Origin of the sequence: Chelatococcus sp. HY11 (assembly GCF_018398335.1) — a bacterium.
Classification (GTDB): Bacteria; Pseudomonadota; Alphaproteobacteria; order Rhizobiales; family Beijerinckiaceae; genus Chelatococcus.
Map to the genome: position 1 here is coordinate 4,133,694 of NZ_JAHBRX010000001.1, position 113,651 is coordinate 4,247,344.

Here is a 113,651-nt window from a genome sequence, read left to right on the forward strand (position 1 = left end):
ATGGCCGGCGCCTTCGCCTATGATCTCTACAAAAACTACAAGCTGCTCGATGCCCATGACATCGGGCTCGTCGCAATCGGCTTCGTCATGGCCTTCATCTCGGGCCTGTTCGTGGTCAGGACCTTGCTCGACTATGTCAGCCGTCACGGCTTTGCGCTGTTTGCATGGTGGCGTATCGTAGTCGGCGCGGCCGGGCTTGCCGGACTTATCGTCTTCGGCTGAAAACATAGGCTCAAGCCGAGGATTGCGCCTGGGCGCGATCCGCCCCAAAGTTGGCGCAGGACGACCGCCGTCAATCGCGTTGTCGCCATATTGAGCGTGCATCACACCATCCGCCTCGTGTGAAGACGAGGGCGGGGAAGGACGAAGAAGGGGGTACCCTGAATGATGCGACAATCGGTTGTCACCGTGCTTCTTGCCTTTGTCCTTGCGGCCTTCGCGTCGACCGTGCGCGCGGCGGATCCCGTCTTCCCAACAGGACTGAATATCGGCCTTGTTCCGCCCGGCGAAATGCGGGAGGCGAAGAATTTCCTCGGATTCGAGGATGAGGCATCAGGGTCGGCCATCCTGATGACAGAGCTTCCGACGGATGCGTATTCCCGTGTCGTCGAAGGACTGAAGGTCGGCGAAATGGAGAAGCAGGGCCTCTCCGGGATCAAGCGTGAGGATTGGACGCTCGGAGGCGCCAAGGCTGTCTTCGTCAGCGCGCGGCAGCAGGCCGGGGCCCATGTCATCAACAAATGGGTCGTGGTGGCATCGTCGCCGCTCGGCACGGCGGTGGTCACGGTTCAGGTGCCTGAGTCGACTTCCAGCACCTACAATGATGAGATCGTCCGCGCAGCGCTGAAGAGCCTCGTTTTCCGCAAGCCGCCGCCGATGGAAGAGCAAATTGCCGCGCTTCCCTTCTCGCTTGGAAAACAGGCGGGCTTCAGGGTGTCCCGCGTCCTGGCCGGTACAGGTTTGCTTATGACCGAGGGTCCCAAGGACAGCATCAAGGGCGCAGAGCAGCCTATTGTCATTGTTGCATCAGGGGATGGCGCGATTCCCGGCACGCTCGATCAGGACCGTTTCGCGCGTCAGGCCTTCGGGGGCTTGGCGAGCATTGTCGCTCCCGAGATCAAGACCGCGCGCAATCTGACGCTGCAGAATGTGCCATGGCACGAGATTACCGCGGTCGCCCAGGATTCGGAGACCAAGGACAAGGTCTTCGTCATGCAGGCGATCCGCTTCGACACGACGCGTTATATCCGGCTGATCGCCATGTCGCGCGAGCGTGACCAGAAGAAGATGCTCGCGCGCTTCGAAACGATCCGCGACAGCATCGCGCCGAAGCCCGAGAACTCCAAGGATTGATCCTCGACCGGGTTTCTGTGAACGCGGATAGCCCCATGAGAAAGGCCGTCGCGGCTTAGCCGGACGGCCCTTTTTTCTATACGACCGGTAAAGCCATCAAGGCCGTTGGTGCGATATGCGCGCCGGCCTCAGTGACTGGTCGCGGGGCCGGCATCGGTCGAATTGCCGGCTGCAAGCTTGGGGCCGCCTTTCGATACGCCGACCATGGCAGGTCGCAGCACGCGTTCACCGATCACGAAGCCCGACTGGATCACCTGCACCACCGTGCCGTGAGGCTTGCTGGCATCCTCGACCTCGAACATTGCCTGATGCATATTCGGATCGAACTTCTGGTCGACGGGATCGATCTTGCGCACGCCGTGGCGCTCAAGGGTCTTGATCAGGTCACGCTCGGTCAATTCGATGCCTTCAAGGAACGGCTTGACCGGGTTGTCCGCCTGCTCCCGAATTTCCGCGGGGATCGTCTCGATAGCGCGGCGGATGTTGTCGACTGGCGTCAGCATGTCCCGCGCGAAGCTGGTGACACCATAGGCCCTGGCATCAGCGATTTCACGTTCGGTGCGCCGCCGGAGATTTTCCATCTCGGCGAGCGTCCGCAGGAGCTTGTCCTTCAGGTCGCGCTTCTCCGCCTCGAGTTCAGCGATCGCTGCCGCTTCGGCGGTGATCTCGTCTTGGACATTGCCCGCGAGCGTCTCATCTGTCTCGATGGCGTTGTTCTCGGCGTCAGCCTGCTCGGGGCGGGGCGGCGTCTGGGTCATGGCTCTCGTAACTGTTGATTGTTTGTCATCCGTGATATCAGGTCAGACAGTCCAAAAATCAAGCATTTGTCTGGCTCGCATCGCCTTTCTGTCGGTTGTGGACCGAACGGCCGTGTCCACTAGCCGGTTTTGCTATCAGCCACATCCGCTTGCTCTTCCAGGAAGATGCGCTCGATGGCGCGCCGGATGGTTGTCTGTCGATTGGAGTTGTCGATCTTCGCGCCAGTGAGGTCGGTGACATAGAAGACGTCCACCACCTTTTCACCGTAGGTGGCGATATGGGCGGATGCGATGTTCAGATTGAGCTGGCTGAGCACCGTCGTGAGGTCATAGAGCAGCCCCGGCCGGTCCAACCCTGAGATTTCGAGCACGGTGTGCCGGTCCGACAGGCTGTTGTCGACGATGACCTCGGTCGGAACGTGGAACGTGCGGCTGCGATCCTTCTTCGGGCGGCGCGACGCGACAAGATCGGCGATGCGCACTTCGCCGGTCAGGGCTCGCTTGATGGCCTGTGCGATCCGCTCGCCACGCCGCAGTTCGTCATCGTCGCGATCGAAGGCCCGCGAGATGACCAGGGTGTCGAGGGCAAGGCCGTCCGTCGTCGTGAAGATCTGCGCATCGACGATATTGCCGCCGGCGGCGGCGCAGGCCCCGGTGAGGATGGCGAGGAGCCGGGGATGGTCGGGCGCCGCGGCGACAAGCTCGGTGACGCCACGGAACCCGTCGGTTTCCACCGCCGTCACTGTGGTCTCGCCGGTTTCCTCCGCGCGCCGGATCAGTTTGGCGTGCTGGATCTTGCGGGCAAGATCCACCTTGAGCCAATAGGGCGCATAATGTCGCGCGGCATAGGCGGCGAAGTCCGCGCCGGACCAGTCCGGCAGTGCCTCCCGCAGTTCGGCCTGCGCGGCGCTGACACGCTCGTTGCGGCTCGCCGAGACGTGACCGCCGGTCAGCGCGATCTGCGTCTCGTAGTAGAGACTTCGCAGCAGTTCGCCCTTCCATCCGTTCCAGACGCCCGGGCCAACGGCCTTGATGTCGCAGACCGTAAGGATGAGGAGCAGCTTGAGCCGCTCCATCGTCTGGACGGTGCCGGCGAAACTGCGGATCGTCGATGGATCGTTGATGTCGCGGCTCTGGGCGACCATCGACATCAGCAGATGATTGTCGACGAGCCAGGCTGCCGTCTCCGTCTCGGCCGGGGTCAAGCCGAAGCGTGGTCCAAGCTTGCGGGCGACGCGCGCGCCGCCGGCGGAGTGATCGCTCTGGCGGCCCTTGGCGACGTCGTGGAGAAAAACCGCGACGTAAAGCGCCTGCCTGTTCTGGATGGTGCCGATGACTTCACCCGACAGCGGATGCTCCGCGTCAGCGCGCCCGGCATCGATATCGGCGAGCACGCCGACGGCTCGCAGGAGATGCTCGTCCACCGTATAGTGGTGGTACATGTTGAACTGCATCAGAGCGACGATGCGTCCGAATTCCGGGATAAAGCGCCCGAGTACACCGGATTCGTTCATGCGCCGCAGGACGATTTCCGGTGTGTTGTGGGAGGTCAGGACATCCAGGAACAGCCGATTGGCTTCCGGGTCGTTGCGCACCGAACGGTCGATCAACGTCAGCGAGCGTGTCGCCAGGCGGCTTGCGTCGGGGTGAATGGCATAGCTATGGCGGTCTGCGAGCCAATAGAGCCGGATGAGGTTGATCGGATCACGTTTGAAAACCTCGTTGTCTGCAATCGTGATTCGGTTGTTGTCGAGGATGAAGTCCCGCGATTCGAGCGCGCGGTAGTTGCGGCGGCTGCGCAACCGGCTGACGAAGCGGTCGAGTACCGGGCGGGGCTTGGCGTGGCGGGCCTCGAGCGCCGCGCAGACAATCGCCGTGAGGTCGCCGACGTCCTTGGCCGTGAGGAAATAGCGCTTCATGAAGCGCTCGACGGCCGAGAGGCCGCCATGGGCGATATAACCGTTGCGGAGCGCAATAGGCGGTTGCAGGTCGAACGAAAGGCGCTCCTCGGCACGCCCCGTCACGAAATGCATGTGGCAGCGTACCCGCCAGAGAAACGACTCGCAGCGCTGGAAGAGCGCGAACTCATCCTGGGTGAACAGTCCGGCGGCGACGAGTTCCTTCGCGTCGCGCACGCGATAGGCATATTTGGCGATCCAGAACAGGGTGTTGAGATCGCGAAGGCCACCCTTGCCATCCTTGACGTTCGGCTCGACCACGTAGCGCGAGGTGCCGGCGCGGCGCAGCCGGGCGTCGCGCTCGGCGAGCTTGGCCTCGACGAAGGCGGGCGCCGTGCTGCTGACGATTTCTTTATCGAAACGGGTGACCAGCTCGTCGAACAGCGCCCTGTCTCCGACGAGATAGCGCGCTTCCAGGATCGCCGTCCGGATAGTCAGGTCGTTGGTCGCCTCCTGAATGGATTCGTCAACGGTGCGCGTGGCGTGTCCGACCTTCAGCTTGAGGTCCCACAGTACATAGAGCACGGCCTCGACGACCCGCTCGCCCCAGCCCGCCTGTGCCGCGGGGGGCGTCTGACTGGGGCGGGATCGCAGCGCGCCCTTGGGCTTGGCCGGAGCGCTCATCATGAAGAGGACGTCGACATCGGAGCCGGGGGCGAGCGTCCCGCGGCCATATCCCCCCACGGCAACAATCGCGAGGGTCGAGGCGCCAGCTCCTTCCGGCTGCGGATGCAGGAGTTGCGTCACCACCCCGAAGGCGATGGCGATGATCCTGTCCATTGTCGCTGACAGGCGGTGGGCACAAGCCAAGCCATCCCGCTCGGCGAGCAGGCGCTCTTCCGCATGGATGAGGCCGCGTTCGTGAATGTCCTTGAGATAGGTGACGAGGCCATTGCGCAGGGCGACGGCATCATTGCCGAAGCTCGATTGCAGGACAGCGATCGCGGCCTGGACGGGATCAGCCGGGGCGCGCGCCATGGCTAATTCTCCGTCGTCGCGCGGGTAACGCGACGCAGGGTGAGGTTGATCCGGCCGCCGGCCAGAGGCGGTTCATGGAGCAGTGTGGAAGACCCGGCCAGCACCCGATCGATACCGTGGAAGGCGAGCCTCGCCGGGCCGCCGAAGACCAGCGCGTCGCCTGATGCCAGCTTCAACGAGGTGGTGGGATCGCGCCGGCTGGTGCCGCCGATGCGAAAGACGGCGGTGTCCCCAAGGGACAGGGATACCACTGGCGTCACAAGATCGTCCTCATCCCGATCCTGATGCAGCCCCATGCGCGCACTCGTGTCATAGAAATTGATCAGGCAGGCTTCGGGCATCGGTGAGGCCGGGGCAAGTTCCTGCCAAGCCTGCAGGAGGCGTTTCGGCATGGCTGGCCAGGGCTGGCCGGTCTCGGGATGGGCGGGCTGATAGCGATAGCCACGTTCATCCGAGACCCAGCCAAGCTCTCCGCAGTTGCTCATACGAACGGAAAATGGCTTGCCGGTGCGCGGCATGCGCGGGGTGAAGAAAGGCGCTTCCCGCAGGACCGCGCGCAAGGCGATGACAAGATCACCCTGTTCCGGCGCGCTGAGATAGCCGGGGTGGTAGGTCACCCCGTCGCGGATGGCAAGCGCCCCTGTCATCCCCAAACCGGTCCCCACCAAGCCTGTCACCCCTCCAGTACCCTTTTGCTTTCGACCGTCGAGTCGGCCTTGAGGCGATAGACGAGGGGCACGCCCGTCGCGAGTTCCATGCTCGGGATGGTTTCGGGGGTCAGGCGATCGAGCACCATGACGAGCGCCCGCAGGCTGTTGCCGTGGGCCGCCACAAGCACACGCTCGCCGCGCAGCACACGCGGCAGGATTTCCGTGATGTAGTAGGGCAGCACGCGGGCGGCCGTGTCCTTCAGGCTCTCGCCGCCGGGCGGCGCGATATCGTAGGACCGGCGCCAGATATGGACCTGCTCCTCGCCCCAGCGGGCGCGGGCGTCATCCTTGTTGAGGCCGGAGAGGTCACCATAGTCGCGTTCATTGAGCGCCTGGTCGCGGATCGTCGGCAGATCGGGCTGGCCGATTTCCTTCAGGATCAGGCTGTTGGTGTGCTGCGCGCGTGTCAGCACGGAGGTGTAGGCGACATCAAACTTGAGGCCTAGGGCTTTCAGGCGCTGGCCGGCGCTCGTCGCCTCGTGCACCCCCTGCTCGGTGAGATCGGGGTCTTTCCAGCCGGTGAACAGGTTCTTGAGATTCCAGTCGCTCTGGCCGTGCCGAACGAGGACGAGCAGTCGCTCCATGCAATGTCTCCTTCAACTGATACGCTAAAGCAATTCCAGCGGACCTGTGCAGCGGTTCTGCGTCCGGAATTGCGTGAAAACAAGGCGCAGAGCACGTCGGGCGCGGCTGATCGCGCCGGACAAGCCCTAGATTGCGGCGATGGCGAGAACGTCTGCCATGGAATAAAGGCCTGGCTTCTTGCCATGGCCCCAGAGCGCTGCGCGAACCGCGCCATGCGCGAAGAGGCTGCGATCCTCAGCCTTGTGCGACAGCTCGATGCGTTCGCCGGCACCCGCGAAAATCACGCTGTGCTCGCCGATCACCGAACCGCCACGCAAGGAAGCGAAGCCAATGTCGCCCTCGCGCCTGGCGCCGGTGATGCCGTCGCGGCCACGGTCGGCGTGATCCTTCAGCGTGATACCGCGCCCCTTGGCGGCCGCCTCGCCCAGCATCAGCGCGGTGCCCGATGGCGCGTCGACTTTCATCCGATGGTGCATTTCCACCACCTCGACGTCGAACTCGGCGCCGAGCGTCCGGGCGACGCGCTCGACCAGGGCCGCCAGAAGGTTGACGCCGAGGCTCATATTGCCGGACCGGATGATGACCGCATGGCGGGCCGCGGCCTCGAGCTTGGCGATATCAGCCTCCTCGAGCCCCGTGGTTCCCACCACATGGACGATCCGAGCCTGTGCCGCGAGCCCGGCGAAGGCGACGGTTGCCGCCGGCGTCGTGAAATCCAGCACGCCGTCCGCCCCGGCAAAGGCCGCGAGCGCGTCATCGGTGACCGGCACGCCGAGCGTGCCGACACCGGCGAGAAGGCCGGCATCCTGCCCAAGCGCCTCGCTGCCGCTGCGCTCGATAGCTCCGGAAAGGCGCATGCCGGCGGTCTCGCTGACGGTCTTGATCAGCATCCGTCCCATACGGCCGGCTGCCCCCACGACGACGAGGCGCATTTCGCTCATCCCCGGTTCTCCTTGTGCTGATAACCTGAGCCGGCCCGCTGAAAAGATCCCGTGGGGGGTTACACGCCCTCGACAGCGATCATGTCGGCGACACCGGCGTTCTCACGGGCCGCCTTGGCCTTCGCATATTCGGGCGATTTGTAGTAGGCGACGGCCTGATCATAGGACTCGAACTCGATCACCACGTTGCGCGGCCGGCCCTCGCCCTCCAGCACCTCCGTGCGGCCGCCGCGCATCAACGGCTTGCCGCCATAGAGCTTGATGGCTTCCGACGCGAGCGCCACGTAGTTGGCGTAGGCCTCCGGATTGGTGACGGTGACGCGTGCAATCACATAACCCTTGGGCATTGTCCTGTCCTCAACTGGCAGATTGAATTTCGGCGACGATGGCGCGGGCGGCGGCGGCCGGGTCGGCTGCTGCCGTCACAGGGCGTCCGACGACGAGATAGTCGGCACCGGCGCGGATCGCATCCCCCGGCGTCATGACGCGCTTCTGGTCCTGGGAAGCTGTTCCCGCCGGGCGAATGCCGGGCGTCACAAGTTGCAGGCGCGGGCCGACAAGCCCCCGTATGCGGGCTGCCTCCTCCGCGGAAATGATCAGGCCATCGGCGCCGGCCGCTTCGGCTTGGCGTGCCCGTCGCTCCACTGTCGCCGCCACGCCGTCCGCGTAGCCGGCTTCCAGGAGGTCGGCGTCACCGTAGGAGGTCATCACCGTCACACCGAGGATCTTGAGCCCGCTGGTGCCTGCGTGTCCAGCGCGGCCGCGCACGGCCGCGGCCAGGGTCTGCGGGTAGGCGTGGACAGTCAGGAAGGTGGCGCCGAGATCGGCGACCTGGCGTGTGGCGCGTTCGACCGTGGTCGGGATGTCGTGGAGCTTGAGATCGAGGAACAGCTGCCGGCCGGAGCGGGCGAGGGCTGTCGCAAATTGAAGGCCGCCGGCAAAGGCCAGCTCGAGCCCGACCTTGTAGAAGGTAACGGCGTCACCGAGTTGATCGACCATACGCTCGGCTTCCGCGACGCTCGGCAGATCAAGGGCGACGATGAGACGATCCCTCGGAGAGGGCGATGATTGAGGCGCGATGGTCAAGGCTGGCGCTTCCCTGTTCGCGTGGATGCGCCAGCTGTTTACACGCCGGTCGTTCGTCTGTCGAAGTAAAATAAATTGACCTTGAGGTGTGTTTGGCCAGCCTCGTCAGTCAATGCTCATGCGAGGAGAGAGCCCGCACGGCGAGATCCGTCGGATCTCCGGAGGCTACCAAGGTGCTTCCCGGCGAGAGCCGTTTGTAACGCGAATCATAAGCACCGGACCATTGGAGGGGAGGGGCGATGGAATCGGGCGAGGCAGTCGGAGGCATTCTGGACAAACACCGGTCGCTTCGCCGCGCTGACGCTATTTGAACAGGCCGGCGTTCTTCCATTCCTTGTCCACGCTTGCCACCCAGGACTTGAGATCGGCGAGGCCGGCTGTTGCGCTCCAGATGTCCGTGCTGAACGTTTCCGAGATCTCGCGGTCGGACATTTCCAGCACGCGATCAATGGGCGTGTTCGTCTGTTCCAGTTGCGCCCAGAGCTCGGAGGTGCAGCGCGGCAGGGAGACGAAGCGAACAGAGGCATCCGGCGCGGCCTCCTTGATGACATTCTTGACATCGATTCGCCCGAAGGACCCGCCCACTTCGTTCAGCACGACAGTGACATGCTCGTAGGGGATGAATTTGTTATCGGCTATCGTGCCCACCAGCTCCGCCACGTCTTCGATGGCGTGTTTTTCGGCCTTGCAGACAAGAAGAATTTCGCTGGGAGGGGCGTTCGACATCTGCAGCACGCGGAACGCGCTGCGGTGATGGGCCCACTGCTTCAGAAGCGATACAACATTGGCGCCAACGTCGATAACAGCACTTCCGCGCATGAGAATGGTGCCGAACTTGTCCCAATAGCGCAACGCGGCGTTGGGATCGTTCTCCAGCTTCGCGGCTATCAGGCGCGCGCCCGTTCCCAGCTCATCGACCTGGTCGGGGTAGAACTTCCCGATTTTCGACCGCCCGGTGTCATCGACGAAATCAGCCGAGACCAGATTATACTTCGAGTTCTTACGCAGAATGTTTCGGAAGAGGAGTTGGGCAACAGTCGTCTTCCCCTGCCCACCCGCATGAGCTACACAAATATAAGTTTTCATATTTTCGCTCGGCAATAAATTGGATGAAGCAATTATTAGTTGTATGTTAACCTCTCCGTGCAGCCTGTCTAGCCTAAAATGATTCAGCAGTCGTAAAAGGTGAGGTCTTTCACAATTAACAACGGTGAAGTTTGTGTATTCTGTTCTGGAGCTGTATATTTTACAATGAAACTTATGATCCTTGAATAAGTCATTTTTTGTCGAGACTAATTTCTGAAAAGTTTTTATTATCTCTGAGCGCGCCACGGGTGCGTGACGGTCCCGGCCTCTCTCCGATGGAAGGCCCATCGACCCTCAGCAATCGGGCATGTGCCATGGGGACGACGGGGCTGGCCTCGAGCACGTGCTCTGCCGCGCTCCTGCTCACTTTAAAGCAGAGGAGCTCATTCGCCTGTGGCGGAATCACCGGATTCCATCCAGGTCGGATGGCCTCCGAGCGCGCGGGGAGGGATATTTACGGCGCGCTGGGAAGCGCGACGGCGTCGCGCGCCTTAGGGCTTTGCTTCGATGTCCCGGCGGTAGACCCATACGCGCGCTGGCGGCAGGTTCCACCAGATGCGCGCCGAGCCGCGCGCGGAGTAACCAGCACCGCGCCGGGGGATCGGAGGCACGGTCGCGTAGGTGAACTGGATGAAGGGGGCGCCGCGGTGCATCAGCGCGAAGGTCTGGTCGAGAAGAGCGCGCCGCATCGATAGCGGCTTGGTAAAGAGCGGCAAGCCGGACACGACGGCGGCCGCGGGCTCGCTCGCTACGGATTGCAGGGTCTGGCCCAGGTTGTAGGCATCGCCCTGCACAACGGTCGCCTTGGGAAAGCGCAGGCGCAGAAGTTTGCAGAAATCGGGGTTGAACTCGACCAGGACAAGGCGTTCCTCGGGAAGGCCGTGCTTCAGGATCGCCTCGGTGACCGGACCGGTCCCGGGTCCAAGCTCGATCACCGGGCCTGGCACATCGCAGTCGACATAGGAGGCCATGGTCCGCGCCAGATGGCGCCCCGAAGGGCTGACCGCGCCGGTGCGCAGAGGGTTTTCGACCCAGGATTTCAGGAAGCGTGCTTCATCTTCGATGCGGACCGGGCGACTGCCGTTGCGGAGACTGTGCTGAAACACGTGGTTACCATCCTCGCTGGCTGCGCCAATACCGTTGGAGCACTTGAACATTCTAAGAGAACCTCGTGGCGACGGTCTAGAGAATGCCTCTTCCGATCCTCACGTGGATCCGCCCAATCCCTCGAAGAAATCCTTCACGCGAGAGAAGAACCCCGCGCTTTCAGGATGGGTATCCCGTGAAGACTCCTGGTCGAACTCCGCCAGGAGCTCCCGTTGACGTTTAGTGAGCTTCTGTGGCGTTTCGACGACCACCTGAATGTAGAGATCGCCGGCGTCCCGTGAGCGCAGGATGGGCATGCCCTTGCCGCGCAGCCGGAACTGCTTGCCCGTCTGTGTGCCCTCCGGCACCTCGACCTTGTGCTGCTTGCCGTCGACGGTCGGCACCTCGAACGCGCCGCCGAGAGCGGCCGTTACCATCGAGATCGGTACCCGGCAAAAAAGGTCCGCGCCGTCGCGCTGGAACAGCGGATGCGGCTTGACGGACAGGAAGATGTAAAGATCGCCGGCGGGTCCACCCCTCAGGCCGGCCTCGCCCTCGCCGGTGAGGCGAATACGCGTGCCGTCTTCGACCCCGGCCGGAATATTGACCGACAGGCTGCGCTCCCGGGTGATACGGCCGGCGCCACTGCAATCCGGGCAGGGATCGTCGATCACCTCGCCGCGGCCCTGGCAGGCCGGGCAGGTGCGCTCGATGGAGAAGAACCCCTGAGCAGCGCGGACACGGCCGGCGCCCCCGCAGGTGGAGCACTGTCGCGGCTTGGAGCCGGGCTTGGCGCCGCTACCGCTGCAGGTGGTGCACGCGGCCGCAGTCGGTATCCGGAGTGTCTCGGTCTTGCCGGCGAAGGCATCTTCGAGCGTGATCTCGAGGTTGTAGCGCAGGTCCGCGCCGCGTTCGCGGCCACTGGCCGAGCGCGCGCCACGCGCGCCACCGCGCGCATCTCCGAAAAACGTGTCGAAGATGTCGGTCATGAAATCGGAAAAGTCGTTGCCGAAGCCCGGTCCCCCGGCACCCGCCTGCTCGAAGGCCGCATGGCCGAAGCGGTCGTAGGCGGCGCGCTTCTGCGGGTCCTTCAGGACATCGTAGGCTTCGTTGATTTCCTTGAATTTGGCCTCGGCCGTATGGTCGCCCGGGTTACGGTCCGGATGGAATTGCATGGCGAGCTTGCGAAAAGCCGCCTTGATCTGCCCATCGGAAGAGCTGCGCTCGACAGCCAGCACCTCGTAGTAGTCGAGCTTAGCCACGCCAGGCTCTCCCACTTACAGCCAACCCATTCTCACGGCCTGCCCGATACGGCTCACCCACATCAGCAGGCGTCATGGGCACGGTTGTCGTCATGTTCATATCCATCGGGGCAATTGCGCGCCCCTTATGTCCAACTCTGGAAGGGGGACATCACCACTCCAGTGCTTCTGGCCGTATTTGCGCGTTCCGGCAAGAGCTTTTCCAAGAGGTGCCGGCTGTTGCAAACTCTTGCCGAACACATGCGGGCGGATGGGTCGGAACCCACCCGCCGAATGCTCAAGCCAAAGGCCTATACGGAACAGTTGGAGCTTGCATGCTCGCCAAGCCCCGTGACTTAGGCGCGCTTCTTCTTATCGTCGTCGACTTCCTGGAAGTCGGCATCGATGACATCGTCCTTCGCCTCGGCGCCGGCGGGAGTTTCCCCGCCTTCCGCATCGCCACCCTGGGATGCCTTGTAGACGGCTTCGCCGAGCTTCATGGAAGCCTGGATCAGCTCAGCTGTCTTGGCCTTGATGGCTTCAAGGTCCTCACCGGCGATAGCCGTCTTCACCGCCTCGATGGAATCGGTGATTGCCGTCTTTTCGCCTTCGCTGACCTTGTCGCCATGCTCGGCGAGAGACTTCTCGGTGGAGTGGACAAGGGCTTCGCCCTGGTTCCTGGCTTCCACCAGCTCGCGACGCACCTTGTCCTCGGCGGCATGCGCCTCGGCGTCCTTGACCATCTTATCGATATCGGCGTCGGAGAGACCACCGGAGGCCTGGATGCGGATCTGCTGCTCCTTGCCGGTCGCCTTGTCCTTCGCGGAGACGTTGACGATGCCGTTGGCGTCGATGTCGAAGGTGACCTCGATCTGCGGCACGCCGCGCGGCGCCGGCGGCAGGCCGACGAGATCGAACTGGCCGAGGATCTTGTTGTCCGCCGCCATTTCGCGCTCACCCTGGAAGACCCGGATGGTCACAGCCGTCTGGTTGTCGTCGGCGGTGGAGAACACCTGGCTCTTCTTGGTCGGAATCGTCGTGTTGCGGTCGATCAGCCGGGTGAAGACGCCACCCAGGGTCTCGATGCCGAGCGACAACGGGGTCACGTCGAGCAGCAGAACGTCCTTCACGTCGCCCTGGAGCACACCGGCCTGGATGGCGGCGCCGATGGCGACGACCTCATCCGGATTGACGCCCTTGTGGGGCTCCTTGCCGAAGAACTGCTTGACGATTTCCTGCACCTTAGGCATGCGCGTCATGCCGCCGACGAGAACGACCTCGTCGATCTGGCCGGCCGACAGCCCGGCATCCTTCAGCGCCTTCTTGCACGGCTCGACGGTGCGCTGGATGAGATCATCCACCAGCGCCTCGAACTTGGCGCGCGTCAGCTTCAGGGCCAGATGCTTCGGGCCTGTCGCGTCGGCGGTGATGTAGGGCAGGTTGATCTCGGTCTGGCTCGCCGAAGACAGCTCGATCTTGGCCTTCTCGGCCGCCTCCTTGAGGCGCTGCAGGGCCAGCTTGTCCTTCTTCAGGTCAATGCCGTTCTCGCGCTTGAACTCGTCCGCGAGATACTCGACGAGACGCATGTCGAAGTCTTCACCGCCGAGGAACGTGTCGCCGTTGGTGGACTTCACCTCGAACACGCCATCACCGATCTCGAGGATCGACACGTCGAATGTGCCGCCGCCGAGGTCGTAGACCGCGATGGTGCCGTTGCCCTTCTTCTCAAGGCCGTAGGCAAGCGCGGCGGCGGTCGGCTCGTTGATGATACGCAGCACCTCGAGACCGGCGATCTTGCCGGCGTCTTTCGTGGCCTGACGCTGGGCATCGTTGAAATAGGCCGGGACGGTGATGACAGCCTGCTCGACCTTTTGCCCGAGATAAGCCTCAGCCGTCTCCTTCATCTTCTGAAGGGTGAAGGCGGAGATCTGCGAGGGCGAATAGGTCTTGCCGTCAGCCTCGACCCAGGCATCGCCATTCGAGCCCTTGACGATCTTGTAGGGAACGAGCCCGATGTCCTTCTTGGTCATCGGATCGTCAAAGGTGCGCCCGATCAGGCGCTTGATGGCAAAAAACGTACGTTCCGGATTGGTCACCGCCTGGCGCTTGGCCGGCTGGCCCACAAGCCGCTCGCCTTCATCGGTAAAGGCGACGATCGAAGGCGTGGTGCGCGCGCCCTCGGCATTCTCGATGACTTTTGGCGTCGAGCCTTCCATGACCGCGACGCAGGAATTGGTCGTACCAAGGTCGATACCAATGACTTTACCCATGGAGTGATCCCTCACTTTCAAGCAGACCGGCGCCAGATCCCGAAGCGACCTGGCCCATGGCTCAACACAGCTCACATTCGGCTGACAACACTCATGCGCCCTCAGCCTGGTTTTAGCTAATCGCACATCGGCCGCGTATATAAGGACACGCTCCACAGCTCGCAAGCGGGCTGGAGAGGTGGCAGGCGCCCGATATTTGAATTGATTGGAAAGTGGGCTCTCGTTGTCGTGTTCGCAAGGGCTGATTCGCGTGGTAGCTTAACAATCAGCTTGGGTTTGGGTGGTGGCCTTGTGTAGCAAGTTGGCTGATGGACAGCTTTGGCATCTGCCAGGAGTCGCGAGGCTGGCGGCATGCTCGGTGCTATGGCCGGGTATGTCTTTTTGCTTTCTGGGCGTCGCATCCACAGTTTTTCTGATCGGGATGCCCGGACTGACGACTCACGAGGCCCATGGACAGGCGCTTGTGTTGCCCGGTGCCCAGCCGCCGACACCGGCCGGCGTCAAGCAGCAGCCCCTGCGTGAGGGCCGGCCGGCCGCCACGGCGCGGCCACCGGGCACGCGGGCGGCGTCCCCATCGAGCACGCGTTCAGCGGTGGCCCGCACCGTCATCGGCGCCCCTCTCTTCCACAGCGGCCATAGCGGGCGGTTCGTGATCGAACGGGTCGATGAAACCAGCTTCGGTGGCCGCCTGCGTGTGGAGGGAACGCAGATCTCCGATCCGGGAAGCGCCTGCGCCGTGGAACTCGGGATGAGCGAGCCTGTCGCGCTCACATATCTCGGGGCGCCGCAGGGCATGCCGCGTTATCAGCTGGCCGCACCGATCTGCCCGATGGTGTTCGACGTGCTCGAGGGGGCGGTGCTGGTGGCGAACCACGAGGAGACCTGCACGTTCTCGGCGGCGGACTGCCAGGGGCGCATCGGCGGATTGTGGGGGCCGCAGGCGCAGGGGCTCATCGCGCAGGCCAAGGATATCGAGCGCCGCCGCAGCCGGGAGGAGCGCAACCTGCGCGACAAGTTCCGCAGCCTGCTCAAACGGCTTTCGGGCAACGAGCAGCGCGAGGCGGCGGCCGAGCAGGCCGGGTTTTCCTCGGAACGCGAGATGCTGTGCCGGGATTACGCGGACGAGGTGAGCCATGGCTTTTGCGCCGAGCGTGTGACGTCGGCGCGCGTCACGGCGGTGGAGGCACGGCTGGCCGTGACGCCGGAGAAGAAGACGGCGCGTCCCTGAAAAAAGTGATCAGCCGCGTTTGACCTCGGCCAGGGCCTGGCCGAGCGCGTCGCCGAATTTGGCCTTTTCCGCGGGGCCCAGTTCGTGCGCGAGGGTTATTCTTTGGCCCCGTGACACGAGGGCAAGCTGCTGTACCCCGAATTCCGCATGGATGTCGCGTTCGAGGCGGGTCCAGAGTGGATTGAAGCGCCATTCCTTGCGGTGGCCGCGGTGCGATACCTTGCGCAGCAACAGTTCGATGGGGCTGAGGATGACCTCCTCGAAGGCGGAGGCTCGGGCAAAGCTGACACGAAAGGCGATGTAAAGGGCAAGCAGGTCGAGGCCAAAGAAGCCCGCCACCGGCCATGCGCCCATGATGACGAAGGGCAGGCTGGAGACAATGCTTGCGATGCAGAGGAGGGTGATGAGCAGCCTGAAGCCGCGGCGACCCAGCGAGCGATGGGGCTTGATGACAGCCGCGAAGACCGGCCTTTCGCGGTCGATGCCTGTGTCGCCATCAAGCCCGGCGGCCGGGATGGCGGGAACGGAGGTCTGAATGGCTCCCGCGGATGCGGGTTCAACGTCATCGCTGGTCATCGAGGGATACGGGCTCCCGGTAAGTCTCGGCCCTGGGGCCCCAAGGCTGGATCCCAGGCCTGGCCATTTGCTCTGGCCATGTCCTTGCACTGGTCATGTCCGTTGTTGGGGCCTTGTCCGTTTTCACTGTGCGACAGTATAAGCGTCGGATGGCTGTGGGCGATAAACAAAAAAAGGGGATGGCGCCTTCCGGGGACGCTGGATCCGCTGTTTCAAGAGGTCGCGCGACGGCCTCGGCGTGTGATGTCACATCGCAGGGCAAGGCCCCGGCGAAGCGTCAGGCGCAGGCGAAGGCGAAAGTCGGCGCGAGATCCGCGGCGGGCACCCCACCGGTCCGCAAGGTCGTGTCCAAGGCTCCGGTTGTCGATCCGGCCATCGTCGAGGAGATTTTCAGCCGTTTTCATCGGGTTGATCCCGAGCCCAAGGGCGAGCTCGACTATGTCAACGCCTATACGCTTCTCGTCGCGGTGGTGCTGTCTGCGCAGGCGACCGACGTCGGCGTGAACAAGGCGACGCGCGCTCTGTTCGCCATCGCCGACACGCCGCAGAAGATGCTCGATCTCGGCGAGGACAAGGTGCGGGATCACATCAAGACCATCGGCCTATTTCGCGCCAAGGCGAAGAATGTGATCGGCCTGTCGCGTGATCTCATCGACACGTTTGGCGGGGAGGTGCCGATGTCGCGGGCGGCGTTGGAGACGCTGCCGGGTGTGGGGCGTAAGACCGCCAATGTGGTGATGAACATCGCTTTCGGCGAGCCCACGATCGCTGTCGACACCCATCTTTTTCGCGTCGCCAACCGCATTCCCCTGGCGCCGGGCAAGAACCCGCTGGAGGTGGAGCTTGGGCTGGAAGCGATCATCCCCGAGCGCTTCCGGCGCCATGCCCATCACTGGCTGATCCTGCACGGCCGCTATGTCTGCAAGGCGCGCAAGCCGGAGTGCTGGCGATGCCTGATCCGCGATCTCTGCCGCTTCGAGCCGAAAACGCCTGCCGTCGCCTGATCGTGGTGGCGTTTGTCGTCATACCCCCTGTCGTCATACCCCTTGCCGACCGAGCCCGCGCATATCGTCGAGCCACTTGCGCCGCGTCGCGTCGTTGACACTGCCGACCATTCCAAACAGGCTTTCGCGAACGGGGCTGATCCCGACGAACCGCAGGATGTTGTGCTGGAGGGCCTTCAACCCATGGCCGAAATACCACCAGCGATAGGCCATTACCGGCATCGACATCGTGACGACGAGGCGCGCGGAGCGGCCTGTGAGATGTGTTCGCGGAACGCCCTTGTCATAGCCGAAGGCAAAGCCCGGCCGCATTACTTGCTCCAGGAACGCCTTGACGAGGGCTGGCATGGTGCCGAGCCAGAGCGGAAAGACGATCACGATATGTTCGGCGGCCAGAATGGCCTCCTGCGCCGGTTTCAGACTAGGCGGCACGGGATCGTTCTCAAAGGACGACTGGCTGCGCAGAAAAGGGATATCGACGCTGGCGAGATCAATGGAACTGATCTCGTGGCCGGCTTCCCGCGCGCCCTCGATATAGGCGTCCGCCAGGGCACGGCACAGCCGCTGCTCGTCAGGATCGGGATGGCCCTGGATGATGACAATGCGCCGCGTCATTACGCTTCCCTTCCTTGCCGCCACTCCATTTGCGATGGAGCGGCCACAAGGCAAAGTTTGGGCTTGCCGCCGTTACAGCGCATTGATCGAGATCAGATCTCTCCTCAGCCGAGGCGCGTGGTGACGGCATCCCATACGGACACCGCGAGATCAGGTCCTCCGAGCCGTTTGATCGCGCGGATGCCGGTGGGCGAGGTCACGTTGATTTCCGTGAGATAGCCGTCGATGACATCGATGCCGACGAGGACGAGGCCACGGGCCTTGAGTGACGGTCCGATCGTCGTGCAGATCTCGCGCTCGCGCTCGGTGAGATCGGTCGCCGCCGCCGCGCCGCCGCGCACCATGTTGGAGCGAATGTCGTTGTCCGCGGGCACGCGGTTCACCGCCCCGAGGGCCTCGCCGTCGACCAGGATGATGCGCTTGTCGCCGCGCGAGACCGCCGGCAGGAATTTCTGCACGACCCATTGCTCGCGGAAGGTGGTCGAGAAGAGGTCGAACAGGGAGCCGAAATTGGCGTCCGGCTGGGCGATGCGGAAGACGGCAGCGCCACCATGGCCATGCAACGGCTTCATGACCACCTCGCCGTGCTCGGCGCGGAAAGCTTCTATCTCCGCCTTGTCCCGGGTGATCAGGGTCGGCGGCATCAGTTGCGGGAATTCGGTGACGAACAGCTTCTCCGGCGCGTTGCGCACGGAGGTGGGGTCGTTCACCACGAGCGTCTTCGGATGCACGCGCTCGAGGAGATGGGTGGAGGTTATATAGGCCATGTCGAAGGGCGGGTCCTGCCGCAGCAGCACCACGTCGACATCGGCGAGCGCCCGCCGTTCGCTGTCGCCGAGGGTGAAATGATCCCCGGCGATATCCCGCACATCGAGACTTTGCATGGCGGCTGTCACCGTGCCGCCTGTCATCGAAAGCCGCTCAGGGGTGTAGTAGAAAAGCTGGTGGCCACGTGCCTTGGCTTCGAGGAGCAGCGCGAAGGTGGTGTCACCCGCGATGTTGATGCGCTCGATGGGGTCCATCTGCACCGCGACCTTCAGTTGCGATGTCCGGCTCATGGCGAAGTTCTCATGGCGAAGTCCTCATCGTGAAGCCCTCATGGCGTTGTCCTTCACTGCAAGATCGATGCTGCCTTGATCCATGCGCGCCCTGAGCGGGCAAGGCAAGTGTGGAGAAGCACGCGCTTTTCAGCCGCTAATCCATCGCCAGGGAGGCGACGGCGACGAGATGGCGCGGCAGGCGTCGCGGCGCGACGAAAACCGCATCGAAGCGCAGCGTCATCCCGGCGGCCCAGGGATTATGCGACAACCAGTGGCGCGCCGCCCGCGCGAGCCGACGCCGCTTGTCGGGCGTGATCGCGACGCGAGCGTCGTCCAGCTCGCGACGGGCCTTCACCTCGACGAAGGCGATGGTGCTGCCGCGCTTGGCGACAAGGTCGATCTCGCCGCCGAGTGCCGCGTAACGGCGGGCGAGGATCCGGTAGCCCTTGACCATCAACAGCAGCGCCGCCAGCCGCTCGCCGCCGAGCCCGCGCCGGTGGGAGACGAGGCGCTGCCGGGGCGGTGCCGCTGTCATGCGTCGCCTGTTTCCACTTCTGTTCCGGCATTACTCTCGGGGGCGTTTTTGGCGCTCGCCGCCAGCGTGAGCGCACGGGCATAGACCTCACGCTTGGGCAGGCCCGTGTCGGCCGCGACGACGGCGGCCGCGTCTTTCAGGGAATGGATCTTGAGCGCTGCCTCGATCCGGGCGTCGAGGTCGCCGGCTGCGCCCTTTTCGCCGTCGGCATCGGGCGGGCCGATGATGACGACGATCTCGCCTTTCGGTGGGCCCTCGGCCTCGTATTCCCGAGCGAGGCTTGTCAGCGTGCCACGCCGCACCGTTTCGAACAGCTTGGTCAACTCGCGCGCGACGGCCGCTGGTCGGTCGCCCAGCACATGGGCGGCATCGGTGAGCATGGCCGCCAGGCGACGGGGTGATTCGAAAAAGACGAGGCTTCCGGGCACGGCGGCGAGGGCCGCGAAGCGGCTACGGCGCCCCGCGCTTTTCTGCGGCAGGAACCCCTCGAAAAAGAAGCGGTCGCTCGGCAGGCCGGAGACGACGAGCGCTGTCAGGACAGCCGAGGCGCCGGGCACGCTCGTCACGGCGATGCCCTCCTCGAGGACCGAGGCGACCAGCTTGAAGCCAGGGTCCGAGACGAGCGGGGTGCCCGCGTCTGAGACAAGTGCCAGCGCCTCGCCGGCTTTCAGGCGGGCGAGAATCTGGGGGCGCATCTGCGCCGCATTGTGCTCGTGGTAGGGCACAAGCGGTGTCGAAATGCCGTAGTGGGCTAGCAGCGTCTTGGTGACGCGGGTATCCTCGGCCAGGATGGCATTGGCTGCGGCAAGCGTCGCGAGGGCACGGAAGGAGATGTCCTTCAGGTTGCCGATCGGCGTCGCGACGAGATGCAGGCCCGGATTGAGCTTTTCCGCTTCGGCGGCAAGGCCGAAGGCGGTGAAGCTGGGGGCACGTTGGCGAGGGCCTTGTTGCTGCGGCACGGGTCGCTCGCCGTTCATCGTCATGTCTCCAGGTCCGATTATTCTCCGCATAGGCTTGCAAGAGGAAAGCCACGTGGGGAAAGCCACGATAGTCGATATGCGGGGTATGGGAAGAAGCTGTTTACTATCACTCTCAAAGCTTGAGTGATTCGCTCGCGGTTGCTTTTATGATTTATAGGCCCTGCAGGGTAGCTGACCATGCCCTCAACGGGCCAATGAAAGGGATGTTCAAGGATTTGCCGGTGTTGCGCAGCCTGAAAGACACTTTCGCGCCGCTTCTTATGCGGACACCATCCGTGACCCGCAGATGGGTGCCACGCCTCGGCGTGGTTGCCGTTTCCGCGATGCTCAGCGCCTGTTCGGGCGGCTTGGGCGGTCTTGTCGGCGGTGGCGAGGGCGGTCCCGCCCTTGGTTCCAGCACGGTGCCGGGCTCGGTCATCGGCCAGGGATCCGTCAAGGTGGCGCTGCTCCTGCCGCTGTCCGCATCCGGACAGGGTGGCCAGGCGGCCCAATCCCTGCGGAACGCGGCCGAGCTCGCCTATTCCGAGTTCAACAACCCCGACATGCAGATTCTGGTCAAGGACACGCGCGGCACGGCCGAGGGCGCCCGGGCGGCCGCCCAGTCCGTCATCAGCGAAGGCGCGGAGCTCATCATCGGGCCGCTTTTCGCCGCGGAAGTCCAGGCCGTCGCCCAGGTGGCGAAGCCCGCAGGCAAGCCGGTCATCGCTTTCTCCACGGATGCCAATGTCGCCTCGCGCGGCGTCTATCTCCTGTCCTTCATGCCGCAGACCGAGATCAACCGCATCGTCGCCTTCGCGGCGCAGCAGCGGCGCCGGTCCTTCGCCGCTTTCGTGCCCGACACCGCCTATGGCACTGTCGCGGAAGCCGCCTTCCGGACGGCGGCGGCTTCGGCGCGCGTCCAGGTTGGTCTCGTCGAGCGTTTCCCGACCGACAACGCGCGCATGCGCGAGGCCGCCCAGCGCGTCGCGGCCGTGGCCTCGGGCGCCAATCCCCAGGTTGACACCATTTTCCTCCCCGACGGCGGGTCAAGCTTGGCATCGGCGGCGCAGGCCCTGCAGACGGCGGGCGTGAACGGCGCGCGCGTCAAGCTCGTCGGCACGGGTATATGGAATGACCCGCAGGTGCTCGCCTTGCCCACGATGCAGGGGGGCTGGTTCGCCGCCCCGGATTCCGCGGGCTTTGCCGCTTTTGCCCGGCGCTATTCCGCGCGCTTTAGTGCCGAACCCGTCCGGATCGCGAGCCTCAGCTACGATGCGGTGTCGCTGGCGGCCGCGCTCGTGCGCACGCAAGGTTCGCAGCGCTTCAGCGAGCAGGTCCTGACCAATCCGTCGGGCTTCGCCGGCGCGGACGGCGTGTTCCGTTTCCTGCCGGATGGCACCAACCAGCGCGCGCTGGCCGTGCTTGAAATCCGCAACGGCGCGGCGGTGACGGTGAGCCCGGCGCCACGCGAGTTGAAGCCGGATAGCTGATCAGGCCGCGATATCGGCGATGACCGCGTTGAGCACGGGAAAACCGGCAGAGCTGACCGAAATGCGGCCATCCGGGTGGCGGACGATGAGCCCGTGTTCAAGGAGGCCGGCGACGCGTTCCGGATCGAGCACGCGGCCCGACAACGCGGTGTAGCGGCGGGGATCGATCCCCTCTGTCAGCCGCAAGCCCATCAGCAGATACTCATCGCCCTGCGCCTCCGGCGTGAGAATTTCGACGTCGGCAAGGCCATGGCCCTGCTTCTCGACCTTTTCCAGCCAGGTTTCGGGGGTTAGTTCCGTTTCCATGGCGAGACGGCCCTGGCCGGTGACGAGGCGTCCGTGGGCGCCAGGGCCAACCCCCGCATATTCACCATAACGCCAGTAAACCAGATTGTGCCTGCATTGGGCGCCAACGGCGGCATGATTGGAGATCTCGTAAGCCGGTAGGCCATGCGCGGCGCAGACCTCCTGGGTCACGTCATAGAGCGCGCGGCCGACCTCATCGTCCGGCACGACAAGCTTGCCGGCCTGATGCAGCTTGTGGAACCAGGTGCCGGGCTCGATGGTGAGCTGGTAGAGCGAGAGATGCTCGGCGGCACGCGCGATGGCTTCCTTTAGCTCGGCAGCCCACGCCGCGGGCGTGTGATTGGGCCGCGCATAGATCAGATCGAATGAAAAGCGGTCGAAGATCGAGGCGGCGATGCCGACCGCGCCCATGGCCTCCTCCGCCGTATGCCGGCGGCCAAGCGCCTTGAGATCCGTGTCGTTCATGGCCTGGACGCCGAGCGAGACCCGGTTGACGCCGGCCGCCCGATAACCGCGAAAGCGCTCGGCCTCAACACTCGTCGGGTTGGCTTCGAGCGAGATCTCGACTTGTGGATCCACCGGCCAGTGCTGGCCGATCGCGTCCAGGATGGCGCCGACCGTGGCGGGCTTCATCAGCGACGGCGTGCCCCCGCCGAAGAAGATGGAGGTTACGGCGCGCTTCGGCGCGAGCTCGGCGCGATGGGCAATTTCCCGTGCGAAGGCCGCGACGAAGCGCGCTTCATCCACCGGTGCATGGCGGACGTGGCTGTTGAAGTCGCAATAGGGGCATTTCGAGGCGCAGAACGGCCAGTGCACATAGACACCAAAGCCCGCGTCCGCTGTTGGATGCATCATGGCCCCTGCTTTGCCGCGAACGCCGCCGCCGCGCAAGGGCCAACCATGCCGCGATCGAACCTGTGATCACCGGCAGCGCTAGGCATTGCACGACGCTGCTGCATGCCTCGAACGCGAGCGCCACCGCTGATCCCTCCCTGAAGGGGAGGGTGGCCTCGCGTTAGCGAGGTCGGGTGGGGTTCCCGCGCCCGCGCATCCGAAAAGGTTTCAGTCCCGAGAGATCGCGGCAAAAGCCGTATTGCCTTTCGGGAGCGCCAAGGAGGCCCCCACCCGGGGCCTGCCGCCACTCTCCCCGGGACGGGGAGGGATCAAGGCCGCGTCGTCAGCCGCGCGCCGTGGTCAGTCGATCGACGGCAGGCAGGCCTCGGCCAGCTTCACGAAAGCCCGCGCGCGGTGGGACAGCGCGCCTGTCTTGCTCCAGCCGTGCTTGTCCGCGCTCGCCATTTCCCCGAAGGTCCGATCATGGCCGTCTGGCAGGAAGATCGGATCATAGCCGAAACCGAGCGTGCCGCGTGGTGGCACGATCGTGCCGAACACACGCCCCTCGAACAGGTCCTCGTGGCCGTCCGGCCAGGCGACCACCAAAGCTGACACGAAATGGGCACGCCGGTCGGCGGGCGCCACGTCACGGATATCCAGCTCGTAGGCGATACGCGCCATCGCGGCGGCGAAATCCTTGTCCGGGCCTGCCCAGCGGGCGGAGAAGATGCCCGGGGCGCCGTCGAGCGCCGCGACGCATAGGCCCGAATCGTCGGCGAAGGATGGCAAGCCGGTTGCCTTCGCGGCCGCCCGGGCCTTCAACGCGGCGTTTTCGGCAAAGGTCGTGCCGGTCTCGTCTGGCTCCGGCAGGTTGAGCTCCCCCGCCGAGCGCGCCTCGATGCCGAAGGGCGCCAGAAGCTCACGCATTTCCCGGAGCTTGCCGGCGTTATGCGTGGCGATGACGAGCGGCGAGGTGATGGGGCGGGCGGGGGAAAGGCGCATGACTTACATCACCGCGATTTTCTGCAGATCGACGAGCTTGGTGGTGCCGAGCTTGGCGAGCTTGAGGAGTTCGAGCAGCTCTTCCTCCGAGAAAGGCGTGCCTTCCGCCGTGCCCTGGATCTCGACGATGCCGCCTGCGCCGGTGATGACGAAATTGGCGTCTGTCTCGGCGGCGGAATCCTCAGGATAATCAAGGTCGAGGACGGGCGTGCCCTTGTAGATGCCGCAGGAAACGGCCGCGACATGATCCTTCAGGGGATTGGTCGCGATGATGGAGCGTGCCCGCATCCATGCGAGGCAGTCGTGCAATGCGACCCATGCCCCGGTGATCGACGCGGTGCGCGTACCGCCATCCGCCTGCAGGACGTCGCAATCAATGGTGATCTGGCGCTCACCCAAGGCCGCGAGATCGACGACCGCCCGCAGGGAGCGACCGATCAGGCGCTGGATCTCCTGGGTGCGGCCGGACGGCTTGCCGGCCGTGACCTCCCGGCGGGTGCGCTCCAGTGTCGCGCGCGGCAGCATGGAATATTCCGCCGTGACCCAGCCCTTGCCCGAGCCGCGGACCCACATCGGGGGACGTTCCTCGAGCGAGGCCGTGCACAGCACGTGGGTATCGCCGAACTTCACCAGGCATGAGCCTTCGGCGTAGCGCGCGACCGCCCGCTCCAGGGTGACCTTGCGCAATTCATCCGGAGCGCGTTTGGAGGGCCGCATCTACAATCTCCCACTATGCAGCCTGAATGCTGCCGAAAGCAGCTTCTAGAAGCAGCGCCCGTGACACGCAAGCGTATGCCTCACGCGCGCTTATCGCAGGCGCCCGTTCTGGTGGATGACTGGGGTGCCTGGCGGGGTGCTGCTTGTGTTTGCCCCCCCACCATCCCCATAATTGGATAAAGGCGCACGGCGTGACGGTGCTCCGGATCGCCCGGTGGAATGGAAGGTTGAGATAATACATGAGTGCACCAATGAGCCCCCCTCTCTCCGAGGCTGAAGGCAAGGGCGTGCTCGTCGATATCAACGAACGCTCCCGCGAGATCTTCAAGCAGATCGTGGAGAGCTATCTCGCGACCGGTGAGCCGGTCGGTTCGCGCAACCTGTCGCGCATCATTCCCATGGCCTTGTCGCCAGCCTCCGTGCGCAACGTGATGGCCGATCTGGAGCATGCGGGTTTGCTCTACTCCCCGCATACCAGCGCGGGCCGGTTGCCAACCGAGCGCGGGCTTCGTTTCTTCGTGGACGCGCTCCTGGAGATCGGCGATCTCGGCAAGGAGGATCGGGCGCGCATCGAGGCCGAGGTGAAGGCCCATGGTGCTGAATCGTCCTTGGATGCGGCGCTGAGCCAGACCATGTCGGCGCTGTCCGGGTTGTCGCGTGGGGCGGGTGTCGTCGTCACCACCAAGCAGGATGCGCCGCTGAAGCATATCGAGTTCGTCCGCCTCGACCCCAGCAAGGCCCTGGTCGTGATGGTAGCGGAAGACGGGAAGGTGGAAAACCGCGTGCTCGACCTGCCGCCGGGACTACCCACGGCCGCGTTGATCGAGGCTGGCAATTTCCTCAATGCTCATATCCGCGGCCGGACGTTGGCCGACGCCAAGCGAGAGATCCAGCGCGCCCGAGAGGCTATGGAGCGGGAGCTCGACGCCATCACCGCGCGCCTTGTGGAGGCTGGGCTCGCGACCTCCGTCGGCCCGGCCGACAGCCGCCAGCTCATCGTGCGCGGACAGGCGAACCTGCTCGACGACCTGCGCGCCGCCGAGGACTTGGAGCGTATCCGCCTGCTGTTCGATGACCTGGAGACGCAGAAGGAGGTCATCGACCTTCTGGCGCGCGCCGAACAGGGCGAGGGCGTGCGCATCTATATCGGTTCGGAGAACAAGCTGTTCTCCATGTCTGGCTCCTCGATGATCGCCGCGCCCTTCCGCGACGGTTCGCAGCGCATCGTCGGCGTCGTCGGCGTCATCGGGCCGACGCGGCTCAACTATGCGCGGATCGTGCCGATGGTCGACTACACGGCGAAGATCGTTTCAAGCCTGCTCGACGCCCGCCGGACCTGAGGAGCTTGGCGACACAAGGCGCTTGAAGAAGAAGGTCGTCGGTGCCAGCGCGCCGGCCGGCGTATGGGAATGGTCGGGCACCACGCCATATTCCGTCCAGCCGCAGCGGCGGTAGAGCCGCTCTCCGGCGCTGCCGCTCGCGGTGTCGAGCATCAGGAGCGTGCGGCCGTTGGCGAGTGCCGCCTGTTCCGCGGCTGTGAGAAGGCGAGCGCCGAGGCCTTGGCGCCGCGCGTCCGAGTGGACGAGCATCTTGCCGATTTCGGCGCGATGTGGCGCGTTGGGCTGTGGCGCAAAGGTCAACACCACGGTGCCGAGAAGGCGCCGGCCATCGTCCGCCACGAAGAGAAGCCGCGAGCCCTCGCCGAGACCGGGAAGCTGCCCGCGCCAGAACGCGCGGGCGTCAGCATGGGCGAAGTCCGCCATGAAATTGACGGACGCGCCGCTGGCCACCGCATCGACAAGGAGGTCGGCGAGTTCACCTTCGCGTGTCTCGGCTTCACGCTGGTCGATGGTTCGTATGGCTATGTCGAATGGCTTGTGTGTCATCGCTGCCCCCGCCGCGTCCGGCCGCTGTCCGTCATAGCATGCAGGCTGGGAGGCGTCGCCGGTCGGGTGGGCCGGGAGGCCTGCGGCACAGCCGCCCAACCGCGTTCCAACCGCGTGCCTGCCGCGCTGAATCGGGTTCTCTCTTCGGGTTCCCTCTTGGCGCGGCCTGAGCGCACTGCTATGTGCCGGGCATGAGCGAGCAACCCATCGACACCATCCGCAACTTTTCCATCGTCGCGCATATCGACCATGGCAAATCGACGCTGGCCGACCGTCTGATCCAGATGACGGGCGCCCTGTCCGATCGCGAGATGTCCGAACAGGTGCTCGACTCCATGGATATCGAGCGCGAGCGCGGCATCACCATTAAGGCGCAGACCGTGCGGCTGGAATACCCGGCCAAGGATGGCAAGACCTATATCCTGAACCTGATGGATACGCCCGGCCACGTCGATTTCGCCTATGAGGTGTCGCGGTCGCTCGCCGCCTGCGAGGGCTCGCTCCTCGTGGTGGACGCCTCCCAAGGCGTCGAGGCGCAGACGCTCGCCAATGTCTACCAGGCCATCGAGGCGGGCCACGAGATCGTGCCGGTGCTCAACAAGGTTGACCTGCCTGCCGCCGAGCCGGACCGCGTCAAGGAGCAGATCGAGGAAGTGATCGGGCTCGATGCCTCCAATGCGATCCCGATCTCGGCCAAGACCGGCGTCGGCATTCCCGACGTGCTGGAAGCCATCGTCACTCGCCTGCCGCCGCCCAAGGGCGACCGCGCGGCCCCGCTCAAGGCGCTGCTCGTCGACAGCTGGTACGACGCCTATCTCGGCGTCGTCGTGCTCGTGCGCATTGTCGATGGCGTGCTCAAGAAGGGCATGAACATCAAGCTGATGGGCACCGGGGCCATTCATGGCGTCGACAAGATCGGCGTGTTCCGGCCCAAGATGGTCGATGTCGCCGAACTTGGGCCGGGCGAGGTGGGCTTCCTCACAGGCTCCATCAAGGAAGTGGCGGACACCGCCGTCGGCGACACCATCACCGATGCCAAGCGTCCCAGCTTGGAGCCGCTGCCGGGCTTCAAGCCGGTGCAGCCGGTGGTGTTCTGCGGGCTCTTCCCCGTCGATGCAGCGGACTTCGAGAACCTGCGTGCCGCCATGGGGAAGCTGCGCCTCAACGACGCGAGCTTCAGCTACGAGATGGAGACCTCGGCGGCCCTCGGTTTCGGCTTCCGTTGCGGCTTCCTCGGGCTGCTGCATCTCGAGATCATCCAGGAGCGCCTGGAGCGAGAGTTCAACCTCGACCTCATCTCCACCGCCCCGTCGGTCATCTACAAGCTCAAGATGCGGGATGGCTCCGAGATCGAGCTGCACAACCCGGCCGATATGCCGGATGTGATGAAGATCGAGGAGATCGAGGAGCCGTGGATCCGCGCCACCATCCTCACGCCGGACGACTATCTCGGCTCGGTCCTCAAGCTCTGCCAGGACCGCCGTGGCGAGCAGGTGGATCTCAACTATGTCGGCAAGCGCGCCATGGTCACCTACGACCTGCCGCTGAACGAGGTGGTGTTCGATTTCTACGATCGCCTCAAGTCGATCTCCAAGGGCTACGCCTCCTTCGACTACCAGATCACCGAATATCGCCCCGGCGACCTCGTGAAGATGTCGATCCTCGTCAATGCCGAGCCGGTCGATGCGCTCTCCATGCTCGTGCACCGCGCCCGCGCCGAGTCGCGCGGCCGCGCCATGTGCGAGAAGCTGAAGGAGCTTATCCCGCCGCATCTCTTCGTCATCCCGATTCAGGCGGCTATCGGCGGCAAGATCATCGCCCGCGAGACCGTGCGGGCGCTGCGCAAGGACGTGACGGCCAAGTGCTACGGTGGCGATGCCACCCGCAAGCGTAAGCTCCTCGACAAGCAGAAGGAGGGCAAGAAGCGCATGCGCCAGTTCGGCAAGGTCGAAATCCCGCAGGAAGCCTTCATCGCCGCGCTGAAGATGGACAGCTGAGGGAACGGAGCCTCGCCGGTCATTTCCGGGGTGGCCAGAGGTCGGGCTTGCGGATGACACCTCCGCGTCATGGCCGGGCTCGTCCCGGCCATCCCGATTGATGACGCGCTACCCTAGGTCATCGTAGAGGTCTCGCCAATCCGGGTTCATGGAAGCGATTAGCCGCGTCTTCCAAGCCCGTGACCAGTGTTTCATGTTACTTTCACGCTGGATGGCGTCGATCATCTGATCGTAGACTCGTAGTAGACGAGCCGGGTGATGCCGTAACGCTTGGTGTGGCTGTCTGCCAGCCCCTGTCTATGTTCCCAAATTCGGCGAGCAAGATGGCTTGTGACGCCGACATAGATCGCTCCCCCTGGACGACTTGCGAGAATGTAGACGCAAGGTTGTTTCATTTGGCTCCCCCAAGGCACGCCGGGTAGCCTCACCGATCGGGATGGCCGGGACAAGCCCGGCCATGACGGCGATTGTGTTGCAAAAGCCAATGGTCCACTCAGACGGGTCGCGCGGCGTTTGCAATCGCACCGCTATCGGCCGCGCTTGATCTCTGATCAAATCGGACGAGCGTCCATGCCTCCTCGCTTTGAGCGTCATGGCCGGGCTTGTCCCGGCCATCCCGATTAAGGTGCATGTATTTGCTGCTCCGGCTGCGCTGCGGGTGACAGCTGCGGGTGCAAGACGCTAGGGATAGCCGCATGGCGGCAGATCCTCTCTTCACCCCCCTCCCCATCGACGACGCGCTCCCGGCGCTGACGGGCCATCTCCGCGCTACGTCGCATGCTGTGCTCGTCGCCCCTCCCGGCGCGGGCAAGACGACGCGGGTGCCGCTTGTTCTCATCGATGAGCCGTGGGTTGCGGGCGGGCGCATCATCCTGCTTGAGCCGCGGCGGCTTGCCGCGCGGGGGGCGGCTGAGAGGATGGCGGCGACGCTCGGCGAGGCGGTGGGGGAGACGGTCGGCCTGCGCGTGCGTCTCGGCTCGAAGATCGGCCCAAAAACGCGCATCGAGGTGGTCACCGAGGGCGTCTTCACCCGGATGATCCTCGACGATCCCGAACTGACGGGCATTGCCGCCGTTCTCTTCGACGAGTTCCACGAGCGCTCGCTCGACGCCGATTTCGGCCTGGCGCTGGCTCTCGACGCGCAAGCGGGTCTGCGGCCGGATCTCCGGATTCTCGTGATGTCCGCGACGCTGGATGGTGTCCGCGTCGCGCGCCTCCTGGGCGACGCCCCGGTCGTCGAGAGCGAGGGACGGGCCTATCCCGTCGAGACGCGCTATCTCGGACGGGATCCCCATCGCCGCATCGAGGATGAGGTCACGGATGCCGTGATGCGCGCGCTCCGCGCCGAGCCGGGCTCGCTGCTCGTCTTCCTGCCGGGGCAGGGCGAGATCCGCCGGGTCGAGGAGCGGCTTGCCCAACGCATCACCGATCCCGCCGTCGATCTCGCGCCGCTCTATGGCGCCATGGACCGCGCGGCGCAGGACAAGGCGGTCGAGCCGGCCGCCGCGGGCCGCCGCAAGATCGTCCTGGCCACCTCCATCGCCGAGACGTCGTTGACCATCAACGGCGTGCGCGTGGTGATCGATTCCGGCTTTGCGCGGGTGCCGCGCTACGAGCCGGATATAGGGCTGACGCGGCTCGAGACCGTGCGCGTATCTCGCGCGGCGGCGGACCAGCGGCGGGGCCGCGCGGGCCGCACCGAGCCCGGCGTCTGCTACCGGCTGTGGGAAGAGGCCGCCACCGGCGCGCTGGAGCCCTTCGCCAAGCCGGAAATCCTGGCGGCGGATCTCGCCCCCGTCCTGATCGCCTCGGCCGCCTGGGGGATCGCTGATCCCGCAACGCTCGCCTTTCTCGACCCGCCGCCGAAGCCAGCGCTCAGCGAGGCCCGGCGCCTGCTGGTTGACCTCGATGCGCTCGATGCCGACGGGCGTCTCACCGACACGGGCAGGCGGCTGCAGGCCCTACCGCTGCCGCCCCGGCTCGCCCGCATGGTTATCGCCGCCGCGGCCGAGGGGCAGGCGGGCATGGCCGCTGACATCGCGGCTGTTCTGGTGGAGCGCGGGCTCGGTGGCACGGGGACTGATCTCATTGAGCGTCTCGGCCGCTTTCGCAGCGAGCGCGTGCCGCAAGCGCGCGACATGCGCCGTATGGCTGAAGGCTGGGCGAGGTCGGTTTCAGCTGGGCGGCCGCAGGGTGAGCTCGGCGACGCCGGCGCCCTGCTGGCGCTCGCCTTTCCCGATCGCATCGCGAAGGCGCGGGGCAAGCCGGGTGAGTTCCTGATGGCGAACGGCCGCGCGGCGGCGCTCGATGCGGCGGATGCCCTGGCGCGGTCCTCCTATCTCGCCATCGCCGAGATTGCCGGCGGCGGTGCGACCGCGCGCATCCTCCTCGCCGCGCCGCTGACAGCGGAGGCTGTCGAGCATCTGGCGGGAGACCGCATCGTCACCGCGACGGAGGTCACCTTCGACAGGCAGGCGCGGGCGCTCAGGGCGCGGGAAACGCGGCGGCTCGACGCGCTCGTGCTTAGCGAGCGGCCCTTGCCGGTGCGGGCCGGCGAGGCGACAGCCGCCATTCTCGCAAAGGGCATCGCCGGCCTTGGGCTCGACGCGCTGCCATGGACCAAGGCGATCAGCCAGTGGCGCGAGCGGGTGATGTTCCTGGCGCGCGCTGAGGGCGCGGAATGGCCCGACTTGTCCGATGCCACGCTCGCGGCCGGCATCACGGACTGGCTCGGGCCCCATCTCCTCGGCAAGACCGGCCTATCGGCGATCCAGGCGTCGGACCTGGACGGCGCGCTGAAGGCGCTCCTGCCCTGGGACCTGCAACGGCGGCTGGAGGCCGAGGCGCCGACCCATGTCACCATGCCGACCGGCTCGAACATTCCTGTCGATTACGGCGGGGAGGAGGGGCCGGGCATCGCCGTGCGCGTGCAGGAGCTGTTCGGGCTCACCCGGCATCCGGCGCTAGCCGGCGGACGGGTGCCGCTGGTGCTCAATCTCCTGTCGCCAGCCCATCGGCCGATCCAGATTACCCGTGATCTGCCGGCCTTCTGGCGCGGCTCTTGGGCGGACGTGCGCAGCGAGATGCGCGGCCGCTACCCCAAACACCCCTGGCCGGAGGATCCGGCCAACGCCGCGCCGACCACGCGTGCCAAGCCACGTGGAACTTAAGACCCCTGGAACATAGGCGCTGTGGAACATGGGAAGATCCGTGGCAAGGTTCTGGGATGAGACGGAGACGGGTGCGATGTGCGGCGTTCGCCACCCGTTACCTCTCCCCGACGGGGAGAGGTCGCGCCGCAGGCGCGGGTGAGGGGGGCGCCCGCTTGAGATGCCCCCTCACCCCAGCCCTCTCCCCGCTGGGGAGAGGGAGAAGCGCGGACAGGGCGGGCCTGCGCTAAGAGAGACGATTGGGCTTGGTCGCCGCGAGCACCATCTCGGCGGTGACGGGATTGAGCGCCATCGCGATGTCATAGACGAGGCCGAGCCGCGTCAGGGCCTTGACATCGACATCATGCGGAAGCGGCGAGAGGGGATCGACGAAGAAGATCAGCACATCGACGCGGCCTTCCGCGATGAGCGCGCCGATCTGCTGATCGCCACCGAGCGGCCCGCTCTTCAGCCGCTGTACCTTAAGCTCCGGACAGCGCTCCATGATGCGCCCGCCCGTGGTGCCCGTCGCGAAGAGGTCACAGGCGGAGAGTTTGAGCCGGTGGGCGGCCGCAAAATCCGCCATCGCGTCCTTTTTGGCATCATGGGCGACGAGGGCGATGGAGGTGCGACGCATGGGCTGTCCATTTCGGTGTGGGCGGGAATCGCGAAAAAAGATAGCCCCGCAGGTTGGCGAGGGAAACAACGATGCGCTGATACCCTTCTTCCATCGCAGCCGGGTATTGCAAAGTGACCGGAACCGGCTTCACAGGTTCGGGCTCCATGCTCTAAAAGGCCGTACAACTTTAGTTGGGTAAAAATTGAGGGAGGCGAGGGATGAGCGCGGCCAGCCGTGATCGTCGTATATCGACGAAGGACATCAGCGCGCGCAGCGCGGCCAATCCGATCGTCGCTCTGACGGCCTATACGATGCCGATGGCGAAGCTCCTCGATCCCCATTGCGACCTCATTCTGGTCGGCGATTCGCTCGGGATGGTGGTCTATGGCATGGACTCCACGCTCGGCGTCACCCTCGACATGATGATCGCCCACGGCAAGGCGGTGATGCGTGGCGCCACGCGCGCTTGCGTGGTCGTCGACATGCCCTTCGGCAGCTACCAGGAATCGCGCGAGGTCGCCTTCCGCAACGCCGCCCGCGTCATGGCCGAGACCGGCTGTTCCGCCGTCAAGCTGGAGGGCGGGATCGAGATGGCGGAGACGACCGCCTTTCTCGTCGCGCGCGGCATTCCCGTGCTCGGCCATGTCGGCCTCAAGCCGCAGTCGGTGCACAGCCATGGCGGTTTCCGGGTGCAGGGCCGCGACGAGGCGATGGCCGAGGCTATCCGCCGGGACGCCGAGGCGATCGCGGCGGCGGGGGCCTTCGCGGTGGTTCTGGAAGGCACTGTCGAGCCGCTGGCGCGCGCCATTGCCACCGATCTCGGCACGCCGGTGATCGGCATCGGCGCCTCGCCGGCTTGCCAGGGGCAGATCCTGGTGAGCGAGGATATTCTTGGCCTCTATGGCGAGTTCACGCCGAAATTCGTGAAGCGCTACGCCGAGCTGGGAACAGCCGCGGCCGAGGCCGTCGCCGCCTATGCGCGGGAGGTCCGGAGCGGCCAGTTCCCCGCGCCGGAGCATTGCTTCGGCATGGGGCCCGCGAAGTCACCCGCGTCCTCTGCCAAGTCAGCCGTCAAGTCAGCCGCCGACTCCGCGCCAAAGTCACGTGCGAAGTCCGGAGCAAAGTCTCCCGCCAAATCCAGATAATCGGATGGTCCCATCATGAGTGCTGCCCTGTCATCACAGCCCGCGATTGCCGAAACCGTCGACGCGCTGCGCGCCATCGTGCGGGGGTATCGCGCCGCGGGAGAGACGGTCGCCCTTGTCCCGACCATGGGGGCGCTGCATGAGGGCCATCTGCAACTGGTCCGCGAAGGTCGCAAATCGGCTGACCGGGTCATCGCCACGATTTTCGTCAATCCGACCCAATTCGGGCCGAATGAGGATTTCGCACGCTACCCGCGCGATCAGGAGGGCGATCTCGCAAAGCTGGCGAGCGCCGGCGCCAACGCCGTCTTCCTGCCGACCGTCGCGGTGATGTATCCGCCGGGCTTTGCCACCACGGTCACCGTCAGCGGCGTCAGCGAGGGCCTGTGCGGGGCTTTCCGCCCCGGGCATTTCGCCGGTGTCGCCACGGTGGTGACCAAGCTTCTCCTGCAGGCGCTGCCGGATGCCGCGCTGTTCGGCGAGAAGGACTACCAGCAGCTCCAGGTCATCAAGCGGTTCGCGCGGGATCTCGACATTCCGGTCTCCATTCGCGGCGTGCCCACCATCCGCGAGGCGGACGGTCTCGCCCTGTCCTCGCGCAACGCCTATCTCACCTCCGCCGAGCGCGCTGTGGCGCCGCGTCTCCATGGGCTGCTCGTCGAGATCGCGGAGAAGCTCCGGGCGGGGGAGGATGCCGCGCCCTTGCTGGCGGCCGGGATGGACCGTCTGCGTGAGGCCGGCTTCGGGCCAGTGCAGTATCTGGCCTTCGTGGATGCGGAAACGCTCGCGCCACTCGACCGGGCGGAACGTCCCGGCCGGTTGCTGGTCGCCGCCTATCTCGGCAAGACACGGCTGATCGACAACATCCCCGTGGCGCCGCAGGGCGCTTGCAGCTTTCCCGAGGCCTAATTCCAGGTCATCAAGTCAGGCGCGGCGCGCCTTGCTACGTTTTCCTCATCCGCCGCGCTGATCCCTCTCTTTCAGGGGAGGGCGGCGCCGCAGCCGCCGTGTGGGGAGACGGGGCGCTCGGTACTGGCCCGGCGGCGGACACAGTGCCTGTGTGGCCAGCGGAGCATCGTTCCCGGCCTCGCAAACCCCACCCGACCTCGCTGGTGCGAGGCCGCCCTCCCCTGGAAGGGGAGGGATCGGCGACGGTTGCCGGGCGTCCTGGAGGCTACGAAGCTGCATGTTCCGGGCTCATCGCTGCGCGATGCCTCGGTCGAGCGGGCTTCAGTTACCCATGCGCTGGTTCCACATGCGCTCGCCGACCAGGCACCCCGTGCGCCCTTGGCCGTTGGCCGGCGCGCGTTCGACGCGCGGCTGAGCCTGGGCGAACCGCGGCGTCGGCGCGACGATGCCGGCCTGCTGGATCAGCGGCGCTATCCGGCCGAATTCATTTTTCGGCGTTTCGTCGCTGTCGGCGATCTCGGTCACAAGCTTGGTGCGGATCACGTTGGCGAACTGCTGCAACTCCCGCAGCTGCACCATGAAGGCGCCCACACCGCCGATGACGCAATCGCGATAATAGCCATCCAGATCGGAGATGTCGGTATATCCGGGCCGTTTGAGCAGGATCGGCAGACCGTTGATGGTGATGCCCTGGGCGACGGCCTCGTCGCGTGCGTCGGTGACCGCGCGCCCCTCGTTGTTGGGTCCATCGCCCGACACGTCGATCACGCGCCGTATCGCCTTGATCCCGCCCGTGTTGAACAGGGCCGCCGAGAAATCGATGCCGCCCGATATTGACGTGCGGAAAGCGCGCCTTATCGGTGCGCTCGACAGGACCTCGACGAAGGAATCCGCGCTCTCCGGTCCCTCGATGATGCGCCAAGGCACTATAACATCCTGACTGCGCTGTCCGGCCCATTCCACATAGGTGACGGCGATGCGGCCCACGGCGCCCTTGCCGATGGCCTCAAGCACCTCTCGCGAGCGCAGGGCATCCATATAGCCCTGGCGCTGCAGTTTCTGCTCGTCTTCGTCCATGGAGTAGGATATGTCGACGGCCAGAACGAGCGCGAGATCGACCTCCTGCTCGGCCGCTTGTACTGGCTCGGCCCTCAGGCCGATCATCCCACAGGCAATTAGGCCACCCGTGAGGAACAAGCTGCCAAGCCGCAGCTTTTCGCATACACGTGTCAACATCGTGCCCGCCCTCAAGTCTTTGTTGAGGCGAAAGACCACAGTGTGACACCAACGGCAGACGACGCCAAGTTGCTTGATGCAGCTTGGCCTTATCGATCACGGCCTTGTGTGTGTGCAATCCTGAATTGCTATTGCGATGAGCGCCAATGCTTTGGCGAAAACTTCATCAACTGTCAGGTCCGAGGTATCCAGCACCTGCGCATCCGGTGCCGCGCGCAAGGGGGCGTCCGTGCGGCTGGCGTCGCGTGCATCGCGAATGCGAATATCCGCAAGGATTTCAGCCTCATCGGACGGCTCGCCGCGATTGCTCAGCTCAAGCGCCCGACGTCTCGCCCTGACCTCGGGCGCGGCGGTCACGAACAGTTTCACGTCGGCAGCCGGACAGATCACCGTGCCGATGTCGCGACCGTCCAAAACGGCGCCCTCGGGGGCTGCGGCAAAGGCGCGCTGGAAGGCAACCAGCGCGGCGCGCACGCGCGGCTGCGCGGCCACGACAGAGGCAGCCTCGCCCATAGCCCGATCACGCAGGCGCGAATCAGTGAGCAGCGCGGGTGACAGGGATTGCGCCGCGCGCTCGGCGGCGTCCTCGTCCGTGAGCGCTTCGCCGCGATCGAGCAGCACCATGGCCACCCCCCGGTAGAGAAGCCCGGTGTCGAGGTGCGGCAGGTTGAAATGGGCAGCAAGCCGCTTCGCGAGGGTGCCTTTGCCTGAGGCGGCCGGTCCGTCTATCGCCAGGATCATCACGGTGCGCCGAGATCGGCGCCGAGACGGCGCATCAGCGGCACGAAGCTCGGGAAGCTGGTGGCGATCATGCCCGCGTCATCGATGGCCATGCCCTCCCTGGCGCCTAGACCCAGCACAAGGAACGACATCGCGATGCGATGGTCCAGATGGGTGGCCACCATGCCGCCACCACGGACGCCGCTGGCGGTGCCGCCGGCGCCTTCGACGATCAGGTCGTCGCCCTCGATGCGAGCTGTGATGCCGGCGGCGGCGAGGCCATCGGCGACAGCCGCCAGCCGGTCTGATTCCTTCACGCGCAATTCGGACAGGCCCCGCATGCGCGTCTCGCCGCTGGCAAACGCCGCCGCGACCGCGAGGATCGGATATTCGTCGATCATCGACGGGGCGCGCGCGGCCGGAACGTCCACACCCTTGAGCGGACCGAACCGCACCAGGAGGTCCGCCACGTCCTCGCCGCCGTCCGTGCGGCCCTCGAGAAAGGTGATATCGGCGCCCATCTCGATGAGCGTGGTCACAAGGCCGGTCCGCAGGGGATTGGTCATCACGCCTTCGAGGATGACCTCGGATCCCTGCACAACGAGGGCCGCGACGAGCGGGAAAGCGGCGGAGGACGGATCTGCCGGCACGGAGACCGGGGCCGCGCGCAGCTCGGGTTGTCCCTTCAGGGTGATCCGCCGCCCGTGGGGGCCCTCGGGCTCGACATCCACCTCCGCGCCAAAATGGCGCAGCATGCGCTCGGTATGATCGCGCGAGGCCTCCTGCTCGATCACGGTCGTCGTGCCGGGGGCGTTCAGGCCCGCGAGCAGCACCGCCGACTTGATCTGCGCCGAGGGCACCGGGGTCCGGTAGGTGATCGGGATCATTTCCGCCGCGCCGCGCAGCGTGATGGGGCAGCGGCCGCCCTCATCCTCGGACACGACGGTGACGCCCATCGCCTCCAGCGGATCGAGGATGCGGCGCATCGGGCGTTTGCGTAGCGAGGCATCGCCGTCGATGGTCGTGGTGATGGGGTGAGATCCCGCGACGCCCATCATCAGGCGCGAGCCGGTGCCGGCGTTGCCGAAATCAAGGACGTTGGCCGGCTCGACAAGCCCACCGATGCCGACACCGCTCACGGTCCAGGCGCCTTCGCCGGTGTGCTCCACAGTGGCGCCCAGGGCCTTCACGGCAGCCGCAGTGCACAGTACGTCATCCCCCTCGAGCAGACGCGTGATATGCGTCTCCCCCACGCTCAGGAGCGCGAAAATCAGCGCGCGATGCGAGATGGACTTGTCGCCCGGGATGGCAACGCGACCGCGCAGGGGCGGAGAGGCGCGCGATGACAAGGGCGAGGGGCTCGAATGGGACGACACGACGACAGAGATCTCGATGAGGTGGAATCTGAGGGCGAGCCTGCGCCCGACACATCGGGCATTGCCTATCACGGGTCTGTGCAACCGTCACCCCGAAGGGGCCTCCCGAGGCTTGTTTCGCACTCTTCTGCGCTAAAATATGCGTCCGAACGCGTTTTCGATTTGACAGGGCGCGGAGCCCCGACTAACGGGATCGCTTCCTTTCCATCGGCGAGAGTGCGATACCGTGGCGAAACCGGAACTCGGCACCAAGCGCGTCTGCCCGACCACAGGCCGCAAATTCTACGATCTGAACAAGGACCCGATTGTGTCCCCCTTCACGGGCGAATCGTTTCCGCGTTCAATTTTTGAACCTCAGCCCAAGGCCCCGAGCAGGGCCGCGAGCGAGGAAGAGGACGACACGCCCGCGACCGGCGAGGCGGTCGAGCTCGTGTCTCTCGACGAGGCCGATGAGGCTGAAACCGGCAAGAATCTGCCGGCTGATGACGATATCGAAATCGATGATGACATCGAGGAAGACGAGACGTTCCTCGCTGAGGACGAAGAATCCGACGATGACGTCAGCGATCTGATCGACGGCGATATCGCCGATGATGAAGAGACTTGAGAAACGTCTCAGGACGTGATTATAGACACGGGCCGCCGATCTGGCGGCCTGAAGCAGGCGTCCCCAAACGCGCTGCTTGAGACGAGTGGGGCCATAGCTCAGTTGGGAGAGCGCTTGAATGGCATTCAAGAGGTCGGCGGTTCGATTCCGCCTGGCTCCACCATCGCCTCGTATTAGTTTTTGTTGCCCAGGGGGCAGCGCAGTTTAAGGCTCTGTGCCTTTTTTGGTTCGCCTGAGACGGGCCGACCATCGCGCGCTTCTTGAGACAGTGGGGTCATAGCTCAGTTGGGAGAGCGCTTGAATGGCATTCAAGAGGTCGGCGGTTCGATTCCGCCTGGCTCCACCACTCCTCCCACCCTTCCTCTCCATAACGCATCCCAAACTGCCGACGCCTTCACGGGAGGCGGGTCATTCGCTGCTGTCTTCGCAGGCGCGTTCTGATCTGATGGCAGCGCTCAGCCGGCCATGGGCCGGGCTATCCCCATCAGTTTAGTTCGTGCCCGGTGGGGGACGCTTGTGGGCCTTTTGAAGGCCCCTTGCAGAGCTCTGCCCGACGGCAGGTGGCAAAAAGGCATGACAGGGATAGGACAGGACGATCCCGACGCCACCGATTCTGTGGATAACTTGTTTCCAGCAGGCAGCGCCCCCCCGGATAGCGGGATGTCATTCGTCGCCGGGTGCTCGTTCGTCTCGCGGACACGGCCAGCAAAGGGGCAGCGCCGCGACGACTGACGCGCGCTGAGCCAAAGGACACCAGGCCAAAAGCTGTCCGGTAGCCTCTCGCATGACCGGGACGCCGTTGATCCGATTCGTCCAACCGCTCCATTTTGCCGTTCCCCGTATCTCTCGAAGCCTTGCTGGAGGCCAAACGCCGTGGCCTTCGGTTGAGGCGGGGGGTTATCCACAGTCGCAACGCATGTATGCGCTACAGGCATGACCCTTGACCCCCGGCGGGGGAGCCGCCATATCGCTGGGGTGACCGGGAGAGCTTTCCGGTCATGGGAGTGCCATCAGGGCTCCACCACGAAGTGCCTCGCAACAAAGGGCTTCGCTCATGTCTAGGGTACCGTCGCTGTCGTCCCCGTTTCTGCTTGGCTTTGACGAGATCGAGCGCGCATTGGACCGTGTCGCCAAAGCGGCGACGGATGGCTATCCGCCTTACAACATCGAGCGCATCCCCCGTTCCGGCAACGAGCCGGAGAAGCTCCGCATCACCTTGGCGGTGGCCGGATTCACTCAAGACCAGCTCGAGATAACGCTCGAGGAAAACCAGCTTTGTATCCGTGGCCGGCAGGTGGATGACCGCACTAGGCATTTTCTGCATCGCGGCATCGCGGCCCGGCAGTTCCAGCGCACGTTCTTTCTGGCCGACGGCATGGAGGTGATGGGCGCGGATCTGTCGAACGGTTTGTTATCGGTCGATCTCGTGCGTCCGGAAGCCGAGCGCGTGGTACGGCGCATCGACATCATCTCCCGTGATGGGGGATGAAGCCGTGAAGAAAGGTTTTGGGAAGGATTTGGGCGCAGCCTGTGAGGATGTTGGCTCGAATTATGCAAGTTTACGACCGCTTCTCTAGGGCGCTTTCCGCTCGGGCAGGTGGCACGAGCGACAAGAAGCCGCCCCGGATCAATAGCTTAGGGTATGTCCTGGCTACGACAGGAACCTGTCTCAGGATGGCCCCAGGAGGGCGCGATGACCAATAGTGATGCGTTTGAGTTTATCGGCGACGTTCTGGATAGCGATGCGCTGGCGGCGGCTGGCGAGGGCAAGGTCGCCTATGTGCGCGCCATGCGCTCCGAGGAATTCAACCGCCTGTTTCCGCAGGCACCCGAGATTCAGCCGGGCCTCGAGCTTTTCGCCCTGTTGGGGGCGGATGGCACGCCCATCCTCCTGACCGATTCCCGGGATGCGGCCATCGCCAATGCCTGGGAGCATAATCTGGAGCCCATCAGCGTCCACTGAGGGGCTTTGAAAAGCCCGCTCGCGGCGTGTTGCGTGCTAATAACGGGATTGCAAAAAAAGGCGGGCTCTCGGCCCGCCTTTCCATTTTGGGAATGTCCTTCCCGGCTTGGCTGGTTTGATCAGCCGCGCAGCGTCGCGCCCGTCTTCTTGGCAACCGCCGCGACGACCTTGGCCGAAACCGCTTCGATGTCCTGATCGGTCAGGGTTTTCTCAGTCGGCTGGAGCACGATGGCGACGGCCACCGATTTCTTGCCCTCGCCAACGCCAGCGCCCTCATAGATGTCGAAGACCGAGGTGTCGGTAATCAGGTTGCGCTCGGCACCCTGCGCCGCCCGCAGGATATCAGCCGCGGCCACGCCGGCATCCACGACGAAGGCGAAGTCGCGCGTCACCGGCTGGAAGTCTGGCAAGGCGAGCTTCGGCTTGACCTTGGTCGGCTTCGCCTTGGGAGCGGGCAGCAGATCGAGCGTGATCTCGCAGGCGACGATCGGGCCCTTCGCGTCGAGAGCGGCGAGGATGCGGGGGTGAAGCTCGCCGAAGGCGCCGATCATGGCTTTCGGGCCGAACTGGAGCGTCGCCGAGCGGCCGGGATGGTACCAGGCAGGCCCGCCGGGGACGATCTGCACGCCTGCCGTCGCGATGCCGAGCGCCGTCAGCAGGCCGAAGGCATCGCCCTTCGCGTCGAACACGTCGACAGGCTTTGCCTCGGTGTCCCAGCGGCGGCCGACACCGGCCGCATGGGCGGTGCCACGGCGCACGGCAACGGCGGTGATGGTCTGCCCCTCAGGCTCGTCGGAAGCGAACACCTGGCCGACCTCGAACAGCGCCACGTCGGCGAAGCTGCGATCGGCGTTGCGTTGCAGCGCCTTCACGAGGCCAGGAATGAGATTGGGGCGCATGTCGGAGAGGTCGGCCGCGATCGGGTTCGCGAGCGCCAGCCGCGCGTCGCCGCCACCGAAGAGTGTCGCTTCGTCATGGCTGATGAAGGACCACGTGACCGCTTCCACGAGCCCGCGCGCGGCCAACGCGCGCTTGGCGAGGCGCGTGCGCTTCTGCAGCAGGGTCAGCACCGGCTCGGCGACGGCCGCGTGGAGGCGTGGGAAGGGTGTCGAGGCGACTCGGTCGAGCCCGGCGATGCGGATGATCTCCTCGGCGAGATCGGCCTTCCCCTCGATGTCCGGCCGCCAGGAGGGCGCATCCACCTGGGCCGTGTCGCCCTGGTTGTCGACGCTGAAGCCCAGCGCGACGAGATGCCTCTCCATCTCGCCCTGTGGAAGATCGAGCCCGCTGAGACGCTTCACCTCGCTCCAGGGGAAAGTGATGGGGGCGTGGGTGTCACGTATGGCGCCCGCCAGCGTCACCTCGGTCGGGACGCCGCCGCACAGGTCCAGCACGAGCCGCGTCGCAAGCTCTATGCCCGGCAGGGTGAAGGCGGGATCAACCCCGCGCTCGAAGCGATAGCGCGCATCGGTGATGATGCCGAGCCTGCGGCCGGTCTGCGCGATGTTCAGCGCGTCCCAGAGGGCCGATTCGATCAGCACGTCGGTTGTGCCCTCATCGCAGCCGGATGCCTCGCCGCCCATGATGCCGGCGAGCGACTCGATGCCGTTGTCGTCGGCGATGACGACCATGCCGGTGTCGAGCTTGTAGGTCTTGCCGTCGAGCGCGAGGATCTCCTCGCCCTCCTGGGCACGCCGCACGACGAGGTCGCCCTTGACCTTGGCGGCGTCGAAGACGTGCAGCGGCCGGCCACGGTCGAAGGTGACGTAGTTGGTGATATCGACGAGCGCGTTGATGGGGCGCAGGCCGATGGCCTTCAGCCGCTTCTGCAGCCAGTCCGGCGATGGGCCGTTCTTGACGCCGCGCACGAGCCGCAGGGCGAAGGCCGGGGCGAGGTGGGCATCATCCTCGGAGAACGCGAGCGACACCTCCACCGGGCAGAAGCCCTCACCGGGAATGGTGGCGACCGGCGGCGTGTTGAGACGCCCGAGCCCCGCCGCCGCGAGATCGCGCGCGATGCCGGCGATGCCGAGCGCGTCGGGACGGTTCGGCGTCACCGCGATCTCGATCACGGCGTCATCGAGCTTCGCCCAGGTGGCGTAAGCGGTGCCCACCGGTGCATCGGCGGGCAGATCGATGATGCCGTCATGATCCTCCGAGAGCTCCAGTTCGGCTTCGGAGCAGAGCATGCCGTTCGATTCGACGCCGCGGATCACGCCCTTGCCGAGCGTGATGTTCTTGCCGGGGATATAGGTGCCCGGTGGCGCGAAGACCGAGATCATGCCGCCACGGGCATTGGGGGCGCCGCAGACCACCTGGATCGGGTTGCCGTCGCCCGTGTCCACCATGCAGACCCTGAGGCGATCGGCATTGGGATGCTGGACCGCCGACAGGACCCGCGCGATCACATAGGGGGCAAGCGCCTTGGCCTTGTCGTCGATGCCTTCGACCTCGAGCCCGATGCGGTTGAGGACGGCGGCAACCGCGTCGGCATCAGCCTCGGTATCGAGATGGTCCTTCAGCCAGGAGAGCGTGAATTTCATGATCTTTCATCCTCTCACCTGTCATCCCGGCCTTGAGCCGGGGATCCCGATCGATAGGGCAGTCGCCTCGAATTCGGGTTGGCCGGGTCAAGTCCGGCCATGACGGGCTTATTTCGTTCAGCGACGGCTTAGGTCGACAGTCCGCCTGCCAATGTCGGCAGGTCGAGCGGGCGGAAGCCGTAGTGGCTCAGCCAACGCACGTCGGCCTCGAAGAAGGGGCGCAGGTCCGGCATGCCGTATTTCAGCATGGCGATGCGGTCGATGCCCATGCCCCAGGCGAAGCCCTGGTACTCGTCAGGATCGAGCCCGCAGCTGCGGATGACATTGGGGTGCACCATGCCGCAACCGAGGATCTCCAGCCAATCCTCGCCCTCGCCGAAGCGGATGTCGCCACCCTTGCGCGAGCACTGGATATCCACCTCCGCCGACGGCTCGGTGAAGGGGAAGAACGACGGGCGGAAGCGCATCTTGACGCTGTCGACCTCGAAGAAGGTCTTGCAGAACTCCTCCAGGATCCACTTGAGGTGGCCGAGATGGGAGGACTTGTCGATGACGAGCCCCTCGACCTGATGGAACATCGGCGTGTGGGTCTGGTCGCTGTCGCAGCGATAGGTGCGACCGGGGCAGATCACGCGGATCGGCGGCTTCTTCGACAGCATCGTGCGGATCTGCACAGGGCTGGTATGCGTCCGCAGGAGCTTGCGCGTGCCGGTCTCGTCAGGCGCGAAGAAGAAGGTGTCATGCATCTCCCGCGCCGGATGGCCGACGGGGAAGTTGAGCGCGGTGAAATTGTAGAAGTCGGTTTCGACGTCAGGGCCTTCGGCGATGGAGAAGCCCATGTCGGCGAAGATCGCCGTGAGTTCGTCCATGACCTGGCTGATGGGGTGGATGCGGCCACGGGTCTCCGGGCCTTCCTGCACGGGCAGCGTGACGTCGACGCGCTCGGAGGCGAGCCGCGCCTCCAGGGCCTTCTCGGCCAGCGCTGTCTTGCGCTCGGCCAGCGCGGACGACACCCGGTCGCGCAGCCCGTTGATGAGGGGGCCCTTCTCGCGCCGCTCATCCGGCGTCATGGCGCCGAGCGTCTTCAGGAGCTCGGAAACCGAGCCCTTCTTGCCAAGCGCGGCGATGCGCACGGCTTCCAGCGCAGCCTCGTCTGCTGCGGCCGCAATGGCTGATGCAATGGTGGTTTCCAGCCCGGACAGGTCGCTCATCATTTCCCTCGGCGGCGTGACGCGGTCGGCCTCACGGATACGGAAACCCGCATCGGAAGCAACTGCCGGGGGCAATTGCCGGTGGCACGATGGCACGTCGATGACAGTCAACACGGCCCGGGAACGAAAAAAGCCCGAGACGCAACAAAACGCCCGGCGGCAATGCTGCCGCCGAACGTGATAGCCTCGGTATGGCGAGAGAGGGCGGTGAGCGCCCCTCGCGATCAGGCCGCGGGAAGCGCGGCCTTCGCCTTCTCGACGATCGCCCTGAAGGCGTCCGGCTCGCGAATGGCGATATCCGACAGCACCTTGCGATCCATCTCGACCCCCGCCTTGCCGAGGCCATCGATAAATCGGCTGTAGGTCAGCCCGTGCTCGCGAACGGCCGCGTTGATGCGCTGAATCCAGAGCGCGCGGATCGTGCGCTTCTTGTTCTTGCGATCGCGGTAGGAATACTGCATCGCACGATCGACAGCCGCCTTGGCGGTGCGGATCGTATTCTTGCGGCGGCCGTAGAAACCCTTGGCTGCCTTGAAAACCTTCTTATGCTTGGCGTGGGATGTCACGCCGCGTTTGACGCGGGCCATGATCGATCTCCTGGGAAATGTTCAACGTTGCGGGAAGGCACTCAGCGGCTGTTGGGGAGGAAGAACTGCTTCACGTTCCTCGCATCACCCTCGAACAGCGTGGTTGTGCCGCGCTGATTACGGATGAACTTCTTGGTGCGCTTGATCATGCCGTGGCGCTTTCCCGCCTGCGCGGCAACGACCTTGCCCGTCCCAGTGATCTTGAAGCGCTTTTTGGCGCCCGATTTCGTCTTCAACTTGGGCATTTGGCTCTCCCGTCAGCCTTTTCGGGGCGGTTGCCCACCCGTCCGGCCGTCACATTGCATGTGAGCAAAAAGAACCGCCACGGCAGCCCTGGTGGCCGGGCGGTTCCAACGAAGGCGGGCTTATCGCAGAAACGAGCCCGCTTGGCAACTGACCCGTCAGCGCTTTCGACAAGCCTGTGACGGGCCGTTCAGCCTATGTGGCGGATATGCCGACTTTTCAAGGCCTTGTCAGCCTCGCGGAGCGAGCACCATCACCATCTGGCGGCCTTCGAGCAGCGGTTCGCTCTCGACCTTGGCGACTTCGGACATCTCGTCCTTCACCTTGACGAGCAGCTTGTAGCCGAGATCCTGGTGAGCCATCTCGCGGCCGCGGAACCTGAGCGTGATCTTGACCTTGTCGCCTTCCTCGAAGAAGCGCTTCACCGCCTTCATCTTGACCTCGTAGTCGTGGTCATCGATGCCGGGACGGAGCTTGATCTCCTTCACCTCGACGGTTTTCTGCTTCTTGCGGGCCTCGGCGGCTTTCTTCTGCTCGAGGAACTTGAAGCGGCCGTGGTCGAGGATCTTGCAGACTGGCGGAACGGAGTTCGGCGCGATCTCGACGAGATCAAGCCCCGCTTCCTCGGCGGCGCGCAGCGCGTCGAAGAGCGGCATAACTCCGCGGTTCTGACCCGTTTCGTCGATCAGCTGGACTTCGCGGACACCTCTAATGTCTCGATTGGCGCGGGGACCCTCCTTCTGTGGAGCCGCGATGGATCTCATAGGCCTACGAATGGGAGTGCTCTCCTGTTGCCCGTCTGGTTGAGCCCTTGTTTCCCGCGTGGGCGAGGCCGCCTCAAAGCGCCTGCGTCACGTGGAGTTACCAGGACGGGTGGTATGTGGTTAACAAAATACGCTGAGCTAATAACATTCACGGCAAGAGCCCTGAAAGTCAACAGATTCCGGGCCAACTCCCGCGTCTATGGGTGCTGCGGTGCAAAAGTGTCGGCCGTTTCGAGCGGTTTGCGCTCGATCAGAGCTGAATAGATGTCCAAAGTCTCGTTGACCATGCTTTCAAGCGAGAAGTTCCGCTCCACATGACGCCTGGCGCGCACGGCCATGCCTTGCAGGGCCGTCGCGCCGAGATCGAGCGCGTCCCCGATCGCTTCGGCGAGTGCATCGGCGTTGCCCGGGGGCACATGCCAGCCGGTGCGTTCCGAGCCCGGCACCTGGGGCGGGCTGAGCACGGTTTCGGGCACCGCGCCGAGATCGGAAACGACAACGCATGTGCCCATGGCTTGCGCTTCCACCGCGACCCGCCCGAATGCTTCCGGCTCCGTCGAGGGGACGGTGACCACGGAGGCAGCGAGAAAGGCCGCGGGCATGTCCACGCAATGGCCCACGCGGCGGACGACGCCCTTCAGGCCGAGCTTCTCGATCTGCTGGTCGAGCTCGCGCACGTAGCCGTCGCGGCCTTGATGGTCGCCGGCGAGCACGAAGGCGACGTCGCGCAGGCCATGGTCGAGGAGCTTGCGGGCCGCATCGATTAGGACAGTCTGCCCCTTCCACCCGGTCAGACGGCCCGCCAGCAGCACGATGCGTTCATGCGGCGGCACGCCCCAGGACTTGCGCAAGGCTTCGACCCTGTCCGGCGGCACGGCGCTGGCTGAATACTGGGCGAGATCTGTCCCGCGATAGACGACACGGATGCGGGCATTGGCGACGGGGTGGGCTGCCCGGATGAGATCGGCCGTGTAGATCGAGTTGGCGATCACCACGTCGCCACGCGCCATCACGGAATTATACATGACCTTGACCGCGGAGCGACCGGCATAGCTGCCGTGATAGGTGGTGACGAGCGGGATCTTGAGCGCGCGGGCGGCGGCGAGCGCCACCCAGGCGGGCGCGCGGGACCGGGCATGGAGGATCTCGACGCCGTCGTTGAGGCAGATGCGGATGAGCCGGCGGACATTCAGCGCCATGGCCAGCGGGTTCTTGGTGCGCGCCGGGAATGGGATCCAGACACCGCCCTTGGCCTGCAATTCACCGACCAGGCGTCCCCCCTCGGTCGCGACGAGCGCGCGAGCCCCTACGGCGGCAAGGCCGGCCGCGATATCAACGGTCGTTCGTTCCGCGCCGCCTGCCTCCAGCTCTGGCACGATCTGCAGGATTGCGCGGCCGGTGAGCGGATGATTGGTCACTGTCGGCAGGATGAGCGGCGCTCCCGCTCGTGTCGATTGGGTCACCGGTGTATGACGCCTCCTGATCGATTCGTGCATGATACTGCAGGAGAAAGTCTTATGGGCAACACGCCGGATCTGCAATTCCTTGGCGTCGGCGCGGATGATGCGCGACGCGACATCGCTGTGCTGTCCCGCTCCGGCGCAGGCCCAGCCGTCGTCTGGCTCGGCGGTTTCCGTTCCGATATGCGCGCCACCAAGGCGACGGCCCTCGATGACTGGGCAGCCGATGCCGGCAGGGCCTTCCTGCGCTTCGACTATTCAGGCCATGGCGAATCCTCTGGCCGCTTCGAGGACGGCACCATCTCGCGCTGGCTGGAGGAGAGCGTCGCCGTCATATCAGCCCAGACGACGGCGGCGCCTATTCTCGTCGGCTCGTCGATGGGGGGCTGGCTTGCGCTGCTCGCCACACTGCGTCTGCGCGCGGAAGGCTCGCCGCGTGCGCCCGCGGGCCTCGTCCTGATCGCGCCGGCCGTGGATTTTACCGAGCGGCTGATGTGGGAGGCCTTTCCCGAGGAGGCCCGGCAGGCCATTGAACGGGAGGGCGTGTTCATGCGGCCGTCGCAGTATGGCGAGCCCTATGCCATCACGCGCCGGCTGATCGAGGATGGACGTCGCCACCTCCTGCTCGATGGGGCCATCGAGCCAGGATGTCCCGTTCACATCCTTCAGGGCATGGAAGATCCCGACGTCCCGTGGCGGCATGTCCTTCGCTTCGTGGAGCATCTACCTGGCGAAGCGGTGACGCTGACGCTGATCAAGGACGGCGATCACCGCCTGTCACGCCCGGAGGATATAGAGCGTCTCGTGGCGGCGGTCGCGGCTATGGCGTAAGCGACTTCTCGCGATTGCCCGCGCCGCTCAGGACGTTGTCCGGATCCCAGCCGTAGCTCAGGGTCTCGAAGCGCATGGTCAGCGCGTCGATCAGCAGCAGGCGGCCGACGAGGCCCTCGCCGAAGCCTACGATGGCGCGGATCACCTCAAGCGCCATCAGCGATCCGACGATCCCGGGCAAAGCGCCGATGATGCCGGCTTCCTCGCATGTCGGCACCGTCCCGGGCGCGGGCGGTTCGGGAAACAGGCAACGGTAGGTCGGGTTGGGCGTTCCGTCCGGCCCGGGTTCATGGGCGCGGAGCGTGGTGAGTGACGCGTCGAATGTGCCAAGCGCGCCCAATACCAGCGGTCGTCCTACACGGAATGCCGCGTCCGAGACCCGATAGCGTGTCGCGAAATTGTCCGAGCCGTCGGCGATGACGTCGTAGTCGGCGAGGAGGGCATCGACGTTGTCGTCATCGACGCGCAGGCGATGCGGCACCACCACCACATGCGGGTTGAGGCGCGCGATCGCGTCGATCGCGCTGTCGACCTTTGACCGGTCGATGTCCGGCGTGCCATGGATGATCTGGCGCTGCAGGTTTGACAGAGAGACAACGTCATCGTCGGCGATGCCGATGGTGCCGATGCCGGCGGCCGCCAGATATTGGAGGAGGGGCGCCCCGAGCCCACCGGCGCCGATCACCAGGACACGCGCCGCCTTCAGCCTGGCCTGCCCGGGCCCACCGACATCACGCAGGATGATATGGCGCGCGTAGCGCTCAATCTCTTCGCTCGACAGACTCACAATCCACCTCGTCCCGGGCTCGGCGGCTCCTGCCCATGCCCTTTTTTATGATGCTCGCAGACCAAGCGCGGCGTTGCTGATCAGAACCGCCACTTTCGCCTATCCCTTTGTCATATAAATATATTTTTTTGAAAATCGATTGCTAGGCTTCGACCTCATGCTCTAGGATCAATAGACTTTCAGGGATGGTCAGGGCAAGCGCGGTCGTCAGGTTGCAGATGGCGGGTGTCGGCGGCAGATGCAATATGCGTCGTGGTGCATGTGACACGATGGAGTGACTGCAAGGAGGCGTCCATGGGCCGAACCGCCGGGAGTGATATGGAGGCGTTGTTCGCCACCGCGAGTGCTGCGCGCGCCCATGCCTACGCGCCTTATTCGGGGTTCCGGGTCGGCGCGGCGGTGATGTCGGCGAGCGGTCGCCTGTTTGCCGGCGCGAATGTCGAGAATGCGTCCTATCCGGCCGGGCTGTGCGCCGAGGCTGTGGCAATCGGTGCCATGGTGGCCGCTGGTGACACCCGGATTACCGCCGTTGCGGTGGTGGGCGAGGGCGAGGCGCTGACGATGCCTTGCGGCGTGTGTCGGCAGAGGCTCAGCGAATTCGCGGGGCCGGATACATCAGTCCATGTGGGTGACAGGGGTGGCGTCAGGCAGAGCTTTCGTTTCGGCGATCTTCTGCCGTTTGCGTTCGGACCTTCCAATCTCGCCCGCTAGGGGCAATCGACATTCAAGTATTGCCGAGAGATACCAACGTCATCACCGGGCTTGTCCCGATAGGAAGGGCGCCTCCATAATTCGGGCTGGCCGGGACGAGCCCGGCCATGACGGCTGAGAAAGCTGAATGTCGATTGAACCTTGAGCGCGTTGCGATCCGGTTGCGTCAGATCGGCGCTCTAACCTCTTTTATTTCAAGCGAGATCTTATCGGCCCACTCCGGTCGGATCATGCTTCAGGGGATGACATCCGTGACCGACACGTCAACGCCACTGCTGTATCAGGCCCGTGCCGCGCTTGAGGAATGGGGCGTCATGGGCCCTTTCGACCATGCGCTGGTGCTTGGCACGGGTCTTGGCAACATCATCGAGGATGTCGAGGGCGCCGTGCAGGTGCCTTATTCCGCCATTCCCGGCTTCCCCGACAATGGGCCGGCCGGGCAGCCCGGTCAGCTCGTGTCGGGCTATATGGAAGGCAAGCGCGTGCTGATCTACGCCGGCCGCGCCCACTATTATGAAACGGGCCACGCCAGGACGATGGCGCTGCCCATCGCGCTGCTCGGCATTCTTGGAAAGCCACCTGTGCTGCTGACCAACGCGGCCGGCTCGGTCAAATCGACCATTCGCGTCGGCAGTCTTTGTGTCATCACCGACCACATCAATTTCTCCGGCCTCAATCCGCTGATCGGCGACCGGGATGATGGTCGGTTCGTCGATATGGCGGATGCCTATGACAATCGTTTGCGCCGCCGGCTGAAGCTCGCGGCCATCGCGGCCGGCATCGCCCTGAACGAGGGCGTCTACATGTGGTTCTCGGGGCCGAGTTTCGAGACGCCGGCAGAGATCCGCATGGCTCGGACATTAGGGGCGGAGCTCGTCGGGATGTCGACGGTGCCGGAGGTCATCCTGGCGCGCCGCCACGGATTGCGCGTGTCGGCGATTTCCGTGGTGACGAGCTATGCCTCCGGCTTCGAGGACGCCCCCCAGCAGCATGGCCCCACGAAGGACATCACCGTCTCGGCCGCCGCCGGGATCAGGCGGATCATCCGCGGTTTCGTCTCGCGGCCCGACGAGATCTGAGCAGGAGGCAGCGCCCCTTGCTTCACGGCGAGACCTCGGGAAAGGCGAGGCGCTTGACGCTGGTGATCGGTCCGCCGCCCCTGCTCACGCTGCGCTCCACCACCTCGCTCAGGGGCTCGACGACGACCATCATGTGATGCGCGTTGGCGTGAAGAAGGCGCACGGTGTCGACCATGATGCCGACATGACCTTTCCAGTAGACGAGATCACCGCGCTCGAGACCACGTCCCTGCTCGCCGTCCTTGACCCGGCTTGCGGCTGATGACTGCTCCTGCCGGTAGGTATCGCGTGGCCAGTTGACGCCGGCGGCCCGCAGGCTGACCTGCACAAGGCCCGAACAATCGATGCCGAGCACCGTCTTGCCGCCCCACAGATAAGGCACGTCGATGAAACGTTCGGCGGTTGCCACGAAGTCGCCGTCACGCCAGGCCCGCAACTGCGCGATATGCCGCGCGATGACGAACCCGCCGTCCGCCAGACGTGCGAAGGGGGGCGGGCCTATCTCCGCCACGGCGATTTCCGCCGCATAGGGCAGCGCGTTGATTGGCGGCAGCTTGATGCTTGGGCCTGGGAAAACGAAGGTGCGGGGGACCGTGACGGCGTGGCTCGGGGGGAGGGAAGGGTACCCAAGCGCTTCCGCCGGCAGATAGCCGACATAGCCATCCCGCAGCAATTGGCCCCAGATCCAGCCCTCGCGCTCCTCGAACACGGCAACGGGTTCGCCCGCAAGGGCTTCGGTATCGAGGGGCGCATCCGGCACGGGTTCCCGCCGCAAAGGCGCCGTCGGGGCCGTGACGCGCAGGAGACGTGGCGCGACAAAGGCGTCGGCGTCGACCGTGCCGCGGAGATGGAGGGCCGCGAGATCCGGGCGGGCAGCTGTCAGACGGGGATCGAAGGCATTCATCGGCGTGTCCTGTGCGTCAGGAATCTCTGCGGCCCCATCGCGGCAATCTCATGACTTCCCATCGCATGCCTTCCCGACTCAGCCTTGCCGACTTAGCCTTGCCGCCTCATGGCCTCAACGTCCCGGCCTTGGCAATCACGATATCACCAAGCCGCTCGACGGCGAGCGCTCCCTTGACGGTGCGCTGCACGATGACGTTGCGGCGATCGTTCTCGTCGCGGCGGCGGGATACCAGGTCGAGCTTGCCCATGCTGTCGAGCGCCCGCGTCACGACGGGCTTGGTGACGCCGAGCTTGCGTGCGAGACCGCGCACCGTATGGGGCGGGGTGTCGAGATAAATCGTCAGGAGAATGGCCATCTGCCTGAGCGACAGGTCGATGTCCTCGTCACGGACGAGTTCCAGCGTGACGTCGTGCCACAATGTAAGTGCCTGCAAGGCACGGATTTCAACGGACATCGGCCGGGTCCGGCAGTCGTTACGGACCCGTATTCATATCGACTGGAATAGCCCAATCACAATCGCTTCTTCGCGGAGAGGTTAAGAGAACGTCGCCTTATGGCGCGCCGCGGCTTGTTCCGGCGCGCCAGTGGCGCTTCGAACCGTCCGGGCTTCACGCGCCGAAGCGTTCCTTGAGATAGGCATAGACGAGCCGCGCCGCCTGCACTTCGCCGCCCTCGGGCCGGCCCGGCTTGGCGGAAGGCGTCCAGCCGAAGATGTCGAAATGCACGTAAGACCCGGCCTTCTCCACGAATCGCCGCAGGAAAAGCGCTGCCGTCATCGAGCCCGCGAAGGCGCCACCAGAGATATGGTTCACGTCGGCGATCTTCGAGGACAGCATGGCGTCATAGGGCGACCAGAACGGCATGCGCCAGACCGGATCGTTGACGGTGCGGGAAAGACTGGCGAGGCGCCCGGCCAGCGCATCGTCATCGGTGTAGAAGGGCGGCAGATCCGGGCCCAGGGCGACGCGCGCGGCGCCTGTGAGGGTCGCGTAGTCCACGATGAGGTCCGGCGCTTCCTCATCGGCCAGCGCCAGCGCGTCACCGAGAATGAGCCGCCCTTCCGCGTCCGTATTGCCGATCTCCACCGTGAGGCCTTTGCGGCTCGGCAGGATGTCGCCAGGGCGGAACGCGGAGCCGGAGATGGCGTTCTCCACGGCGGGGATCAGCACACGCAGGCGCACGGGGAGCCTGGCGCCGATGACGAGTTCGGCAAGCGCCAAGACCGCCGCGGCGCCGCCCATGTCCTTCTTCATCAGGGCCATGCCGGCCGGGGGCTTGATGTCGAGACCGCCTGTATCGAAGGCGACCCCCTTGCCGACAAGCGTGACCTTCGGATGAGAGGCGTCACCCCACGTCAGATCGATGAGGCGCGGGGGGATGGCCGAGGCGCGTCCGACCGCGTGGATCATCGGGAAATTGCCTGAGAGGAGATCGTCACCGACCGTGACCGCGATGGCCGCGCCGTGGCGCTCCGCCACCCCGCGGGCCGCCGCCTCGATGCCGTCCGGTCCCAGATCGTTCGCGGGGGTATTGATGAGATCGCGCCCGAGCGCGACGGCTTCGGCAAGGCGAGTGAGCTCCGCCCCGTCGACGCCCGCCGGCAGGACGAGACGCGCCTTTGGCGGCGCCTTCTTGGCGCGATAGCGATCAAAACGGTAAGTGCCGAGCAGAAAGCCAAGCACCGCGTTGGTCTCGGCCTCGTGCGGCAGCCGTTCAAAGCGGTAGGTGCCCTGGGGCAGGAGCGGCGGCAGCTTGCCGGGAAGAAACGGGTCGGTATCCACCTTCAGCGGCGACCAGCCAAACAGCACGGTGGCTATGCCGCCATCCACATTGGGCAGAATGAGGTGGCTGCCAACGTCGGCGGCGAAGCCTTGCGCCGTCGCGAAGGCCCGCGCCGGCGCGGGCAGAGCGGCCAGCACCTCGGCAAGCGAGTCACTGGAGACGACGATCAGCGGAATCGAATCGGCGACAGAAGAAGTAACGATGGCAGGATGCACTGACGATCCTCAAATCTGATTGACGCACACACAGCAGCGGTCACGCGTGATTTTCTGCGTAGCACGAATGTAACAGGTCATCGAACATTGGTCTCCAGCCATACGCGGATGCCGCGATTGCATCGCCTTTGGCTTTTGCCTTGTGGATGTGGCTGGTAACCTGCCGTTAGGGTTAATCGAGTTTGAATGGAGTCCAAGCCGGGATAGGCCAATTCCAGGTCGACGAGAGCGCATGAAACCTTCACCATCAGCCGCGGCGCTTTTGCGATCGCCGTTGCGTCGGCGGGCCAAGGGCCGGCCGATAGCGGGCCTGGCACTCGCCTGCATGATGTCGCCGCTTCTCGGCGGGTGTATTCCGGATCTGCAAAAAGCGGATATCACCGGCTCGATCTTTCCGGTGAAACGCGCGACCAAGACCGCCGAGCCGACGGAAGCCGATTGGCGCGAGCTCGCGGAGAAGTCAGGAAAACGCTACGAAGCCAATCCCGACGACAAGGTCGCGGCACTGGCCTACGGACGTTCGCTTCGCGAAATCGGCCAGCATCAGCAGGCGGTGGCCGTGCTGCGGCAGGCCGTGCTGCGCGCGCCGCAGGACCAGGCGCTTCTGTCCGCCTATGGCCGGGCGCTGATCGACGTGGGCAATCTACGCGAGGCGGCGGATGTGCTCGCGCGGGCGCATACGCAGGACAAGCCGGACTGGCGTGTGCTCTCGGCGCAGGGGACCGTGGCGGACCAGCTCGGTGACCACCCCGGTGCCCGTCGCTATTACGAAGCCGCGTTGCGCATTGCACCGGACGAGCCTTCCGTTCTCTCCAATCTCGGCTTGTCCTATGCCTTGTCGCGCAACCTGCCCGAGGCGGAGAGGGCGCTGCGCCAAGCGGCCGCCAGTCCGAAGGCAGATAGGCGCGTGCGTCAGAATCTCGCGCTGGTGCTTGGGTTGTCGGGCCAGACGGCGGAGGCGGAAAGCCTCCTGAAGGAGGACATGACGCCTCAGTCGGCCGCGCGCGGTGCCGCCTATTTCAAGCAGTTCGCCGGCAAACCGCGATTGATCGCGCGTGCGGCGAGAGGGGCGGACACGTCTCCGCCTGCGATGGAGGCAAAGCCATCGGGCCGTGCCGCCGCAAACCAGCCGCCCGCTCGCCATGAGCGGGCGCCGGCCATCGACACCAGCAAACCGATCCGTCAAGCCGGGCCGGCTACGGCGAAGGCGAACAGGGCCGCGGGACAAGCTGCCGGGGAGACGCCTCCCGGTCTCCCGTTGCGGCCATCGGTGGAATGATGCTGTAGGTCTGATAGGGCCGTTGCCGCTTCAACGCGCTGTGAATATTGATCTCAACAGCTTTTTGGCGGGTTATATCGCGGTGATGCCGGCTATTTCCATTTGAAGACCTGGATAAGTGCTGGCGTGATGATCACCATGAACAAGACCGGCAGGAAGAAAAGAATCATCGGCACGGTGAGTTTGGGAGGAAGCGCGGCCGCTTTCTTCTCCGCTTCGTTCATGCGCGCATCGCGGCTTTCCTGCGCCAGAACGCGCAGCGCCTGGCCCACCGGCGTTCCGTAGCGCTCTGCTTGAATGAGCGCGGTCGTCACGTTCTTCACCGATTCGACGCCGGTGCGAATGCCGAGGTTTTCATAGGCCTGGCGGCGTTCGGCCAAATAGGAAAGTTCGGCCGTCGTCAACATCAGTTCCTCGGCCAGCGCTATGGACTGCGCGCCGATCTCCTGGCTGACCTTCCGGAAAGCCTGCTCGACGGACATGCTGGATTCCACGCAGATCAGCAGGAGATCAAGGGCGTCCGGCCAGGCGCGCTTGATGGATTGCTGTCGTTTCTGTGTCCGGTTGGCGAGGAAGAGTTCGGGTAGCTTGATGCCGGCGTAGGTTGCCGCGATGACGATGCCAAAGCGAACCATCCCGGGGAATTGGCCGACCTTGAGCACGAACATATAGGTAATCGCGACAATACAGAACCCGATGGGTGATATAAGCCGAAAGAAAAGGAAGTTTATTTCCGCGGAATTGCCGCGATATCCGGCCATGCTCAACTTCATTTTCGCTGTCTCGGTGCCGAGCCATTGCGAGAGATTGAGCCGGTCGACGACTTGCTTCATATAAGCCTTTGGCGCCGGACGCAGGCTCGCGCGCTGGGCTTGTGCAGCGCCAAGGCGTTCGCGCTCGCGTTGGCGAATACGCTCCCGCTCCGATGCGACCGATTTCATGCGCTTGCCCAAGGTGTCCGCGGCCATCAGGGGCATGGCAAGCGTCAGAACCGTCGCACCCACGCAAAGCGCTATCAGGATGCTGAACATGAATTGTCGGTCCGCGATCATGCTGAGGAAAGCTGACATGGCTCACTCCCGGTCCTGCAGGTATCGCGACGGCAAAAGTTCATATGTCGAAGCTGATCATTTTCTTCATGACCAGAACGCCTATAGCCATCCAAAGGCCAGATGCGGACAATGCTAGAAGTCCCGTATTCGTCGTCCAAAGGAAGGCGATGTATTTCGGGCTCGTGATATAGACAAGAGCGGTGACAATGAAGGGAAGGGCGCCGATGATGGCGGCGGATGCCTTAGCCTCCATGCTCATCGCCGTGATCTTTCCCTTCATCTTGCGGCGCTCGCGCAAGACGCGGGACAAGTTGCCGAGGGCCTCGGAAAGATTTCCGCCCGACTGCTGCTGAACGGCGATCACGATGGCGAAGAAATTCGCCTCCGCTGCTGGAATGCGCTCGGGCAAGCGGCCGACAGCGTCCGCGACAGGCATGCCGAGAACCTGGGCTTCGACGATGACGCGGAACTCGCTGCGCACGGGCTCCGCGGCTTCACTCCCGATAATCTTCAGGCAGTCGCCGACTGGCAGGCCGGCCCGGATGCCTCGCACGATGATGTCGAGCGCATTCGGTAACTCCTCGATGAACCGGTTGATGCGGCGTTTGGTGAGATAGGAGAGAATCCAGCGTGGAAGGCCGGACGCTCCGACGAAGAGGCCGCCGGCCGCAACCCACGGATTGCCGGATGACGCGCCAAGCAGGAGGCCGACGAGGAGGCCAATGATGACGCTGACGACAAAGAAGCGCTTCTTGCTCCAGGCGAGCCCGGCGCGGGCCAGCCGTGTTTCAAGCGGCACCTTGTGCTTGGCTTTTTGTCTCGCCTCGAGGTCCCGCAGGCTCTGGGCGATCTGGTCGCGTCGGTTCACGGCACCGTTCGCCCTTTCAATGGCACGCTGCGCCGGAGGCGCAACGAAAGTCTTCTGACGTTCTTCGATACGGGCGCGCGATGAAAGATACGGGAAGAATAGGACATAGGCCGTAGCGCCAGCCGCAATGGTTGACAGTATAACGATGAGAAGAGCGTCAAAATTCATGGCGTAATTTCATACATGATGTTATGGCACTGTCCCACGATGCATCTACGCGGCTCCGGCGATGCCAGCCTTCTGCTCAATGGTGTCGAGCGCCCGCGCCAATCGCTGTTCCTCGCCGAAGTAGCGCGCGCGTTCCCAGAAGCGCGGCCGGCCTATGCCGGTTGAGCGATGATGTCCGACGATGTGCCCATTCGTGTCTTCGCCCACGATCTCGAAGGTCATGAGATCCTGGGTAATGATGATGTCTCCCTCCATCCCAAGCACTTCCGTGATCTGCGTAATACGGCGCGATCCGTCACGCAGGCGCTGGGCCTGGACGACCACGTCGACAGACGCGCAGATCATCTCGCGGATGGTGCGGGAGGGCAGAGAGAATCCGCCCATGGTGATCATCGACTCAAGACGAGAGAGCCCCTCGCGGGGCGTGTTGGCGTGGAGTGTGCCCATCGAGCCGTCATGGCCCGTATTCATGGCCTGGAGCAAATCGAAGGCTTCCGGTCCACGCACCTCGCCGACGATGATGCGTTCGGGGCGCATGCGCAGGCAATTGCGCACGAGATCGCGCATCGTCACCTGTCCTTGTCCCTCCAGATTGGGAGGGCGTGTCTCCAGGCGAACGACATGAGGCTGCTGAAGTTGCAATTCGGCGGCGTCTTCACAGGTAATGATGCGCTCCTTGTCCTCAATGAAGCGCGTGAGACAATTGAGCAATGTCGTTTTGCCTGAACCCGTTCCACCGGATATGATGACATTGCATCGCACGCGGCCGATGATCTGCAAGAGTTCTGACCCCTCCGGCGAGATGGAGCCATAGCGGACGAGATCATCGAGCGTCAGCTTGTCACGGCGGAACTTGCGGATGGTCAGGGCGGGGCCGTCGATTGACAGCGGCGGACCGATGACGTTGACGCGCGACCCGTCCGGCAGGCGCGCATCGCAGATGGGAGAGGCCTCGTCAACACGTCGCCCAACCTGGCTGACGATGCGTTGACAGATGTTCATCAGCTGTTGGTTGTCGCGAAAGCGTATATTTGTCTGCTGAATGCGGCCGGATACTTCGATATAGGTGCGATCCGCGCCGTTGACCATGATATCGGCGATGTCGTCGCGCGCCAGCAGGGGCTCGAGGGGGCCATAGCCAAGGACATCGTTGCAGATGTCCTCGAGCAGCCCCTCCTGTTCGGCGATCGACATGACGAGGCTTTTCAGGCCGATGATTTCCGTGACGATATCACGGATCTCGTCACGCGCGCTCTCCGCGTCGAGCTTCACGAGCTGCGTCAAATCGATCGCCTCGATAAGCGCCGCGAAGATCATATTCTTTGTTTGATAATATCCATCGGAGTGGCGCGGCACATCTGGGGCATGTGCGGGAGGTGGCGCGGCAGCGGATGGCGCGGGACGCGCCTCTACGGCGAGTGGCGCGGGGGCAGCGGGCTCGGGCTTGCGGGCCAAGGCTTCCTGTCCCGATCTTTTGCCAAACATTGCAACAATACTCCTGTAGCGCGGTTAAGCTCTCCGGTGCGTCTTCCGCGGCCTTGCGATATCCCGGGCATGTTCCATGTAATGAAGCTGCTACGAAGTGTCGGCTGGAATCCGCCGCGACTTCAGATCAATTGCTCCAAGGCCGCGCCCTGCCTTCCGAGCCAAGTTAAGCAGCAGCGATAATCAAGCGGCCATGGCGCGGCACTTCAGTGTCCACCTCTCTTCAGGGCTGCGAGTTTAGCCAGCAGGGCCTGCAGGAATTTGGTTTCATCGGCGCTCTTCTTTGTTCGTCCCATGATCGTCGTCGCGAGTTCGTTTAATGTTTGCGCGGCCCGGCCGTTCGGCTGCACGTGGTGCAACATTTGGCCGTTGTTGGCGGCATTGCCGAAGAGCTGCGCGTCGAAAGCGATTGTCGCGGTTGGTGTGAGGCCAACGGCCTTGGCGAAGTCCTGGACGCTGATCTCAGGTCGCTTCGGCAGTCCGAGCTGGTTGAGGACCAGGTAGGGTTGCCGGTCCGAGGGCCGGGCCTGGCGCAGCATGTCGACCATGTTCTTGGTGTTGCGCAAGCTGGCGAGATCGGGAGCGGCGACGATCACGATCATGTCCGCGTCCACGAGCGCATGGCGTGCCCAGGATGTCCACAAATGCGGCAGATCGAGTACGACGACGGGATGAGCGGATCGAAGTGTGCCGAGCAACTTGTCGATGACCGCCTGGTCGAGATCCCAGGTGCGGTCGAGAACCGCCGGGGCCGCAAGCAGGTTGAGGTTGTCGGCGCATTTTACCATGAGGCGATCGATGAAATTATTGTCGAGCCGGTCCGGCGCGGCCAAAGCATCGGCGACGCCTTGTGGTGGATCCAGGTTGAGGTTGAGGCTCGCCGTGCCAAAGGCGACGTCGAGATCGGCGATGACGGCGGCGAGGCCTAGCTCGCGCGCGACGGACGCCGCGAGATTATGGGCAATGGTCGAGGCGCCCGCGCCCCCCTTTGCGCCGACCACGGCAACGATACGCCCGAAAGACTGGCTATCCGGCCGATTGTATATATCGGTGATTGTGCGGATGAGGTCGAGCGGCGCGACCGGCGTAATGAGGTATTCACTGACGCCGCGCGTTATCAGTTCGCGATAGAGCTGGATGTCGTTGACATGGCCAACGACGATAACCTTGGTTCCGGGATCGCAGACATGGGCCAGTCCGTCCAGCGCCTGAAGTGTCTCAGCTCGTCCTGCCTGCGTTTCCACAATGATTACGTTCGGGGAATGCGCACTGCCGAGCGTTGCTTCCGCCGCAGCGATGCCGCCGTGGTGAATGGCGACTTGCGCGCGCAGCATGTGCCGGTCGCGGGCCGCGGCGACGATGCTCTCCGTCGTCTCCGCGGTTTCGCAGAAAGCTGACACGGCGATGCGCGGCACGGGCGGCATGGCCGGTGGCAGCGGGTCGGCGGGTTGCGAAGGTTGGGGAATGGCGGAGCGAAGGACGGGTGTCGTCATTGGCCCAAATCCTCGACACGCTGCGTCGATCGATAAACAGTCGATGGATCCTTGCCCTGGCGCAGTTGCCCAATGCCGCGCAGGCGCTTCTGCGTGTCAAGGACACTTTCCTGACGCGGGCGGGCAAGATCAAGCGGCTCGGCTATCTGGGCGGCGAAATTGGCTTGATAGGCACAGCCAAAGTTCCAGTAGGCGGCGTTGGTCCATCCATCTGTCGAGCTGCCGCTCGCAAGATCGGACGGCCAGCGACCGCATGTGCTCGCGACCGTTACGCCGAGCTTCATGAAGCTGAGGCGCAGGGTCGGCACGGCATCCCCGTCTCCGGGGCTATAACGCGTCGTGGCGATCGCGCTCGCGGGGATACCTGCCGCGGCAAGCTCGCGCTGTGTCGCACGCAACGTGGCGTGGACGGCGGGCTCCTGCCCAGTGCCGGCGGGCACGAAGACGTGGACCTCGCTTTTGCCATGGAGCCGGTAGTTGCCGGCGAAGGCGCGGATATCGGCAGCCTGGCGGCCGTCGAGATGGCTTCGGCCGGTTACGGCTATGCTCAGCAGTTCCGCCCGGTCGGCGATGACGAGCGGGTGACGCTGTTGATAGTCATAAGGGAGGTCGACGCTCTCCACCCGCCTGTTCGCACCGCAGGCTGAGAGGGCGAGGGCCAATGCTGCGCAGGCCGCCAGATGAAGCATGCGCCTTTGCCTGAAGCGACTGCCGGGAGGGGCGGAAAAGCCGTCAGTCATTGATGAAACCGATGCGATTGGGGGCGCCGCCCTTGATGGCTTTGTCTACTTTCGGCCCATAAATGCGATTGACCCGACCGAGGAATACGCCTTGAGGATCCATGGCATCGGCGAAGCCGTCGTCCGGGCGCGTGATTTCATGAGCGCTCATGGGCTTGGCGATATAGGGGCTCACCGCGATCATGAGTTCCGTTTCCTGGCGCTGGTAGTCACGCGAGCGGAAGAGGACGCCGAGAATGGGAAGGTTGAGCAGCCCTGGCAGGCCGGTGATGGCCTGCCGCGAATTCTGTTGGATCAGGCCTGCCGTGACCATCGAGCCGCCGGACGGCAACTCCACCGTGGTTTCAGAGCGGCGGACCTTGAAGCCTGGGATGTTGAACGATGCATAGCGTGTGGAATTCTGCGCATCGATTTCCGAAACCTCGGTCGCCACACGTAGGCTCATGCGCCCTTCACTCAGGACGACGGGCGTGAATGTCAGAGCGACACCGAATTTCTTGAATTCGATCGACGGCGTGCAGGTGGAGGTTCCTGTTCCGGAGCAACTATAGCCGGACGGAATGGGCACTTCGCCACCCACGAGGAAGGCTGCTGTCTCCCCCGAGATGGCCGTCAGGGTCGGCTCCGCCAGAGTGCGGGCCACACCGGCCTGCTCGAGCGCGCGGAGCGTCACGCTGTTCTTGCTGCCAAAGTTCGAGGTAATGGAATTGCCGGGCGTGCCCTGCACGGGAAAGGCATTGGTCGTCACCGCGTCCAGGGATATACGCCCGAGGTTCCAGGTGCCGGACGAATCCACGCCCAGTTGCTTCAGGACGTTGCGTTGAACTTCAGCGATGGTCACCTTGAGCATCACCTGATCCTTGGCGCGCACGGTCAAGGCGTTGATGACGTTCCCTTTCCCGCCGCCGCTCGCGGCCGAACTCGTCGCGACGAAGGCCCCCGCGACATCGGCGATCTGCTGGGCTTCCACGGCCGAACCGACTGTGCCGGTGAGGAGGATAGACTCTCCCACCGCGCGCGCGTCCACAACGGCCTGGGGCGCGACCGCCTTGATGGTTTGCCGCAAGACGTTCAGGTCACGGCCGACGGTGATGTCGATGGAAGCAAGTTGCTGGCCAGCGTCATCCAGTGCGATGATGGATGTCGCGCCGTCACCGACACCGATGATGAAGAGCTTGCGCGTCGACCGGACGACCGCATTCGCGACTTTTGGGTCTGCGACAAAGACCTCCTTGGCGTCCCGCGAGAGATTGATGATTGTGGAACGCCCGATGGACAATTCGACCCGCCGCATTTGCGCCGGTTCGTAGGTGATACTGGGCCTCAGCCCATTGTCCGCCATTGCGGGAACGACCAGCAGCATAAGCAGGCCAACCAAAGCCAACAAGGTCGTCCGTAGCACGATGCTCGCGTCGAGGCCTCGACGTGGAGGCGGTGGGGAATAAATGGCCGTTGCAAGGCCGGGTTCGGGCGGAAAGCGCATGCCGCTCAGCGTCCTCCTGTCTGGGACGCAACTCCGAAACGCACGATCGTCATGCTGTCCTCGGGATCGATCGCGACGGCAGCGACATCGGCATCGGTGAGAGAGCGCAGCACGAGCGAGAGCTGCCCGTTCTTTTGAGCACGCGTCAGGATCTCCGCCTGGCGCGGATCAACCTCAAGCGTCGCGTTCTCGCCACTGACCACACGCTCACCGGCCTTCTCCTGCACGATCTGGCCAATGGCGAGCACGCGTATGTTCTGCAGAATAGTCTGCGCGAGGATCGTCTCGTTGCTGCCCTGCTGCTCGCTCCGATACGTGCGGATGACGTCGACGCGATCGTTGGGCAGAATGAAGCCGCCGGCGGAACTGCTGCCACGGCTATCGATGGTGATGGCCATGGCCCGCTTGCCGGATGGAAGCATGGCCGACATGAAGCCGGAGCCGTTGGCCTTGATCAGGCTTTCCCGGCGGACCAGGTCACCGCTGGCGATACTGGCGCGGGCGATCGTGCCGGTAAGTTCGGCGACAGCCTCGGCGGTGTCGCGTTTCGTGATCGCGTAGGCTGGAAGGCTATCAGCAGGCCAGGTCTGCCAGCGCAGGTTTTCCTCTTTGACCGTACTGCCCATGCCGATATCGCTCGCAGTCACCAGGACCTCAACGGTCCGCAACGTGGGCTGCGCCGGAAGCGACGGTGCTGGGGTTCTGCTCGTGCCACGTGCGAGGTAGGCCGCCGAGATGCCAGCGGCCAATGCTATGCCGAGAACGACGAAACGTGCTGATTTCATTGCAGCCGCAATCCAACGACACGCTGAAACATGATTGAGGGGCGGCTGGCCCGCGGAGACGTCCGCCACATGGGCCTGCCAGTAAGGGCTCATACCGACTGACGCGCCGGATTGGTCATGAACCGCCGGCGGGGTACATCAGAACATGGCGTGACGCAGCAATATGGCCATTTATGCGCGCCAATATGTCAACTAATGGTTAATAGGATACGACATCAAAATAGCCAGCCGTTGCAGTGTGAATAGAGGCATCGCATATCGCGCACATCAACGCAATAAGTATAGATTTACTTATATAATCCGCATCACGAGAGCATTGTTGCTTTCCATATGGCGCTATCTGGGTAGATAATCAGTCCGGCCGTTGCGAGCGCCATGCCATAAGGAACGCCAGTCCCTGCACCGTGGAGCCGGCGTGCCCATGCCCATTCTTCCGCGAAGACAGGCAGCGGCATGCGCCTGGCGACCAGCAATGCCAGCGTGAGGCCAGCGCCGATCAACGAGGTCAGAACTGCGTAATCCAGCAACGGCATCGTCGGGCCGAACCAGAGCGCGGTAGCTGCCGCCAGTTTCGCGTCTCCTCCACCGATCCAGCCGCAAGCGAAGAAACAGAACGTGACGGCAAGCATGAGAACGGCCGCCGTGGCATGGAGGCCTATCGTCGTGGCGGACAGACCTGCCACCGGCGCGAAGAGAGAAAAGCCGACAATCAGTACCAGCGGAATGAAGTTTGGGATTGTCATGGTCATGATGTCGTTGACCGCGGCCAGTATCATAAGAAAAGGAAACAGAATAAGCAGGGTCATTATCATAAAATATAATCTCTCTGCAGGATATTATCTTATATGAAGTGCAATGATCATTTTTGTTGATGTGAGTTGACGCTTGAATAAAAAAGCGGCCGCTGCGCCGAGTAGGGCACGCGACCGCTTTGTATGATTCCGGGAGCCCGCATTCCATTATGGGCCGGGCTACGCGGACTGGTATCCGTGGTGCCGCGATCAACCGCCGGCGGCGTTGCCAGCTTCTGTTGTCAGGCGTGTCCCGATGCCGTTGAACAATGCGGACAGTCCACTCTCAAGCTGCGTCAGCGCGCCAATAATAGCGACGGCGACCAGGGCGGCGATCAGGCCGTATTCAATAGCCGTTGCGCCATTTTCATCTTTCAAGAAACGCGAAAACAACATTACCATATCTACTGCTCCTTGCACCAGGTTCTCATCATCAAGCGCCTCTCTTTGTTTGGCGCTACCGGAACCATGGCTCACCGTAACACCGCAACCATTGCGCCTCAGTTAAATTCAAGGAAAAAGACATACAGAGTTTTTCTCCCTTATCTCATAGTCAATATGTCGTTTATAAGATTTTTTCGATTATAATAAGTATTATATAAAAAATACTCGTCATAATAATTGGTATTGAGAATAGGGTTTTGGTATAATAATTTCTTTATGTTTCGCGAGTGGGTGCGATATGTTGTTTTTCATTAAGTTGCACCGCGATGGTTATCCGAACGTTCATTGTCCATGGCGTAGGGTCGGTGTTATCCGTATCTGCCTGAAGATCACGAATCATGCACAAGCTTCATCGACAGTCGACATGCCGGGCGTTGCGGTTCAAACCGCTTTCCGGCCAGTTCACGAGCATTCTTTCCTGCCCGCGCATGTCGCCTGCTTTCCCGATACAGGGCGCGATGGCGGCTTGCCTCATCGCTTTGGGCATGGCGATTGTGCCGGATGGTCGCGTCCTGCACGCGGAGCCAACCGAGACAATCAGCGTCAGGACCAATCAGGCCAAGATCATTCGATTGCCGGATAGCGCACAGACCGTGATTGTCGGTAATCCATCGGTGGCCGATGTGTCTCTGCAGAAGAACAATGTTCTTGTGGTCACGGGAAAGAGTTTTGGAACAACAAACGTTATCGCTCTCGATGCGCGTGGTGCCGTTGTCGGGGAATCATTGTTGCGCGTCGAGGCGTCACGCGAGGGGGTCGTGGTTGTTCAGCATGGGCGGCAGCGACAAAGCTTTGTCTGCGCGCCGAACTGCGAGCCGACTCTGGTGATCGGTGACGACACCGATGCTTTCCGTACGTTGAAAAGCCAAATCGAGGATCGCAATGCGCTCGCGCAGGGGAAGTAGGAGGGGAGATGCCACCCGGGCCCCCTGGCCCGGTTTGCCAGCCGCCGCGCGCGCGTTCGCGCGCGCGAACGATGGCGTGACCGCGATCGAGCTTGCGATGGTCGCGCCACTTTTTCTGGCGCTCGCTTTCGCCATCATCCAGACGGCGTTGATCTTCTGGGCCCAGCAGGTGCTCGAAACCAATGTGGATGACGGCGCCCGGCTCGTGCTGACCGGCCGCTCGCAAACGGGCGGCTCAAGCGACAGCGCGCGCCTGACAAGCCTGCGCAACAGCATCTGCGATGGCTCACCGATCGTGATGGTCGGGGCGAGCGAGTGCAAAGCCAATCTACACCTTGATGTGCGGGTTCTGTCCAGCTTCAATCAGGCGGACCTGAACATGCCGATCCGCGACGGGGCTATCGATGTCTCGGGCTTCGGGTATCAAAGCAGCAGCGCCAATCAGATCGTGCTTGTCCGGGCGGTCCTGGAACTTCCGGTTTTCATCGCCTTCGGCAATCCGGCCATCGCGAATCTCGCCAATGGCAACCGACTGATCATGGCGACGGCGGCCTTCAGGACGGAGCCATTCGAATGACAGTCACCGTGAATGGCTTGCTGGCGCGCGCGATGCAAAAGCTTAGTTGTTTTGCCGGCTCACGACATGGCATTGCGGCAATAGAGTTCGCCCTGGTCATGCCTGTGATGGCCCTCATCTATGTCGGTTTCGTCGTCATCACCAATGGCGTCGCGCTCAATCGCAAGGTCTCGATCATGGCACATACGCTGGCGGATCTGACCGCGCGCGTGCAGATCGTTACCGATAGCGAGCGCGACCTGGTTTTCAGTGCCGCGCGAGCTGTTCTCTCGCCCTATGCGCCAGCCGGCGTCACCTTGGTGCTCTCCAGCGTTTATATTGACAGTAACGGCGTCGCCAAGGTGGTTTGGAGCGACGCCAACCGCAGCGGGGCAGCGCTCACCCGGGGGGGCGTCTACACCTTCCCCGCCGGCGCGGCAGGCCTGGCGATCAGGAATTCGTCACTGATCGTCGGCGATGTCACCTATCCCTATTTCGACGGCTGGGCCGAGGTCTTGAGTTCTCTTGGCTTTCCCATGTCCGCCTTTCGTGATGGTGTGCTGACGATGCGCGAGACGCGCACATTGACACCGCGGCTCGTGCCGCGCATTTCGCGCATCATGAGCAATGGCACCGTCTATCAGTAGTCCTGCTGAAATGCGTGGCAAGCCATTCCCAATTCCGGTAGAGCAGAGAGCGTGACGGAGAGTCCTTCGCCTTGTGTAGCGCGATGGCTGGAGAGTTCCCGTGTCCGGCGGTTAAGAGTTGTGGGACGGAGAGATGGTAACGACGCAGGCTCAGGCATCTTCCCCACGTGTCGTTGTCTTCGATGTCGGCGCGGTTCTTCTGGAGTGGGACCCGCGGCACCTCTACCGCAAGATCTTCGCCGGTGATGATGCACGCATGGAGCATTTCCTCGCGGAGGTCTGTACGCAGGCTTGGAATCTCGAGCAGGACCGTGGACGCTCGTGGGGCGAGGCTATCGCTGAACGCACGGCGCTTTATCCGGATTGGGAGGCCGAGATCGCGGCCTTCGACGCGCGTTGGAGCGAGATGGTGCCGCATGCGATCGAGGGCACTGTGGCCTTGCTCGCGGCTCTGCGAAGCGCCGGCGTGCCGACCTATGCGATCACCAATTTCTCGGCGGAGAAGTTCATCCTCGCGCGCGAACGCTTTCCGTTTCTCGGCGGCTTCGATGGCATCGTCGTCTCCGGGGAGGTACTTCTCGTCAAGCCGGATCCGGCGATCTTCACGCTCTTTCTGGAACAGAACGGGCTGACTGCGGCAGAGTGCCTGTTCGTCGATGACAACGAGGCCAATATCGCGACGGCGCGGCAGCTGGGCTTCACCGCCCACCAGTTCTCCGCGCCTGAACACTTCGCCGATGCGCTCAAGGCTTCGGGATTTCCCGTCTAGGTCGCCCGCGCGATCATCGCGACCGGGGCGATATGCCCCTTCTGCAAGGCGCCCAGCACATTCTCCATACACTGGCCTCCGGCCGGGCCCATCAGCAGGTGCAGGCCAAGCGGCGGGGCGCCCTCCTTTGCGACCTTCTCCCGCATGGCTTTTGCAAGGTCGAGCGCCAGCGCGGACCGATCATGCGCTGCGGCGATGATGAAGCCCGCACCCTCGAGGGCATTGCGATAGGTATCGGGGCGCTCGACATGGCTTGTGACGCTCGTTTGCGCCCAGGGCATTGGGAACGGCAGTTCCACATTGTCCAGCCGCATCACGTCATAAACGCCAAATCGACCGCCGGGCTTCAAAACCCGGCGGATCTCGGAGAACAGCGCGGTCTTGTTGGGAATGTTCATCCCGACATGGATAAGAGTCGCGGCGTCGAAGTGGCTAGAGGGGAAGGGAAGCGCGAGCGCGCTTGCCTTGGTGAACGTCACCCGGTCGTCGAGGCCGCACCGCTTCGTCAGGGCCGTTGCGACGGTGACATAGTCCTCGGTGAGATCGATGCCGGAGACGGTGCAGCCGCAGGCTTCGGCGAAATAGCGGGCCGGCCCGCCTATTCCTGAACCGACATCGAGCACATGCTCACCCTTCGTCAGTCCAAGATCGGTCGCCAGGGCGACGGTCGCCGCATGCCATCCAAGATGAAATTCATCCGCTCCACGAAGGTCGGTGGATGTCAGATGATCGATATCCGCGCCGGAAGCGTGCAACGCGTCGAGGATCGCGTTTTCAAGGCCTGCGCGGCTGTAGTGGTTTGCAACCTCTCTCTCAGTGTCCATAGGGCCTGCTCCCCTTCGTGCGGCCGGAAAGCCGCGCGGCGCGCGGCTTTCCGGTCCTGTTTTCGGGGTTGGCTGGCCATCCGTCGGCCGGGCCCTTGCGAGCCCAGTCGATCAGAATGTCTGATTGTAGGCGCCAACCTCCGGATTCTCACGCAGCACGTCGTCGATCGCCTTGAACATCTCACGCGTGCGCGCTTCCGAGACCGGGCTCTCGATGACGACGACCAGTTCCGGCTTGTTGGACGAGGCACGCACGAGGCCCCAGGTGCCGTCTTCGGAGACGACGCGCACGCCGTTGACGGTAATCAGGTCGCGAATCGATTGGCCGGCGACGGTCTCGCCGGCCGCATGCATCGCCTGGAACCGCTTCACGACGCGGTCGGCCACCTCGTATTTTACCTCGTCGGCGCAATGGGGCGCCATGGTCGGCGTACCCCAGGTCTTGGGCACCTCGCGGTAAAGATCGGCCATCGACTTGCCGGGGTTGCGGTCGAGCATGTCGCAGACGGCGAGCGCCGTGACTAGGCCGTCGTCATAGCCGCGGCCAACGGGCGCGTTGAAGAAGAAGTGGCCGGATTTCTCGAAGCCGGCGAGCGCGTTGAGATCGCGCACGCGGCGCTTGATGTAGCTGTGGCCGGTCTTCCAGTAGTCCGCCTTCACGCCGTTCTTGATGAGGACGGGATCGGTCACGAACAGTCCGGTGGACTTCACGTCGACCACGAAGGTGGAGCCGGGATGCAGCGTCGAGAGATCGCGCGCCAGCATGACGCCGATCTTGTCGGCGAAGATTTCCTCGCCCTCATTGTCGACCACGCCGCAGCGGTCGCCGTCGCCGTCGAAACCGAGGGCGACGTCGGCGCCGACCTCGCGCACCTTGTCCGCCATGGCATGAAGCATCTTCATGTCCTCGGGGTTCGGATTGTAGCGCGGGAAGGAGTGGTCGAGCTCGGTATCAAGCGGGATGACCTCGCAGCCGATCGCCTCGAGGATCTGCGGCGCGAAGGCGCCAGCGGTGCCGTTGCCGCAGGCGGCGATGACCTTGAGGCGGCGCTTCAGTTTCGGCCGGTTGGTGAGATCGGCGATGTAGCGCGCCGGGAAGTTCTCGATGAACTCGTAGCCGCCGCCGTCACGGGTCTTGACGTTGCCCGAGAGCACGATTTCCTTCAGCCGGCCCATCTCGTCGGGACCGAAGGTGACAGGGCGCTGGGCGCCCATCTTCACGCCGGTCCAGCCGTTGTCGTTGTGCGAGGCGGTGACCATGGCGACCGCCGGCACGTCGAGATCGAACTGAGCGAAATAGGCCATCGGCGACATGGCGAGGCCGATGTCCTTGACCCTGATGCCGGCCGCCATCAGGCCGGAGATCAGGGCGTATTTGATGGATGAGGAATAGCCGCGGAAATCGTGTCCGGTGACGATTTCAGGCTTTGTTCCAAGCTCGTGGAGTAGGGTGCCGAGGCCGATGCCCAGCGCCTGAACCCCCATGAGGTTGATTTCCTTCTGGAACAACCAGCGCGCGTCGTATTCGCGGAAGCCCGTGGGCTTCACCAACGGCAGCGACTCGTAATCATAGGTATTGGGCGTGAGGGACGTCTGGGGCTTTGGAAACATGGGCACCACTTGTTGTTGCGGCTAGAAACGTGAACGTTCATCGCATGATGGACCATACGCGCGGATGCGTATTTGGCAAAGTGATCATGAACGCCGCCTTTAACATCGCGATGAAAGGGGCAATTTCATGCCCGGCCTGGTCGGCAGCGTCATCGCGCTGCGAGCCAGCTACCCGGCACATCGGGATGGCGGGGACGAGGCGGTCACGACGTCGTGCAGAGAATCACAACGGTCATCCCGGAAGCCGCGGAGCGGCTGACCGGGATCCATGAACACAGTCGGCGCTCCAGGGATACTCGCTGTGTTCATGGATCCCGGGCTCGTTGCTGCGCAACGCTCCGGGATGACCGTAGGCAGCGTCTTCTGGGGCTGTGCCGGGTCGGCATCTTACTCCCGCACGGAGCCGCCTTTGGCGGTATCGAGCGAAAAGGCGGCTGCAAAGAGCGCCCTGGTATAGTCTTCACGCGGATTGGCGAAGAGGCTTCGCGCGTCACCTTGCTCGACCACCACCCCGTCGCGCATGACGATGACCGATGAGGCCAGCGCTCGCACAACCTTGAGATCGTGGCTGATGAAGAGATAGGCGAGCTTCTTGGCATCCTGCAGGTCGCGCAGGAGGTCGACGATCTGCGCCTGAACCGACATGTCGAGCGCCGAGGTTGGCTCGTCGAGGACGACGAAACGTGGTTCGAGCGCCATGGCGCGCGCGATGGCTATGCGTTGGCGCTGCCCGCCGGAGAACTCATGCGGATAGCGATCCATCGTCGCCGGATCAAGCCCGACATCGATGAGCGCGCGGGCCACGACCTCGCGGCGATCCTCATAGGTGAGACCGCGCTTCTGCACCAGAAGGCCTTCCTCGACGATCTCGGCGACGGACAGCCGCGGAGACAGTGAGCCGTAGGGGTCCTGGAACACCACCTGCATGTCGCGCCGCAGCGGCTTCACCGCGCTGGAGGACAGCCCGTCGATGCGGTTGCCGAGAAAGACGATGGGGCCCTCGGACCGGATGAGGCGCAGCAGGGCGAGGCCGAGCGTGGTCTTGCCGGAGCCGGATTCGCCGACGACGCCGACCGTTTCTCCTTCGCGCACGGTCAGCGAAATGCCGTCCACCGCCTTCACATAGCCGGTCGTGCGCCGGAGGAAGCCCTGCTTGATCGGGAACCAGACCTTTACGGGTCCAGCTTCGACGACGATCGGCGCGGCGGGATCGGCAACGTGCGGCTCCCCCTTGGGTTCCGCCGCAAGAAGCTTCTTCGTGTAGGGATGTTGCGGCCGGTTGAAAATCTCGTCGACCGGCCCCGCCTCGACGATATGGCCGCCGTTCATCACGCAGACCCGGTCGGCGATCTTGCGGACGATGCCAAGGTCGTGGGTGATGAACAGCATCGCCATCCCGAGCCGGCTTTTGAGATCGGCCAGAAGCTTGAGGATCTGCGCCTGCACCGTCACGTCGAGCGCGGTCGTCGGCTCATCCGCGATGAAGAGATCGGGCTCGTTGGCGAGCGCCATGGCGATCATGACCCGCTGGCGCTGCCCGCCCGAAAGCTGGTGGGGATAGGCGTCGAGCCGGCTTTCCGCGTCGCGGATGCCGACGAGTTCGAGCAATTCGAGGATGCGCCTGCGGGCGGCCTGGCCGGTGAGCCCCTTATGCAGCCTCAGGATCTCACCGATCTGGCGCTGGATGGGGTGGAGCGGATTGAGCGAAGTCATCGGCTCCTGGAACACCATGGTGATGTCGTTGCCGCGCACCTGCCTCAGTTCGCCCTCGTCCAGCGCCATGAGATCGCGTCCCTTGAAGAGAACGCGGCCGGACGGATGGCTGGCGGCAGGATAGGCGAGGAGCTTCAGGATCGACAGGGCGGTGACGGATTTTCCGGAGCCGGACTCGCCCACAAGCGCGACTGTCTCGCCCGGCGCGATCGAGAAGGACACGTGGTCGACGGCCAGCATCTCCTTGCCGTCCTGCCGGAAGGCCACCGATAGATCATCGACCGCAAGAAGCGGCTCCTTGGCGGATGTGGGGGGAGCTGTCATCCGGGCGGCCTCACGCATAGGTCTTGCGCGGGTCGAAGGCGTCGCGCACCGCCTCGCCGATGAAGATCAGCAGCGACAGCATGAAGGCGATGACGAAGAAGCCGGACAGGCCGAGCCAGGGGGCTTGCACATTGGCCTTGCCCTGGTTCAGGAGTTCACCCAGCGACGGCGATCCCGGCGGCAGGCCGAAACCGAGGAAGTCGAGCGACGTTAGCGTCGTGATGGAGCCGTTGAGGATGAATGGCAGGAAGGTGAGCGTCGCCACCATCGCGTTCGGCAGGAGATGCTTGAACATGATGGTGATGTTGGAGAGCCCCAGTGCGCGCGCCGCGCGCACATATTCGAAATTGCGCGCGCGCAGGAATTCCGCGCGCACGACGCCCACGAGCGCCACCCATGAGAACAGCAGCAATATGCCGAGCAATACAAAGAAGCCTGGCGTGATGACCGCCGAAATGATGATCAGGAGGTAGAGTGAGGGTATCGAGTTCCAGATCTCGATGATGCGCTGGAGGATGAGGTCGGTCCAGCCTCCGAAATAGCCCTGCACAGCTCCGGCGAGGATGCCGACGACGGATGATATGACGGCGAGAGCTAGCCCGAACAGAACAGACAGGCGGAAGCCGTAGATGACACGGGCGAGAACGTCGCGACCCTGGTCGTCCGTGCCAAGCCAGTTCCACTCGATGTCCCAGCAACTGTTGCCGCCGGTTCTCTCGGCGATGGGGCGACATTGGGCGTCGGTCAGCATCCAGGTGGGCGGGGAAGGAGCCGGCACGGGCAGGTCGAGGTTATGGGTGGAATAGGAGAAACGGATGGGCGGCCAGACCATCCAGCCATTCGCCTTGATCTCGTCCGCGATGATCGGCGCGCGGTAGTCGGTCTGGGCGAGGAAACCGCCGAACTTTTCCTCCGGATAGTCGACGAAGACAGGGAACAGAAGTTCGCCCTTGTACATGGCGATGATGGGCCGGTCGTTGGCGATGAACTCCGCGAAGAGCGTCACCACGAAGACGATGGCGAAGATCCAGAACGACCAGTAGCCGCGGCGGTTGGCCTTGAAATTGGCGAGCCGTCTCCGGTTGAGCGGCGTGAGATTGATGAGGCCGCTGCGGGGGGGCAGCGGCGGGGCGAGGCGCTGGGGCGATGCCGGCACGTCGCGGGGAAGGGCAGCCTCGGTCATTGCCCGGCTCCCGGGATTGCCCGGCGCGGCGCGGCGCGCGACGATCGCCACCGCTCATCTCTACCAGTCGGGGAGAGGTCGGACGCGCAGCGTCCGGGTGAGGGTGTGGCATCCCTCCGGAAACGTTCCCCCTCACCCCAGCCCTCTCCCCGCCGGGGAGAGGGAGAAACACGGACAGCCTTTGCGCATCCGATCGCAAGGCGCGCAACGCGGCGCATGGCAACCGGCTTGATGACCGCTTCCGGATATCGCCAGGATCTCGTCATCGATCTCGTCATCGTCACACCTCCCGCGTCTCGAAATCGATGCGCGGGTCGATCCAGGTGTAGGTGAGATCGGAGACGAGGTTCACCACCAGGCCGAGCAGGGAAAAGATGAAGAGATTGGCGAAGACGACCGGATAGTCGCGGTTGACGATGGACTCGAAGGACAGGAGCCCAAGACCGTCGAGTGAGAAGATGGTCTCGATCAGAAGTGAGCCCGCGAAGAAGGCCGAGATGAAGGCTCCGGGAAAGCCGGCGATGACGATCAGCATGGCGTTCCGGAACACGTGGCCATAGAGCACCTGCCGCTCCGTCAGGCCTTTCATGCGGGCCGTCAGAACGTACTGCTTGCGGATCTCGTCAAGGAAGGAGTTCTTCGTCAGCAGGGTTGAGGTCGCGAAGGCACCGAGCGCCATGGCCGTGATCGGCAGCGTGATATGCCAGAAGTAGTCGAGGATGCGTTCCGGCCAGCTGAGGCTCGACCAATTCTCGGAGACAAGTCCTTGCAGGGGAAAAAACTGCCAGAACGAGCCGCCGGCGAACAGCACGATGAGCAGGATGGCGAACAGAAAGCTCGGGATGGCATAGCCGATGATGACGACCACGGAGGTCCAGACATCGAAGCGTGAGCCATCCTTGACCGCCTTGGATATGCCGAGCGGGATGGAGATCGCGTAAGACAGGATCGTCATCCAGAGCCCGAGCGTGATCGAGACGGGCAATTTCTCCTTGATGAGATCGATGACGGGGACGTCGCGGAAGTAGCTCTTGCCGAAATCGAAGGTGGCATAGTCGCGCAGCATCTTCAGGAAGCGCTCGTGAGCGGGCTTGTCGAAGCCAAACTGCTTTTCGAGCTGGGCGATGAAGGCAGGGTCCAGCCCCTGGGCACCGCGATAGTTCGATGAGCCGCCGCCGCCGCCGCCACTCTGGCTGCCGAAATCGCCGCCGCCTCCGCCGATGCGGGACAGCGCACCCGCGTCCGTGCCCTGCAATTGGGCAAGGATGCGCTCCACCGGGCCGCCGGGAGCGAACTGCACGAGAATGAACGAGATCAGCATGATTCCGAGGATGGTTGGAATCATGAGAAGGATGCGGCGGGCGATATAAGCCAGCATTCAGCGCGCGACCTTTGCTACCGCGGCGGATGGCTCAAACTGCCGGCCTGTCTCTGTCATCAAGCTCATCCCTTCAATCCGATTCGCTTGGCCTTCTCCTCGTCATACCACCATGTGTCGGGCGCGCCCGTAGAATGTTTGGGCCTGGTCTCCGGCCGGGAAAAGACATCCCAATAGGCGAGCCATCGCTCGGACCGGTACCACATGGGTATCCAGTAACGGCCGGCGCGCAGCACGCGGTCGAGCGCTTTGCTGGCGACGGTCAGGTCGTCACGGTTTTCGGCATTGCCGATGATGTCGATGAGATGATCGACCGCTGGGTTCGCGATGCCGCTGAGATTGCGCGAACCCGATGTTCGCGCGGCGTCGGTGCCGTAGACGACGCGCAGCGAATCACCCGGCGTCAGGCTGCCGCCGAGAGCGCCCGAGACGATGTCGAAATCGAAGTCATTGAGACGCCGGCTGTACTGGGAGGCGTCGACAATGCGCGAGCGGGCATTGATGCCGAGCCTTTTCAGGTTGGCCTGGAAGGGCTGGGTATGGGGCTGCAGGCTGGGTGTGAAATCGAGAAACTCGATCTCGAATGGTTTGCCGTTCGGCAAGCGCAGGACATTGCCCTCGCGCTTGCAGCCGGCGTCGCGCAGCAACTGGTCGGCGCGGCGCAGGAGGTTGCGATCGGAGCCGGAGCCGTCGGATACCGGCGGCGTAAAGGGCTCACCGAAGACATCCGCCGGCAGCTTGTCGCGGAAAGGCTCGAGCAGCGCGATTTCCTCCGGTGAGGGCAGGCCCCGCGCCATGTTGTCCGAATTCTGGAAATAGGAGGTCAGTCGCTTGTAGGACGAGAACATGATGTTGGCATTCGTCCACTCAAAATCGAATGCCAGGCCAAGCGCCTCGCGGATCCGGGGATCCGCGAACGTCTCGCGGCGCAGGTTGAAGTGCCAGCCCTGCGTCGGGATGGCGGCGCCGCTTTCGACCGTCTCACGCTTGACGCGTCCCTGGCGGAAGGCGGGAAAATCATAGCCGGTGGCCCAGATACGCGCCGTGTAGTCCTCGTTGAAATTATAAGTGCCGGCCTTGAAGCCCTCGAAGGCCACTTCGCGATCGCGGAAATAGTCATAGCGGATGCGGTCAAAATTATTGTGCCCGACATTGACGGGCAAGTCCCTGCCCCAGTAGTCCGCGACCCGTTGCAGCTCGATAAAGCGTCCTGGCTCAAAGCGCCCCACTCGATACGGACCGGAGCCCAGGGGGGCTTCCAGCGTCGCCGCCTCGAAGTCACGCTTTTCCCAGTAAGTCCTGGAAAAGACGGGCAGGCCCGCGATGAGGAGATGCAGGTCGCGATTGCGCCGGACAGACAGCCGCACCACCACCATATAATCGCCTTCGGCCTTCACCTCCTCAAGCTCGGTGAGCAGAGAGCGGAACGTGGGATGCCCTTTTTCCTTGAGCACGGTCATGGAAAAGGCCACGTCATGGGCGGTGACGGGGGTGCCGTCGTGGAACCGGGCCTCGCGCCGGAGAACGAAGCTATAGGTGCGCTTGTCCGCGGAGATATGGACGGAATGGGCGAGCAAGCCGTACAGCGCGTCCGGCTCGTCCTGGCTCGATGCCATGAGGGTATCGAAGGTGTCTGGCACGCCGGCGGCGCCATCACCCTTCAGGACATAGACGTTCAACGTATTGAAGGTGTCGAAGGCCTGATTGCCGACGGCTTGCTTGATTTGCAGCGAGAGCGAGCCGCCTTTTGGCGCTTGCGGGTTCACATAGGCGAAATGCTTGAAGTCGGCGGGATAGAGCAGGTCACCGAATGACGAGAGCCCGTGGCGGGTCAACTCGCCGGCTTCCGCCATCCCACCGGCGCCGGTCTGGCCGAACACGGGACGGGCGGCAAGCACGCCGCCGGCCAAGGCCGCCCCGGCCTGAATGAGGCCGCGCCGGGTGAATGGGTGGAGGCGTCTGCTCAAGGGGTTCTCCCCGGCTTGTTGGCTTCACCGGCGGCTTTCGACCACCAGACGGTCGGGAAGGCGGCTCCGCCGAAATACGGCATGGTCTTGGGATGATCGAAGCGATCCCACCGCGCCGTCAGTTCCTTCATGAAGTAGTAGTGGGGCACGACATAGGCGCTCCACAGCAGCACGCGATCGAGCGCATGCGTGGCGGCCAGCAGTTCCTCGCGGGTCTTGGCGAAGATGATCCGCTCGATCAGCGCGTCGACGGCCGGATTCCTGATGCCCGCAAGATTGTAGGAGCCGGGCTGGTCGGCGGATCGCGAGCCCCAGAAATCCCGCTGTTCGTTGCCGGGCGAGAGCGACTGCGGGAACAGCGTGGCGGTGGCATCGAAATCGAAGCTGCGCAGGCGGTTCTGGTACTGGGCCGCGTCCACGACGCGCAGGCTCACCCCGATGCCTAGGCGTTCCAGTGCTGCCTTGTAGGGCGCTGCCCAGCGTTCCATGGTCTGGTCATAGCCGAGGATCTCAACCGTCAGTTGTGCGCCGGTCTTTGCATGGACCAGTCGTGTGCCCTTCAGCTCATAGCCCGCCTCGCGGAGCAGGCCGAGCGCCGTGCGCAGGTTGTTGCGCGTCGCCTCGGCTTTGCCGCCGACGGGATTGGCATAGGGGGTTGTGAAAACCTCCGGCGGCACCTTGTCCTTCACCTCGTTGAGGATCTCGAGCTCGCGTCCCTGCGGCAAGCCGCTTGAAGCAAGCTCGGTGCCATAGAAGAACGAATTGATGCGCTCGTAACGATCGAAGAAGATCGTGCGGTTGAGCTCCTCGAAATCGAACGCGTAGTTGAAGGCCCGCCTGACGCGGATGTCCTGGAATTTCTCCCGGCGCAGGTTGAAGACCATCCCCTGCATGACGCCGAGGTTGCGAATGGGAAATTCCTCGCGGACGATGCGCCCGTCCCGGGCGGCGGGAAAATCATAGGCCGTCATCCAGTTGCGGATGACGTTCTCGCGGCGCCAGTCGATGCGGTCGCCCTTGAAGGCCTCGAACAGCACGGTCATGTCACGGAAATAGTCGTAGCGGATCTCGCCGAAATTATTCGTGCCCTTGTTCACCGGCAGGTCTTTCGCCCAATAATCAGGCACCTGCTCGTAGATCGCGTAGCGTCCCGCCTCGAAGCTCTTCAGCCGATAGGGGCCGGAGCCAAGCGGCGGCTCAAGCGTCGTCGCGGTGACGTCACGCGCCGAGCCACTGGCGGTCTTCCCAGTCCACCAGTGCTTGGGCAGCACGGTCAACTGGCCGACGATCAGTGGCAGTTCGCGATTGCCCTTCTGGTCGAAGGTGAAGGTCACCTCGCTGGGGCCCGTGGCCTCGGCCTTCGTCACATTGCGCCAGTAGGCCATGTACATCGGGCTCGTCGCCTTCAGGGTCTCGAAGGAGAAGATGACATCGTCGGGGGTGATGGGCTTGCCGTCGTGGAAGCGGGCCTGGGGCCGCAGGCGGAATGTGACGGAGGAGAAGTCCTCAGGATAGCTCAGGCTTTCCGCCACGAGGCCGTATTCGGAGCTGATCTCGTCGAGGCTCGACGTCATCAGCGTGTCGTAGACGCGGCTGATGCCGGTCTCGAGTTCCCCTTTCATGCCGGCGATGGCGGTGTTGAAATTATCGAAGCCGCCGATCGAGCCGAGGCGGAGGGTGCCGCCCTGGGGGGCGGACGGATTGACATAGTCGAAATGCGCGAAACCCGGGGGATATTTGGGCTCGCCCACCAGCGACAGTCCGTGCCGCCAGGTCGTCTGGGCTGATGCCGCCGACAGCGGTGCGAGCAGGGCGGTGAGACAGGCGATGACGACGAGGCGAAACTGCAATCAACCACTCCGTTCCAGGTCTGTGTGCGGGTCGATGGACATTATGCACCGAAGCAGGCTGGTGGCGCACTATGGCGCTTCCCAGGCTTGCCGCCAACCTTCATGAGGTCGCTTTGGGACGCCGTCTTGCTCTCACGCGTCGAAGGTCGCGCGTATTGCGCCCGTGACACTTGATGTTGCATGGATCATGCGGCTCGACGAGGTGATTGATCAAAAATGGCAGTCAATTGATCGCGAGATTTGATGGCTCCTCGCCATCGATCCGCGCTAAGAGCTGGGCATGGATTGCGCTTCCGTCGGCGGGGGTGGCGCAGGGATCATTCGAGGCGATTGATTGCAGCCATGACCGAAACTGACAGCCTTGGTTCTTCTCTTCGACGCGAGGCCGTGGAGGCCCCGATCAGCGGCATTGTTGACGTTTTCAACTACGGTCGCCATCGCGAGGGATTGATCCCGCTCTGGGTCGGTGAGGGGGACCTGCCGACGCCATCCTTCATATCCGATGCGGCCGTTGCCTCGCTCGCCGCCGGCGAGACCTTCTACACTTATCAGCGCGGATTGCCGGAGCTGCGTGAAGCGATCGCACGCTACATCGGTCGCCTCTACGGCCGCCCGGTTTCACCGGAGCGCTTCTTCGTGACCAGCGGCGGCATGCACGCATTGCAAGTCGCTTTCCGCATGGTATCGGGCGCAGGCGACGAGGTAATCGTGCCGACGCCCGCATGGCCGAATTTCGTCGCCGGGGTGGGCATCTCCGGCGCACGGCCGGTGGAGGTGCCGATGACCTTCACGGACAACGGCTGGCTTCTCGACGTCGATCGTATCGCCGCCGCCATCACGCCGGCGACGAAGGCCATCGTCATCAACTCGCCTTCCAATCCGACGAGCTGGATGGCCACGGCCGAGGATATAGCGGCGGTTCTGGCGCTGGCGCGTCGCCATGGTCTGTGGATCATCGCCGATGAGATTTATGGGCGCTTCGTCTACGACGGGCCGGCGCCGGCGCCGTCTTTCCGCGACGTGATCGATGACGAAGACCGCGTCATCTTTGTGCAGACCATGTCGAAGAACTGGGCGATGACGGGCTGGCGCGTCGGCTGGCTTGAGACGAACCCGCGGCTGGGTCAGATCATCGAAAACCTGATCCAGTACTCCTCGTCTGGGACCGCCGCCTTCATGCAGCGCGCAGCGATCGCTGCGCTGGACCAGGGCGAGGCTTTCGTCGCCGAGCAGTTTGAAGGCGCCAGAAGGGGCCGGACGATCGTCTCGCAGGGGCTGGCGGCGACCAACCGCGTCCGTTTTGCTCCGGCGCAAGGCGCATTCTATCTGTTCTTCTCGGTTCACGGCGTCGCCGACAGCGCACGCTTCGCCAGGGTCATCGTCGATGAGGCGGCGGTGGGACTGGCGCCGGGAACGACCTTCGGGGCCGGGGGGGAAGCGTTCTTCCGGCTTTGCTTCGCGCGCAATGTGGCCGATCTCGAGGAGGCGACCCGCAGGCTTGCTTCTGCCCTGATGCGTCTCGCGCCTTGAGCTTGCTCCGGTTCGGGGAGTGATTGCGGCCCATGCATGGCCAACGCCCGTGGGTTGCGCCATGAGCGTTTGACGGGCGATACGAGAACGCGCGATAGGTCTTCATTCCCTCCGCGCGATCCCAGCGCCTGCGTCATCGAGGTGGTATGACCCGCACCGGCTCCGTTCTCCTGGCATCCGCGCGTCAAGTTGCGCAGATCGCCGTTGCGGGAGCCGGGGGGGTGCTGTTCCTCTTTCTGGGGGTTCCGGCTGCCTGGGTGGCGGGCCCGGTCACCGCTGTCGCGGTCCTCTGCTTTATGCGCCGCTCTGTGCCCATGGCACGGCCTCTGGTTGAGATCGGCTTCCTGCTGGCCGGTTTCACCATGGGAGCGACGGCGACGCCTGAGGCGCTGAGCGCACTGACACGCTATCCGGTCAGTCTTCTGCTGCTTGCTTTGTCGGTTCTCGGCGTTCTGCTGCTGACGTCGTTGTGGCTCAAGCGCACCTCGGGCTGGACGCTGGCGGACGCGGTGCTCGGCTCAGCGCCGGGCGCGTTGTCGACCGTGATGGCGGTGGCGGCGGATCGCGGCGGAAACGTCGGATTGATCGCGGTCGTGCAATCCTTTCGCCTGTTCGTGCTCGTGCTGATCCTGCCGATGATCATCGTGCTGTCGGGTGGTGCGACAGAGGTGCCCCAGACCGGTGAGGTGCTGGCGCCCTTGCCTTTCGCTGTGATCATGGCGCTGTCGTTCGTGCTTTCACTGGTGTTGCAGCGCCTCAGGATCGCCGCGCCGATGCTGCTTGCCGCGCTCGTCGTCAGTCTTCTCGCCCATGGTCTCGGTCTCGTGCAGGGCCGGCTGCCGGTGTCGCTCTATACTGTGTCGCTGGTGCTGGTGGGCGCCTTCGTCGGGTCGCGCTTCGCCACGGTCAATCGGCAGGCCCTTATAGCGGCTTTCCCGGCCGCCGTTGGATCCTTCGCCGTCTCGTTCGCCATCGCGCTGGGCTTTGCGCTCGTATCCTGGCAACTGGCCGACGTCACCTTCGCCGCGGCCATCATCGCCTTCGCCCCCGGTGGCCTTGAGGTCATGACGGTGCTGGCGCTTCTTCTCGGGCTCGACCCGATCTTCGTCGGGGCCCATCACTTGGCGCGTTTTATCCTGGTCGCGCTTCTCTTGCCGATCATCATCGCCGCCATCCATCGCGTGGAAAGCCGCCGGCTGAAAAATGCCTATGCGGCCGGCGACGAACCCCAGTAGAGGCCAGTCGCCGGCGGATATCGCCTATCAGACCTTCACGAGTTTTGCCGCCAGAGGCCCGATGACCGTTATGGCCGCGATGCTGCTTGGCACTGGCACGGCCGGGGCGCCGTTCAATGTACCGGTGGTGATGAACTGGCCCTTGCGGAGCCCTCCGCAATGGCTCGGAGGGGCCGCAAGCAGCGCGCGTAGCGGTGCGGCCGGATCCACTTGTGGATGGGCGATTGTCTTGTCCCAGATGGTTTCACTGTCCCGCATGATGGTGAGATGCATCGTCTCGAGGTCAGGCGCATCGGCGCGGGGGCTGGACGCCGCCAGATAGTAGCCGCCGTTGGCGAGGCCGTCCGCCAGCATCGACAGGAAAGGCTGCGCCGCACGGTCCTGGTAGCGGGACTGGATGAGCTCCATCCCAAGCGCGATCTGCGAGACTATGCTGTCGGAATCGGCAACCGGCGCAGCCGCCGGGACATCCGCATCGAGAATATAGGCAATCTCCACCTCGATGGCGCACGGCGTGTTGCCTGCGACGGGCAGTTCCGGACCTCCTTGGCGGCTGACACGCGCCATGATCGGGGCGCATATGGATTGGCCGCTGGCATCGAAGCCGGCCTTCCAGCCGACAATGGCCGAATCCAGCAAATGCACCACACGCTCCTGCACCGCATAGGCCTCCGCGGGCGAAGTGACGAGGCCTGCCGGCAGGCTCTCGATGGCGGTGCCAGTGCGATGCGCCTCGACGAGGATGGCCGCAGCCTTCTCAATGCGATCCAATGAGCTCATTCTGTCGTTGCCTTGATAATTGTGGTCGGATGGGCGCCGAAGCCATGGTGCGCCCTCGATCCGTGGGCGCACACGGGCTTCAATCACGCGATAACTGAAATCAAGTGGAGAGCACGGGTCAAGCGATGGAGGGTGTGTCACTGCCCGGGAAAGTCTCTTGCAGAGCTTCATCCAGCAGGGCCTCGCGATGACGCAAGGCCTCGCGCAAGGGACCGCTGGGCGCGCCGGCGCTTGCCATGAAATCCATCATGACGTCGCGCATCGTCGGAAAGCGCCGGCTCAGGTCCTCGAAATCACCGAGTTCAACGTCTGGCGGCTCAACGCCGATCCATTCAGAAGAACCCAGAAGCGCGAAACCCTTTGCATGTTCGAGGCGCGACATATGAAAGGTGCCGCCGGGAATGAAGAGCTGTGGCCGCATGCCGGCCTCAAGGTCTGGTCCGACGACGCGAACCTCGCCCGTGCCATCGGGATAAAGCAGGAGGACTTGCAGGGAATCGCCGAGATAATGATGATAGATCTGATCGCCCCGGATACGGTGCATCACGATATGCGCCTCGGTGGTCACCATGAAATAGAGCGCCGACCCTACTGGCCGCGGACCTTCGTAGCCTTCAGGCAGGGATGGCGCTGGCAGTCTGTGCCGACTGCGATAGGTTTCCTGGACATAGCCGCAGGTCGGATGTCGTTTCAAGCCCAGGGTGGCCATGATTGCACTGGCTGTCGTCATGATTGCCGCTTTGCGCCCTTGCCGCTTCTTTGTCTTGCGTATCGATTTGGCATCGCGGATCCTGACATCGCGAACTTGGCATCGCAAACGCCGCTACCCATCTCGCCAAACGCTCAACGCTTGTCTATCATCGACCCGTGTCGGCAACAGGTCAACGCATCCGCAGCCTTATACGAAGGGAGATCGAAGGCTGAGACGCGTTGTTAGGGTCATGTGGAACAGAAGCGCTGCCTTGGCGTTTTTATAACGGTGGGGCAAGGGATCGAGCTATGAATACCATCATCTATCTGGTTAGCGCGGCCGTGATCAATCTCGCTGCAATCGCGCTCTTCGCCTTCGCAATGCAACGTCCGGCACCCAAGCCGGTTCTGGCGCGTGTACGCCGAAACTCAAGGCGTCTTTAGGCTCCCGCCATCTCTCCCGGATCGCGCGCACGCGGCGCGTCAGGACCCTCTGTCCAACAGCGTGCTGCTGGCTTGGCTTCCAGGCGGAAGCTTTGCGGCCACCTACCGGGCGTTTAGCCATGATCTGCGGCGGCTAGCCGTCGGCTTTTTGGTCGTCGTGCAGGATCGTCGACCGGGCGTTCCAGGAAGGCCAGATTTGCGTCCCCGGCGGCAGGTACGGGGAGGCCAAGAGATAGATGTATCCCTGCGCAGATATATCCCTGCCCCGACTCTGACCGGAAGCGCTTAGTTGCGAGGGAACTCCATGATCATCACGGTTCTGACACACGCGATCGTAACGATCCTGATCTGTGGCCTCGTCATCTGGCTGATCCAGTTCCTCCCGTTCGATGGCCGGGTGAAGATGATCGTCCGGGTGGTCGTCATCGTGCTTGGGCTCGTCTCCATCGTTCGCTCGCTCGATCTGCTCGCGATTTCCACGCCCCCGTCGACAAAGATCACCGAATAGCGAGGCGCAAGCGCCCTTTCCGTCCGCGAGCCTTCCACCTAGTGTAACGGCCATCGAACCTTGTTGGGGGAAGGGTTCCATGGCGACCGTTTCTGTGACCGAACTCGCGCAACTCACGGGCTGCGGCGTCGGTGATATCGCCGGCCTTGTCGAGCTGGGCATCATCAGTCCATCGAATGGATCTTTCGCGAAGGCTGACATCAGCCGCGTGCGACTTTCGCTCGCCCTCCGCGACGCGGGCCTGGACGCCAATGTGCTGGCTACGGCGATCGCGGACGACCTGTTGTCGCTGGATTTCGCCGGCCAGCTGATGTTCGATCCGGTCTCCCTGTCAGTGAGAGGAAGCGAAGAGCTGTTGGCCTCGCTGGATCTCGATGTGGCCAGCGCCACGCGTCTGCGCAGCGCGGTCGGCCTGCCCGCGCTTCAGCCAGATCAGGCTCTGCGTGAGGATGATATCGAATTGATGTCACTCATTGCGGCGGCGCGGGGCTTTGGCCTTAACGATGATGCCCTTGCGCGCGTCCTGCGGATATTCGGCCAGTCGGTGCGGCGCAGTGTCGAGACGATGCGCGATCTGTTTCGTGGCGAGGTCGAGGACCGCATGCTGGCTTCGGGCGTCTCCCGCCGCGACATGTTGGAGCGTGGCGCGGACATGCGGCTGCAGTTGCAGCGGCTCGGTTTCCGCGCGCTCTTCCTGCTGCAGCGGCGCATGCTGGAGGAAGCCGTCTTCGACAATGTCGTCATGCGTGTGCAGGAGATTCTCCGGGAGGCGCGACTGGGCGAGGCCCTCGACCGCAAGCCGCCGACCGTCGCCTTCATCGACCTCGTGGGTTTCACGGCGCTGACGCAGGCCATGGGTGACGAACGCGCGGCGGACTATGCGTCGCGCCTGGAGGCTCTCGCCCAGGACACGGTCTCCAAACATGGCGGACGGCTAGTGAAGGCGCTTGGCGACGGGGTGATGTTGCTCTTTCCAGACGCCATGCCGGCGCTGGAAGCTAGCTTCGCCATCTCAAGCCGCTGTGCCGACGAAGGGTTGCCCGGGGTGCGCGCGGGCCTGGCCACAGGCTCGGTGGTTCCGCGTGACGGAGATATCTTCGGCGCCACAGTCAACCTGGCTGCGCGTATCGTGGCGCAGGTCGATCCTACGCAGATTGATATTGCGCATCGCGATGTGGCGCAGGCCGATCACGCCACGCCTGGTCAGGTGCTGGTTTGCGCGGATACCAGAGAGGCGATCATGGCGGCCTGGCCGGAGGCCTTCGTTTTCCAACCGTGTCCGCCGGTGGCGTTGAAGGGGGTCGAGAAGCCTGTGGTTCTCCACGCGGCCTGGCCGCGAGTTTTGCCGGCAACTCTCGCGGCTTCTTAGCGCAGGTCGGTTCCTCGCGAGATCGCGCTAGAGGGAAATAGATTTATAATGCAATTGTTAGATGGATTTAGATATTTCCGTCCGAGCGGGGATGGCCCTAAGGTACCAGCACCGCCGCCCCCTCGAACCGGCCCTCTCGCAGATCGTCGAGAGCCTCATTGGCCGCGGTGAGCGGATAGGGATTGGTTGTCGTCGCAATTCCGACCTGCGGCGTGATCTTCAGAAAATCGATGCCGTCCTGACGCGTCAGGTTGGCTACCGAGACGACCTGGCGCTCCTCCCACAGCAGCCTGTAGGGAAAGCTGGGGATGTCGCTCATGTGGATGCCCGCGCAGACGACACGCCCACCCTTGCGGACGGCCTTGAGCGCGGCCGGGACGAGAGACCCGATCGGCGCGAAGATAAGGGCGGCGTCGAGCGGGGAGGGCGGTGGCTCGTCGGATCCCCCTGCCCAGATCGCGCCGATGCTTCTGGCGAAGGATTGGGTCGAGATGTCTCCGGGCCGGGTGAAGGCATAAACGGCGCGGCCCTGCCAGGCCGCCACCTGCGCGATGATATGCGCGGCGGCGCCGAAGCCGTAGAGCCCGAGCCTTTTGCCTCCGCCGGCCATGACGAGCGCCCGCCAGCCGATAAGACCCGCGCAGAGAAGGGGTGCGAGTGCGACATCATCGCCATTTTCGCCGAGAGGGAAGGCATAGCTGCTGTCGGCGATGGTGGTGGTCGCGAAGCCGCCATCGCGCGTGTAGCCCGTGAAAAGAGGTGCGTCGCACAAGTTTTCGTGGCCGCCCGCGCAATAGGGGCATGTGCCGCATGTATGCCCGAGCCATGGAATGCCGACGCGTTCACCCAGACGCAGATGCGTGACGCTGGTACCGAGTGCCTCCACACGACCCACGATCTCGTGGCCGGGTATGATGGGCAGTCTTGGCGAGGGCAGGTCGCCATCGACAACGTGAAGATCTGTCCGGCATACCCCGCAGGCGGCAACTTTCAGGCGGATTTCCCCCGGGCCGGGCTCCCGGTCCGGCAGTTCGATCCCCACGAGTGGTGTCCCGCACGCCCTGAGTTGCATCGCGTACATCGCCGTTCCCCTCTCGCGCCGACCTTACGTCAAGCCTTGCGGTCCTCGTCCATCCGCGCCTTGTATTCCGCGCTGTAGCCGGCGGCGATCGCGGCATCGACCAGAGGACGCACGGCGTCCTCTGCAAGGCCTCGCGGCGTTCCGACGAAGGCGTCGGCCAGCGACATCACCGCCGACGTGGCGGCGAGGAGCCCGTCCGTTTCCTCGAAGGGTTCGATGAAGGCCTCGATCTCGGCGCGGTGATCAATAGCGGGCGAGCGCAGGGCCTCTGCCAAGGCTCGTCCACGCACGAATGTCTCGGGTTGGATCGACATGGCGGCATGACCTGATGGTGGCGGGCTTATCCCGCACAGGTGGACCTGCCCGATTTGTCGGCCAAACGTCCACCCTTCGCAATGGAAATAAGGGACGCGAATGCTCGCGCCATGCCTTCACGCCATCCGAATCACCACGCCTGCGCGTGTCTGGCTTACGCACCGAACATCTGGAGAAAGGGGGGGAATGGTGCTGCCAGAGAGGATTGAACTCTCGACCTCTCCCTTACCAAGGGAGTGCTCTACCACTGAGCTACGGCAGCCAATTGTCATCCGGCGGCGCGTGCCTGCCTGGAAGCGGGCGGACACTGCCACAAGGTATTCGCCCGCGCAAGCGCGCAAATGCCATTAAATGCGTTCTTCCACGCTTGTTCGTGGAGTTACGCTGCCGCGGCCTGGGGCTGCAGGGGAAGTCCGAGTTTCCGCCACACCGCGACGAGCCCGTCGGCGAGGCCGGCAATGAGGTCGTCGTTGTGGAACGGTGTCGGGGTGATGCGCAGCCGCTCGGTGCCCCGGGGCACTGTCGGATAGTTGATCGGCTGCACATAGATGCCGTGGTCCATGAGAAGCATGTCGCTGGCGCGCTTCGTCAGTTCAGGATCGCCGACGATGACGGGCACGATATGCGTCGGGTTCGCCTTCACCGGCAGCCCGGCGGCGTTGAGGACGGCCTTGGTGCGGGCCACCTGCGCGCGATGCCGCCGGCGCTCCTCGCCGCTGGTCGCCAGATGTTCCACAGCCGCGTGGGCGGCGGCGGCAATGGCTGGGGGAAGGGCGGTGGTGAAGATGAAGCCGTGCGCGTTCGAGCGGATCGCATCGATGATCAGGTCGCTCGCCGCGAGATAGCCGCCGATGCAGCCAAAGCCCTTTGCCAACGTGGCCTCGATCACGTCCAGGCGTTCGAGCGCGCCGACTTCCTCGGCATAGCCGCCGCCGGACGCACCATAGAGGCCGACCGCATGGACCTCATCGATATAGGTCATCGCGCCATAGCGCTCGGCGAGATCGCAGATGGCATGGATCGGCGCGACGTCGCCGTCCATCGAATAGACACTTTCGAACACGATAAGCTTGGGCCGGGCCGGATCGGCGGCAGCCAGGAGCGCTTCGAGATGGGTAAGGTCGTTATGACGGAAGATGACCTTCTCGGCACCGGAGCGGCGCACGCCCTCGATCATCGAGTTGTGGTTCTGCTCGTCAGAGAGAATGAGGCAGCCCGGCAGGAGGCGCGCGATCGTGGCGATGCCCGTCTCGTTGGAGACGTAGCCGGAGGTGAAGACAAGGGCCTTCTCCTTGCCGTGGATACGCGCCAGCGATTTCTCGAGCTCGACGATCGGCAGGCTGGTTCCGGCGATATTGCGGGTGCCGCCCGCGCCGACGCCCATCCGCTGGGCTGTCCGTGTGGCCGCTTCGATCGTGACGGCGTGCCGGCTCATGCCGAGATAATCGTTGGTGCACCACACGACCACGTCGCGCGGCCCATCCGACGAATGCCAGGTGGCGCGCGGAAAGCGTTCGACGTCACGCTCCAGCGTCGCGAAAACACGGTAGCGCCGCTCGTCGTGCAGCGTGTCGAGGGCGGAACGGAAGAAATGGTCGTATATCATGCGGCGTCCCATTCAGCGGGCCTGATCGCCTGCAACCGCGGTCCTGCCCTGCATCAAGGCGACATCACTGGTTATGCTTCGAGGCAAGCCATGCGTGTCACATTTTGAGCAATTCCATATTGGCGCGAATGACACAAGACGTCGAGACGACGCAGGTTACGAATCTGCGAGGACAAAATGCCCACCCCCCGCCAGGAATCGCGATCCCGGGCGCGGCCGTCCCCGGTTTTGTGGATCCGAGAATCCCGTCCCTTTTGGCCAATCGCGTCAAGGATTTGCTGACTGTTGCGCGAGCCCGGCGTCCCTTGGCACTTGTGACACAGCCCCGAGATGTCTATCGCTTTTCCCTAGGAGCCTTGCGTGCCGCATCGGGCGCGCGGCTCGTGGGCGAGGCAACGATGACGAGGCTGATGGCGGACTGCCATGGCGAAAGGTGAGACCGGCACGAGCCGGCAGTCACGGCTGGCGGCGGCCTTGCGTGACAACCTGAAACGCCGCAAGGAGCAGGGCAGGGCGCGTAAGGCGGTCGCGTCAGGGCAGCCGGCGGGCATCGCCCCGGCTGCAGCGGGGCATGATCGCGCGGCCGATGGTCATAGAGCAGACACTCCTGTTCTTGGAGCAGACACTCTTGGTCATAGAGAAGACATTCCTGGGGCGGGCGGGCAGCGTCCATTGAAAGAGGACTGATTGTCGATGGATCGAATTCGCATCGTGGGGGGCGAGCCGCTTGTTGGTACGCTGCCCATCTCCGGGGCCAAGAACGCGGCCCTGCCCCTCATGATTGCCTCCCTCCTCACGGAGGAGACGCTGGAATTGCACAATGTTCCCCGGCTCGCCGACGTCGGCCTGCTGCTGCGGATCCTCGGCAATCATGGCGTTGACCACAGCATCGCGGGCAAGCGCCCGGGCCAGACGGCGGAAACGGGACAGACCATCCGACTGAAGGCCGGCAACATCATCGATACGGTCGCTCCCTATGAGCTCGTGTCGCGCATGCGGGCGAGCTTCTGGGTGCTCGGCCCGCTTCTCGCGCGGATGGGCGAGGCGAAGGTTTCCTTGCCGGGCGGTTGCGCGATCGGCACGCGGCCTGTCGATCTCCTGCTGATGGCTCTGGAGCGGCTTGGCGCCGAGATCGAGATCGACGCGGGCTACGTGCTCGCTCGCGCCCCGAAGGGCCTGCGCGGCGCAGAAATCGCCTTCCCGAAAGTGACCGTCGGCGGCACCCATACCGCGCTGATGGCGGCGGTCCTGGCCGATGGCACCACAGTCATCGAGAACGCGGCCTGCGAGCCGGAAGTGACCGATCTCGCCCTCTGCCTTGCGAAGATGGGCGCCCGTATCACCGGTGCCGGCACCACGCGCATCGTCGTGGAGGGCGTGACCAGCCTTGGCGGAGCCGAACATTCCGTGCTGCCTGACCGCATCGAGACCGGCACCTATGCCATGGCGGTTGCCATGACGGGGGGCGATGTTCTCCTTGAAGGGGCCGAACCCGACCTTCTGCAGTCGGCGCTCGATGTGCTGGTCGAGGCCGGGGCGGAGATCAGCGCCAGCAACGAGGGCATCCGCGTGCGCCGCAACGGCGCCGGCCTTGCCAGCGTCGATGTGACGACACAGCCTTTCCCCGGCTTCCCGACCGATTTGCAGGCGCAGCTCATGGCGCTGATGACCCGGGCCAAGGGTACGACCCGCATCCGCGAGACCATCTTCGAGAACCGCTTCATGCATGTGCAGGAGCTGGCTCGCCTTGGTGCCCGCATTCGTCTCGATGGCGATGTCGCCTATGTCGATGGCGTGGCGCGGCTGAAGGGCGCGCCCGTCATGGCGACCGATCTGCGCGCCTCTGTTTCCCTGGTTATCGCGGCTCTCGCGGCCGAGGGCGAGACCATGGTAAACCGCGTCTATCACCTCGATCGCGGCTTTGAGGCGCTCGAGGCGAAACTTGGACGCTGCGGCGCCCGGATCGAGCGCATATCCGGCTGAGCCGGGAGGCCTTTCCCGGGAAACCGCGCGGTGGCTTCGCGAGCGGGTTCTTCCTTGTTTCACGCTTCCGGGGGAAAAGCTTCAAAGCTTGTCGTCAGCCCGGAGCACCAAAAAAACCGCCGCTGGAGACAGCGGCGGTTTGACTTTCAGGATGTCCCGTCTTCGCGGCTACTGGATGATGCCGCGTTTGCGGCCAAACCCGGGGATATCGCAGCGGCACGCACCGCCTGAAGGGCCAATGGCAGGGCAGCTTCCACGGGAGGTTACACAATAACCGCCGCGCCTCGGGCCGCGACGATCGTCCCAGCCGCCGCGACGGTCATCCCAGCCACCGCGGCGGTCGTTGCGACGCTCCCATTCCTGCTGGCGGCGCCATTCTTCGCGACGCCTTTCCTCGCGGGGATCATAGCGAGGCGGCCCACGATCATCGTAATAGTCGCGTCCGTAGCCCGGAGGCGCATACTGGGCTAGCGCTGTCTGGGGCACGGCCATCCAGCCGGCTAAAAGGAGTGCGAACAGCGACGCAAAAAGGCGAAGAGACATTGTTTCCTCCGAGCCCCACACGATCTTGTATGGGCGCAGGCTCCAAGGGAGCTAAAGTCATTGTAGCGGAACCGATGGCACGACCCGCGCAGTTTGAGTCTTGTGTCTGTCAACGCTCGATGCCGGGGAATGTTTCATCGACGCCGGAGCCGCCGCATCTGTTGCGTCGGCACCGACCGGCAGATAACAAACCATCAGTGCGTCAATTTTTGGTGTTTTCATAGGCGCATGGGGACCGAAATGGACGAGATCAAGCTTATTGCCCTCGACCGCGAAGACTTGTCCGTCATCTCGGCCCATCTCCAGGATGCGCTGCTGCGAGTCGAGGATCTGACCTATCTTCCGCACAGGCGCTGTTTCGCGATGGCCGTACATCGTTTCGATTGGGAGGCCCCTGCCGAGGGCAAGCCGCAGCGGCGGCTCGCCGCCTTGCACTTCAACCAGGTCGAGCGGGTTCGCCGCAACAAGATCGATCCGACCAGCAACGGGGAGGTGCTCAACCTGCTCGCCATTGATTTTATCGAGACGGAGGCGCCATCCGGTCTTGTGCTGCTATTATTCTCGGGTGGAGCAGCCATCGAGCTGCGCGTCGAGTGCATCGAGGCCCAGTTGCGTGACCTCGGACCGGCTTGGGATGCACCCGCCCGTCCCAACCATGAACCTTCCTGATCATGGTACTCATCCGCCCGTTCCCAGACGATTGATGTAGCCAGAGACGAATGATCAAAGCGCCAGACACGTCACCCGGTGGCCCGCACGAACTCGACAGCCAGGCTGCCGATTTTTCCGCCCGCTTTGCGGAGCTCCTCGCCATGAAGCGCGAGGTCTCGGAGGAGGTCGATCAGGCCGTTGCCCGCATCGTGCAAGCCGTGATCGAGGGCGGCGACCAGGCGGTGATCGATTTCTCGCGGCAGTTCGACCGGCTTGACCTGACGCCGGAGACCCTGCGGGTCAGCGATGCCGAGCTCGACGCGGCGACAGGCGCCTGCGACAGCGACACGCTCGCCGCGCTCCAGACGGCCCGCGACCGGATAGAGGCCTATCACAGCCGCCAGTTGCCCAGGGACGAGCGTTTTACCGATGCTCTCGGCGTGACCCTAGGCTGGCGCTGGACGGCCGTCGGCGCTGTCGGGATCTATGTGCCGGGCGGCACGGCGAGCTATCCCTCGTCCGTGCTGATGAATGCCGTCCCCGCAAAAGTTGCCGGGGTCGAGCGCGTCGTGATGGTCGTTCCGACACCCGGTGGCGCGGTCAATCCGCTGGTCTTCGCGGCCGCGCGGCTCGCCGGTGTCGACGAGGTCTATCGCATCGGCGGCGCGCAGGCCGTCGCCGCGCTCGCTTACGGCACCGGTACTATCCGGCCCGTCGACAAGATCGTCGGCCCGGGCAACGCCTATGTGGCGGCCGCCAAGCGGCGCGTCTTCGGGCGGGTGGGCATCGACATGATCGCCGGTCCGTCCGAAGTCCTGGTGCTGGCGGATGCCTCGGCCAATCCGGAATGGATCGCCGCGGATCTCCTCGCCCAGGCCGAGCACGACACGGCAGCCCAATCGATCCTCATCACCGACGATCGCGCGTTGGCCACGGCTGTGAGAGAGGCTGTCGACGGGCAGCTCAAAAGCTTGCCACGCCGCGACATCGCCGAAGCAAGCTGGCGGGATTTCGGCGCCATCATCCACGTGCCTTCCTTGGCCGCGGCTGTCCCATTGGTCGATCGTCTGGCGCCGGAGCATCTCGAGATTATCGCCAATGACGCCGACGAGCTCGCGGGACGCATCCGCAATGCTGGTGCGATTTTTCTCGGCGGTCACACGCCCGAAGCGATCGGCGACTATGTCGGGGGATCCAACCACGTGCTGCCGACGGCACGTTCGGCGCGCTTTTCTTCCGGGCTCGGGGTACTCGACTTCATGAAGCGGACGTCTATCCTGCGATGCACGCCCGATAGCCTCGCGGCTCTCGGTCCGGCCGCGATCGCTCTTGGCCGGGCGGAGGGGCTTGATGCCCATGCGCGTTCGGTCAGCATCCGCCTTAATCGATGAGCGAGACAGGAGACAGGGTTGGGAGACGCAAAGCTTCGCCGCCGCCTCGTTTCCGTCACGCTTGATGAAGTGTCCATCGGTCGGGGCAATCCGGATCAGGAACACGAGCGGGCTGTCGCCATCTGGGATATTGTCGAGGCGAATTCCTTCGCCATACCGGGTGATGAAGGCGGCCCCTACTGCCTCGGCATCTCGCTTGTGGAGAAGAAGCTCGCGCTGGACATTCGCCGCGAGAATGGCGAGGCGGTGATCGCCCACGTGCTCTCCCTCACGCCGTTTCGGCGGGTGATCAAGGACTACAAGCTCATCTGCGACAGCTACTACGCGGCGATCCGCAGCGCGACCCCGTCGCAGATCGAGGCGATCGATATGGGACGCCGGGGCCTGCACAACGAAGCCTCCGAACTTCTGCGCGACCGCCTCAACGGCAAGGTAGAGGTTGATTTCGACACGGCCAGGCGTCTGTTCACCCTGATCTTCGCACTGCACTGGAAGGGGTGAGCCCATGGCAGAGCTGTCGCCTGCCGGGGATCGCGCGGTACGGGCGGTTCTGTTCATGTGCGCCCACAACGCCGTGCGCTCGCCGATGGCGGCGGGCATTGCCCGTCATTTTTTTGGCCGCACGATCTATGTCACCTCGTGTGGCGTCAGGCCCGACGAGCTCGATCCCTTTGCCGTGGCGGTCATGGACGAGATCGGCGTCGCAATCGGAGATCACAGCCCGCAGTCGCTGGATGATCTGGCTGATTTGAGCTTCGACCTGATCGTGACGCTCTCCCCGGAGGCGCATCACCAGTCGCTCGAACTGACGCGAACGCATGCTTTCAACGTGGAATACTGGCCGACCCATGACCCCACGGCCACGGAGGGAACGCGCGACCAGAGGCTCGATGCCTATCGCAGTGTCCGCGACCAGCTGACCCAGCGCATTCTCCAACGCCTCTCGAAGCTGCCCTGAGGGCGGCCCCGCCAGAGCGAAATCCGCTTGTCGCGGACGCTTTCTAGATTTCCTCTTCCCGGCGGCGTGACCATTTCAGCGCGCCGGCAGTCGCCAGGACGATCAGCGCTCCGATGACTGCGGCTGTATACAGCACCCGCGAGACCGGCATGAGCGCGCCGTCATGGGCTGCATCGGGAAAGGCGAGACCGGTACCGAGGGAACTGAGCTGCGCCACCACCAGCGGATCCGAGACAAGCATTTCTCCCGCGATCCAGCCAAGAAGCAGAGCGCCGGCCCAGACGAAGACGGGATAGCGTTCGAGCAAGGCCATGATCAGCGTGGACCCCACCATGATAAGCGGGATCGACAGCACGAGACCAAAGATGAAAAGCCATGGGTTGCCGTGAGCGGCGGCCGATATGGCGACGACATTGTCCAGGCTCATGACGGCATCGGCGATGGCGATGGTGCGTACGGCCTGCCACAAGCTGGTGCTCTCACGGATGTGGTGCTCGCTGTCTTCTTCCCCGAGCGCAAGTTTCACCGCGATCCAGAGAAGAAGGAGGCTGCCGGCGATTCGCAGGAAAGGCAGTTCAAGCAGATAGCTGATGATCAGCGCGAAAATGATCCTGAGGCAGACGGCTGTGCTCGCCCCCAGAAAGATGCCGACGCGCTTCTGGCGCGCGGGCAGAGAGCGACAGGCTAATGCGATGACAACGGCATTGTCGCCTGACAGAAGCAGGTCGATCCAGGCAATTTGCAGGATCTGCAGCAGGATTTGCGGGTCGAAGAGCATAGGGGTAACTCGATCGGTGGACCGACACGCCGAGAGGTGGAGCATGAGGCATGGACCCTGCCTCCGGCGCGGCTGGCTCCATCCTATACACGACCAATATCTTCCGCGGGGGGATGTGAGGACAAGTCAGCCATGCGCCAGATCGTCATGCTCAATCCCAGCACAAGGATGCTCTGACCTCCGCCCGCAAGGCCCTATCCAATCGGCTTGCCGGTGGATAAGTGTCGCGCCTGGTGCATGGCGCCGCTTTTTTGATGGTGACGCCATGTGTTTTCGGAATATCAGATGTGCTTAGTGAACGATTTTTAAAGATTCGCCGTTATTGTTGATGCAAATAAGCTGAGTCGGGGCTTACGTCGCCCCTGGAGTTGCAGTAGGCCTTTGGACAACGTTCAAACGGAAGTACGCGCCTCGACATATTTGATGATGGCGAGGGAGATCCCAGCAGGTCCGACCCTGACACGCCCCCATTTTGGCCTTCTCCGGGACTGGCCAACCTGGCTTCGGCGGCCATGGCCGGCCACTAAGTGGATCGTTTCACTAGCAGATCATGAAGGTTGAATCATGTGGCAAGCGTGGATGCGGCTGTCGCGTGACGTGACACTTCTGGGTTTCGAGGCTCAGGAAGTCATTGCATTGCGCATGCTGCGGCTGGCCAGCGGCGGTCCCGTCGCAGAGGCGGAAATGAACCGTATGGTTGATGAGAAGGTCACGGCCTTTGTCGAAGCCGCGGCCACCCTCGCGACGGGCGGTGCGGCGGAACATGTCGTGAGCCGACTTCGGCGCAAGGTTCGCGCCAACGGCCGCCGGTTGCGGCGCTGACATCCACGCAAGGCTCCCGCAGAATCCGGGAAACTTGATTCATCCGAAGCATACCCGCGGAATGGCGTGGCGATCAGAGCACGCTCGCGCGGGTTGTGGACGTGGTTCGACAGGTTCAGCTTCAAACTTCCAATCACCGGCTGATGCGGTGGCCGCGACGAAAGCGCGGACTGGCTCACGTCCCGGATTGACCTAAGGACGGCCGCAGGTAAGGCGCTTTTCCAGCGAACTGACTGACGATGTCGCCGTTCGCTCTCGGCCGGTGACGGGATCGCGATAGGTGCTCACCGTACAATCATTGGCCTGAACAGCGACGCGCCCGTCGCGCTCTCCAAACAGGACAGCCAGGCAGATCCACAGTGCCAAACAGGCCGCCGCCGCTGTGACCCAGCCTACCATCGTCGCGTATCTCCGCGACATGACTGACGCGGAACGCCTGGGCCCGGATGAGACGGCGGATTTCGTGTAAAGGCTGAAAACAAAAGACATTTGATCAACACGCCTTGCGCCCTGCAATGGGCTGGAAAACCAGTGCTCGGTCTCGGGAAATGCGGACAAGTTCTTCCGAGCGCCCTGTCCCGGAAACGTTGCGCGGCTGGGGGAGTTCCCGCGATGCTTCCGGGACAGGACCCGAGCAAGCCTTGTTTAGCGGGTGTTGCGCCACGGGCGATGACAACGCGGTTTCCGTTTGTAACGAAGCGTTACAGAAATCCGCTTGCTGCCGCGTTTGCGGATCTCATAAGAAGCGCGCATACCGTCTTGATCGACAAAACGAAGGAGCATGGCGCATGTCGGCGACCACTGCTCAGCCCCATGTGCTGATCGTTGATGACGACCCCCAGATACGCGGAATGCTGGTGCGCTTCCTGAGCGATCATGGCATGCGCACCACCGAGGCCGCGAATGGCGAGCGTATGTTCGCGGCGCTTTCAGCCGGACGCTTCGACATTATCGTCCTCGACATCATGATGCCTGGGGAGGATGGTCTCTCCCTGTGCCGGCGGCTGCGCGCGGAGAACCCTGTGCCCATCGTTCTGCTGACGGCAATGAATCATGACGCCGACCGCATCGTTGGACTTGAACTGGGCGCCGACGACTATGTGACAAAACCTTTTAATCCGCGCGAACTTCTGGCTCGTATTCGTGCCATTCTTCGTCGCATGCAGAGCGCTGGCCAAGCGGCCGAGGCGCAGGGTAACGGTCGCGGCAACTTCAATTTTTCCGGTTGGCGGCTTGATGCCTCTCACCGCACGCTCCATTCGCCTGACGGGGTGCTGACGGATCTCACATCCGGCGAGTTCGATCTGCTTCTGGCTTTTGTCGAGCATCCTGAACGGGTTTTGAGCCGTGATCAGTTGCTCGATCTCGCCCATGGGCGGGTCGGGCAGCTCTTCGATCGCAGCATCGATGTCCAGGTCAGCCGCCTGCGCCGCAAGATCGAGATTGATCCGCAGGATCCACAACTCATCAAGACTGTCCGCAGTGGAGGCTATATTTTCACGAGCGCCGTTGCGCGGGGCGATGGCCCGTGAGCCTGTGGCGTCGATTATCCGCGACCAGTCTGGCCACGCGTATCGGCTTCGCGGTCACGCTGACGCTCGCTGCCGTCCAGATCGTCAATATCATCGCGTTCCTACTCGTTCCCCGACCCCATTTCACCGTTTTTCAAGCCGGTTGGATTGCGGATGCCACGATCGAGGCCTACCAACTGGCCAGGAACACGCCATCTGACGCTCGCGGTGCGGCGCTCGAGGCATTGCCAGCGGCACAATGGCTTAGGTTCTCCATTGCAGATCGTCGCCCGGTGCCGCCGCCGCCGCCATCCTCGCTATGGGATCTATGGGGAGCATTGGGCCCCAGGCCGCCGCTCGAGGGTCGCCCCGCTCGTGAGGAGGTGAAATGGCCTTATGATCGGCTGGTCCTCTTGCTGAGGGCCGGGCTTGGCGCCAATGGAGCGCCGGCGGTCGTGACGCAGGAACCGCCTGACCGTGAAGGAGGACGCTTCGGACCGCCCGTGGTCAGTGTGGTGCCTCCAGGTGCCGAGGCTCTCCCGGAGCCCCATAACATGGCCATCGCGCGGGAGACGGTGCTTCCGCCAGGCTTCGCGATCGGGTTGCCTCTGGATGGCGCGGCTGATGCGAACTGGCTCGTGGTCGAGCCGAAAGATACCCCTTTCCGGGCGCGCCTTTTCGAGTGGGACCGAATTCGCAGTCTGACGCTCTTTGTCTTGAGCCTCACTCTTATCGCAGTGCTATCAGTTTGGATGGCGCGCAGCATGCTGAAGCCTCTTCAACGTCTCGTCATGGCCGCGGAAAGGCTTGGTCGTGAGCGCGAAATGACACCGATCGAGCCTCCGCCGATCCGCGAATTCGCGGCCATCGCCCGCGCGTTCAACGACATGCAGGTGCGCCTCAAGCGTTTTGTCGACGAGAGAACGATGGTTCTGGCCGCGATCTCCCACGATCTGCGGACACCGCTGACGCGACTGAGGCTCGTTGCGGAATATCTCGATGATCCGGCGCAGCGCCGGCAGGTGATGTCAGACATCGCTGAGATGGAAACGATGGTCGAGGCAACGCTTACCTTCGCCAGCGAGGAGGCCAAACGTGAGCAGCATCGTCCCGTCGATATCGCGTCGCTGCTGATCAGCCTCTGCGATGACGTGACCGACGAAGGAGGGGAGGCGCGCTACTTTGGGCCGGATCACGCGACGGGCCGTTGTCAGCCCGTCGCCGTGCGGCGTGCCCTCGCCAACATTATCCACAACGGCGCCAAATATGGAGGCGCTGTAGCGGTCAGCCTCGTGGTGGCGCCGAAAACCATGAAGGTGATTGTCGAGGACAACGGCCCGGGAATTCGGCCCGAGGACGTGGAGCGGGCATTCGCGCCGTTTCAGCGTCTTGAAACCTCCAGGAGCCGGGAGACGGGCGGTACGGGATTAGGCCTGACAATCGCCCGTGACATCATCAGCGGTCACGGGGGGAGTATTGTGATGGAGCCGCGCAATCCCGCACAAACTCCAGCTGGCCTAAAAGTTACCGTGAACTTACCGCGTTGATCCCCTTTTATACTGTCCCGAATAATACTAAAGGAAATTGAAAAGGTATAAGAGGATAATCACGGACACGGGGACACCGAGAATCCAGAGAATGATACCGCGCATGTCTGTCTCCTTCCGTTATTTCTCACCCACAACAACCGGTTATCCCGTATTTTTGTTCCGATCAGCTTTGTGAGACGGTAGGCCGCCATGATGGCGCCGTTAACGCCCGAGCTGAACAGGGTCGTCCGCTCCGAGCGTAGGCTTGGCCTTGGAGGTCACAAGCGGTCGGGCAATCGAATGCGAGGTGGGCGGCGCGACGGGAGCGCGAGCGCCCGATTTCCTGGCGCAATCCGACGTTTAACGCATCGTTAAGAGACTCTGCCGTCACCCAGCGCTTACTTTTGCGGTTCTTCCTTCTGTCGCCGGAAGTCCTTGCGCGAAGCCATGACATGTGGGGATTGGGGATAACCTCCCCGCGGGGAGCGGATGTCAGCCCGGAGTCTGCCCATTGTCTCGCCAAAGGCGCTTACACTTTTGGCCATGATGCTCTAAGGACAAGATATGCGAACCATTCAGGCGAGCGATCGTTCTGATGGTCGATGACATGTTATGGCCATGCGGTTATCTCAGTTTTGTCTCGATTCGCTGTCAGCGGACTTCCATCGCCTTGGTGCCGGCGTCCTGCCGTCACTGAACTCCTTCCAGTAGATCGTACCCTCGTGGGAGCGTAACCATGACCAATGTTCCGCCAAATTCCGAGGACCAATCGAGCAGTGTTGCGGCTCTCGGCCTGCGTTGGGCTGCATTGCGCGGCATGCTTGCGTCCCCGCTGATCAACGCCGACGATCAGAAGTCGCTGCGTGACGACCTCCTGCGTGAATTGCGCACGGTTGAGCGTTCCATCGGCAGCATCGAGGCCCGCAACACCTTCGAAGTGTCGGCCAAGATCGATGTGATCAAGGAAGCGTTGAAGCATATCGGCTTTGGCGACACAGGCTGGGGGCAGGATCTGCTCGAGAGCATCCGCCGCGACGTCATGAACATGGCGCAGTCCGTTGCCAAGAACGATCCGCGCCAGCCCGGCCATCCCATGCGCCCTGTCGGCCGCAGCATGGAAACGCCGACGCCCGCGCCGGCCCCGCAGCAGCCCCCCCGCTCGGAGAGCTGAGCGACTTCCGGCTCACCGGCTTGCGTTTTGAATGATACGGCCGCCTCCACGAGGCGGCCGTTGTCGTTCCGGGATATGTCGGCCAGTCTCAGTGCCCCGGCGCGGGAGCCCAGCCCGGGCGGCGCGCGGGCCTTCAGGCCTCCGTGCCTGCGCCGACGGCGGGAAGCGAGAGGCCGCCCGGTTTCACGTCCAGCCCGAACAGGCTGTTGTGAAGGTCGGTCAAGGCGGTGCCGATGGCACCGATCAAGGCGGCGCGATTGCCGAGCCGGCTGATGGCGAGCCGTGGCGGCACATGCCCGCAGCGCGCAAGGTGATGCCGGACGCGCTCGAACAGCTCGGTCCTGACACCGATGCTGCCGCCGAACACGATGACCTCCGGGTCGATCAGCGCCTGTACCGCGACCAGGGCCGGTGCGATGAGCCGGGCTGTCTCGTCGATGGTCACAGCGGCGATGTCGTCCCCGGCTTCGAGAGCCGTGAAAATTTCGCGCACGGTTGTGCCCGCCGTGCCGCCGTAGTCGCGATAGCGATCGGCGATGGCCTTGCTGCCGACCGCGGTCTCCAGGGTCCCGAGCATGAAGCCCATGGGATCATAGGGGTCGCCGCCGATGGGCAGATAGGCGATCTCGCCGGCTGCCCCGCGAGCACCACGGAGAAGCTTGCCATCCGCCACGATGCCCATGCCGATACCGGTGCCGAGGGCGATGAAGGCGAAGGTGCCGGCGCCCGCGCCATGTCCCTGCCATTGCTCGCCTTTCACGGCGAGATTGACATCGTTTTCGATGGCGATGGTGATGCCGAGACGCTCACGCAAGGCTCCCGCCACATCGATTCGGTCGACGCCGGGAATATTGGGCGCGACCGTGATGGCGCCGCTCGCGGCATCGACCACGCCGGGCGTGCCCATGACGCCGAAGCGCAGGCCCGTGGCGGGGACATCAGCCGCGGCCGCGAGGCGGCGGGCGAGAGCGGCGATCTGCTCCACGACATGAAGGCCGCCCCGCAGGTCGGTCGGCACTTCCTCTTCCGCCAGCACGGCGCCGGCGAGATCCGCGACGGCGATCCGGAGCTTGGTGCCGCCGAGATCGAGGCCAAGCACGAACGCGGCCCTGTTGTTGATTTCGTAGGTCACCGCGCTGCGCCCGAGGACGCCTTGCGTGCGTCCGCGCTCCCGCAGCCAGCCGCCATCCTCCAGCTCGCGCACGACCTCGGAGGTGGTCTGCTTGGACAGTCCGGTAACCTTGGCGATCTGCGCGCGAGAGATCGCCCCTTCATTGAGCACGGCCTGAATGACGGTGCGCAGCGAGATCTGCCGGGCGACGGGCGTGGAGGGCGCATCGGTTGCCATGACGACCTCGCAAGGCGTGAACCGGATCGATAATGTCCGGGAGATTGACTAAATCACCGGTGGCGGGGCGTCAACTCATCGAGCATGTCTTTCGGGGATGCCCGTCCTGCGGTTGAAACACGCAGTTTTTGGTTGCTTTCGTCAGGGAGCTTTACAAAAATGGCATGAAAGCTTGGCTCGGGTTCTGCGCCAACAAGGCTGCCTCGTGCAGGTACGGGGGCTTGGTCGCCGAGTCGGGCCTTTAAAACAGCGCCGCCGATGCGCATTGCCGAGGAAGCCACCATGACCGCTGATTCCCCATCGCTCGCCGTGCTGCCCACGCTGCGCATCGGTTTCATCGGCTCAGGCTTCATCGCGCGTTTTCATCTGCAGGCGCTGACCGGCGTGCGCAACGTGGTCGTCGCTGGCGTCTACAGCCCGCGCGCCGAGCGGCGCGAGAGTTTCGCCGCGCTGGCCGAAAGCCTGGATCTCGGCCCTTGTCGCCGCTTCGACAGCCTTGAGGCGATGCTCGTCTCCGGCGAGATCGATGCCCTGTGGATCACCACGCCGAATCACACCCGGCTTGCCACCATGCGCGCCATCCATGCGGCCGTGAAGCAGGGGCGGGCGCCCCTCCGGGCAGTGGCTTGCGAAAAACCTCTGGCCCGTACGCTTCGGGAGGCGCGCGAGATGCTGGCGCTCGCCGAGGACGCGGGACTCCTTCACGGCTATCTCGAGAACCAGCTGTTCTCCACCGCCGTCCAGCGCGGCCGCGACATCATCTGGCGCCGCGCCGCGCCGGCGACCGGGCGTCCTTATCTCGCCCGCGCTGCGGAGGAGCACGCCGGCCCCCACGAGCCCTGGTTCTGGCAGGGCGACAAGCAGGGTGGCGGTGTGCTCTCGGACATGATGTGCCACAGCGTCGAGGTGGGGCGCTTTCTGCTCACGGCTCCCGATGAGCCGCGCGATGCGCTGAAGCTCGTCTCGGTCAATGCCACCGTCGCCAATCTCAAATGGACGCGGCCCGCCTATGCGGCGAAGCTCGCCGCCGCCATGCCGGGGGTGGACTACATCAACCGCCCGGCGGAGGATTTCGCGCGCGGCATCCTGACCTTCGCAGGCCCGGACGGCGAAACCGCGATCGTCGAGGCAACCACCTCATGGGCCTATGTGGGGCCGGGGCTGCGCATCACGCTCGAACTGCTCGGCCCGGAATATGCCATGGAGTTCTCGTCGCTGAACACCGGGCTCAAGGTGTTCCTGTCGCGCGCCGTGGAGGGCGATGCCGGCGAGGACCTCGTGGAGAAGCAGAATGCCGAGCAGGGACTGATGCCCGTGCTCGATGACGAAGCGGGCATCTATGGCTATACGCTAGAAAACCGCTATTTCGTCGACTGCTTCCGCCGTGGTGCCATGCCCTTCGAGACCTTCCACGACGGCGTCGCCGTGGTCGAGATGCTGATGGCCCTCTACCGCTCCTCCGAACTCAACCGCACCGTCGAGCTGCCGGACCCCGCGCTGGAAGACTATGTGCCGGTGGTGGCGCGGGGTGAGGGATGAATACAGTCTATAACTTGTGGTACACGCGCGAATACGAGGATCGCAAAGATACCTTATTACATATCGGCATCTATGCGACTGCCAAGGATTGCGAGGAGGTTATCGAAAAGCTAAGCGACAAGCCGGGTTTTCGTGACTATCCGGAAGGGTTCTCATTTGAAGCCGTGACTTTGGGATCAACTGGCTGGCAGGAAGGTTTTGTCACTGTATATTATCCCGCCAAGGAGCGTGAGGCCGAGGATTTTCCAGCTGTTCCAGAGGGGGATAAATAGTAAAATCCTTTTGCGTCGTAAGGAGCGATTATACTTTTTATTTCTTTGGATGACTGGCTGTTTCGTTGCCGGGAGAAGGTTTTTCACGGGTGAACTCTTGAGTTGGGCGGAGGCGTTCGGCCCTTTTTATCAGGGGCATTTCAAATGCAGCCCACCCTCGTCGATCCCCGCAATCCGTGCCACACTCCCGGCGAATCGCGATAAGCGGCGTGGCGGATGTCCGTTCGTCCGCGTGCAGAGGACCCGGGAGGCTCCATGATCGTCGTCTTTGGCTCGGTGAACATCGATCTCATCAGCAAGGTCGAGCGCTTTCCCCATCCGGGGGAGACCATCACGGGCGCGGACCATGTGGTGGCGGCGGGCGGCAAGGGGGCCAATCAGGCGCTTGCGGCCCGGCGCATGGGGGCCGAGGTTGCATTTGTCGGCGCGGCCGGGACTGACAATTTCGCGGATCTCGCCCTCGCGCATCTTCACGCGGATGGGGTCCATCTCGACCATGTCGCGACGGCGGACGGCGTTACCGGCACGGCCTTCATCACCGTGGACGCGAACGGCGAGAACCAGATCGTGCTGTCACCGGGCGCCAATGCGCAGGTGAAGGCGGCGGCGCTGGATGAGATTGTCACGGCTGCGGGCGACAGCCTGCTGGTGCAGGGCGAGGTCTCCATGGGCGAGACCGAGAAGGCGCTGGCCTGGGCGAAGGGGCGCGGGATGACCCGCATCTTCAATCTCGCGCCCGCGCGGCCCGTGTCCACGAAGCTTCTGTCCCTGGTCGATATCCTCATCGTCAACGAGGAGGAGCTGCGGCAGGTCGCCGAGCGCTCCGGCCTGCATGGCGGGGCGAGTGATGTCGTCGAGAAGCTCGCCTCTGATCTGGGCCTCGGCGTCGTGGTGACCCTCGGTGCCCAGGGGGCTCTGGCCCATGTGGATGGGCAGACGGCGCGCTGTCCCGGTTTTCCCGTCGATCCCGTCGATACGACGGGGGCGGGCGATGCCTTCGTCGGCGCTTTCGCGGCCGCGCTCGACGCGGGGCTGCGGCTGGAAATCGCTATCCGACAGGGCTGCGCGGCCGGGGCGCTCGCTTGCCTGAAGCAGGGCGCGCAACCGAGCCTGCCCCGCCGCGACGATGTCGAGGCGCTGCTTGGGAACGCAGGCAGGTTTGAGGACAAGCGATCGTGAAAGATTGGCACCGATCCCTCCCTGAAGGGGAGGGGACCTTGCGTCAGCAAGGGCGGGTGGGCCGCGCGGCCGGGAGTCATGCTCTGCTGACCAGATGGTCGTGTTGTTCGCTTTTACCGGGTCGGCGTCAGGTCGGACCCCACCCGGCGCCTGCGGCGCCACCCTCCCTGAAGGGGAGGGATCGGTGCGGGGGATGAGAGAAACCTGGCCTGGAGACCACAACTGATGTGGTGATCCTGGAGGTCCTGTGACCTCGGACGTCATTGTCGGACGACGTCATGCGCGATTTTTGGGCCGGACTTTGGTCCGGCCCATTCGTCGTAACGATTCAGCGCCCGACCTGGCTCACGAATTTCGTGTTGAGATAGGCCTCGACCGCCTCGATGCCGCCTTCCGAGCCATAGCCGGAATCCTTGACGCCGCCGAAGGGCACTTCCGGCAGGGCAAGGCCCAGATGGTTGATGGTGATCATGCCGGTTTCCATGACGTCCGACACCGCCGCCATGCGCTCACTGGAGCGCGTGAAGGCATAGCCGGCGAGACCGAAGGGCAGGCGGTTCACTTCCGGCACGAGCGCGTCGAACTCCGCGAAGCGCGAGAACAGCGCCACCGGGCCGAAGGGCTCTTCATTCATGATGCGCATGGAGGGCGTGACGTCCGTGAGCACGGTCGGCTCGAGGAAGTTGCCGGTATTGCCGACGCGCTTTCCGCCGGTGACGAGCGTCGCGCCGTTCTGCACGGCGTCGTTGATGAGCTCTTCCACCGCAAGGCGGCGGCGTTCGCTGACGAGCGGCCCCATGGTCGTCGACGGGTCCATGCCGTCGCCTACCTTCACGGCCTTGGCTCCGGCGACGAAGGTCTCCAGGAACTCGTCATAGGCGCCGTCCTGTACATAGAAGCGCGTGGGGGAGATGCAGACCTGGCCGGCATTGCGGAACTTGGAGCCGACCATGATCTTGCCCGCCTCGGCGACATTGGCGTCGTCGAAGACCACGACCGGCGCGTGGCCGCCGAGCTCCATGGTCGCCCGCTTCATATGCGTTCCGGCGAGAGCCGCGAGATGCTTGCCGACCGGAACAGAGCCGGTGAAGGACACCTTGCGGATGGTGGGATGGGCGATGAGATAGGACGAAATCTCCGCCGGATCACCATAGACGAGGTTGATGACGCCCGCCGGCAGTCCGGCATCGGCGAAGGCGCGGATGAGTTCGGCCGGTGAGGCGGGGGTGTCTTCCGGAGCCTTGACGATGAAGGAGCAACCGGCGGCGAGGCCGGCGGCGATTTTGCGGGCCACCTGGCTCACCGGGAAGTTCCAGGGCGTGAAGGCCGCCACCGGGCCGATCGGCTCCTTGATGGCAAGCTGCTGAACGCCCGGGGCTCGCGCGGGAATGATACGGCCATAGGTGCGGCGGCCTTCCTCGGCGGCCCAGTCGATGACGTCGGCGGATGACATCAGCTCGCCCTTGGCCTCAGGAAGCGGCTTGCCCTGCTCCAGCGTCAGCAAGGGCGCTATCGCGTCAGCGCGTTCGCGAAGGATGTCTGCGGCGCGGCGCAGAAGCTTCGAGCGGTCGAAGGCCGAGACCTTGCGCCAAGTGTCGAAGCCCTTCTGGGCGGCTTTCAGTGCACGGTCAAGGTCAACCTTGTCAGCCTTGGCGAAGCTCCCAATGGCCTCACCGGTGGCGGGGTTGAGCACCTTCAGGCTTTGCCCTTCCGTTCCCCGTGTCCAGGAGCCGTCAATGAAGAGCTGAACCTCGGGATAAGCGGGTGTGGTCATCGTCAGATACTCCAGGGATCAAATCCGTGTCGTGAGCCGCCAACAAGCAAGCCGTGCGAAATTTACCGTCCGGCGTTGTGATAAACCCTTCACGAGCAGCGAGCCATGGCTTTTCGTGCAATGCACATCAGATGGATCGACGCAGGGCGAAGATCAATGGCGCAAACGGATGTCATGGCTCAATATGCCGGACCTTGAGCGCGAGAAGGACGGCGGAGAGGTGCTTTTTCGGTTTAACCCGTGGTGCTGCGTGAGGCCTGTGGCGGTAGCGGCCGCCGTGTTGCTTCAACCGTCGACGGATGCGTTGGCCAACTTGAGAAAAACAGCTTGTGAAAGGAAGCTTGCAATGACGAGCCAGCGTACGGAGGCATTGGCGGGGGACGATGCCGCCCATGTGGAGCGGCAGCGCGAATGGGTGCGCGGGCATTTCAAGCCTGAATTCCAGCATCGCTACGAGACCGTCGATGGCAAGCTGAGGATCATCCAGGCCCTGTTGACGCCGGGCATGATCGAACGTGATGAGACCTGGAAACTCCAAAGCCTCGGCATCACTTTCGGCGATGCCCTGGCTCAGGAACTCGGCCTTGCCTGGATCGTCGTGGACGATGCAGTTGGCCGCGACCCCGCGCTTCAGGATGCCGAAAGCGGGCTGATCCTCTTTGTTCTGACGACGATATCAAAGCGAGTGGAGGACGGCGAGGAGATCGACGTTCTCGGTCTTTTCAATGGCGGCGTGAAAATGGTTGAAGAGCAGCGGCAACGACACAGGGATGCCAAGAGCTGCGATGGGTGAAGGGAACCCGCTTCCCTTCAAACCGTTGTCTTTATGGCGTGATTGCGTATGAGACCCGCGCGTTACGCTGCGCTCGCTCCCTTAACTGGTAAGGGGCGGGCGCTCTGCCGTCACGGCTTGGCATGGCTAGAGGGGCGGTTCCGGATCCGCGGTAGCGGACATATCAATAGGCCTCGGCGCACGCCAGCGTGGCGACACGTCTTGGGGCTGCGCGGCGACGAGATAGCGGAGAACGCCGTCGAGCATTTCGCTTGAATGCCCCTTCGCACGGAGATCGGCAATGGCGGCGCGGTGACTGCGGATCCTTGCCTGAGCGGCACGGACAGCCTCCGGGTGGGTCTCTATCTCGACGAGGTGACTATCGGGAACCATACGCGCCTCCCACTGAACTACGCATAGAATGCCTAAAAGTTCCCCATGACAATCACAAAAAAACCACGAATCATTTTTTGCAGGGTTTCGAGGATGTCTCGGCGCGCCGACGGGAAGTCGGCCTTTTCCCGATGGCCTTCGACATGACCTGCCGCCGTAGCAAGTCAGCCCAACCGAAGGCGGCGGGAACCGTAGCTTTGTGCCAAAACGGCGCATCGCGGACGGTCGCCTCCACGTTTTGATCGCGCATAGGAAGGTGCTTGCCGTGCCCCATCAGAGGGACGGCAAAGATCCCGCAGGCTTGGATGCGGCCGTACGCCTCAGCTCTTGAGGCAAGTGCTGAGGAATGCTTTCCGTTTGTCACCGGTGAGCGCTTGTTTGGTCGCGTCAGCGTTGCAATCCTTCATGCGCTGTTGCGGAGCGCTGAGGGCCTTTTGCTCCGTGGCGCTCGTCTTGCCCGCGAGGCAATCCGACATGAAGGTCTTTCGCTGATCTCCCGCGAGCGATTTCGCCTTGGCATCATTGTTACACGTCGTCATGCGCTCGCGCTGGGCGTTCTGTGCCGCGGACTGGGCAGCAGCCGGTGTGGAGACGCTGAGAGACAAGACGGTGAGGGCTACGAAAGCGGCAAGGAGAGTACGCGTGATCATGGCATCCTCCTGTGGGGAGCGCAGGCTGTCGCGCAGTTCGCGCTTACTGGTAATCAATCGCAAGAACATTCTTACATCTTTTTATGGCAGATTGATGCGGCCGTCGGGGGGCGATCGGGTCAGTCCGTTCAACCGGCCCTGGGCTGGAAGGGGGCTCGTCTAAAACTTCGCACTCGCAGAGCAAACCGCTCGATTACGGCAGTCTTCCATCGCCAGCGTGGAGCCGGCCCGGCTCCGCTGCTTGCATAAGATATTCCACGCATTAATGTTAATCGTTCTGAAAGGTGGGGGCCTTCATGACGAAATATCCTGACATACGCGCTGCGGGGGCGAGTATCGAGGTCGAGCTTGAGCAGGGGGTAACGATCGCCGCCTATGTCGGCGACGTGGATGTTGCCTTTCAGTTGCAAGAACTCTGGAGCATGAGACATAGCCTCGCGGCGAGTGCCGCCCATGTGTCGCGGCAACTGTCTGTCGTCGGTCGGCAGCCGCGGCCTGATGAGGAATTGCGCGCGCTGCTCGCCGATCTCAGGCGCCAGATCGACGAATTCGAAGCGTCGTACGAGGTCCATTGAGGGAGATCCACGGCGCGCTGCGCGCTTCCGATTGCCGCGATGCTAGCACGAATGTCCACCTCATGGCCCATAGTTCATCGTTGGCCGTGGTCCATGAGGTGGCAGCTTCGCGGTATCCGTCGCTCGCTCTCCGGGCGACGGCTCAACGCGCCGGCGTCAGGCGTTCAATGTCTTTGAGGCGCTTGAGCGCCGCCTGCTGGCGTAGCAGACCGTAATTGATCCCGCCTGCATTGAGGGAGCTACCCTCCTGGTATGGGAACTCGTCGAAATCGGCGAAGAAGTCCTTGATCTTTGCCTGGACCGGCACCAGCAGCCACATGTTGCGCGCCAGGAACTCGATAGCGCCGCCGCCCTCCTTCATTCCACGCTCGTAGGGGTCCATCCGCAGATTGGCGATGAGCGCCCAGCTTGGCGATTCACGACGCGCGGTCGCAATATTGCCCTCGCTGGCAACCGAAAAACTCAATTTCCAGTCGTTCCAGCGGATAGCGTTCAAATTGCCGCCCTGGTCGAAATAATACATCGCGTCACGCGGTGGTGTCTTGGCGTCACCCTTCAATAATTCCGTCAGGTCATAGCCATCGAGATGGACTTTGAAGGTCTTTGACCCCGCCGAAAACCCGTTTTCATGCTTTCCTTAACGTCCGGAATACCAGCAGCCTTGGCGAAGGTGGGCATCCAATCCATGAGCGTGACGATTTCGTTGATCTGCGAGCCGGGCTTCACCACGCCTGGCCAGCGAACCATCATCGGGATGCGCATGCCGCCTTCCCAGGTCGTGCCTTTTTCGCCATGGAACGGGGTCATGCCGCCATCCGGCCAGAGAGCGAGCTCGGCTCCATTGTCGGTTGTATAGAGAACGATCGTATTGTCGGTAATTCCGAGATCGTCGAGCTGTTTCAGAAGCTCGCCGACATGCCCGTCATGCTCGGCCATGCCGTCCGCCTCGATACCCTTTCCCGTCTTGCCGTTGCTTTCGGGCTTGAGGTGGGTGAACACATGCATGCGTGTCGCATTGAACCAGACGAAAAACGGTTTGTCCGCCTTGTGCTGCCGGTCGATGAAATCCTTCGCGGCGGTGAGAAATTCCTCGTCGATCGTCTCCATGCGCTTCTTGTTCAAGGGGCCGGTATCCTCGATGCGGCCGTCGGCGTGTGTGTGAAGCACGCCACGAGGGCCATATTGCTTTCGGAAGTCGGGGTCCTTCGGATAGAAATAGCCCTCGGGCTCTTCCTCGGCGTTGAGGTGATAGAGATTGCCGAAAAACTCGTCGAAGCCGTGGTTTGTCGGCAAATGGTGGTCCTGGTCGCCGAGGTGGTTCTTGCCAAACTGCCCTGTCGCGTAGCCCCTCGTTTTCAGCACATCCGCGATGGTCGGCATCCAATCGGTGATGCCATGGGGGTCCCCGGGCATGCCAATGGTCAACAGGCCGGTGCGGAATGGCTCCTGTCCGAGAATGAACGAGGCGCGTCCGGCGGTGCAGCTCTGCTGCCCGTATGAATCCGTGAAGATCGCGCCCTCTGTGGCGATCCGATCGATATTCGGGGTCCGATAGCCCATCAATCCCATGGTATAGGCGCTGATTTGCGAAACGCCGATATCATCGCCGAAAATGACGAGAATGTTCGGCGCCTTGGTGCCGCTGGCGCCGCCGGTGGCGGGAGGTGCTGCAGTCTGAGCGACGCTTCGTGTAGCTGCTCCGATCGTGGCCGCCGCGGCAGCGAGCGCTGTCGATCCCATAAGGAGCGAGCGACGGTTCACATGATTGCCGGGCGACTGGGATGACTGATCCGATGACATACGCCATTCCTCCACTGTAGATGTCTCTGCCCCATCAATTTGAGCTCTATTCCGGCTCTGGTGCAGCGAACGAGCGCCTCGTGCCCCAATCCTGGTTCCTTGCCTTATGGGGGAGACGTCGTGGGCGAGGATAAGCTTGCCTTACGTAAAATGGAGAGTCGAGTAGAGTTTCTGCTGGCAGAATGTGATCCCGCGGGGGGCTCGCCATACGTGACGGATGTACTGAAATCAGCTCGGCTGAATAGGAAAATACCGCAGGATGCGATGATCGCATTGTAAAACCATCTGTTTCTCGGATAATTGGTGATCCCGCCGCGGCGATTTCTTCGCGCCAGCACATCCGCCCAAATGGACTAGACATATACGGAGGTGGCTACTTGAAGCTCCTTCGCGCCTCAGGGGAGGGGACATTGAACGAGCAGATCAAAGCGCTTGAGGAGATCTTTCGGTCGAAGCCACGTCCGACCACATGGACGGAGCGGCGCGAGCGCATGGATGAGGTCTGCGCCATTGATCCCGTGAGCACTAGCATCGCCTTGGAGCCTATCTCCATCGGCGCGATACCCGCAGAGTGGTCACTGGCTCCGGGAAGCGACGCCGGTCGGGTGCTGATGTTCCTCCATGGCGGAGGCTATTGTTCGGGGTCGATCAAAAGCCACCGCACCATGGCGACGGGTGTCGGCCGGGCGGCGGGTGTCCGCACGCTGGCGGTGGGATACAGGCTGGCACCGGAGCATCCCTTCCCGGCTGGCCTCGACGATGCGCTCTCGGCTTATCGCTTTCTGCGGGCTGAGGGCTATGCCGCGGAGAATATCGCGATCGGTGGAGACAGCGCGGGTGGCGGCATGACGCTTGCCTGTCTTCTCAGCCTGCGAGCTGCCGGCGAGGCGTTGCCCGCCTGCGCGTGGCTGGCGTCCCCCTGGGTCGATCTCGATATGACGGGTGAAAGCCTCACGACAAAGGCTGCGGTCGATCCGCTCATCCAGCGGGATTATCTCCAGGGGCTTGCAGCAGCCTATCTTGGCGGGAATGATCCGCGTAACCCACTGATTTCGCCGCTTCACGCGGACCTGAAAGGCCTGCCGCCGATCCTCGTGCAGGTGGGTTCCAGTGAAACGCTACTCGATGACGCGGTGCGTATAAGCCGTGCGCTGGGTGTGGCGGATGTACCGGTGACATTGGAGATTTGGCCGGAGATGATCCACGCTTGGCCGCTCTGGTCCGCCCGCCTCGACGACGGTGCCCGCGCCACCGAGCATGTCGGCGCGTTCCTGCGTCATCATTTCAGTAAAAATTGAAGCGAATCAGATCTCGAAAGTTTTAGTAAAAAAGAAACGCGCCCAGAGGGCGCGTTTCAATGTGTTCAGTGCAGAGTATCGTCAGCTTATAGCGCGATATTCCGGGATCAGGCGAAGCTCACGTAATCGGCAAGATTGGTGCCGGCGAGGTTGACGCCCGCGAGGTGGACGATGTTGTTGATGATCAGGCCGTCGCCGAATTCGGCGACATACCACTCGCCCTTGTGCTGGAAGCCGACGATCCTATCGTCGGCGGCATAGCCAGCGACGAATTCGGTGGCGGCGAAGAGAGACAGATTGTTGAAGGTGGCCTTGGCCGCGTTGCCCGCGGCGTTGGTCCCGAATTTCACGATGCCGTCGTCGAAGTTGGCGACCGTGATGCCGAGAACCTTGATCGCGCCATCGGCCTGAACGGCATTGTCATCGTTGAACACGAGTTCGTCGGCCGTCGTGTCGAAGCCGGTGACATCGTCCATGGCGAGGAAGATCGACTGGAAGATGTCTCCCGTATAATAGACTTTATCAACGCCGGCGCCCAGGTGGATACTGTCACCGCCGAAGCCGCCTGTGACCGCGCTGCCGCCGCTGCCGGCCTTCAACGTGTCACTGCCCCATTCGCCATTGAGCTCGGTAAAGCCCGTGAAGTTGGAGGCGTCGGCGGTGTCATCACCCAGCTTGCCGTCGAAGACGAAGCGCTCGACGTTCTGGAAGGTGACGAGATCGGCGCCGTTGGAATCCACCAGCTTCGTCGCGTTCACCACGATGGTGCTGCCACCAAGCGCGGCGACGAGTTTCAGTGTGTCAGTGTCGGCACCGCCGTCATAGGTGGTGCCGGCGCCGCTCACCTTGTCGCGCACGGTGAGGAGGTCATCACCGGCGCCACCGTTGAAGACCACCTTGCCCTTGTAGGCTGTCAGATCGAGCTCGTCCGCGCCACCATTGGCATTGACGGTCTTGATGCCGTTGACATCCTTGGCGTCGATGACTTCCTCGGAGTTATGCGTGACCTTGAAGGTATTGGCGTCGCCCGAGAAGGCCAGGATGTTGGCCTGGTCGTCGCCGACGATCTCCAGTGACGTCTGGCCGCTTACCGTATTGCCGATCAGCGTGTCATGACCGCCGTAGGACAGCTCGTGGATGACGTCGTTGTCACCCTTGCCGGCGTGGAACTCGTTCTCGCCGCCACGTCCGCGGAAGATGACCCGTCCACTGAACTGGCTGGCATCGACATCGTCATTGCCCGCGTCGCCGACGAAGTTGAAATCTTCGACGCTCGACAGATAGAGCAGGGTTGAGCTGCCGTTGGTCAGCGCGTTGTCCGACAGGAACAGCGTGCTGCCCGAGGCCTTGGCATCCACCGCCAGCCCGTCACGATCGGCGCCGCCATTATAGGTCGAGCCGACGCCGCTGTAGCCGTCCTTGTAGACAAGGGTGTCGTTGCCGGCATCGCCGTTGAATGTCAGGATACCGGTGAAATTGCGCAGATCGACCTGGTCGCCGCTGGCGCCGCCGTTGACCTTGATCGGTCCGTTACCGAACTGGCACGCGTCGATGACATGGTTGTTGGTGTTATCTTTAAATACCTTGAACGCGTTGCCGCTGCCCGAGAAATTGAAGACGTCGGCCCCGGATGTGCCGTTGACTACCAGCTCATTCGACGCCAGATATGTCTTGCTGTAGTTCCACCACAGCAGGCTCCAGTTGACCGTCTTGTCAACACCACCGATGATCGTGTCAACGCCGCCGTTGCTGTAGTCGTGGGTGAAGACGTTCTTTCCAGATGCGCCGATAAGCTTGTTGGTTCCCGCTCCGCCATTGAAGCGCGCGTCGCCTAGGTACTTCGCCGCATCAAAGGTCTCATTGCCGGATGTTCCGGAGAATGATACACCGTTGTTGATCAGTGTTGCGAGGAATTTGGATTGGCCGTTTACCGATCCATTCAGTGTCGTCGGGATATTGAATCCGAAGATATTCGTCGATTCAATGACAACTTTTGCGTTGCTGCCATTTCCTTTGATGACGAGATCATTCTGTTGGGATAAATTGCCGGCTATGATACTATAACCGCTTGTACCGACATTGTATGTTTTCGTCGCCACGGGCGCCCCCCAAAATTGCAGTTGAGTCAAATATTTGTAATTTTTGGATATTCCCGCCGGGATTTTTGATGGCGGGTATCAATAAATACCACTCCCTTGCGGCCATTTCCAGCGGTACTTCGGTATTGTCAAGGCCAAATTCGCGATTCTGAGCGTCTCGCCTATGTGATTTTTTGAGACAGCGGTTTCGGCATCGAAGGCGAGCCGCGTCCGACGTGAGGCGCATCAGTTCCGTCCGCGCGCGGCGTCGGAAATCGATGGGCGCAGGTTGGCCGTCGGCTCACATTTGGGGAAGGCGACCGGGGAGGCTCGCTGATGGGCGGGGCGACGACATCACTCTTCTGCCGGCTCAGGCCGCCGCTTCTTGAAGGCGCGGCGCGTTGTATTTTGCCTGCACGCCTGCAGGTGAGGGCACCGCTCCGACTGCCTGGGCGCGCGGAGCCAATGTCATCGCTTCAGCCGCCCGACCGCCAGCATGGCTGCCGCGAATGCTGTCAGTGTGAGGCCGATCGTGACGATGCCGGCCGGCGTGATGCGTCCGCTGCCTTGCATGGAGATGCAGTTGCCCACGCGTAGATTGAACACGCCTTTCATCTCCTCGGGGTGTGTGGGGATGGGCTCGGTTGTGGAGGGCAGAACATCTTCCTGATTGGTCATGACGCGTCCTCGTCGCCCGGATGGGATGGCGCGAACTTTCGCGCCCGCGTGGAGGGTCGTCAAGGCGACTGCCGGGTGCCGCTCATTCGAGGGCCTTTTGGGCTCTCCTTCCCGGCAAGCGCATCGGCCTTAAAGCATCGTGCACCGACTGGGTCGTTCGGCCGCCGCTATCCGCGCATGCGTTTTCTCGCGATTGCCCCGCCGGCTTCTCGTCAGAGGATGCCAGCCCGCATCACCCCTTGCCAAACCAGCATGGCTCCCACAGGCAACAGGAGCCAGTAAATGACGGTGTAGAGCTGCTCGCCGGACACGCGCCGCACAAGCCAGATGCCGGCAAGGGTCGATACCAGCGCGAGCGGGAACAGAACGAGCGCCGTGCTGAGATTGCCGGGGGTGAGTTGGTTCAGCGCCAGGAAAGGCACGATCTTCGCGCAGTTGATGATCGTCCAGATGATCTGCTGCGTGCCGACGAAGATATCCCTCGGCAATTTCTGAGGCATGAGAAAAATCTGATGGAGCGGCGCGCCGGTATTGGCGATCATGCTCGTGAATCCGCCGCCCACCCCGCATATCCAGCCGGTGATGCGGCTCAATCGCCCGCTGGGCTGCGCTCGCTTGCCAAGGAGCGACTTGATACCGAAGCCGGCGGCGATGATGCCGAGCACGATCTCGACCGCACCGGCAGGCAGCTCGGCGGCCAGAACATATCCCAGAGCCACGCCGACAAAGGAGGCCGGCAGGAGGATGCGGACGTTCGGCACATCCCACTTGCGCCAATAGGCATAGGTGCTGATGAAATCCTGGAAGATCAGGATGGGCAGCATGATGGCCGCGCCCTGCACCGGCGAGATCGCGAGGCCGATCAGCGGGAGCGACAGCACGGCGAGGCCCGCGAAGCCGCCTTTTGACAACCCGACGAGGATGACCGCCGGGATCGCGAGGGCATAGAACAGGGGATCGGTGATCATCGTCGGTCCACATCAAATCGCGATGATCGTCG

The 113,651-nt window shown here is 63.6% G+C and carries 105 protein-coding genes, 3 tRNA genes and 2 pseudogenes (2 of these 110 cut by a window edge); 43 read left to right on the plus strand and 67 right to left on the minus strand.

Translation table 11 applies throughout. From position 1 onward, the window contains the following. Both KIO74_RS18780 and KIO74_RS18785 read left to right on the plus strand, forming a co-directional pair. Positions 1-222, plus strand: the 3' portion of a protein-coding gene (locus KIO74_RS18780; RefSeq protein ID WP_213333282.1) for an undecaprenyl-diphosphate phosphatase. Its footprint begins 582 nt before the window's first position; 222 of the gene's 804 nt are visible here — the last part of the coding sequence; its start codon lies off the left edge, out of view; the stop codon is at positions 220-222. Between the two features lie 162 nt (positions 223-384). Further along, entirely contained in the window at positions 385-1,353 is a 969-nt protein-coding gene (locus KIO74_RS18785; RefSeq protein ID WP_213333283.1) for a hypothetical protein, read from the plus strand. 128 nt (positions 1,354-1,481) lie between these two features. Here KIO74_RS18785 and grpE read toward each other — a convergent pair whose 3' ends face one another. From grpE to dnaK, 11 genes are all read right to left on the minus strand, one after another. Next, complete coding sequence (gene grpE, locus KIO74_RS18790) at positions 1,482-2,111, minus strand: nucleotide exchange factor GrpE (RefSeq protein ID WP_213333284.1); 630 nt, start codon at positions 2,109-2,111, stop codon at positions 1,482-1,484. Between the two features lie 119 nt (positions 2,112-2,230). Then, a complete protein-coding gene (locus tag KIO74_RS18795) occupies positions 2,231-5,047 on the minus strand; it encodes a [protein-PII] uridylyltransferase (protein ID WP_213333285.1) in 2,817 nt (938 codons plus the stop codon). Between the two features lie 2 nt (positions 5,048-5,049). Beyond that, positions 5,050-5,694: an alpha-ketoglutarate-dependent dioxygenase AlkB family protein gene (locus KIO74_RS18800; protein ID WP_213333286.1), complete on the minus strand. Its 645-nt coding sequence runs from the start codon at positions 5,692-5,694 to the stop codon at positions 5,050-5,052. A gap of 26 nt (positions 5,695-5,720) precedes the next feature. Continuing rightward, the gene (locus KIO74_RS18805; protein WP_213333287.1) at positions 5,721-6,341 is read right to left on the minus strand and encodes a 2,3-bisphosphoglycerate-dependent phosphoglycerate mutase; all 621 of its coding nucleotides are present in this window, start codon (positions 6,339-6,341) and stop codon (positions 5,721-5,723) included. 126 nt (positions 6,342-6,467) lie between these two features. Continuing rightward, positions 6,468-7,274: a 4-hydroxy-tetrahydrodipicolinate reductase gene (dapB, locus tag KIO74_RS18810; protein ID WP_213335859.1), complete on the minus strand. Its 807-nt coding sequence runs from the start codon at positions 7,272-7,274 to the stop codon at positions 6,468-6,470. Positions 7,275-7,342: 68 nt separating this feature from the next. After that, a complete protein-coding gene (locus KIO74_RS18815; protein ID WP_213333288.1) occupies positions 7,343-7,630 on the minus strand; it encodes a DUF1330 domain-containing protein in 288 nt (95 codons plus the stop codon). A 10-nt stretch (positions 7,631-7,640) separates the two neighbouring features. Further along, on the minus strand, positions 7,641-8,369 hold the full coding sequence (gene pyrF / locus KIO74_RS18820; protein ID WP_283772132.1) for an orotidine-5'-phosphate decarboxylase: 729 nt from the start codon (positions 8,367-8,369) through the stop codon (positions 7,641-7,643). A 303-nt stretch (positions 8,370-8,672) separates the two neighbouring features. After that, complete coding sequence (locus KIO74_RS18825) at positions 8,673-9,455, minus strand: hypothetical protein (RefSeq protein WP_213333289.1); 783 nt, start codon at positions 9,453-9,455, stop codon at positions 8,673-8,675. A gap of 491 nt (positions 9,456-9,946) precedes the next feature. Then, entirely contained in the window at positions 9,947-10,561 is a 615-nt protein-coding gene (locus KIO74_RS18830) for a class I SAM-dependent methyltransferase (protein ID WP_291980015.1), read from the minus strand. 99 nt (positions 10,562-10,660) lie between these two features. Continuing rightward, positions 10,661-11,803, minus strand: a complete 1,143-nt coding sequence (gene dnaJ, locus KIO74_RS18835; protein ID WP_213333291.1) for a molecular chaperone DnaJ — start codon at positions 11,801-11,803, stop codon at positions 10,661-10,663. A 335-nt stretch (positions 11,804-12,138) separates the two neighbouring features. Next, the gene (gene dnaK, locus KIO74_RS18840; protein WP_213333292.1) at positions 12,139-14,052 is read right to left on the minus strand and encodes a molecular chaperone DnaK; all 1,914 of its coding nucleotides are present in this window, start codon (positions 14,050-14,052) and stop codon (positions 12,139-12,141) included. Positions 14,053-14,473: 421 nt separating this feature from the next. Between dnaK and KIO74_RS18845 the strand changes: the two genes are divergently transcribed. Beyond that, the gene (locus KIO74_RS18845; RefSeq protein ID WP_213333293.1) at positions 14,474-15,280 is read left to right on the plus strand and encodes a hypothetical protein; all 807 of its coding nucleotides are present in this window, start codon (positions 14,474-14,476) and stop codon (positions 15,278-15,280) included. A gap of 9 nt (positions 15,281-15,289) precedes the next feature. On the opposite strand, the gene KIO74_RS18850 is transcribed toward KIO74_RS18845, so the two are convergent. After that, positions 15,290-15,856 carry a DUF2244 domain-containing protein gene (locus tag KIO74_RS18850; protein WP_213333294.1) on the minus strand — a complete coding sequence of 189 codons (567 nt, stop codon included), beginning with the start codon at positions 15,854-15,856 and terminating at the stop codon, positions 15,290-15,292. A gap of 179 nt (positions 15,857-16,035) precedes the next feature. Between KIO74_RS18850 and nth the strand changes: the two genes are divergently transcribed. Continuing rightward, the gene (gene nth, locus KIO74_RS18855; RefSeq protein WP_213333295.1) at positions 16,036-16,860 is read left to right on the plus strand and encodes an endonuclease III; all 825 of its coding nucleotides are present in this window, start codon (positions 16,036-16,038) and stop codon (positions 16,858-16,860) included. 33 nt (positions 16,861-16,893) lie between these two features. Here the strand turns inward: nth and KIO74_RS18860 are convergent, their stop codons facing one another. The 4 genes from KIO74_RS18860 to rsmI all read right to left on the minus strand — a co-directional run bounded on the left by KIO74_RS18860 (position 16,894) and on the right by rsmI (position 20,027). After that, positions 16,894-17,475, minus strand: a complete 582-nt coding sequence (locus KIO74_RS18860) for an NAD(P)H-dependent oxidoreductase (RefSeq protein WP_213333296.1) — start codon at positions 17,473-17,475, stop codon at positions 16,894-16,896. A 104-nt stretch (positions 17,476-17,579) separates the two neighbouring features. Further along, on the minus strand, positions 17,580-18,533 hold the full coding sequence (gene gshB, locus KIO74_RS18865) for a glutathione synthase (RefSeq protein WP_213333297.1): 954 nt from the start codon (positions 18,531-18,533) through the stop codon (positions 17,580-17,582). Positions 18,534-18,669: 136 nt separating this feature from the next. Next, positions 18,670-19,050 (minus strand): YraN family protein, encoded by a 381-nt coding sequence (locus KIO74_RS18870; RefSeq protein WP_213333298.1) that lies wholly within the window; start codon positions 19,048-19,050, stop codon positions 18,670-18,672. Continuing rightward, complete coding sequence (gene rsmI / locus KIO74_RS18875; RefSeq protein WP_213333299.1) at positions 19,047-20,027, minus strand: 16S rRNA (cytidine(1402)-2'-O)-methyltransferase; 981 nt, start codon at positions 20,025-20,027, stop codon at positions 19,047-19,049. Before rsmI ends, KIO74_RS18870 begins: the two co-directional genes overlap by 4 nt. 263 nt (positions 20,028-20,290) lie before the next feature. Here rsmI and KIO74_RS18880 point away from each other — a divergent pair, with 263 nt between their 5' ends. Further along, the gene (locus tag KIO74_RS18880; RefSeq protein WP_213335874.1) at positions 20,291-21,499 is read left to right on the plus strand and encodes a penicillin-binding protein activator; all 1,209 of its coding nucleotides are present in this window, start codon (positions 20,291-20,293) and stop codon (positions 21,497-21,499) included. Here KIO74_RS18880 and hemW read toward each other — a convergent pair whose 3' ends face one another. From hemW to rph, 3 genes are all read right to left on the minus strand, one after another. After that, entirely contained in the window at positions 21,500-22,660 is a 1,161-nt protein-coding gene (gene hemW, locus KIO74_RS18885) for a radical SAM family heme chaperone HemW (protein ID WP_213333300.1), read from the minus strand. 339 nt (positions 22,661-22,999) lie between these two features. Further along, complete coding sequence (rdgB, locus tag KIO74_RS18890) at positions 23,000-23,641, minus strand: RdgB/HAM1 family non-canonical purine NTP pyrophosphatase (protein ID WP_213333301.1); 642 nt, start codon at positions 23,639-23,641, stop codon at positions 23,000-23,002. Between the two features lie 3 nt (positions 23,642-23,644). Further along, entirely contained in the window at positions 23,645-24,358 is a 714-nt protein-coding gene (gene rph / locus KIO74_RS18895) for a ribonuclease PH (RefSeq protein ID WP_213333302.1), read from the minus strand. Positions 24,359-24,609: 251 nt separating this feature from the next. Between rph and hrcA the strand changes: the two genes are divergently transcribed. Then, positions 24,610-25,698, plus strand: a complete 1,089-nt coding sequence (gene hrcA, locus KIO74_RS18900) for a heat-inducible transcriptional repressor HrcA (protein ID WP_213333303.1) — start codon at positions 24,610-24,612, stop codon at positions 25,696-25,698. On the opposite strand, the gene KIO74_RS18905 is transcribed toward hrcA, so the two are convergent. Then, positions 25,669-26,244, minus strand: coding sequence for a GNAT family N-acetyltransferase (locus KIO74_RS18905; protein WP_213333304.1), 576 nt, complete (start codon positions 26,242-26,244; stop codon positions 25,669-25,671). The two genes, hrcA and KIO74_RS18905, sit on opposite strands and share 30 nt — an antisense overlap. 191 nt (positions 26,245-26,435) lie before the next feature. On the opposite strand from KIO74_RS18905, the gene lepA reads away from it, so the two are divergent. Beyond that, a complete protein-coding gene (lepA, locus tag KIO74_RS18910; protein WP_213333305.1) occupies positions 26,436-28,241 on the plus strand; it encodes a translation elongation factor 4 in 1,806 nt (601 codons plus the stop codon). Between the two features lie 108 nt (positions 28,242-28,349). On the opposite strand, the pseudogene KIO74_RS18915 reads toward lepA, so the two are convergent. Further along, positions 28,350-28,636: pseudogene (locus KIO74_RS18915) on the minus strand (GIY-YIG nuclease family protein). 300 nt (positions 28,637-28,936) lie between these two features. Between KIO74_RS18915 and hrpB the strand changes: the two are divergent. After that, positions 28,937-31,411: an ATP-dependent helicase HrpB gene (gene hrpB / locus KIO74_RS18920; protein WP_213333306.1), complete on the plus strand. Its 2,475-nt coding sequence runs from the start codon at positions 28,937-28,939 to the stop codon at positions 31,409-31,411. A 226-nt stretch (positions 31,412-31,637) separates the two neighbouring features. On the opposite strand, the gene KIO74_RS18925 is transcribed toward hrpB, so the two are convergent. Next, positions 31,638-32,027, minus strand: coding sequence for a methylglyoxal synthase (locus tag KIO74_RS18925; RefSeq protein ID WP_213333307.1), 390 nt, complete (start codon positions 32,025-32,027; stop codon positions 31,638-31,640). Positions 32,028-32,227: 200 nt separating this feature from the next. Between KIO74_RS18925 and panB the strand changes: the two genes are divergently transcribed. Both panB and panC read left to right on the plus strand, forming a co-directional pair. Further along, entirely contained in the window at positions 32,228-33,154 is a 927-nt protein-coding gene (panB, locus tag KIO74_RS18930) for a 3-methyl-2-oxobutanoate hydroxymethyltransferase (RefSeq protein ID WP_213333308.1), read from the plus strand. Positions 33,155-33,169: 15 nt separating this feature from the next. Then, the gene (gene panC / locus KIO74_RS18935; protein ID WP_213333309.1) at positions 33,170-34,063 is read left to right on the plus strand and encodes a pantoate--beta-alanine ligase; all 894 of its coding nucleotides are present in this window, start codon (positions 33,170-33,172) and stop codon (positions 34,061-34,063) included. 321 nt (positions 34,064-34,384) lie between these two features. On the opposite strand, the gene KIO74_RS18940 is transcribed toward panC, so the two are convergent. The 3 genes from KIO74_RS18940 to aroA all read right to left on the minus strand — a co-directional run bounded on the left by KIO74_RS18940 (position 34,385) and on the right by aroA (position 37,395). Beyond that, positions 34,385-35,299, minus strand: a complete 915-nt coding sequence (locus tag KIO74_RS18940; protein ID WP_249731065.1) for a DUF1194 domain-containing protein — start codon at positions 35,297-35,299, stop codon at positions 34,385-34,387. A gap of 96 nt (positions 35,300-35,395) precedes the next feature. Continuing rightward, positions 35,396-36,040, minus strand: a complete 645-nt coding sequence (cmk, locus tag KIO74_RS18945) for a (d)CMP kinase (RefSeq protein ID WP_213333310.1) — start codon at positions 36,038-36,040, stop codon at positions 35,396-35,398. Next, entirely contained in the window at positions 36,040-37,395 is a 1,356-nt protein-coding gene (gene aroA / locus KIO74_RS18950; RefSeq protein ID WP_213335880.1) for a 3-phosphoshikimate 1-carboxyvinyltransferase, read from the minus strand. Before aroA ends, cmk begins: the two co-directional genes overlap by 1 nt. A gap of 226 nt (positions 37,396-37,621) precedes the next feature. On the opposite strand from aroA, the gene KIO74_RS18955 reads away from it, so the two are divergent. The 5 genes from KIO74_RS18955 (at position 37,622) to KIO74_RS18975 (ending at position 39,965) form a co-directional block, all read left to right on the plus strand. Further along, a complete protein-coding gene (locus tag KIO74_RS18955; RefSeq protein WP_213333311.1) occupies positions 37,622-38,002 on the plus strand; it encodes a TIGR02300 family protein in 381 nt (126 codons plus the stop codon). Positions 38,003-38,089: 87 nt separating this feature from the next. Next, a tRNA-Ala gene (locus KIO74_RS18960) sits at positions 38,090-38,165 on the plus strand. A gap of 107 nt (positions 38,166-38,272) precedes the next feature. Next, positions 38,273-38,348, plus strand: a tRNA-Ala gene (locus tag KIO74_RS18965). 708 nt (positions 38,349-39,056) lie between these two features. Beyond that, positions 39,057-39,491 carry an Hsp20 family protein gene (locus KIO74_RS18970; protein WP_213333312.1) on the plus strand — a complete coding sequence of 145 codons (435 nt, stop codon included), beginning with the start codon at positions 39,057-39,059 and terminating at the stop codon, positions 39,489-39,491. 204 nt (positions 39,492-39,695) lie between these two features. Beyond that, positions 39,696-39,965: a BQ00720 family protein gene (locus tag KIO74_RS18975; protein WP_213333313.1), complete on the plus strand. Its 270-nt coding sequence runs from the start codon at positions 39,696-39,698 to the stop codon at positions 39,963-39,965. Between the two features lie 119 nt (positions 39,966-40,084). Here the strand turns inward: KIO74_RS18975 and pheT are convergent, their stop codons facing one another. From pheT to KIO74_RS19005, 6 genes are all read right to left on the minus strand, one after another. Then, positions 40,085-42,508: a phenylalanine--tRNA ligase subunit beta gene (gene pheT / locus KIO74_RS18980; protein ID WP_213333314.1), complete on the minus strand. Its 2,424-nt coding sequence runs from the start codon at positions 42,506-42,508 to the stop codon at positions 40,085-40,087. 128 nt (positions 42,509-42,636) lie between these two features. Then, positions 42,637-43,719, minus strand: coding sequence for a phenylalanine--tRNA ligase subunit alpha (gene pheS / locus KIO74_RS18985; protein WP_213333315.1), 1,083 nt, complete (start codon positions 43,717-43,719; stop codon positions 42,637-42,639). A 224-nt stretch (positions 43,720-43,943) separates the two neighbouring features. Further along, on the minus strand, positions 43,944-44,306 hold the full coding sequence (gene rplT / locus KIO74_RS18990; protein ID WP_110377183.1) for a 50S ribosomal protein L20: 363 nt from the start codon (positions 44,304-44,306) through the stop codon (positions 43,944-43,946). A gap of 41 nt (positions 44,307-44,347) precedes the next feature. Then, positions 44,348-44,551 carry a 50S ribosomal protein L35 gene (gene rpmI, locus KIO74_RS18995; RefSeq protein WP_110377182.1) on the minus strand — a complete coding sequence of 68 codons (204 nt, stop codon included), beginning with the start codon at positions 44,549-44,551 and terminating at the stop codon, positions 44,348-44,350. A gap of 228 nt (positions 44,552-44,779) precedes the next feature. Further along, positions 44,780-45,313 (minus strand): translation initiation factor IF-3, encoded by a 534-nt coding sequence (gene infC, locus KIO74_RS19000; protein WP_213333316.1) that lies wholly within the window; start codon positions 45,311-45,313, stop codon positions 44,780-44,782. A gap of 197 nt (positions 45,314-45,510) precedes the next feature. Beyond that, positions 45,511-46,776 carry a glycosyltransferase family 4 protein gene (locus KIO74_RS19005; protein WP_502762094.1) on the minus strand — a complete coding sequence of 422 codons (1,266 nt, stop codon included), beginning with the start codon at positions 46,774-46,776 and terminating at the stop codon, positions 45,511-45,513. Between the two features lie 54 nt (positions 46,777-46,830). Here KIO74_RS19005 and KIO74_RS19010 point away from each other — a divergent pair, with 54 nt between their 5' ends. Next, complete coding sequence (locus tag KIO74_RS19010; protein ID WP_213333318.1) at positions 46,831-47,604, plus strand: alpha/beta hydrolase; 774 nt, start codon at positions 46,831-46,833, stop codon at positions 47,602-47,604. Here KIO74_RS19010 and moeB read toward each other — a convergent pair. Further along, positions 47,594-48,391 carry a molybdopterin-synthase adenylyltransferase MoeB gene (moeB, locus tag KIO74_RS19015; RefSeq protein ID WP_213333319.1) on the minus strand — a complete coding sequence of 266 codons (798 nt, stop codon included), beginning with the start codon at positions 48,389-48,391 and terminating at the stop codon, positions 47,594-47,596. The genes KIO74_RS19010 and moeB overlap by 11 nt on opposite strands. A gap of 294 nt (positions 48,392-48,685) precedes the next feature. Between moeB and KIO74_RS19020 the strand changes: the two genes are divergently transcribed. Both KIO74_RS19020 and KIO74_RS19025 read left to right on the plus strand, forming a co-directional pair. Then, positions 48,686-49,102 (plus strand): cytidine deaminase, encoded by a 417-nt coding sequence (locus KIO74_RS19020; protein WP_213333320.1) that lies wholly within the window; start codon positions 48,686-48,688, stop codon positions 49,100-49,102. 242 nt (positions 49,103-49,344) lie between these two features. Next, positions 49,345-50,181, plus strand: a complete 837-nt coding sequence (locus KIO74_RS19025; RefSeq protein ID WP_213333321.1) for a purine-nucleoside phosphorylase — start codon at positions 49,345-49,347, stop codon at positions 50,179-50,181. 22 nt (positions 50,182-50,203) lie between these two features. On the opposite strand, the gene KIO74_RS19030 is transcribed toward KIO74_RS19025, so the two are convergent. The 3 genes from KIO74_RS19030 to KIO74_RS19040 form a co-directional block, all read right to left on the minus strand. Then, positions 50,204-51,085 carry a C40 family peptidase gene (locus KIO74_RS19030; RefSeq protein ID WP_213333322.1) on the minus strand — a complete coding sequence of 294 codons (882 nt, stop codon included), beginning with the start codon at positions 51,083-51,085 and terminating at the stop codon, positions 50,204-50,206. A gap of 106 nt (positions 51,086-51,191) precedes the next feature. After that, a complete protein-coding gene (locus tag KIO74_RS19035) occupies positions 51,192-51,542 on the minus strand; it encodes a MarR family winged helix-turn-helix transcriptional regulator (protein ID WP_213333323.1) in 351 nt (116 codons plus the stop codon). 154 nt (positions 51,543-51,696) lie between these two features. Continuing rightward, complete coding sequence (locus tag KIO74_RS19040) at positions 51,697-53,085, minus strand: leucyl aminopeptidase family protein (RefSeq protein WP_213333324.1); 1,389 nt, start codon at positions 53,083-53,085, stop codon at positions 51,697-51,699. Positions 53,086-53,317: 232 nt separating this feature from the next. On the opposite strand from KIO74_RS19040, the gene KIO74_RS19045 reads away from it, so the two are divergent. Next, the gene (locus KIO74_RS19045; RefSeq protein WP_249731066.1) at positions 53,318-54,364 is read left to right on the plus strand and encodes a tetratricopeptide repeat protein; all 1,047 of its coding nucleotides are present in this window, start codon (positions 53,318-53,320) and stop codon (positions 54,362-54,364) included. A gap of 92 nt (positions 54,365-54,456) precedes the next feature. Here the strand turns inward: KIO74_RS19045 and KIO74_RS19050 are convergent, their stop codons facing one another. The 9 genes from KIO74_RS19050 to KIO74_RS19090 form a co-directional block, all read right to left on the minus strand. Next, a complete protein-coding gene (locus KIO74_RS19050; protein WP_213333325.1) occupies positions 54,457-55,434 on the minus strand; it encodes a type II secretion system F family protein in 978 nt (325 codons plus the stop codon). 40 nt (positions 55,435-55,474) lie between these two features. After that, a complete protein-coding gene (locus KIO74_RS19055) occupies positions 55,475-56,452 on the minus strand; it encodes a type II secretion system F family protein (RefSeq protein WP_213333326.1) in 978 nt (325 codons plus the stop codon). Positions 56,453-56,497: 45 nt separating this feature from the next. Then, complete coding sequence (locus KIO74_RS19060; RefSeq protein WP_213333327.1) at positions 56,498-57,937, minus strand: TadA family conjugal transfer-associated ATPase; 1,440 nt, start codon at positions 57,935-57,937, stop codon at positions 56,498-56,500. 206 nt (positions 57,938-58,143) lie between these two features. After that, positions 58,144-59,430, minus strand: coding sequence for a CpaE/TadZ family protein (locus tag KIO74_RS19065; protein WP_249731067.1), 1,287 nt, complete (start codon positions 59,428-59,430; stop codon positions 58,144-58,146). Then, the gene (locus KIO74_RS19070; protein WP_213333328.1) at positions 59,427-60,119 is read right to left on the minus strand and encodes a CpaD family pilus assembly protein; all 693 of its coding nucleotides are present in this window, start codon (positions 60,117-60,119) and stop codon (positions 59,427-59,429) included. Before KIO74_RS19070 ends, KIO74_RS19065 begins: the two co-directional genes overlap by 4 nt. A gap of 43 nt (positions 60,120-60,162) precedes the next feature. Beyond that, the gene (locus tag KIO74_RS19075; RefSeq protein WP_249731068.1) at positions 60,163-61,653 is read right to left on the minus strand and encodes a type II and III secretion system protein family protein; all 1,491 of its coding nucleotides are present in this window, start codon (positions 61,651-61,653) and stop codon (positions 60,163-60,165) included. Between the two features lie 5 nt (positions 61,654-61,658). Further along, a complete protein-coding gene (cpaB, locus tag KIO74_RS19080; RefSeq protein WP_213333329.1) occupies positions 61,659-62,438 on the minus strand; it encodes a Flp pilus assembly protein CpaB in 780 nt (259 codons plus the stop codon). Positions 62,439-62,743: 305 nt separating this feature from the next. Then, positions 62,744-63,250 (minus strand): A24 family peptidase, encoded by a 507-nt coding sequence (locus KIO74_RS19085; protein WP_213333330.1) that lies wholly within the window; start codon positions 63,248-63,250, stop codon positions 62,744-62,746. Positions 63,251-63,439: 189 nt separating this feature from the next. Further along, positions 63,440-63,631 (minus strand): Flp family type IVb pilin, encoded by a 192-nt coding sequence (locus tag KIO74_RS19090; RefSeq protein ID WP_213335889.1) that lies wholly within the window; start codon positions 63,629-63,631, stop codon positions 63,440-63,442. A gap of 380 nt (positions 63,632-64,011) precedes the next feature. Here KIO74_RS19090 and KIO74_RS19095 point away from each other — a divergent pair, with 380 nt between their 5' ends. The 4 genes from KIO74_RS19095 (at position 64,012) to KIO74_RS19110 (ending at position 66,550) form a co-directional block, all read left to right on the plus strand. Further along, positions 64,012-64,578: a pilus assembly protein N-terminal domain-containing protein gene (locus KIO74_RS19095; RefSeq protein ID WP_213333331.1), complete on the plus strand. Its 567-nt coding sequence runs from the start codon at positions 64,012-64,014 to the stop codon at positions 64,576-64,578. 76 nt (positions 64,579-64,654) lie between these two features. Beyond that, entirely contained in the window at positions 64,655-65,155 is a 501-nt protein-coding gene (locus KIO74_RS19100; protein WP_213333332.1) for a TadE family protein, read from the plus strand. Beyond that, complete coding sequence (locus KIO74_RS19105) at positions 65,152-65,781, plus strand: TadE/TadG family type IV pilus assembly protein (protein ID WP_213333333.1); 630 nt, start codon at positions 65,152-65,154, stop codon at positions 65,779-65,781. Before KIO74_RS19100 ends, KIO74_RS19105 begins: the two co-directional genes overlap by 4 nt. 133 nt (positions 65,782-65,914) lie before the next feature. Beyond that, positions 65,915-66,550, plus strand: a complete 636-nt coding sequence (locus tag KIO74_RS19110; RefSeq protein ID WP_213333334.1) for an HAD family hydrolase — start codon at positions 65,915-65,917, stop codon at positions 66,548-66,550. Here the strand turns inward: KIO74_RS19110 and KIO74_RS19115 are convergent. From KIO74_RS19115 to KIO74_RS19145, 7 genes are all read right to left on the minus strand, one after another. Then, positions 66,547-67,374, minus strand: coding sequence for a class I SAM-dependent methyltransferase (locus KIO74_RS19115; RefSeq protein ID WP_213333335.1), 828 nt, complete (start codon positions 67,372-67,374; stop codon positions 66,547-66,549). The two genes, KIO74_RS19110 and KIO74_RS19115, sit on opposite strands and share 4 nt — an antisense overlap. Before the next feature lie 111 nt (positions 67,375-67,485). Beyond that, positions 67,486-68,985: a phosphomannomutase/phosphoglucomutase gene (locus KIO74_RS19120; RefSeq protein WP_213333336.1), complete on the minus strand. Its 1,500-nt coding sequence runs from the start codon at positions 68,983-68,985 to the stop codon at positions 67,486-67,488. A 387-nt stretch (positions 68,986-69,372) separates the two neighbouring features. Next, positions 69,373-71,022 carry an ABC transporter ATP-binding protein gene (locus KIO74_RS19125; protein WP_213333337.1) on the minus strand — a complete coding sequence of 550 codons (1,650 nt, stop codon included), beginning with the start codon at positions 71,020-71,022 and terminating at the stop codon, positions 69,373-69,375. A 10-nt stretch (positions 71,023-71,032) separates the two neighbouring features. After that, complete coding sequence (locus KIO74_RS19130; RefSeq protein ID WP_213333339.1) at positions 71,033-72,205, minus strand: ABC transporter permease; 1,173 nt, start codon at positions 72,203-72,205, stop codon at positions 71,033-71,035. 280 nt (positions 72,206-72,485) lie between these two features. Beyond that, the gene (locus KIO74_RS19135; RefSeq protein WP_213333341.1) at positions 72,486-73,583 is read right to left on the minus strand and encodes a microcin C ABC transporter permease YejB; all 1,098 of its coding nucleotides are present in this window, start codon (positions 73,581-73,583) and stop codon (positions 72,486-72,488) included. Between the two features lie 65 nt (positions 73,584-73,648). After that, entirely contained in the window at positions 73,649-75,550 is a 1,902-nt protein-coding gene (locus tag KIO74_RS19140; RefSeq protein ID WP_213333343.1) for an extracellular solute-binding protein, read from the minus strand. Then, a complete protein-coding gene (locus KIO74_RS19145) occupies positions 75,547-77,400 on the minus strand; it encodes an extracellular solute-binding protein (RefSeq protein ID WP_213333344.1) in 1,854 nt (617 codons plus the stop codon). The genes KIO74_RS19140 and KIO74_RS19145 overlap by 4 nt, the downstream gene beginning before the upstream one ends. A gap of 342 nt (positions 77,401-77,742) precedes the next feature. Here KIO74_RS19145 and KIO74_RS19150 point away from each other — a divergent pair, with 342 nt between their 5' ends. Beyond that, positions 77,743-78,930 (plus strand): pyridoxal phosphate-dependent aminotransferase, encoded by a 1,188-nt coding sequence (locus tag KIO74_RS19150; RefSeq protein ID WP_213333347.1) that lies wholly within the window; start codon positions 77,743-77,745, stop codon positions 78,928-78,930. 146 nt (positions 78,931-79,076) lie between these two features. Next, positions 79,077-80,165, plus strand: coding sequence for an AbrB family transcriptional regulator (locus KIO74_RS19155; RefSeq protein WP_213333351.1), 1,089 nt, complete (start codon positions 79,077-79,079; stop codon positions 80,163-80,165). Between the two features lie 27 nt (positions 80,166-80,192). On the opposite strand, the gene KIO74_RS19160 is transcribed toward KIO74_RS19155, so the two are convergent. Both KIO74_RS19160 and KIO74_RS19165 read right to left on the minus strand, forming a co-directional pair. Beyond that, positions 80,193-80,945 (minus strand): hypothetical protein, encoded by a 753-nt coding sequence (locus tag KIO74_RS19160; RefSeq protein WP_213333352.1) that lies wholly within the window; start codon positions 80,943-80,945, stop codon positions 80,193-80,195. Positions 80,946-81,063: 118 nt separating this feature from the next. After that, positions 81,064-81,675: a cupin domain-containing protein gene (locus KIO74_RS19165; RefSeq protein ID WP_249731070.1), complete on the minus strand. Its 612-nt coding sequence runs from the start codon at positions 81,673-81,675 to the stop codon at positions 81,064-81,066. A gap of 708 nt (positions 81,676-82,383) precedes the next feature. Between KIO74_RS19165 and KIO74_RS19170 the strand changes: the two genes are divergently transcribed. Together KIO74_RS19170 and KIO74_RS19175 are read left to right on the plus strand one after the other, a co-directional pair. Next, positions 82,384-82,587 carry a Thivi_2564 family membrane protein gene (locus tag KIO74_RS19170; RefSeq protein WP_213321488.1) on the plus strand — a complete coding sequence of 68 codons (204 nt, stop codon included), beginning with the start codon at positions 82,384-82,386 and terminating at the stop codon, positions 82,585-82,587. A 79-nt stretch (positions 82,588-82,666) separates the two neighbouring features. After that, positions 82,667-83,956: an adenylate/guanylate cyclase domain-containing protein gene (locus KIO74_RS19175; protein WP_213333353.1), complete on the plus strand. Its 1,290-nt coding sequence runs from the start codon at positions 82,667-82,669 to the stop codon at positions 83,954-83,956. A gap of 97 nt (positions 83,957-84,053) precedes the next feature. Here the strand turns inward: KIO74_RS19175 and KIO74_RS19180 are convergent, their stop codons facing one another. The 4 genes from KIO74_RS19180 to hemA all read right to left on the minus strand — a co-directional run bounded on the left by KIO74_RS19180 (position 84,054) and on the right by hemA (position 86,958). After that, positions 84,054-85,037 (minus strand): zinc-dependent alcohol dehydrogenase family protein, encoded by a 984-nt coding sequence (locus KIO74_RS19180; protein WP_213333354.1) that lies wholly within the window; start codon positions 85,035-85,037, stop codon positions 84,054-84,056. Positions 85,038-85,066: 29 nt separating this feature from the next. Continuing rightward, positions 85,067-85,351 carry a hypothetical protein gene (locus tag KIO74_RS19185; protein WP_213333355.1) on the minus strand — a complete coding sequence of 95 codons (285 nt, stop codon included), beginning with the start codon at positions 85,349-85,351 and terminating at the stop codon, positions 85,067-85,069. Between the two features lie 188 nt (positions 85,352-85,539). Further along, positions 85,540-85,614: transfer RNA gene (locus KIO74_RS19190), tRNA-Thr, on the minus strand. Between the two features lie 117 nt (positions 85,615-85,731). Next, a complete protein-coding gene (gene hemA, locus KIO74_RS19195) occupies positions 85,732-86,958 on the minus strand; it encodes a 5-aminolevulinate synthase (protein WP_213333356.1) in 1,227 nt (408 codons plus the stop codon). A gap of 693 nt (positions 86,959-87,651) precedes the next feature. Between hemA and murA the strand changes: the two genes are divergently transcribed. Then, entirely contained in the window at positions 87,652-88,941 is a 1,290-nt protein-coding gene (gene murA / locus KIO74_RS19200; protein ID WP_213333357.1) for a UDP-N-acetylglucosamine 1-carboxyvinyltransferase, read from the plus strand. 168 nt (positions 88,942-89,109) lie between these two features. On the opposite strand, the gene KIO74_RS19205 is transcribed toward murA, so the two are convergent. Further along, positions 89,110-89,484: a hypothetical protein gene (locus KIO74_RS19205; RefSeq protein WP_213333358.1), complete on the minus strand. Its 375-nt coding sequence runs from the start codon at positions 89,482-89,484 to the stop codon at positions 89,110-89,112. A gap of 240 nt (positions 89,485-89,724) precedes the next feature. Here KIO74_RS19205 and KIO74_RS19210 point away from each other — a divergent pair, with 240 nt between their 5' ends. From KIO74_RS19210 to KIO74_RS19225, 4 genes are read left to right on the plus strand one after another with little or no spacing between them, the layout of a single operon-like run. Further along, on the plus strand, positions 89,725-90,153 hold the full coding sequence (locus tag KIO74_RS19210) for a DUF2948 family protein (protein WP_213333359.1): 429 nt from the start codon (positions 89,725-89,727) through the stop codon (positions 90,151-90,153). Positions 90,154-90,203: 50 nt separating this feature from the next. After that, on the plus strand, positions 90,204-91,526 hold the full coding sequence (gene hisD, locus KIO74_RS19215; RefSeq protein WP_213333360.1) for a histidinol dehydrogenase: 1,323 nt from the start codon (positions 90,204-90,206) through the stop codon (positions 91,524-91,526). An 18-nt stretch (positions 91,527-91,544) separates the two neighbouring features. Then, complete coding sequence (locus KIO74_RS19220; RefSeq protein ID WP_213333361.1) at positions 91,545-92,027, plus strand: UPF0262 family protein; 483 nt, start codon at positions 91,545-91,547, stop codon at positions 92,025-92,027. Positions 92,028-92,031: 4 nt separating this feature from the next. Continuing rightward, entirely contained in the window at positions 92,032-92,484 is a 453-nt protein-coding gene (locus KIO74_RS19225; protein ID WP_213333362.1) for an arsenate reductase ArsC, read from the plus strand. 43 nt (positions 92,485-92,527) lie between these two features. Here the strand turns inward: KIO74_RS19225 and KIO74_RS19230 are convergent, their stop codons facing one another. Further along, entirely contained in the window at positions 92,528-93,262 is a 735-nt protein-coding gene (locus KIO74_RS19230; RefSeq protein WP_213333363.1) for a TerC family protein, read from the minus strand. Between the two features lie 564 nt (positions 93,263-93,826). Between KIO74_RS19230 and KIO74_RS19235 the strand changes: the two genes are divergently transcribed. The 4 genes from KIO74_RS19235 to KIO74_RS19250 all read left to right on the plus strand — a co-directional run bounded on the left by KIO74_RS19235 (position 93,827) and on the right by KIO74_RS19250 (position 98,295). Further along, a complete protein-coding gene (locus KIO74_RS19235) occupies positions 93,827-94,084 on the plus strand; it encodes a hypothetical protein (RefSeq protein ID WP_213333364.1) in 258 nt (85 codons plus the stop codon). A 788-nt stretch (positions 94,085-94,872) separates the two neighbouring features. Then, complete coding sequence (locus KIO74_RS19240) at positions 94,873-95,616, plus strand: response regulator (RefSeq protein ID WP_213333365.1); 744 nt, start codon at positions 94,873-94,875, stop codon at positions 95,614-95,616. Then, entirely contained in the window at positions 95,613-97,142 is a 1,530-nt protein-coding gene (locus tag KIO74_RS19245; protein ID WP_213333366.1) for an ATP-binding protein, read from the plus strand. Before KIO74_RS19240 ends, KIO74_RS19245 begins: the two co-directional genes overlap by 4 nt. Positions 97,143-97,860: 718 nt before the next feature. Then, a complete protein-coding gene (locus tag KIO74_RS19250) occupies positions 97,861-98,295 on the plus strand; it encodes a hypothetical protein (RefSeq protein ID WP_213321474.1) in 435 nt (144 codons plus the stop codon). 133 nt (positions 98,296-98,428) lie between these two features. Here KIO74_RS19250 and KIO74_RS19255 read toward each other — a convergent pair whose 3' ends face one another. Then, positions 98,429-99,643 carry an ROK family transcriptional regulator gene (locus KIO74_RS19255; RefSeq protein WP_213333367.1) on the minus strand — a complete coding sequence of 405 codons (1,215 nt, stop codon included), beginning with the start codon at positions 99,641-99,643 and terminating at the stop codon, positions 98,429-98,431. A 282-nt stretch (positions 99,644-99,925) separates the two neighbouring features. Here KIO74_RS19255 and KIO74_RS19260 point away from each other — a divergent pair, with 282 nt between their 5' ends. The 3 genes from KIO74_RS19260 to KIO74_RS19270 all read left to right on the plus strand — a co-directional run bounded on the left by KIO74_RS19260 (position 99,926) and on the right by KIO74_RS19270 (position 102,633). Next, the gene (locus tag KIO74_RS19260; protein ID WP_213333368.1) at positions 99,926-101,182 is read left to right on the plus strand and encodes a Gfo/Idh/MocA family protein; all 1,257 of its coding nucleotides are present in this window, start codon (positions 99,926-99,928) and stop codon (positions 101,180-101,182) included. Then, positions 101,179-101,454: a hypothetical protein gene (locus KIO74_RS19265; protein WP_213333369.1), complete on the plus strand. Its 276-nt coding sequence runs from the start codon at positions 101,179-101,181 to the stop codon at positions 101,452-101,454. The genes KIO74_RS19260 and KIO74_RS19265 overlap by 4 nt, the downstream gene beginning before the upstream one ends. A 255-nt stretch (positions 101,455-101,709) precedes the next feature. Further along, entirely contained in the window at positions 101,710-102,633 is a 924-nt protein-coding gene (locus KIO74_RS19270; protein WP_213333370.1) for a ribokinase, read from the plus strand. 328 nt (positions 102,634-102,961) lie between these two features. Here KIO74_RS19270 and KIO74_RS19275 read toward each other — a convergent pair whose 3' ends face one another. Further along, positions 102,962-104,407, minus strand: a complete 1,446-nt coding sequence (locus KIO74_RS19275) for an NAD-dependent succinate-semialdehyde dehydrogenase (RefSeq protein WP_213333371.1) — start codon at positions 104,405-104,407, stop codon at positions 102,962-102,964. Here KIO74_RS19275 and KIO74_RS32515 point away from each other — a divergent pair. Then, complete coding sequence (locus KIO74_RS32515; protein WP_213333372.1) at positions 104,400-105,200, plus strand: DUF3806 domain-containing protein; 801 nt, start codon at positions 104,400-104,402, stop codon at positions 105,198-105,200. The two genes, KIO74_RS19275 and KIO74_RS32515, sit on opposite strands and share 8 nt — an antisense overlap. 255 nt (positions 105,201-105,455) lie before the next feature. Beyond that, positions 105,456-105,599 carry a hypothetical protein gene (locus KIO74_RS19285; protein WP_213333373.1) on the plus strand — a complete coding sequence of 48 codons (144 nt, stop codon included), beginning with the start codon at positions 105,456-105,458 and terminating at the stop codon, positions 105,597-105,599. Between the two features lie 293 nt (positions 105,600-105,892). On the opposite strand, the gene KIO74_RS19290 is transcribed toward KIO74_RS19285, so the two are convergent. Then, positions 105,893-106,222 carry a PsiF family protein gene (locus KIO74_RS19290; RefSeq protein ID WP_213333374.1) on the minus strand — a complete coding sequence of 110 codons (330 nt, stop codon included), beginning with the start codon at positions 106,220-106,222 and terminating at the stop codon, positions 105,893-105,895. A gap of 296 nt (positions 106,223-106,518) precedes the next feature. Here KIO74_RS19290 and KIO74_RS19295 point away from each other — a divergent pair, with 296 nt between their 5' ends. Beyond that, the gene (locus KIO74_RS19295) at positions 106,519-106,797 is read left to right on the plus strand and encodes a hypothetical protein (RefSeq protein WP_213333375.1); all 279 of its coding nucleotides are present in this window, start codon (positions 106,519-106,521) and stop codon (positions 106,795-106,797) included. Positions 106,798-106,939: 142 nt separating this feature from the next. Here the strand turns inward: KIO74_RS19295 and KIO74_RS19300 are convergent. After that, a pseudogene (locus KIO74_RS19300) lies at positions 106,940-108,597 on the minus strand (arylsulfatase). A 410-nt stretch (positions 108,598-109,007) separates the two neighbouring features. Here KIO74_RS19300 and KIO74_RS19305 point away from each other — a divergent pair. After that, positions 109,008-109,895, plus strand: a complete 888-nt coding sequence (locus tag KIO74_RS19305; RefSeq protein ID WP_249731071.1) for an alpha/beta hydrolase — start codon at positions 109,008-109,010, stop codon at positions 109,893-109,895. Between the two features lie 107 nt (positions 109,896-110,002). Here the strand turns inward: KIO74_RS19305 and KIO74_RS19310 are convergent, their stop codons facing one another. The 4 genes from KIO74_RS19310 to KIO74_RS19325 all read right to left on the minus strand — a co-directional run. Beyond that, a complete protein-coding gene (locus KIO74_RS19310) occupies positions 110,003-111,994 on the minus strand; it encodes a hypothetical protein (protein WP_213333376.1) in 1,992 nt (663 codons plus the stop codon). A 447-nt stretch (positions 111,995-112,441) separates the two neighbouring features. Next, positions 112,442-112,651 carry a hypothetical protein gene (locus tag KIO74_RS19315; RefSeq protein WP_213336119.1) on the minus strand — a complete coding sequence of 70 codons (210 nt, stop codon included), beginning with the start codon at positions 112,649-112,651 and terminating at the stop codon, positions 112,442-112,444. Positions 112,652-112,863: 212 nt separating this feature from the next. Next, positions 112,864-113,619 carry a sulfite exporter TauE/SafE family protein gene (locus tag KIO74_RS19320; RefSeq protein WP_213333377.1) on the minus strand — a complete coding sequence of 252 codons (756 nt, stop codon included), beginning with the start codon at positions 113,617-113,619 and terminating at the stop codon, positions 112,864-112,866. Between the two features lie 12 nt (positions 113,620-113,631). Continuing rightward, positions 113,632-113,651: the final stretch of an aldehyde dehydrogenase gene (locus tag KIO74_RS19325; RefSeq protein WP_213333378.1), read on the minus strand. The gene runs 1,474 nt beyond the window's last position; 20 of the gene's 1,494 nt are visible here — the last part of the coding sequence; its start codon lies off the right edge, out of view; it ends in the stop codon at positions 113,632-113,634.

Coding starts and splice junctions, on each gene's coding strand:
- KIO74_RS18785 (WP_213333283.1), top strand. CDS start 385: ATGATGCGACAATCGGTTGTCACCGTGCTTCTTGCCTTTGTCCTTGCG.
- grpE (WP_213333284.1), bottom strand. CDS start 2,111: ATGACCCAGACGCCGCCCCGCCCCGAGCAGGCTGACGCCGAGAACAAC.
- KIO74_RS18795 (WP_213333285.1), bottom strand. CDS start 5,047: ATGGCGCGCGCCCCGGCTGATCCCGTCCAGGCCGCGATCGCTGTCCTG.
- KIO74_RS18800 (WP_213333286.1), bottom strand. CDS start 5,694: ATGACAGGGGCGCTTGCCATCCGCGACGGGGTGACCTACCACCCCGGC.
- KIO74_RS18805 (WP_213333287.1), bottom strand. CDS start 6,341: ATGGAGCGACTGCTCGTCCTCGTTCGGCACGGCCAGAGCGACTGGAAT.
- dapB (WP_213335859.1), bottom strand. CDS start 7,274: ATGCGCCTCGTCGTCGTGGGGGCAGCCGGCCGTATGGGACGGATGCTG.
- KIO74_RS18815 (WP_213333288.1), bottom strand. CDS start 7,630: ATGCCCAAGGGTTATGTGATTGCACGCGTCACCGTCACCAATCCGGAG.
- KIO74_RS18825 (WP_213333289.1), bottom strand. CDS start 9,455: ATGAAAACTTATATTTGTGTAGCTCATGCGGGTGGGCAGGGGAAGACG.
- dnaK (WP_213333292.1), bottom strand. CDS start 14,052: ATGGGTAAAGTCATTGGTATCGACCTTGGTACGACCAATTCCTGCGTC.
- KIO74_RS18845 (WP_213333293.1), top strand. CDS start 14,474: ATGCCCGGACTGACGACTCACGAGGCCCATGGACAGGCGCTTGTGTTG.
- KIO74_RS18850 (WP_213333294.1), bottom strand. CDS start 15,856: ATGACCAGCGATGACGTTGAACCCGCATCCGCGGGAGCCATTCAGACC.
- nth (WP_213333295.1), top strand. CDS start 16,036: ATGGCGCCTTCCGGGGACGCTGGATCCGCTGTTTCAAGAGGTCGCGCG.
- KIO74_RS18860 (WP_213333296.1), bottom strand. CDS start 17,475: ATGACGCGGCGCATTGTCATCATCCAGGGCCATCCCGATCCTGACGAG.
- gshB (WP_213333297.1), bottom strand. CDS start 18,533: ATGAGCCGGACATCGCAACTGAAGGTCGCGGTGCAGATGGACCCCATC.
- KIO74_RS18870 (WP_213333298.1), bottom strand. CDS start 19,050: ATGACAGCGGCACCGCCCCGGCAGCGCCTCGTCTCCCACCGGCGCGGG.
- rsmI (WP_213333299.1), bottom strand. CDS start 20,027: ATGAACGGCGAGCGACCCGTGCCGCAGCAACAAGGCCCTCGCCAACGT.
- KIO74_RS18880 (WP_213335874.1), top strand. CDS start 20,291: ATGCGGACACCATCCGTGACCCGCAGATGGGTGCCACGCCTCGGCGTG.
- hemW (WP_213333300.1), bottom strand. CDS start 22,660: ATGATGCATCCAACAGCGGACGCGGGCTTTGGTGTCTATGTGCACTGG.
- rdgB (WP_213333301.1), bottom strand. CDS start 23,641: ATGCGCCTTTCCCCCGCCCGCCCCATCACCTCGCCGCTCGTCATCGCC.
- rph (WP_213333302.1), bottom strand. CDS start 24,358: ATGCGGCCCTCCAAACGCGCTCCGGATGAATTGCGCAAGGTCACCCTG.
- hrcA (WP_213333303.1), top strand. CDS start 24,610: ATGAGCCCCCCTCTCTCCGAGGCTGAAGGCAAGGGCGTGCTCGTCGAT.
- KIO74_RS18905 (WP_213333304.1), bottom strand. CDS start 26,244: ATGACACACAAGCCATTCGACATAGCCATACGAACCATCGACCAGCGT.
- lepA (WP_213333305.1), top strand. CDS start 26,436: ATGAGCGAGCAACCCATCGACACCATCCGCAACTTTTCCATCGTCGCG.
- hrpB (WP_213333306.1), top strand. CDS start 28,937: ATGGCGGCAGATCCTCTCTTCACCCCCCTCCCCATCGACGACGCGCTC.
- KIO74_RS18925 (WP_213333307.1), bottom strand. CDS start 32,027: ATGCGTCGCACCTCCATCGCCCTCGTCGCCCATGATGCCAAAAAGGAC.
- panB (WP_213333308.1), top strand. CDS start 32,228: ATGAGCGCGGCCAGCCGTGATCGTCGTATATCGACGAAGGACATCAGC.
- panC (WP_213333309.1), top strand. CDS start 33,170: ATGAGTGCTGCCCTGTCATCACAGCCCGCGATTGCCGAAACCGTCGAC.
- KIO74_RS18940 (WP_249731065.1), bottom strand. CDS start 35,299: ATGTTGACACGTGTATGCGAAAAGCTGCGGCTTGGCAGCTTGTTCCTC.
- cmk (WP_213333310.1), bottom strand. CDS start 36,040: ATGATCCTGGCGATAGACGGACCGGCCGCCTCAGGCAAAGGCACCCTC.
- KIO74_RS18970 (WP_213333312.1), top strand. CDS start 39,057: ATGTCTAGGGTACCGTCGCTGTCGTCCCCGTTTCTGCTTGGCTTTGAC.
- KIO74_RS18975 (WP_213333313.1), top strand. CDS start 39,696: ATGACCAATAGTGATGCGTTTGAGTTTATCGGCGACGTTCTGGATAGC.
- pheT (WP_213333314.1), bottom strand. CDS start 42,508: ATGAAATTCACGCTCTCCTGGCTGAAGGACCATCTCGATACCGAGGCT.
- pheS (WP_213333315.1), bottom strand. CDS start 43,719: ATGAGCGACCTGTCCGGGCTGGAAACCACCATTGCATCAGCCATTGCG.
- rplT (WP_110377183.1), bottom strand. CDS start 44,306: ATGGCCCGCGTCAAACGCGGCGTGACATCCCACGCCAAGCATAAGAAG.
- rpmI (WP_110377182.1), bottom strand. CDS start 44,551: ATGCCCAAGTTGAAGACGAAATCGGGCGCCAAAAAGCGCTTCAAGATC.
- infC (WP_213333316.1), bottom strand. CDS start 45,313: ATGAGATCCATCGCGGCTCCACAGAAGGAGGGTCCCCGCGCCAATCGA.
- KIO74_RS19010 (WP_213333318.1), top strand. CDS start 46,831: ATGGGCAACACGCCGGATCTGCAATTCCTTGGCGTCGGCGCGGATGAT.
- KIO74_RS19020 (WP_213333320.1), top strand. CDS start 48,686: ATGGGCCGAACCGCCGGGAGTGATATGGAGGCGTTGTTCGCCACCGCG.
- KIO74_RS19025 (WP_213333321.1), top strand. CDS start 49,345: ATGACATCCGTGACCGACACGTCAACGCCACTGCTGTATCAGGCCCGT.
- KIO74_RS19030 (WP_213333322.1), bottom strand. CDS start 51,085: ATGAATGCCTTCGATCCCCGTCTGACAGCTGCCCGCCCGGATCTCGCG.
- KIO74_RS19035 (WP_213333323.1), bottom strand. CDS start 51,542: ATGTCCGTTGAAATCCGTGCCTTGCAGGCACTTACATTGTGGCACGAC.
- KIO74_RS19045 (WP_249731066.1), top strand. CDS start 53,318: ATGAAACCTTCACCATCAGCCGCGGCGCTTTTGCGATCGCCGTTGCGT.
- KIO74_RS19050 (WP_213333325.1), bottom strand. CDS start 55,434: ATGTCAGCTTTCCTCAGCATGATCGCGGACCGACAATTCATGTTCAGC.
- KIO74_RS19055 (WP_213333326.1), bottom strand. CDS start 56,452: ATGAATTTTGACGCTCTTCTCATCGTTATACTGTCAACCATTGCGGCT.
- KIO74_RS19060 (WP_213333327.1), bottom strand. CDS start 57,937: ATGTTTGGCAAAAGATCGGGACAGGAAGCCTTGGCCCGCAAGCCCGAG.
- KIO74_RS19065 (WP_249731067.1), bottom strand. CDS start 59,430: ATGACGACACCCGTCCTTCGCTCCGCCATTCCCCAACCTTCGCAACCC.
- KIO74_RS19070 (WP_213333328.1), bottom strand. CDS start 60,119: ATGCTTCATCTGGCGGCCTGCGCAGCATTGGCCCTCGCCCTCTCAGCC.
- KIO74_RS19075 (WP_249731068.1), bottom strand. CDS start 61,653: ATGCGCTTTCCGCCCGAACCCGGCCTTGCAACGGCCATTTATTCCCCA.
- cpaB (WP_213333329.1), bottom strand. CDS start 62,438: ATGAAATCAGCACGTTTCGTCGTTCTCGGCATAGCATTGGCCGCTGGC.
- KIO74_RS19085 (WP_213333330.1), bottom strand. CDS start 63,250: ATGATAATGACCCTGCTTATTCTGTTTCCTTTTCTTATGATACTGGCC.
- KIO74_RS19090 (WP_213335889.1), bottom strand. CDS start 63,631: ATGGTAATGTTGTTTTCGCGTTTCTTGAAAGATGAAAATGGCGCAACG.
- KIO74_RS19095 (WP_213333331.1), top strand. CDS start 64,012: ATGCACAAGCTTCATCGACAGTCGACATGCCGGGCGTTGCGGTTCAAA.
- KIO74_RS19105 (WP_213333333.1), top strand. CDS start 65,152: ATGACAGTCACCGTGAATGGCTTGCTGGCGCGCGCGATGCAAAAGCTT.
- KIO74_RS19110 (WP_213333334.1), top strand. CDS start 65,915: ATGGTAACGACGCAGGCTCAGGCATCTTCCCCACGTGTCGTTGTCTTC.
- KIO74_RS19115 (WP_213333335.1), bottom strand. CDS start 67,374: ATGGACACTGAGAGAGAGGTTGCAAACCACTACAGCCGCGCAGGCCTT.
- KIO74_RS19120 (WP_213333336.1), bottom strand. CDS start 68,985: ATGTTTCCAAAGCCCCAGACGTCCCTCACGCCCAATACCTATGATTAC.
- KIO74_RS19125 (WP_213333337.1), bottom strand. CDS start 71,022: ATGACAGCTCCCCCCACATCCGCCAAGGAGCCGCTTCTTGCGGTCGAT.
- KIO74_RS19130 (WP_213333339.1), bottom strand. CDS start 72,205: ATGACCGAGGCTGCCCTTCCCCGCGACGTGCCGGCATCGCCCCAGCGC.
- KIO74_RS19135 (WP_213333341.1), bottom strand. CDS start 73,583: ATGCTGGCTTATATCGCCCGCCGCATCCTTCTCATGATTCCAACCATC.
- KIO74_RS19150 (WP_213333347.1), top strand. CDS start 77,743: ATGACCGAAACTGACAGCCTTGGTTCTTCTCTTCGACGCGAGGCCGTG.
- KIO74_RS19155 (WP_213333351.1), top strand. CDS start 79,077: ATGACCCGCACCGGCTCCGTTCTCCTGGCATCCGCGCGTCAAGTTGCG.
- KIO74_RS19160 (WP_213333352.1), bottom strand. CDS start 80,945: ATGAGCTCATTGGATCGCATTGAGAAGGCTGCGGCCATCCTCGTCGAG.
- KIO74_RS19165 (WP_249731070.1), bottom strand. CDS start 81,675: ATGACGACAGCCAGTGCAATCATGGCCACCCTGGGCTTGAAACGACAT.
- KIO74_RS19170 (WP_213321488.1), top strand. CDS start 82,384: ATGATCATCACGGTTCTGACACACGCGATCGTAACGATCCTGATCTGT.
- KIO74_RS19175 (WP_213333353.1), top strand. CDS start 82,667: ATGGCGACCGTTTCTGTGACCGAACTCGCGCAACTCACGGGCTGCGGC.
- KIO74_RS19180 (WP_213333354.1), bottom strand. CDS start 85,037: ATGTACGCGATGCAACTCAGGGCGTGCGGGACACCACTCGTGGGGATC.
- KIO74_RS19185 (WP_213333355.1), bottom strand. CDS start 85,351: ATGTCGATCCAACCCGAGACATTCGTGCGTGGACGAGCCTTGGCAGAG.
- hemA (WP_213333356.1), bottom strand. CDS start 86,958: ATGATATACGACCATTTCTTCCGTTCCGCCCTCGACACGCTGCACGAC.
- murA (WP_213333357.1), top strand. CDS start 87,652: ATGGATCGAATTCGCATCGTGGGGGGCGAGCCGCTTGTTGGTACGCTG.
- KIO74_RS19205 (WP_213333358.1), bottom strand. CDS start 89,484: ATGTCTCTTCGCCTTTTTGCGTCGCTGTTCGCACTCCTTTTAGCCGGC.
- KIO74_RS19210 (WP_213333359.1), top strand. CDS start 89,725: ATGGACGAGATCAAGCTTATTGCCCTCGACCGCGAAGACTTGTCCGTC.
- hisD (WP_213333360.1), top strand. CDS start 90,204: ATGATCAAAGCGCCAGACACGTCACCCGGTGGCCCGCACGAACTCGAC.
- KIO74_RS19225 (WP_213333362.1), top strand. CDS start 92,032: ATGGCAGAGCTGTCGCCTGCCGGGGATCGCGCGGTACGGGCGGTTCTG.
- KIO74_RS19230 (WP_213333363.1), bottom strand. CDS start 93,262: ATGCTCTTCGACCCGCAAATCCTGCTGCAGATCCTGCAAATTGCCTGG.
- KIO74_RS19235 (WP_213333364.1), top strand. CDS start 93,827: ATGTGGCAAGCGTGGATGCGGCTGTCGCGTGACGTGACACTTCTGGGT.
- KIO74_RS19240 (WP_213333365.1), top strand. CDS start 94,873: ATGTCGGCGACCACTGCTCAGCCCCATGTGCTGATCGTTGATGACGAC.
- KIO74_RS19250 (WP_213321474.1), top strand. CDS start 97,861: ATGACCAATGTTCCGCCAAATTCCGAGGACCAATCGAGCAGTGTTGCG.
- KIO74_RS19255 (WP_213333367.1), bottom strand. CDS start 99,643: ATGGCAACCGATGCGCCCTCCACGCCCGTCGCCCGGCAGATCTCGCTG.
- KIO74_RS19260 (WP_213333368.1), top strand. CDS start 99,926: ATGACCGCTGATTCCCCATCGCTCGCCGTGCTGCCCACGCTGCGCATC.
- KIO74_RS19265 (WP_213333369.1), top strand. CDS start 101,179: ATGAATACAGTCTATAACTTGTGGTACACGCGCGAATACGAGGATCGC.
- KIO74_RS19270 (WP_213333370.1), top strand. CDS start 101,710: ATGATCGTCGTCTTTGGCTCGGTGAACATCGATCTCATCAGCAAGGTC.
- KIO74_RS19275 (WP_213333371.1), bottom strand. CDS start 104,407: ATGACCACACCCGCTTATCCCGAGGTTCAGCTCTTCATTGACGGCTCC.
- KIO74_RS19285 (WP_213333373.1), top strand. CDS start 105,456: ATGCCCCTTCGCACGGAGATCGGCAATGGCGGCGCGGTGACTGCGGAT.
- KIO74_RS19290 (WP_213333374.1), bottom strand. CDS start 106,222: ATGATCACGCGTACTCTCCTTGCCGCTTTCGTAGCCCTCACCGTCTTG.
- KIO74_RS19295 (WP_213333375.1), top strand. CDS start 106,519: ATGACGAAATATCCTGACATACGCGCTGCGGGGGCGAGTATCGAGGTC.
- KIO74_RS19315 (WP_213336119.1), bottom strand. CDS start 112,651: ATGACCAATCAGGAAGATGTTCTGCCCTCCACAACCGAGCCCATCCCC.
- KIO74_RS19320 (WP_213333377.1), bottom strand. CDS start 113,619: ATGATCACCGATCCCCTGTTCTATGCCCTCGCGATCCCGGCGGTCATC.